This is a genomic window from Ruegeria sp. HKCCD7303 (assembly GCF_013111185.1).
Lineage (GTDB): Bacteria > Pseudomonadota > Alphaproteobacteria > Rhodobacterales > Rhodobacteraceae > Ruegeria.
In genome coordinates, this window is record NZ_WVRE01000001.1 from 57672 (window position 1) to 173014 (window position 115343).

At 55.3% G+C, this 115343-nt stretch carries 100 protein-coding genes and 1 pseudogene (2 of these 101 cut by a window edge); 59 read left to right on the forward strand and 42 right to left on the reverse strand.

Annotated features, from left to right (window positions below; translation table 11 throughout):
- Window positions 1-1362: the 5' portion of a trimethylamine methyltransferase family protein gene (locus tag GS630_RS00260; RefSeq protein ID WP_171620779.1), read on the reverse strand. 159 nt of this gene lie to the left of the window's left edge; only the first 1362 of its 1521 coding nucleotides appear in the window; it begins with the start codon at window positions 1360-1362; the stop codon falls past the left edge of the window.
- Window positions 1363-1454: 92 nt separating this feature from the next.
- Between GS630_RS00260 and GS630_RS00265 the strand changes: the two genes are divergently transcribed.
- The gene (locus GS630_RS00265) at window positions 1455-2363 is read left to right on the forward strand and encodes a LysR substrate-binding domain-containing protein (RefSeq protein ID WP_171176375.1); all 909 of its coding nucleotides are present in this window, start codon (window positions 1455-1457) and stop codon (window positions 2361-2363) included.
- Window positions 2364-2558: 195 nt separating this feature from the next.
- On the opposite strand, the gene GS630_RS00270 is transcribed toward GS630_RS00265, so the two are convergent.
- From GS630_RS00270 to GS630_RS00300, 7 genes are all read right to left on the reverse strand, one after another.
- Entirely contained in the window at window positions 2559-2903 is a 345-nt protein-coding gene (locus GS630_RS00270) for a RidA family protein (protein WP_171176377.1), read from the reverse strand.
- 127 nt (window positions 2904-3030) lie between these two features.
- A complete protein-coding gene (locus tag GS630_RS00275; protein WP_371809901.1) occupies window positions 3031-4062 on the reverse strand; it encodes a D-cysteine desulfhydrase family protein in 1032 nt (343 codons plus the stop codon).
- 16 nt (window positions 4063-4078) lie between these two features.
- Window positions 4079-4807, reverse strand: coding sequence for a hypothetical protein (locus GS630_RS00280; protein ID WP_171176379.1), 729 nt, complete (start codon window positions 4805-4807; stop codon window positions 4079-4081).
- 38 nt (window positions 4808-4845) lie between these two features.
- Window positions 4846-5586, reverse strand: coding sequence for an aspartate/glutamate racemase family protein (locus GS630_RS00285; RefSeq protein ID WP_171176381.1), 741 nt, complete (start codon window positions 5584-5586; stop codon window positions 4846-4848).
- 27 nt (window positions 5587-5613) lie between these two features.
- Entirely contained in the window at window positions 5614-6852 is a 1239-nt protein-coding gene (locus GS630_RS00290; RefSeq protein WP_171620780.1) for an FAD-binding oxidoreductase, read from the reverse strand.
- A gap of 4 nt (window positions 6853-6856) precedes the next feature.
- On the reverse strand, window positions 6857-9070 hold the full coding sequence (locus tag GS630_RS00295) for a TRAP transporter fused permease subunit (RefSeq protein WP_171176386.1): 2214 nt from the start codon (window positions 9068-9070) through the stop codon (window positions 6857-6859).
- An 81-nt stretch (window positions 9071-9151) separates the two neighbouring features.
- Window positions 9152-10159: a TAXI family TRAP transporter solute-binding subunit gene (locus tag GS630_RS00300; RefSeq protein WP_171620781.1), complete on the reverse strand. Its 1008-nt coding sequence runs from the start codon at window positions 10157-10159 to the stop codon at window positions 9152-9154.
- A 128-nt stretch (window positions 10160-10287) separates the two neighbouring features.
- On the opposite strand from GS630_RS00300, the gene GS630_RS00305 reads away from it, so the two are divergent.
- Window positions 10288-11250 carry a LysR family transcriptional regulator gene (locus tag GS630_RS00305; RefSeq protein WP_171176390.1) on the forward strand — a complete coding sequence of 321 codons (963 nt, stop codon included), beginning with the start codon at window positions 10288-10290 and terminating at the stop codon, window positions 11248-11250.
- A 457-nt stretch (window positions 11251-11707) separates the two neighbouring features.
- Here GS630_RS00305 and GS630_RS00310 read toward each other — a convergent pair whose 3' ends face one another.
- From GS630_RS00310 to GS630_RS00325, 4 genes are all read right to left on the reverse strand, one after another.
- Entirely contained in the window at window positions 11708-11983 is a 276-nt protein-coding gene (locus GS630_RS00310) for a hypothetical protein (protein ID WP_171711806.1), read from the reverse strand.
- Between the two features lie 255 nt (window positions 11984-12238).
- Window positions 12239-13657, reverse strand: coding sequence for a tetratricopeptide repeat protein (locus tag GS630_RS00315; RefSeq protein WP_171176394.1), 1419 nt, complete (start codon window positions 13655-13657; stop codon window positions 12239-12241).
- Window positions 13658-13842: 185 nt separating this feature from the next.
- Entirely contained in the window at window positions 13843-15078 is a 1236-nt protein-coding gene (gene acdA, locus GS630_RS00320) for a 3-sulfinopropanoyl-CoA desulfinase (RefSeq protein WP_171176396.1), read from the reverse strand.
- An 89-nt stretch (window positions 15079-15167) separates the two neighbouring features.
- Window positions 15168-16097 carry a LysR family transcriptional regulator gene (locus tag GS630_RS00325; RefSeq protein WP_371809160.1) on the reverse strand — a complete coding sequence of 310 codons (930 nt, stop codon included), beginning with the start codon at window positions 16095-16097 and terminating at the stop codon, window positions 15168-15170.
- Between the two features lie 15 nt (window positions 16098-16112).
- On the opposite strand from GS630_RS00325, the gene GS630_RS00330 reads away from it, so the two are divergent.
- A complete protein-coding gene (locus GS630_RS00330; RefSeq protein ID WP_171176400.1) occupies window positions 16113-16961 on the forward strand; it encodes a fumarylacetoacetate hydrolase family protein in 849 nt (282 codons plus the stop codon).
- Window positions 16962-17499: 538 nt separating this feature from the next.
- Here the strand turns inward: GS630_RS00330 and GS630_RS00335 are convergent.
- The 3 genes from GS630_RS00335 to GS630_RS00345 form a co-directional block, all read right to left on the reverse strand.
- Window positions 17500-18204, reverse strand: coding sequence for an RES family NAD+ phosphorylase (locus tag GS630_RS00335; protein ID WP_216599809.1), 705 nt, complete (start codon window positions 18202-18204; stop codon window positions 17500-17502).
- Window positions 18201-18617, reverse strand: coding sequence for an antitoxin Xre-like helix-turn-helix domain-containing protein (locus GS630_RS00340; protein ID WP_171711807.1), 417 nt, complete (start codon window positions 18615-18617; stop codon window positions 18201-18203). The genes GS630_RS00335 and GS630_RS00340 overlap by 4 nt, the downstream gene beginning before the upstream one ends.
- An 851-nt stretch (window positions 18618-19468) precedes the next feature.
- Window positions 19469-19669, reverse strand: a complete 201-nt coding sequence (locus GS630_RS00345; RefSeq protein ID WP_171620784.1) for a hypothetical protein — start codon at window positions 19667-19669, stop codon at window positions 19469-19471.
- 397 nt (window positions 19670-20066) lie between these two features.
- Between GS630_RS00345 and GS630_RS00350 the strand changes: the two genes are divergently transcribed.
- Genes GS630_RS00350 through GS630_RS00380 form a run of 7 tightly spaced genes read left to right on the forward strand, consistent with a single transcriptional unit; the run spans window position 20067 to window position 27556 of the window.
- Window positions 20067-20897, forward strand: coding sequence for a xanthine dehydrogenase family protein subunit M (locus tag GS630_RS00350; protein WP_171176402.1), 831 nt, complete (start codon window positions 20067-20069; stop codon window positions 20895-20897).
- The gene (locus tag GS630_RS00355; RefSeq protein WP_171176403.1) at window positions 20894-23632 is read left to right on the forward strand and encodes a molybdopterin cofactor-binding domain-containing protein; all 2739 of its coding nucleotides are present in this window, start codon (window positions 20894-20896) and stop codon (window positions 23630-23632) included. The genes GS630_RS00350 and GS630_RS00355 overlap by 4 nt, the downstream gene beginning before the upstream one ends.
- Complete coding sequence (locus GS630_RS00360; protein WP_171176405.1) at window positions 23629-25113, forward strand: 6-hydroxynicotinate reductase; 1485 nt, start codon at window positions 23629-23631, stop codon at window positions 25111-25113. The genes GS630_RS00355 and GS630_RS00360 overlap by 4 nt, the downstream gene beginning before the upstream one ends.
- A complete protein-coding gene (locus GS630_RS00365; protein ID WP_171176407.1) occupies window positions 25110-25973 on the forward strand; it encodes a UPF0280 family protein in 864 nt (287 codons plus the stop codon). The genes GS630_RS00360 and GS630_RS00365 overlap by 4 nt, the downstream gene beginning before the upstream one ends.
- Complete coding sequence (locus GS630_RS00370) at window positions 25960-26541, forward strand: amino acid synthesis family protein (RefSeq protein ID WP_171176409.1); 582 nt, start codon at window positions 25960-25962, stop codon at window positions 26539-26541. The genes GS630_RS00365 and GS630_RS00370 overlap by 14 nt, the downstream gene beginning before the upstream one ends.
- Window positions 26538-27122 carry an amino acid synthesis family protein gene (locus GS630_RS00375; RefSeq protein WP_171176412.1) on the forward strand — a complete coding sequence of 195 codons (585 nt, stop codon included), beginning with the start codon at window positions 26538-26540 and terminating at the stop codon, window positions 27120-27122. Before GS630_RS00370 ends, GS630_RS00375 begins: the two co-directional genes overlap by 4 nt.
- Window positions 27123-27130: 8 nt before the next feature.
- Window positions 27131-27556, forward strand: coding sequence for a MarR family winged helix-turn-helix transcriptional regulator (locus tag GS630_RS00380; RefSeq protein ID WP_171176414.1), 426 nt, complete (start codon window positions 27131-27133; stop codon window positions 27554-27556).
- A 13-nt stretch (window positions 27557-27569) separates the two neighbouring features.
- Here GS630_RS00380 and GS630_RS00385 read toward each other — a convergent pair whose 3' ends face one another.
- Both GS630_RS00385 and GS630_RS00390 read right to left on the reverse strand, forming a co-directional pair.
- The gene (locus GS630_RS00385) at window positions 27570-28736 is read right to left on the reverse strand and encodes an amidohydrolase family protein (RefSeq protein ID WP_171620785.1); all 1167 of its coding nucleotides are present in this window, start codon (window positions 28734-28736) and stop codon (window positions 27570-27572) included.
- A 219-nt stretch (window positions 28737-28955) separates the two neighbouring features.
- Window positions 28956-29723 carry a copper chaperone PCu(A)C gene (locus tag GS630_RS00390; RefSeq protein ID WP_171620786.1) on the reverse strand — a complete coding sequence of 256 codons (768 nt, stop codon included), beginning with the start codon at window positions 29721-29723 and terminating at the stop codon, window positions 28956-28958.
- A gap of 96 nt (window positions 29724-29819) precedes the next feature.
- Here GS630_RS00390 and GS630_RS00395 point away from each other — a divergent pair, with 96 nt between their 5' ends.
- The 6 genes from GS630_RS00395 (at window position 29820) to GS630_RS00420 (ending at window position 35836) form a co-directional block, all read left to right on the forward strand.
- A complete protein-coding gene (locus GS630_RS00395; RefSeq protein WP_171620787.1) occupies window positions 29820-31151 on the forward strand; it encodes a hypothetical protein in 1332 nt (443 codons plus the stop codon).
- An 87-nt stretch (window positions 31152-31238) separates the two neighbouring features.
- On the forward strand, window positions 31239-32531 hold the full coding sequence (locus tag GS630_RS00400; RefSeq protein ID WP_171620788.1) for an ABC transporter substrate-binding protein: 1293 nt from the start codon (window positions 31239-31241) through the stop codon (window positions 32529-32531).
- 30 nt (window positions 32532-32561) lie between these two features.
- Entirely contained in the window at window positions 32562-33488 is a 927-nt protein-coding gene (locus GS630_RS00405) for a branched-chain amino acid ABC transporter permease (RefSeq protein ID WP_171620789.1), read from the forward strand.
- Window positions 33488-34429: a branched-chain amino acid ABC transporter permease gene (locus GS630_RS00410; RefSeq protein WP_171176434.1), complete on the forward strand. Its 942-nt coding sequence runs from the start codon at window positions 33488-33490 to the stop codon at window positions 34427-34429. The genes GS630_RS00405 and GS630_RS00410 overlap by 1 nt, the downstream gene beginning before the upstream one ends.
- Window positions 34417-35148: an ABC transporter ATP-binding protein gene (locus tag GS630_RS00415; protein WP_171620790.1), complete on the forward strand. Its 732-nt coding sequence runs from the start codon at window positions 34417-34419 to the stop codon at window positions 35146-35148. Before GS630_RS00410 ends, GS630_RS00415 begins: the two co-directional genes overlap by 13 nt.
- Complete coding sequence (locus GS630_RS00420) at window positions 35141-35836, forward strand: ABC transporter ATP-binding protein (protein WP_171620791.1); 696 nt, start codon at window positions 35141-35143, stop codon at window positions 35834-35836. Before GS630_RS00415 ends, GS630_RS00420 begins: the two co-directional genes overlap by 8 nt.
- A gap of 54 nt (window positions 35837-35890) precedes the next feature.
- Here the strand turns inward: GS630_RS00420 and GS630_RS00425 are convergent, their stop codons facing one another.
- Complete coding sequence (locus tag GS630_RS00425; protein ID WP_171620792.1) at window positions 35891-37897, reverse strand: CocE/NonD family hydrolase; 2007 nt, start codon at window positions 37895-37897, stop codon at window positions 35891-35893.
- Between the two features lie 165 nt (window positions 37898-38062).
- On the opposite strand from GS630_RS00425, the gene GS630_RS00430 reads away from it, so the two are divergent.
- From GS630_RS00430 to GS630_RS00480, 11 genes are all read left to right on the forward strand, one after another.
- Entirely contained in the window at window positions 38063-38725 is a 663-nt protein-coding gene (locus GS630_RS00430) for a helix-turn-helix domain-containing protein (RefSeq protein ID WP_171176442.1), read from the forward strand.
- Window positions 38722-40761, forward strand: a complete 2040-nt coding sequence (locus GS630_RS00435) for an NADH:flavin oxidoreductase (protein WP_171711808.1) — start codon at window positions 38722-38724, stop codon at window positions 40759-40761. Before GS630_RS00430 ends, GS630_RS00435 begins: the two co-directional genes overlap by 4 nt.
- A gap of 128 nt (window positions 40762-40889) precedes the next feature.
- A complete protein-coding gene (locus GS630_RS00440; RefSeq protein ID WP_170572598.1) occupies window positions 40890-41582 on the forward strand; it encodes an XRE family transcriptional regulator in 693 nt (230 codons plus the stop codon).
- Window positions 41583-41672: 90 nt separating this feature from the next.
- Window positions 41673-43232, forward strand: coding sequence for an ABC transporter substrate-binding protein (locus tag GS630_RS00445; RefSeq protein WP_170707374.1), 1560 nt, complete (start codon window positions 41673-41675; stop codon window positions 43230-43232).
- Between the two features lie 54 nt (window positions 43233-43286).
- Complete coding sequence (locus GS630_RS00450) at window positions 43287-44231, forward strand: ABC transporter permease (protein ID WP_171176448.1); 945 nt, start codon at window positions 43287-43289, stop codon at window positions 44229-44231.
- Window positions 44212-45090, forward strand: a complete 879-nt coding sequence (locus tag GS630_RS00455) for an ABC transporter permease (protein ID WP_348540080.1) — start codon at window positions 44212-44214, stop codon at window positions 45088-45090. The genes GS630_RS00450 and GS630_RS00455 overlap by 20 nt, the downstream gene beginning before the upstream one ends.
- Complete coding sequence (locus GS630_RS00460) at window positions 45090-46076, forward strand: ABC transporter ATP-binding protein (RefSeq protein ID WP_171176452.1); 987 nt, start codon at window positions 45090-45092, stop codon at window positions 46074-46076. Before GS630_RS00455 ends, GS630_RS00460 begins: the two co-directional genes overlap by 1 nt.
- Entirely contained in the window at window positions 46073-47074 is a 1002-nt protein-coding gene (locus GS630_RS00465; RefSeq protein ID WP_171176453.1) for an ABC transporter ATP-binding protein, read from the forward strand. The genes GS630_RS00460 and GS630_RS00465 overlap by 4 nt, the downstream gene beginning before the upstream one ends.
- Window positions 47071-49089: a CocE/NonD family hydrolase gene (locus GS630_RS00470; RefSeq protein ID WP_171620793.1), complete on the forward strand. Its 2019-nt coding sequence runs from the start codon at window positions 47071-47073 to the stop codon at window positions 49087-49089. Before GS630_RS00465 ends, GS630_RS00470 begins: the two co-directional genes overlap by 4 nt.
- Window positions 49090-49158: 69 nt before the next feature.
- Window positions 49159-50013: an alpha/beta fold hydrolase gene (locus tag GS630_RS00475; RefSeq protein ID WP_171620794.1), complete on the forward strand. Its 855-nt coding sequence runs from the start codon at window positions 49159-49161 to the stop codon at window positions 50011-50013.
- Window positions 50014-50029: 16 nt separating this feature from the next.
- Window positions 50030-51499 carry a M81 family metallopeptidase gene (locus GS630_RS00480; RefSeq protein WP_171620795.1) on the forward strand — a complete coding sequence of 490 codons (1470 nt, stop codon included), beginning with the start codon at window positions 50030-50032 and terminating at the stop codon, window positions 51497-51499.
- A 90-nt stretch (window positions 51500-51589) separates the two neighbouring features.
- Here GS630_RS00480 and GS630_RS00485 read toward each other — a convergent pair whose 3' ends face one another.
- A complete protein-coding gene (locus GS630_RS00485; protein ID WP_171176461.1) occupies window positions 51590-53185 on the reverse strand; it encodes a GMC family oxidoreductase in 1596 nt (531 codons plus the stop codon).
- A 109-nt stretch (window positions 53186-53294) separates the two neighbouring features.
- Between GS630_RS00485 and GS630_RS00490 the strand changes: the two genes are divergently transcribed.
- The 4 genes from GS630_RS00490 to GS630_RS00505 all read left to right on the forward strand — a co-directional run bounded on the left by GS630_RS00490 (window position 53295) and on the right by GS630_RS00505 (window position 57414).
- Entirely contained in the window at window positions 53295-54533 is a 1239-nt protein-coding gene (locus GS630_RS00490; protein ID WP_171176463.1) for a TRAP transporter substrate-binding protein, read from the forward strand.
- Between the two features lie 66 nt (window positions 54534-54599).
- Window positions 54600-55265: a TRAP transporter small permease gene (locus tag GS630_RS00495; protein ID WP_171238007.1), complete on the forward strand. Its 666-nt coding sequence runs from the start codon at window positions 54600-54602 to the stop codon at window positions 55263-55265.
- Window positions 55265-56623, forward strand: a complete 1359-nt coding sequence (locus tag GS630_RS00500; RefSeq protein ID WP_171176467.1) for a TRAP transporter large permease — start codon at window positions 55265-55267, stop codon at window positions 56621-56623. The genes GS630_RS00495 and GS630_RS00500 overlap by 1 nt, the downstream gene beginning before the upstream one ends.
- Before the next feature lie 11 nt (window positions 56624-56634).
- A complete protein-coding gene (locus tag GS630_RS00505) occupies window positions 56635-57414 on the forward strand; it encodes an IclR family transcriptional regulator (protein ID WP_171620796.1) in 780 nt (259 codons plus the stop codon).
- On the opposite strand, the gene GS630_RS00510 is transcribed toward GS630_RS00505, so the two are convergent.
- A complete protein-coding gene (locus GS630_RS00510; RefSeq protein ID WP_171176471.1) occupies window positions 57415-57699 on the reverse strand; it encodes a hypothetical protein in 285 nt (94 codons plus the stop codon).
- 96 nt (window positions 57700-57795) lie between these two features.
- Window positions 57796-58995, reverse strand: coding sequence for an ROK family transcriptional regulator (locus tag GS630_RS00515; RefSeq protein ID WP_171177281.1), 1200 nt, complete (start codon window positions 58993-58995; stop codon window positions 57796-57798).
- 231 nt (window positions 58996-59226) lie between these two features.
- Between GS630_RS00515 and GS630_RS00520 the strand changes: the two genes are divergently transcribed.
- The 7 genes from GS630_RS00520 (at window position 59227) to GS630_RS00550 (ending at window position 66435) form a co-directional block, all read left to right on the forward strand.
- Complete coding sequence (locus GS630_RS00520) at window positions 59227-60201, forward strand: sugar ABC transporter substrate-binding protein (RefSeq protein WP_245223183.1); 975 nt, start codon at window positions 59227-59229, stop codon at window positions 60199-60201.
- Between the two features lie 117 nt (window positions 60202-60318).
- On the forward strand, window positions 60319-61389 hold the full coding sequence (locus tag GS630_RS00525) for an ABC transporter permease (protein WP_171620797.1): 1071 nt from the start codon (window positions 60319-60321) through the stop codon (window positions 61387-61389).
- Window positions 61389-62171: an ATP-binding cassette domain-containing protein gene (locus tag GS630_RS00530; protein ID WP_171176477.1), complete on the forward strand. Its 783-nt coding sequence runs from the start codon at window positions 61389-61391 to the stop codon at window positions 62169-62171. Before GS630_RS00525 ends, GS630_RS00530 begins: the two co-directional genes overlap by 1 nt.
- Window positions 62168-62839 (forward strand): uridine kinase, encoded by a 672-nt coding sequence (locus GS630_RS00535; protein ID WP_171236244.1) that lies wholly within the window; start codon window positions 62168-62170, stop codon window positions 62837-62839. The genes GS630_RS00530 and GS630_RS00535 overlap by 4 nt, the downstream gene beginning before the upstream one ends.
- Before the next feature lie 477 nt (window positions 62840-63316).
- Window positions 63317-64333, forward strand: coding sequence for a proline racemase family protein (locus GS630_RS00540; protein ID WP_171620798.1), 1017 nt, complete (start codon window positions 63317-63319; stop codon window positions 64331-64333).
- A 150-nt stretch (window positions 64334-64483) separates the two neighbouring features.
- Window positions 64484-65281, forward strand: coding sequence for a pyrroline-5-carboxylate reductase (locus tag GS630_RS00545; RefSeq protein WP_171620799.1), 798 nt, complete (start codon window positions 64484-64486; stop codon window positions 65279-65281).
- 251 nt (window positions 65282-65532) lie between these two features.
- On the forward strand, window positions 65533-66435 hold the full coding sequence (locus GS630_RS00550) for a LysR family transcriptional regulator (protein WP_171238008.1): 903 nt from the start codon (window positions 65533-65535) through the stop codon (window positions 66433-66435).
- A 373-nt stretch (window positions 66436-66808) separates the two neighbouring features.
- Here the strand turns inward: GS630_RS00550 and GS630_RS00555 are convergent, their stop codons facing one another.
- The 6 genes from GS630_RS00555 to GS630_RS00580 form a co-directional block, all read right to left on the reverse strand.
- Window positions 66809-67642, reverse strand: a complete 834-nt coding sequence (locus GS630_RS00555) for a MaoC family dehydratase N-terminal domain-containing protein (RefSeq protein WP_171620800.1) — start codon at window positions 67640-67642, stop codon at window positions 66809-66811.
- Between the two features lie 166 nt (window positions 67643-67808).
- Window positions 67809-68843, reverse strand: a complete 1035-nt coding sequence (locus GS630_RS00560) for a GlxA family transcriptional regulator (protein ID WP_171176489.1) — start codon at window positions 68841-68843, stop codon at window positions 67809-67811.
- Between the two features lie 18 nt (window positions 68844-68861).
- The gene (locus GS630_RS00565) at window positions 68862-70076 is read right to left on the reverse strand and encodes an NAD(P)/FAD-dependent oxidoreductase (RefSeq protein WP_171620802.1); all 1215 of its coding nucleotides are present in this window, start codon (window positions 70074-70076) and stop codon (window positions 68862-68864) included.
- 24 nt (window positions 70077-70100) lie between these two features.
- The gene (locus GS630_RS00570; protein ID WP_171176493.1) at window positions 70101-71462 is read right to left on the reverse strand and encodes an aminotransferase class III-fold pyridoxal phosphate-dependent enzyme; all 1362 of its coding nucleotides are present in this window, start codon (window positions 71460-71462) and stop codon (window positions 70101-70103) included.
- A 30-nt stretch (window positions 71463-71492) separates the two neighbouring features.
- Complete coding sequence (locus GS630_RS00575) at window positions 71493-72596, reverse strand: mandelate racemase/muconate lactonizing enzyme family protein (protein WP_171620803.1); 1104 nt, start codon at window positions 72594-72596, stop codon at window positions 71493-71495.
- Window positions 72597-72768: 172 nt separating this feature from the next.
- Window positions 72769-75246, reverse strand: coding sequence for an FAD-dependent oxidoreductase (locus GS630_RS00580; RefSeq protein ID WP_171620804.1), 2478 nt, complete (start codon window positions 75244-75246; stop codon window positions 72769-72771).
- 106 nt (window positions 75247-75352) lie between these two features.
- On the opposite strand from GS630_RS00580, the gene GS630_RS00585 reads away from it, so the two are divergent.
- The 4 genes from GS630_RS00585 (at window position 75353) to GS630_RS00600 (ending at window position 79491) form a co-directional block, all read left to right on the forward strand.
- A complete protein-coding gene (locus GS630_RS00585) occupies window positions 75353-76240 on the forward strand; it encodes a MurR/RpiR family transcriptional regulator (protein ID WP_171236318.1) in 888 nt (295 codons plus the stop codon).
- Window positions 76237-77325 (forward strand): SRPBCC family protein, encoded by a 1089-nt coding sequence (locus GS630_RS00590; protein WP_171620805.1) that lies wholly within the window; start codon window positions 76237-76239, stop codon window positions 77323-77325. The genes GS630_RS00585 and GS630_RS00590 overlap by 4 nt, the downstream gene beginning before the upstream one ends.
- A gap of 70 nt (window positions 77326-77395) precedes the next feature.
- A complete protein-coding gene (locus tag GS630_RS00595; RefSeq protein WP_171620902.1) occupies window positions 77396-78850 on the forward strand; it encodes an aldehyde dehydrogenase family protein in 1455 nt (484 codons plus the stop codon).
- 260 nt (window positions 78851-79110) lie between these two features.
- The gene (locus GS630_RS00600) at window positions 79111-79491 is read left to right on the forward strand and encodes a carboxymuconolactone decarboxylase family protein (protein WP_171176503.1); all 381 of its coding nucleotides are present in this window, start codon (window positions 79111-79113) and stop codon (window positions 79489-79491) included.
- 410 nt (window positions 79492-79901) lie between these two features.
- Here the strand turns inward: GS630_RS00600 and GS630_RS00605 are convergent, their stop codons facing one another.
- Entirely contained in the window at window positions 79902-81215 is a 1314-nt protein-coding gene (locus tag GS630_RS00605; protein WP_371809105.1) for an FAD-binding oxidoreductase, read from the reverse strand.
- Between the two features lie 14 nt (window positions 81216-81229).
- On the opposite strand from GS630_RS00605, the gene GS630_RS00610 reads away from it, so the two are divergent.
- Both GS630_RS00610 and GS630_RS00615 read left to right on the forward strand, forming a co-directional pair.
- Complete coding sequence (locus GS630_RS00610) at window positions 81230-81952, forward strand: haloacid dehalogenase type II (protein WP_171711809.1); 723 nt, start codon at window positions 81230-81232, stop codon at window positions 81950-81952.
- A 20-nt stretch (window positions 81953-81972) separates the two neighbouring features.
- Window positions 81973-82095, forward strand: a pseudogene (locus GS630_RS00615) (winged helix-turn-helix transcriptional regulator); the annotation flags it as partial.
- Window positions 82096-82481: 386 nt separating this feature from the next.
- Here GS630_RS00615 and GS630_RS00620 read toward each other — a convergent pair.
- The gene (locus GS630_RS00620) at window positions 82482-83399 is read right to left on the reverse strand and encodes a LysR family transcriptional regulator (RefSeq protein WP_171176507.1); all 918 of its coding nucleotides are present in this window, start codon (window positions 83397-83399) and stop codon (window positions 82482-82484) included.
- Window positions 83400-83547: 148 nt separating this feature from the next.
- Between GS630_RS00620 and GS630_RS00625 the strand changes: the two genes are divergently transcribed.
- Genes GS630_RS00625 through GS630_RS00640 form a run of 4 tightly spaced genes read left to right on the forward strand, consistent with a single transcriptional unit; the run spans window position 83548 to window position 87018 of the window.
- A complete protein-coding gene (locus GS630_RS00625; protein WP_171176509.1) occupies window positions 83548-84564 on the forward strand; it encodes a TRAP transporter substrate-binding protein in 1017 nt (338 codons plus the stop codon).
- Between the two features lie 58 nt (window positions 84565-84622).
- Window positions 84623-85165, forward strand: a complete 543-nt coding sequence (locus GS630_RS00630) for a TRAP transporter small permease (protein WP_171176511.1) — start codon at window positions 84623-84625, stop codon at window positions 85163-85165.
- Window positions 85165-86505, forward strand: coding sequence for a TRAP transporter large permease (locus tag GS630_RS00635; protein WP_171176513.1), 1341 nt, complete (start codon window positions 85165-85167; stop codon window positions 86503-86505). Before GS630_RS00630 ends, GS630_RS00635 begins: the two co-directional genes overlap by 1 nt.
- Before the next feature lie 24 nt (window positions 86506-86529).
- Complete coding sequence (locus tag GS630_RS00640; protein WP_171176515.1) at window positions 86530-87018, forward strand: universal stress protein; 489 nt, start codon at window positions 86530-86532, stop codon at window positions 87016-87018.
- Between the two features lie 464 nt (window positions 87019-87482).
- Here GS630_RS00640 and GS630_RS00645 read toward each other — a convergent pair whose 3' ends face one another.
- The 5 genes from GS630_RS00645 to GS630_RS00665 are packed head-to-tail and all read right to left on the reverse strand — an operon-like array spanning window position 87483 to window position 93424.
- Window positions 87483-88979, reverse strand: coding sequence for a class I adenylate-forming enzyme family protein (locus GS630_RS00645; RefSeq protein WP_171620807.1), 1497 nt, complete (start codon window positions 88977-88979; stop codon window positions 87483-87485).
- A complete protein-coding gene (locus GS630_RS00650) occupies window positions 88976-90397 on the reverse strand; it encodes an aldehyde dehydrogenase family protein (RefSeq protein ID WP_171620808.1) in 1422 nt (473 codons plus the stop codon). The genes GS630_RS00645 and GS630_RS00650 overlap by 4 nt, the downstream gene beginning before the upstream one ends.
- Before the next feature lie 59 nt (window positions 90398-90456).
- The gene (locus GS630_RS00655) at window positions 90457-91416 is read right to left on the reverse strand and encodes a tripartite tricarboxylate transporter substrate binding protein (protein WP_171620809.1); all 960 of its coding nucleotides are present in this window, start codon (window positions 91414-91416) and stop codon (window positions 90457-90459) included.
- A 44-nt stretch (window positions 91417-91460) separates the two neighbouring features.
- On the reverse strand, window positions 91461-91916 hold the full coding sequence (locus GS630_RS00660; RefSeq protein ID WP_171620810.1) for a tripartite tricarboxylate transporter TctB family protein: 456 nt from the start codon (window positions 91914-91916) through the stop codon (window positions 91461-91463).
- Complete coding sequence (locus GS630_RS00665; RefSeq protein WP_171176526.1) at window positions 91913-93424, reverse strand: tripartite tricarboxylate transporter permease; 1512 nt, start codon at window positions 93422-93424, stop codon at window positions 91913-91915. Before GS630_RS00665 ends, GS630_RS00660 begins: the two co-directional genes overlap by 4 nt.
- Before the next feature lie 113 nt (window positions 93425-93537).
- On the opposite strand from GS630_RS00665, the gene GS630_RS00670 reads away from it, so the two are divergent.
- Window positions 93538-94569 carry a LacI family DNA-binding transcriptional regulator gene (locus GS630_RS00670; RefSeq protein WP_171176528.1) on the forward strand — a complete coding sequence of 344 codons (1032 nt, stop codon included), beginning with the start codon at window positions 93538-93540 and terminating at the stop codon, window positions 94567-94569.
- A 350-nt stretch (window positions 94570-94919) separates the two neighbouring features.
- Here GS630_RS00670 and GS630_RS00675 read toward each other — a convergent pair whose 3' ends face one another.
- From GS630_RS00675 to GS630_RS00685, 3 genes are read right to left on the reverse strand one after another with little or no spacing between them, the layout of a single operon-like run.
- Window positions 94920-96248, reverse strand: coding sequence for a HAMP domain-containing sensor histidine kinase (locus GS630_RS00675; protein WP_171176530.1), 1329 nt, complete (start codon window positions 96246-96248; stop codon window positions 94920-94922).
- Window positions 96248-96907: a response regulator transcription factor gene (locus GS630_RS00680; protein ID WP_171176532.1), complete on the reverse strand. Its 660-nt coding sequence runs from the start codon at window positions 96905-96907 to the stop codon at window positions 96248-96250. Before GS630_RS00680 ends, GS630_RS00675 begins: the two co-directional genes overlap by 1 nt.
- Before the next feature lie 37 nt (window positions 96908-96944).
- On the reverse strand, window positions 96945-97496 hold the full coding sequence (locus GS630_RS00685) for a PepSY domain-containing protein (protein WP_171656687.1): 552 nt from the start codon (window positions 97494-97496) through the stop codon (window positions 96945-96947).
- A 192-nt stretch (window positions 97497-97688) separates the two neighbouring features.
- Here GS630_RS00685 and GS630_RS00690 point away from each other — a divergent pair, with 192 nt between their 5' ends.
- On the forward strand, window positions 97689-98762 hold the full coding sequence (locus tag GS630_RS00690) for a hypothetical protein (protein ID WP_171176281.1): 1074 nt from the start codon (window positions 97689-97691) through the stop codon (window positions 98760-98762).
- 222 nt (window positions 98763-98984) lie between these two features.
- On the opposite strand, the gene GS630_RS00695 is transcribed toward GS630_RS00690, so the two are convergent.
- Both GS630_RS00695 and GS630_RS00700 read right to left on the reverse strand, forming a co-directional pair.
- Window positions 98985-99173 carry a hypothetical protein gene (locus GS630_RS00695; RefSeq protein WP_171176537.1) on the reverse strand — a complete coding sequence of 63 codons (189 nt, stop codon included), beginning with the start codon at window positions 99171-99173 and terminating at the stop codon, window positions 98985-98987.
- Window positions 99174-99621: 448 nt separating this feature from the next.
- Window positions 99622-100635, reverse strand: a complete 1014-nt coding sequence (locus GS630_RS00700; RefSeq protein WP_171176539.1) for a LacI family DNA-binding transcriptional regulator — start codon at window positions 100633-100635, stop codon at window positions 99622-99624.
- A 107-nt stretch (window positions 100636-100742) separates the two neighbouring features.
- Here GS630_RS00700 and GS630_RS00705 point away from each other — a divergent pair, with 107 nt between their 5' ends.
- From GS630_RS00705 to GS630_RS00720, 4 genes are all read left to right on the forward strand, one after another.
- A complete protein-coding gene (locus GS630_RS00705) occupies window positions 100743-103064 on the forward strand; it encodes a DUF1989 domain-containing protein (protein ID WP_171711811.1) in 2322 nt (773 codons plus the stop codon).
- Window positions 103065-103099: 35 nt separating this feature from the next.
- Window positions 103100-104068: a glycine betaine ABC transporter substrate-binding protein gene (locus GS630_RS00710; RefSeq protein ID WP_171176544.1), complete on the forward strand. Its 969-nt coding sequence runs from the start codon at window positions 103100-103102 to the stop codon at window positions 104066-104068.
- Between the two features lie 62 nt (window positions 104069-104130).
- Window positions 104131-105180 carry a glycine betaine/L-proline ABC transporter ATP-binding protein gene (locus GS630_RS00715; protein ID WP_171620812.1) on the forward strand — a complete coding sequence of 350 codons (1050 nt, stop codon included), beginning with the start codon at window positions 104131-104133 and terminating at the stop codon, window positions 105178-105180.
- Window positions 105181-105190: 10 nt separating this feature from the next.
- Window positions 105191-106708 carry a proline/glycine betaine ABC transporter permease gene (locus GS630_RS00720; RefSeq protein ID WP_171620813.1) on the forward strand — a complete coding sequence of 506 codons (1518 nt, stop codon included), beginning with the start codon at window positions 105191-105193 and terminating at the stop codon, window positions 106706-106708.
- Window positions 106709-107036: 328 nt separating this feature from the next.
- Here the strand turns inward: GS630_RS00720 and GS630_RS00725 are convergent, their stop codons facing one another.
- Window positions 107037-108179: an aminotransferase gene (locus GS630_RS00725; protein WP_171620814.1), complete on the reverse strand. Its 1143-nt coding sequence runs from the start codon at window positions 108177-108179 to the stop codon at window positions 107037-107039.
- Between the two features lie 649 nt (window positions 108180-108828).
- On the opposite strand from GS630_RS00725, the gene GS630_RS00730 reads away from it, so the two are divergent.
- The 5 genes from GS630_RS00730 to GS630_RS00750 all read left to right on the forward strand — a co-directional run bounded on the left by GS630_RS00730 (window position 108829) and on the right by GS630_RS00750 (window position 113940).
- Window positions 108829-109788: a dihydrodipicolinate synthase family protein gene (locus GS630_RS00730; protein ID WP_171176552.1), complete on the forward strand. Its 960-nt coding sequence runs from the start codon at window positions 108829-108831 to the stop codon at window positions 109786-109788.
- The gene (locus GS630_RS00735) at window positions 109779-110711 is read left to right on the forward strand and encodes a proline racemase family protein (RefSeq protein ID WP_171620815.1); all 933 of its coding nucleotides are present in this window, start codon (window positions 109779-109781) and stop codon (window positions 110709-110711) included. Before GS630_RS00730 ends, GS630_RS00735 begins: the two co-directional genes overlap by 10 nt.
- Before the next feature lie 66 nt (window positions 110712-110777).
- Window positions 110778-112028, forward strand: coding sequence for an FAD-binding oxidoreductase (locus GS630_RS00740; protein ID WP_171620816.1), 1251 nt, complete (start codon window positions 110778-110780; stop codon window positions 112026-112028).
- A gap of 77 nt (window positions 112029-112105) precedes the next feature.
- Complete coding sequence (locus GS630_RS00745; RefSeq protein WP_171176557.1) at window positions 112106-113131, forward strand: proline racemase family protein; 1026 nt, start codon at window positions 112106-112108, stop codon at window positions 113129-113131.
- A gap of 128 nt (window positions 113132-113259) precedes the next feature.
- Window positions 113260-113940: a GntR family transcriptional regulator gene (locus tag GS630_RS00750; protein ID WP_171176559.1), complete on the forward strand. Its 681-nt coding sequence runs from the start codon at window positions 113260-113262 to the stop codon at window positions 113938-113940.
- Window positions 113941-113951: 11 nt separating this feature from the next.
- On the opposite strand, the gene bhcD is transcribed toward GS630_RS00750, so the two are convergent.
- Complete coding sequence (gene bhcD, locus GS630_RS00755) at window positions 113952-114932, reverse strand: iminosuccinate reductase BhcD (RefSeq protein ID WP_216599814.1); 981 nt, start codon at window positions 114930-114932, stop codon at window positions 113952-113954.
- 89 nt (window positions 114933-115021) lie between these two features.
- Window positions 115022-115343: the end of a 3-hydroxy-D-aspartate aldolase BhcC gene (gene bhcC, locus GS630_RS00760; protein WP_171620818.1), read on the reverse strand. The gene runs 842 nt beyond the window's last position; 322 of the gene's 1164 nt are visible here — the last part of the coding sequence; its start codon lies off the right edge, out of view — the gene reads right to left on this strand; the stop codon is at window positions 115022-115024.

A 115343-nucleotide genomic window follows, 5' to 3' on the forward strand; every position in this document is an offset into this window, starting at 1 on the left:
CCAGCTTTCGACATTCTCACTGTCGCTGAGTTTCGGCTCATAAAATGCCGTTTGATAGTTACGCATGGTGTGGGCACAGCCCAGGAAGTGACCTCCGGCTTCAACCTCGTCATAGGCGTCGCGGGCCAAGGCTTCGTCACTGGTGTCCAGACCCTGACCCAGCACCTTCTGGTAAGATCCCAGTCGATCGGCATCCATGATCAACTTTTCAAAGCCGGTGCACAGCCCGCCCTCAAGCCAGCCCGCGGAGTGCAGTACAAAGTTCGCTCCGGCCAGCATTGTGGAATGCATGGAATCTGCGGATTCGTAGGCGGCCTGCGCATCTTCGATCTTCGAGGCGGTCAGTGATCCGCCGCAACGCAGTGGTAGTCCGGCACGGCGCGCCAACTGGCCGATCGCATAGTTGGAAATCACCGGTTCGGGCATGCCAAAGGTCGGTGCACCGGATTTCAGCGACATTGATGAAAGGAAATTTCCTAGTACGAAAGGCGCACCCGGGCGCAGCAATTGCACGTAGGCACAGACCATCATCGCCTCGGCCATGGCCTGGGCCACGGATGCGGCCGTCGAGACCGGCCCCATGGCACCGGACAGGATGAAGGGCACTACAATCAAACCCTGACCGCGGGTCGAATAGACGCGGGCCGACTCTGTTACCACCCGGTCCACCAAGAGCGGTGAGTTCGTGTTCACGTTACCCATTATGACGCAGTTTTCTGCCATCACGTCGGCCCCAAAAACGATCTCGGCCATCTCGACGCTATCCTGTGCGCGGCTCATCTCGGTAATGGCGCCAAGATGCGGCTTGTCGCTGAGGGTCATGTGCGCGAACAGCATATCGAGGTGCCGTTTGCTGACCGGAACGTCACAGGGTTCGCAGGTGACAAAACCGCCATGATGCAGGTTTGGATGCATATAGGTCAGCTTGACCAGCTTTTCGAATGACTCAAGATCGCCATACCGGCGCCCGCCCTCAACGTCGCGTACAAAGGGCGCGCCGTAAATCGGAGCAAAAACCTGGCTCATCCCGCCAATCTGAACGGACCGTTCAGGATTTCGCGCCAGTTGGGTGAATTCGCGTGGAGCCTTGGCACAGAGATTGCGTATCCAATCGGACGGCGCGCGCACGATGTCTTTGTTGACGGTTGCACCTTCGCGCTTCCAAAGTTCCAGCGCCTCTGGGTCGTCGCGAAAGGCGATGCCGACATCTTGCAATATCCAATCCACCTGCTCCTCTAGCCGGGCGATCTGATCCTCGTCCAACACGTCGTAATGAGGCAGTGTTCGGCGAATGAAGGGAGACGGAGCAGCGCCGGTTTGCACGGCGTTTCGTGCCCTTGATGTGCGTGACCTACGAGCCATTGGACCCCTCTTTAAGCAAGTACGTAGAAAATAGCTTTCGAATCCGCCTTTGTGACGCTTGAAATAATATATGATTTGGATAAGTGGAGCTTATGCAAAACCTCTGGTCTCATTTTTCTTCACCGCGTCATCTGGTATATTTCGAAGCGGCGGCCAGAACGGAATCCTTCACGAATGCCGCGCAGGAACTAAATGTTCAGCAACCTGCAGTGAGCATGACAATCAAACAATTGGAGGTGTCATTGGGTGTTGTGCTCTTTGAGCGTAGCCACCGAAAGATCACTCTCACCAATGCTGGAAGCCGTTTGTTTTCAGATGTGACCCGGGCGTTTACCCAATTGGAACAATCCGCAGCATCGATCCGACAATTCGCAAGCAGCGACCATGTCACCCTCAGCGCATCGTCTGCCTTCAACAATTACTGGCTTTTGCCGCGCCTTGGTTCGTTCCAGCAAAATCACCCTGAAATCGACTTGCGTCTGCAATCGAGTGATCGGGAATCCGATCTTAGTGTTGAGACGATTAGTTTGGCCATCCGTCGTGGCAATGGATCTTGGCCGGAATGCGAATGCGCTTTAATTGCCGAAGAAGTGATATACCCGGTCGCCGCGCCCCGCGTGATGGCTGCGGCCGTAAACCTGAAAAACGTACCGGGGTTACTGAGCCAACGTTTGATTCACTTGGAGGAACCGATCCGCGAACGACCATCCTGGCAGCAGTGGTTTCACGAATTTGGTGTTAAGGACATGCCGCCAAGTGGCGGGCTGAGACTGAATGATTACGCTCTTGTGTTGCAGGCCGCCATTGCGGGCGAGGGGTTTGCCTTCGGTCGGCACCACCTTGTCGATCCTTTCGTGAGAAAGGGCTTGTTGGCGGGGCGTCCCGAATGGGCCTGGAAAACTGGAAACGGGTTTTATCTGGTTTGGTCCAAGATCGGGTCGTTGACGCCCAAAGCGGAAACCGTTCGTGACTGGGTGCTGAAAAACCGGCAACCCATCTGACCGGCGGGCATGCCGGAGTTTACGTCAATACATTCATCCTAAAGGTTTGGATTGGAGATCACACTCGGACTGACCCGCGGTTCTTGGATTGGCCAAACTGTGCGGCTGCTTTGACGTTTGTTGGATAGCCAGGGACGTATGCTGCCATGCCGTCAAAACGTATAGCTGATCTCGTCTACACCCCTGGGTTTCGGTTCAGTCGTAGGCTGCGGTCACAATCATTTCCACCTTCAAGACGCTGCGGGCGAGTTTGGACTCTCCGCAGGCGCGGGCAGGAGCGTGACCTTCGGGCACCCAAGCGTCCCAAACAGCATTCATCTCAGCAAAGTCTGCCATGTCGGCCAGCCAAATCTCGCATCTCAAAATACGACTCTTGTCGCTGCCTGCTTTGGTCAACAGGTCTTCAATCTTGGCCAAGATGTCGCGTGTTTGTTCAGCGACAGTAGCTGCGTCCGAGGTTTGCCCGCAAAGATAGGCGACGCCGTTGTGTTTAACGATCCGGCTCATGCGCTGGGCGGTTTCGATCCGAGTAATGGTCATTTCTTATGTCTTTCCAGTTGAGGAAGCTTGAGTTGAGTGCTTGTCGACGCCAAACAGCAGATGGCCGTTGAGGTCAATCGCGTTCAGCAACAATAAATCTGCCGCGCAAGTCGGCAGGCTATTGAGACTAATTTGGTTGGCTTGATTCCATGTTGTCTGCCAGTTCGTTTTGGTATCCGAAGAGCGCAGGTAGCCCCCCTGTATGCAGCAAAACAACCGTTTGCCTGGGCTGAATGTCTCCTTTACTCAGCAGGTGCAATAACCCCGCAAATGTTTTTGCGGAATAAACGGGGTCAAGGAATATTCCTTCGGTGCGCGCCATCTTTTCCAAGGCTGCACGGGTCACTTCGCTTAGTCTGCCGTAGCCAGGGGATAACACCTCGTCCAGAACGGTGACCTTGTCTTGCAAGGGCCCAGCGTCGATTTCCAGCAAATCCGCTAGTTTCTGCAGGACAGTGTTCATTCGGGTTTTTTGCTTGTGTTGATTTCGGCGAACGCAAACCCCAAACACAGAACAGGCATTCTTTTCCAGCGCGAGGCCTGCCAATATACCAGCGTGTGTTGCGCCGCTACCTGAAGGGACGACGACCGCGTCAACATTCGACATCTGCTGGCACAATTCTTGTCCGGCAGCGACGTAGCCCAAGGCACCTAAAGGTGGATGTTGTAAACCCAGATGAATGACATAGGGTTTGCGTCCTTGCACTCTCAGTTCTTCGGCCCGCGCGTGTAACGCAGCGTCGGCACCAACTTCGTTTTCGCCCTCGGGAAAGCTCAAGTGTTCCGCACCTAAAATCTTTGCAAGCAACACATTCCCGGACCTGTAATACTCCTTACCCATATCTGGTACACGCTCTTCCAGCTGCAGCACGGATTGCATGCCCAATTTGGCAGCCGCAGCTGCCGCAGATCGAACAAAGTTAGACTGAACAGCGCCAGTGATCAGAATAGTGTCGGCGCCTTGTCGAACAGCATCGCCAAAGTAGAATTCAAGTTGCCGCGTTTTATTTCCGCCAAATCCAAGACCTGTCAGATCATCACGTTTCAACCATAGGTCTATACCCAGTTCTAAAGACAGCCTGTCCAACCGCTCCAAGGGTGTAGGGCCAGACATGAGTTGGGCTCTAGGGAACCTGTCCAGAATGTTTTTTTGCATCATGGTTTGACCTTCGAAGTTACGCGATCGTCAATGCGCGATGAAAAAGAACACCGCAGGCGATAAAGGAAATCACGCGGATGGCAGTCGTGACCAGTGTCTGCGGTAAGTGGGGGCCTACAGTGCGACCAAGCAGGCTGCCTGTCAGTGTGAGCGCGATAAAACCCCAAAGTTGCGGGCCAAAACTGAGCATCTGAGTCTCTGTCAGGCAGTGTAAAACAAAAGCGATACCGTACGCCACCAGCGCAATGGGTTGCACCAGTTTTGCAACCTCTTTGGCGGAATGGCCTTTCGCAATCAATCCGAAAACCATTAGCGGGCCGGGCGTCGCCGCCCAAACGGTTGCCACCCCTGACAAACCGGAAACGGTTGAAAATCCTGCTGTACCAATTGAGCAACGAACGGGCAGCAAAGTCGTAAGAAGCCCAATCAGCAAAAGGCTGGCCGTCAGAACAAGGACAAACGCTTCGCTTAGCCAGGGGTAGATCGACAGGCCTGACACCACTCCGACGAGGCAACCAATGATTGCCGTGCGAATTGTCTGTTTGTCGCTCTTCAGCACCCGTTGGTCTGTTGCGACCGCTGAAACGACAGTGTTCAAAAGTAGCAGTATCGGAACTGCTGTTGCCGTTCCAAGAAGGATCATCATCGGTGGCCCGGCAATGATGCTAAATCCGATGCCGACACCGACCTGCATCATAGCACCAAGGCCTATGGCGACCATCAAGATAGAATAGTCAACGGACACTGATTTCCCCGTTGTCCCTCATGATACTGCAGGCGCTTTTACGCCCAAGGCATGAGGCCTCCATAAGTTTTGCGCGTGGCAACGGTATGCGCCATCTGTGCCAATGTCGTCAAATCGAAGACTGGAAGACGCAGCTCTTCCTGAAGGAGCGCGGCATATGGCGGCAAATCGGTACATTCCAAAACCAGCGACCGAATATCAGGTGCACGTTGTATGAGCTTTCGCGCAGCTTCCAGAACTTCGGCCTCGATCAGGTCGGTGTCCATGCGTGTCCGCGTGTTCCGTAAGATCACCTCTGCGAATTCATTGGTGTCTTCTAAACCTTGCACTGCAACGGGGATGGTAGCTGCTCCGACACCTTCGAAGTGCTTCGCTGTCAGCGCTGAAGCGTCTGCAGTCAGCACGCCCACTGGAGCACTTGCTCCGGTCATATGAAAGGCCAGAGGCACCTGAATAAGACTGGATGCAAAGACAGGTACAGAAACAGCCGCGGCCAGTTCTTTTTGGAACAACGCCAGAAAACCGCAGCTTCCGGTGATGGCCCGAACACCTTCGGCTTCAAGGCGTTTTGCGCCCTCAATAAATGGAGCCAGCAACTCAGGCGTTGGGTTGTTTAGAAGGGTAGGGACGGTGATCCCGCTTATCATTTCGTAGAGCACCGGAAACGGAAGGCTGGACGGATTCTTGATGTGTCCTGGGGGTTTGGGGAAATAACTTTCAAGGCACAAAACCCCGATCGAAGCCCCGCAAATGTTTTGACCGCCATTGTAGATTGGCATGTGCTCAGGTCCTTTCGAATTGGAGATTTAGAAACGGTCCAGCGAAAATGGGGCCAAATCGATATTTGGGCTGCGATCAGACACAAGGTCTGCCACAAGTTCCCCAGTCTTCGGCGCCATCATCAGGCCGTAGTGAGAGTGTCCAAACGCGGCAAATAAACCGTCTTTGCCCTTCAGCGGCCCAATCGCAGGCAGGCTGTCGGGAAAAGAGGGGCGACGGCCCATCCAAAACTGCGGTTCGCCTGTATTAAGCTCCGGCACCAATGCTTTGGCTTGCTCGGTCAGAATCTTTTCTTTTCGTGGATTGGCTGGAGCATCGACGCTTGCGAACTCGGCTGTACCAGCAACTCTCAATCCACCTTGCATCGAGCTTGCGACGATCTTTGCATCCACGTCCATGACCGAATTGTTCAGCACCGCAGAGGGGTTAGGGAATTCAACATGGTAACCCCGTTCAGCCACAAGTGGTACGGGAAGTCCTAATGGCTTCAGCAGGTCGGCAGACCATACCCCGGCGGCAAGAACGACATGATGTGCATGTATTTTGCCTTGCGAAGTATCAAGCTGCCAATTGCCTCCTTCGGCTTGTGTCAGCTTGGTGACTTCGGTTCGCACGAATTCGGCCCCCTGCGCGCGCGCTTTTTCTGCAAGCACAGTGCCCAAGCGTCCCGGAGAGATCGCGCGCGCCTGGCCTTTGATCACAATTGCGGCCTTGAACGCTTTTGAAAGCGCAGGTTCCAGGCGCTGCAACTCGGCGCTGTCCACACGCTCCAATTCACCGCCTTTTTCTCGGCGGATCCGATAACCAAGCTCGTCCAGGCTGGCCTGATCAGAATTGCGGAAAGCGTGGATGTAATAACTGTCGGCAATTAAATCTTCGTGCCCGGTGCCGTGCAGATGCCGGCGGTACAAATCGATGGATGGACGGCACAAAAGCTCCATCGCATCCGAGACTTCACGAACGGTTTTTTCGCCGGATTTTCCCAGAAAGCGCATCCCCCAAGGGATCATCTTCGGCCAGAATGACGCCCGTACCGACAGCGCACTTTTCGGATCCAACAGCATTTGCGGCAGTTTCTTCCAAATTCCAGGAACTGCCTGAGGAATTATCGACCAAGGTGACACCACGCCTGCATTGCCAAATGATGTTTCCTGGCCTGGCTCACCCCGGTCTACAAGACGGACAGGTATGCCCCGCTCTTGCAACGACAGCGCGCAACAAATGCCGACGATGCCAGCGCCTATGATGGTAACTTGTTGTGTCATCCTGTCAGGCCGGAGAATGGGTGCGATTGCGCGCGATCAATTGGGTGATGATGACTGGCGAGGCCACTGCCAATGCGATCAGGTCCGCTGTCAGGCTTGGCGCGACGAAGATCACCCCCGCGATCGCCATCAAAATACGCGACGCTATGTTCAATGACTTCAGCCAGTAACCGACCACAGCTGCGGACAGGGCGATGACACCGGCGATACAGCTGGCCGCAGTGTATGTGAACTCCCACAGATCAAACCCGGTTGAGGATACAAACAACAGCACCGGAGCGTAGACAAAAGCCATTGGCGCGATCACCTTGCCCAGCCCAAGGGTAAAGGCGGACAAACCGGTTCGGAATGGGTTGGAGTTCGCAATGGCCGCTGCCGCGTAGGCTGAGGTGCAGACCGGAGGTGTGATCTCGGACACAACACCATAGTACAACACGAACAGATGACTTGCGATGGGTGGAACGCCCAACTGCGCCAGTGCTGGCTGTGCTACAGAGACCAGCATGATGTATAGTGCAGTGGTGGGAATGCCTGCACCCATCAGAATGCAGACTACGGCTATGAAAACAAGCGAGATAAACAGCTGAAGGTCTTCCATGGCAAACAACTGGAAGCTGCCGAATGAGATCATGTTGTAAAGATCAGCCGCCAGATTCCCCGCGCCCTGTGTCACCATGAAGCCGATGCGGAAGCCGATGCCGGTGGTGTTGATCACACCGACAACAATGCCAACCGCGGCCGCCGCAGCACCTACGGCCAGTGAGTATTTTACGCCCAGTTCGACCGCTTGCAGCATTTCAGGTACTTCGATGCGTTTCTGGGGGTTCAAAGTTGCGACTGCTGAAAGCCCACATAAGATCAGGGTCATGTTCAGGTCGAATCCGCCGTCCGAGAATTTCCAAAGCACAAAGGCCAAAAAGGCTGCCGCGTAAATCAAGGTTGGAGGTTGCCTGAGCCGCGACATGCCTGCGATGACCGCAAGTGAGATTCCGCAGAAAGCTGACATGAACGGCGTGTAGCCAGTGAACAAAACGACAAGCAGTCCGATCAGAGGTACGATATTGGCCCAACCTTCGGCCCAGACGGCTTTGAGTTGCGGCAGTTGTTCCTTGGCAAGGCCCTGTAGGTTCAGTTTGCGTGCCATCAGATGCACCACGGCAAAGACGCCTACGTAGTGGAGGATGGCCGGGAAGATCGCCGCGATGACGATAGTGGTATAAGGAACTTCAAGAAATTCGGCCATGATGAAGGCGGCGGCCCCCATGATCGGTGGGGTGATTTGTCCACCAGCCGAAGACGCGGCCTCGACACCCCCGGCAAAGTGGCCGGGGTATCCTAGGCGCTTCATGTTGGGAATTGTCAGCGCGCCGGTTGATACGGTGTTGGCCACCGAAGAACCCGAGATCGTGCCGAAGAAGGCCGAGGACACCACCGACACTTTTGCCGGACCGCCTGTGTAGCGGCCCGCCAAAATTGTAGCGTTGTCGATAAACAATTGTCCCAATCCGGTGCGCTGGGCGATGACGCCAAACAGGACAAAATGAAAGACGATGGTTGAAACAACCCACAGAGTGACCCCGTAGATACCCTCTTGCGGGAAGTACATCGACGAAACGAAGGTTTTGAAGTTCACGCCGGGATGTTGCAACAACCCGGGGAAGTACGGCCCCAGCAGGGCGTATGAGATAAAGACACAGATGATCAGCGGAAGCACCCACCCTAACGTGCGGCGGGCTATATCCAGCACCAGCAGGATGATGATGACGCCAAGAAACACATCATATCCGTTGGGATTGCCCATTCGGAAGGTCTGTTCCTCGATTCCCAGAAACGGAATGCCGCGCCAGGCAAGACCAACATACAACGCGGCCGTGATGCCAAGCGCCATGAAAACCAGGTCGTAGAGGGGGATATTCCCAATGCGGAACCGGCTGACCTTAAGGGCATATAGGCTTTTGGCCCCGACAATCGGGATCGTGGCGTAGACAAGAATGAACAGCAGCGCCAAATAGATACCCATATGCCAATGGTCGGCGGGCAGGCCAAATCCGGCAGTAAAAAATTCATAAAACGCAAAGATCAGGGCGACAACGCGCAGTACCTTGCCTGTGGTGGGCGTGACTTGCCGGACGGCAGCACCTTCATCGAACTGTTCTTCGATGGCCGCCAGTTCCTCGGCCGTCAGTTCGTGGTCATCAAGTTTCTGGGTCTCGGACATGATGGCCCCCCGATTTCGCAAATTTCCAGAGTGCGGTGCCCCGCATAAGGGGCACCAGCGACAGGTTTCAATTGGGTTCGTTTACTGAAGCAGACCGGCTTCTTTATAGAATTTCTCGGCACCCGGATGCAGCGGAACACCCAAGGCTTCGACACCGTCCAGCGCCGTGTCAGGCGTGATCTGCTTGCCTTTTGCATGGCCATTGTCCAGCAGTTTGCGGGTGTTGTCGTTCCACAAAGCTTTGGTCAACTGATAAACTAGGTCTTCCGACAACTCAGAGGACACCACAAGCATCGCGCTGACCGCAGGGGTCTTGGTTTCTGCGTCGATTCCTTCATAAACGCCGCCAGGGATGGCGGACGGGATATAGGCTGGGATGATCTCGTTGATCTTCGCCAGATCTTCGTCGCTGAAGGAATGCAGGTTCATGCCTTTGGTCGAAGACAACTGCACCATCGCGGCAACAGGCCAACCTGCAGCGTAGAAATAGGCGTCCAACTGACCATCTGCCAGACGCTCGGCGCTTTGGCTGTTGTTCAGCTCGGCTTCTTCCATGTTGTCGCGGTTGACGCCCCAGGCGTCCAACATCTGCAAAACTGCAACCTGCGTACCAGAACCGGCCTGCGCAATACCAACGCGTTTTCCTTCCAGATCGCTCAGATCGTTGATCGTCTCACCGGCTGGAAGCACCAGATGCAGGTCTTCGGGGAACAGGTTTGCGACGATGCGCAGGTTGGGGTGGGGTTTGCCTTCAAATTTGCCTTCGCCAAGATACATCGAGCGGGTCACGTCGGCTGCGGCAAGACCGGCCTCAAGCTCGCCATTCTGTACGGCAGCATTGTTAAAGACAGACGCAGTTGTCGATTGTGCAATCGCGATGAGTCCTGGTACGCCGCATTGGCCACCCTCTTCGCAAGGACGCGAGCCCGGAGGGGCCGAGATACCGTTCGCAATGGTGCCACCGATGGGGAAATAGGTTCCACCAGCTCCACCGGTGCCGATGCGGAAAAAGGTCGGATCCTGCGCCAGCGCCGGTGCGGCCAGCGCACCAGCCAAAGCCAGACCCGTCAGACATTTCACTAGTTTCATAGTCGTCTCCGTTGTTGGATCGTGGGATTCGGTTTTCCCGAACCTCGATCCTGAAAGCGTAAAGACAAATTTCATTAATACAAATTTGTTATATTTCACAAAACTAAAGTTTAGCTTATATATGAGTTATGAACCTGACACAGCTCACAGTCTTTCGCGAAGTTATGGAAACAGGCTCCATCGCTCAGACGGCCAGAAAGCTGAACCGCACCCAACCAGCGATCAGCTTGGCACTGAAGAACCTGGAAAAAACTCTGGGTTTGACATTGTTTGAGCGTAAAGGGCGGCGGTTGGTGCCGGTCCCCGAAGCGCATTATTTGCTTGCTGAGACGACTGGTATCTTGGACCGTCTAGCTGCGATCTCCAACACAATGGAGGGGCTTATTAAAGGGCATTCAGGCAGCCTGAATATTGCAACCATGCCCGGTCCTTCTGCCTTTTTGTTCCCGCGGTTTATTAGCCAGTCAGTTGGTGAAAACCCTGACATTAAAATCACTTTGTCAACGCGCAGCTCACCGCAAATTATCGAGCTTGCGGGAACACAGAATATCGATTTTGGCTTTGCGGATTTCGAACATTCCAACGGTAAAGGGCCGCAGTATTCCGTCGAATTGATTATGGCGGATTGTTTCTGTGCCATTGACCGAGAAAACCCGCTTGCCGTACGTGATCGCATCTCGGTCTCCGATCTCGACGGGGTTCCAATGGGTGGTCTTCATGAGACGCACCCGTTTCAGCGCAAAATAAGGGCACAGTTCCAAGGGGCCTCTGCTCAGTATAACTCGACGGTGACCTGTCAGTACTTTTTACCCCTGATCCCCTTCGTAAGTTCGGGGCAGTGTTGCACAATCGTGGATCCTCTGACCGTTGCAACCGAACGGGAATTGCAGCTGTCTGGCGGAAAGGTCGTGTTTCTGCCCATCGAAAGCCCACTTAGGTATGAATACGCGATATTAGAGCCAGTACACCGCCCTCCTTCACAGTTGGCCCTGAACATCAAAGCGGGCTGGAAATCTGAAGTCCTTGCGATGCTTGAGGATGTGTCTGCCAATCCCAGCACCAGTATTGTCAGAACAGAGGGGGAGGCATAGTAGTGCCTAACTGCGCGGGGCGGCATACGCTTAGACAACGCTTGGATCATCTCACGTTTAATCATTCGAATACGTAGCTTACCAATAATGAAGGGCCCCTTTTCAAAGGGGTAATTGTTTTCCCTACTCGTATCGTGCACAGCCTTCTTGCTATTTCTTTGGTATACTTTCTTACTACATTTGCCGCGTACGCCCACTCCGGCGATGGGTATGGTGGTGGTTTTGCGGCGCGGGTGGTCTGATTGCTTTTGCCGGGATTGCGTTTCTCACGGGTGTCGCCTGAGGATGAACGACCCCAAACCCCTTGCATCTGTCCCATTGGTGTTGGTGGCCGATCCGGCGTCGGCACATAGTTCCCTGCCGGGTATCGAGGGGTTTTACGTTGGAATAATCCACCCCTTTTCAACGCCACCGCAAGCCCTGCTGATGATTGGCCTGCGTTTGCTTGCTGGCGGGTTCAAACCAGCACATGCGAGATTTCTTCTTGTAAGTTTTTTGTCACCAGCCTAGCTGGCCTCATTTTCGCGATTGGCTTTGCTGAAATCGATTCAATGATGTTTGCAATGGCCTTTTTGGCTTGTTCAACGGCTGCACTTTTTCCCGGAAAACCTACGCTTCTTGCAACCTTAGTGATCGGGCTGGGTGCATTTTTGATCGGTGATGCTTCGGTGCCGGACGATGGCCCATCCCAAGACAGGGTGTTCACGATGTCCGGTTCGATGATCGGTGCCAACTTAGGTTTGCTGTATCTTGTGGGTATTTGCTTTTTGGTCGGGAAGCACTTTACACGGCCGTGGGTTGGAATTTCTTTCCGTGTAATTGCAGCGTGGTTGGGTGCCGTTTCGCTTTTAATGTTGGCTCTCAGTTTTTCAAGTACGAACCTGACCACCCAATAGGTAAGTAAGTTCACTTCACAATGGCGGCACAGCGTCACCGGTCGGGGCGCTTAAAGGCCTTTTCATATGTAAACCGAAAGGGTCTGGCCCGATCACGCAAGGATTAGGGATTGCGCCTTGGCTATCGCCCGATCAGCATTGGAAGTGTCGCCCAACCCTTTGAACGCCCGCGCTACGGCCCGCCAGTTCTGCGCCGAGGTTGGTTTGAGCGCGGTGCGCTCGTTGGCCAAGGCCAGTGCAAGATCAAACCGACGCGCACGTAAGGCGGCCTCCAACAATGTCCAACCGATGATGTCACGCTGAGCAAAGGATCCGCCAAGCCGGTGGGTCAGGTAGCGGACGGGCAAAAGCCGATCCACGCAATCACCATATTTCTCATTCTTGAAATCGCGCATGGCCAGGCAGAAAGGCATACCAATCTCACGGCTCATGGCGACGTTGGCATCAGACGCGTTTTCTAGATATCGCTCATTGGCCGTCAATAGCTTGTCTTGTGCCTCGACCCTGTTATCTGACACAAAGGTCATCATCGCGTGGACATCGTTAAACGCATAAAGCGTGTCCTGCGCGGCGGGCTCCCACTTGTCCGCGAGGTGTTTCCATCGGTCGCCAGACTCTTGGCCAACAAGGTTGATGCGCCACAGCAAGGCTGAAGCGTCCAGTTCCTCATATTTATTGCCGTCCTTCTGGCGCGAGTCCAAATGCGCATCGAAAATTTCGTACACCTTGTCGTATTGCTCGATATCAAGGTGGTAGAGTGCGGTGTGCCACCAAAGGTGATTGGCGAAATTGGACGTGCCCCATTCACCTGCGCGTTCTTGCATGAACCGCACGCCGCCCATCTGGCGGCCACGCATTTCCATAACGTGGGCGACAGCATGCACGGCGTAGGGGTGATCAGGGCGAATGGCCAAAGCCTGACGCGCCAATTGTTCGGCGTGGGAAAAGTCACGGTTCTCTTCGAGGCCAAAAGCATAGAAACCCAGCACGAATTCGTATCCGGGTATACTTTCTTCCCAGAGCGTGGAGGCGCGGGCGACCACGTCGCGCTGCCCAGCGACGTCTCCCAGAAGAACGTCGGTGTAGTGAACCAACTCCATTGCCAAGAGGTCCATGGGGTATTTTACCAGCACGGCCTCCCATTTCTGCACCGCACCGTAGAAGTCACCATTTACCCAGGCTTTGACCGCCTCGTAATGGCCAATCTCGCGATCATTGGCGGATTTGAGGCGCTTGCCCGCCTCGTCCAAAGCCGCGACCATCTCGCTGTAGATGCGAGTTTCCATGGATTGGGTCAGCCAACCGGCCTTAAAAAGCCAACCCATGATAAATTCAGGATGCTCGGCCAGAACCGCGTCGATTTCCGCAATCGCGTCGCCCCGAAAAGACAACGACATCTCAATCGCGCGTTCCAATCCGTCAATGGCCTTGGAGTCTTTATACGAGATTGGCACGCCCCGACAATCGGTGAAAGTTGCCCGTTTGTGTGAGACTTCAGATACGGCCGTCATGCGCACTCCTTCCAACAAAAGCTGAAATTAAGGTGAAGGTATTCCGCTGGAAAGCTAAGCCAATTGCAAGTCTAAGTTGCTCACGCCGTCGGTTGTGCATTCTCCGGGAAACATCACGCCTTCCGCGCCGCTTCAAAGCCAGGGGATGCGCTTTGTCCAATACGTCTTGGTCTCTGATTGTTTCTTCAAGCGTTTTCGTTTTTCGGAAGATATCCACCCCGTGTTTGCGGGGTTTTCATTTTCAAAACCTGTCCAGCCACGAGGTTGCGCAGCATTTGCGCCGTGCCGCCGCCTATTGTGAACATTCGTGCATCACGCATCATGCGCTCGATGGGAGTGTTGCGCGAATACCCGCGTGCGCCGTGTAACTGCAACGCGTCGTTGGTCACTTTCACCGCCATTTCCGAGGCGAAGACCTTGGCTTGCGCCGCCAACATGGGATCAGGAAAACCTAAGTGCTGTCGGTCTGCACTGGCCGCTGCGCGCCAGATCATCATCCGAGCGGCATCAATCTGCATCGACATATCGGCAATAATCCACTGCAGACCCTGGAATTCGGCAATCGGGCGACCGAACTGCTCGCGCGTTTTTACAAACGCCAACGTTGCCTCATACGCTCCGCGTGCGATCCCAAGCGCGACCGCCGCCGCCCCGACGCGTTGCGCATTGTAGGCGTTCATCAATGCGGAAAAGCCATGCTTCAGCCCGTCGGGCGGTGAAATCAACCGGTCCAGGGGCAGGCGCAGATTATCCAGAATGACCTCGGTTTCCGGGATGCCACGAAGGCCCAGCGTCGGCTCACGCGCGCCGATCATCAGCCCGTCTTCGCCCAGATAGCCTATAAAGCCACCGATCCCTTTGAATTCGCCCTCTTCAATAACTCTGGCAAAGATCAAATAGAGCTGCGAGACGCCACCTCCCGTGATCCAGTGTTTCTTTCCCTTCAAAACCCATGCATTGCCTTCGCGCACCGCTGTAGTGGTCATTTCGGTCGCGGCGCTTCCTGCATCAGGCTCTGTGATACAGATTGCCGGTTTGTCACCGGCCAACACATGCGCTGCCGCACTTTTCTTTTGGTCGTGTGATCCGTAGGTGATAATCGCGCCGACGGCTCCCATATTTCCTTCAACAGCGATCCGACCCGATACTCCACATTTTGCAGCCAACTCTTCAACAACAAGTGCGACGTCAAAATAGCTGTGACCAGGACCGCCAAGCGATTTGGGAACGCTCATGCCCATTAGCCCCGATTTGGTCATCGCTTCGACAACGCGGACCGGATACCTCTCGGAACGATCAGTTTCTGCAGCAAGCGGGCCGGAGACGGTTTCGGCGATGTGCCGAGCCTTGTTTTGAATTTCGCGTTGTCTGACGGATAGCTCGAATGACGGGGTTGCTGAATAGTTAGCGTCTTGAAGCATGGTGCGCTCGCCTTGTTGATAAAGTCAGCATAGCATCGCCAAAAAAATTTATGTTAGTTTCAATTTCTTGTTTCTTGCATGAGGTTTCCTCATGAAGACTGCAGCGCCCCTATGAAAGTATCGATTACAAGATCTGCCCGGCCGTCGGAGTTTGTGAAAGCTCCGATCTCTCGGGAAAACGGCGGATCCCCAAAAGGAAGCGTGCGCAGGCGGTTCGAAAATGGCCGACGACCTTTGCAGAGCGGAACAATCGAAACCCCGAGCCCCTCACTGACAAGATTGGAAATTGCATCCAGTGAGTCGATCTCCATCGCACTTTTCACGTCAATGTTCTGAGCACGCAGTTCTTCTTCAATGCTCTGGCCTGCCCAAGTCTTACGGTTGAACCAGATAAACGGTTGCGTGCGCAGCAAGTCCTGCCATTTGTCGCCCTTGGCATGCGCTGGAGCTACAACAACGAAAGGTTCAATCGCGATACTGTGCCAATCCAGACCGGGGATCGGGTTCACAGGTTTGGTGCATATCGCAACGTCTACATGCCCATCCGTGAGCTTCTGGGCCAATGCAGATGAACTTCCGTTTTTTACCTCGACCTGCAAGGCGGGATAGGTCGTCTGCAGCGCCTTCAGGCCAACCGTAAGGAAGCTTGCCAAGGCCGTGGGGACAGCCCCAATCGCCAATCTTGATCTGACGATCTCACCCCGTGCTACACGCGCCGACGCTTCGAAGAGGGTCAGAGTCTGTTGCGCGTGCTCTGCCAGAGCGCGTCCCCGCGCCGTCGGTACAGGGGGTCGCTTGATACGGTCAAACAACTGTACGCCCAACTCATCTTCCATGGCCTTTATCTGAAGGCTTACAGCCGAAGGCGACAGCCCGATGACTTCCCCTGCAGCAGCAAAAGATTTCTGTTCAATGACTGCGAGTAGCGTTTTGAGCTGGTTTATGTTCATAACGATGAAATTGACCACACCATCGCATCGAAATCTAGGCTTAGGGCTATAGCCCAACTGCTCTAGCATAAAATCGGAGATGAAATGAAACTTGTGCGATTTGGTTCACCGGGCCAGGAAAAACCGGGAATTGTAGACGAAGAAGGAAGGATCCGCGACTTGTCGACAGTTGTCGCTGATATCAACAGTGACGTGCTTACCGATTCCGCGCTTGAAGTTCTTCGGTCCGCGGACGTCTCCAGTCTTCCGCTAGCAGAAGAAGGGGCTCGTCTGGGGGCCTGTGTATCCGGTATCGGGAAGTTCTTGTGCATTGGGCTGAACTACAGCGATCATGCCAAGGAAGCGAATATGCCGATCCCTAGTGAGCCGATCCTGTTTATGAAAGCGACCAGTTCCATCGTCGGCGCTTTTGATGATGTCATTATCCCAAAAGGCTCTCAAAAGTCTGACTGGGAAGTTGAACTCGGGGTCGTGATTGGAAAAACTGCTCGTCATGTCTCCGAGGCGGATGCCCTTTCGTACGTCGCGGGATATTGCGTTGTAAATGACCTTTCTGAACGCGAGTTTCAAATCGAGCGGGGCGGTCAGTGGGTTAAAGGAAAATCCTGTGACACATTTGGCCCGATTGGCCCATGGCTGGTGACTCGGGATGAAGTTCCGGATCCGCAGGCACTTGCCATGTGGTTAGAAGTGGACGGCGTTCGATATCAGAATGGTTCGACCTCAACAATGATCTTTGGAGTGGCAGAACTCATCTCCTATTGCAGCCGGTTTATGACTCTGGAGCCTGGCGATATCATTTCCACCGGCACGCCTCCGGGCGTCGGTATGGGGCAAAAGCCTGAACCGGTATTTCTGAGAGAAGGTCAACAAATTCGACTTTCCATCGAAGGCCTCGGCATACAGCAACAAAACACGGTTGCTTATAGCTGAATACACCAATTTGCTGGACCAACAGCGGATTCAAAGCGGGTTCAGCTTTAGGATCTTGGCTGCACGGTGAGGGTTGTTTTACTCGCTGGACGCTGAGATCGCCCACAAAATGGAAAAAGGGACGGCGGGTGAGATACCGACCGACCCTATTTAGTTTCGGAACGTGAATTTAACCAGCCAGGCGAATTCCATCGCCGTTGTCGGGCTTGAAAAACAAGAGCCGGTCTAAATATCGTGGCGAGACACTTGATGGGCGGACAACCAAACAGGAATCAATCATTTTTTTGCTTGTTTAGGTTTGTTACTATTGCTCGATTTTGAACTTCGCGGACAATTGTTAGAGGATTTCCACGCGACGCAAATTCAATCATTTTCGTTGAATAAAGTTTCCATGCAAACTGCCAAAGCTTCCATGGTAGCAACAAAGCGAGGCAGGTTAAGGGGGTCATATTCGAAGGCAAGTCTGAAGTACAACATCAGATGGTGCGCCGGTTTTCATTGATCGACAATTTCGCTAAAAATCATCGTGGTGTTTCATTTATTGTTTTGAAACTGAAGGGATCGGCTCCCCGGCCCATTCGAACGTCCAAGTGTCGCCTTGACGAACATTTTGGACCAAGTGCGGTCGTAGAGCGACAAGGCATTGTCCCCCATCGTGCCGGGTGGAGGGATAGAGTAGTCCGTTTCCGCCCGAACTAAGCACGTCTTGCGCAAGGGTTTGACCGGTCGGGTATGCGACCGCGGTATCTGGACTAAGTGCATCTTGCCCAACCCAGCCATTGAGGTCGTGCAGTCGCGTTGTGAATCCTGCAAGCAGTTCACGGTAGGCAGTGATGTTTTCGTAAATGCCCGTCGCCTCGAGTTCGCGCGTCAGGTGCCAAGCCACTTCGGCCTGTGCTGTTTCAATGGAATTCTCCCCATAGCTTGCGTACCAGGCACCGCGATCAGGTCCGTTAAATCGGTTTCCGGTCGCCTTGGTGTAGCAAAAGGCAGCGTTCACATAGGTCCACCCGTATCCAGCTGCTTCGGTCAGAAGCTCGGCTGGATTAAGGCCGCCGGGCACGGGTAGTGTGATCGTGCGGCGTGCGGAGGTAAAGCCTTCAATCTCTTCCAGGATTGCCAGGTCGTCCTCATCGTCCGCCAAGGGAGCCATCGCGGGCTCGTCAATGTAGGCTGTCGAGATCAGGCGAACTGTCGTTGGATTCGTAAACTCTACCTCTTCGAGATCTGTAGCTCTGATCACACGCCACCCCGGAGCGCATCTATGTGTTGTCGAACCTTCATCATCGCCGGGATACCACCTGCGCACATGATCTGAACTGGACTCTTTCCATTAAACCCAGGACCGGAGTTTGCAGTTTTTGGCCATCCATAGGCCAAAGGACCGTTGAACAGGAGCCGCAGGCCTTTGAAGACGCCGATTAGCAGACTCGCACGTGTGACCTTGTCTTGGTCGAGAACGCCCTTAAAGGTGCCAGACTTCATTCGGCTCCAGGTCGCACTTGGCACATCGAAGAGTGCAGCTGCTTCAGCGTTGGACAAATCCCAAGCGTCGGCTGCGCGAACAACGGCTTTGACGATCGCCGCGATTTTGTCTGCCTCCGCAACAGGTTGCACGATGCCTTGATCGGGCGCGTACTGGATTGGTTCCAACATGAATATACCCCATATGATAGGCAATAAGTAACCATATGATAGAAATTGTCAAGAATTCATTGAGAATACGCTCGTTGGGTATCGGAGAGAATGCCGCCAGCCGGTTGTTGCCGAAAATGACTTCAATTGAAAGATTAGGAATAAATTTCAGTAGTTTACTTCAATGGCGGTCGGCAAAACCTGGCGCAAACTCATGGCGCTCTGCGGCGATGCTTTCGTGAATGAGGTTGAGTCGCCTATGGATGTTCTATCGGAGCGGGTCGCGCAATCGCGTCTGCTGGTCTCCTTGACCGCCAACGGTCGATGTTTTTGTGTAGCGGGAAGCGGACATTCCGTCAAAGTAGCGATCCAGTGCAAAGGAAATGACAGGCCTTTCGAACGCGACCGCGTCCCAGCCTTACTGGATAAGATCGCAAAGTGTGCTCAAAAGGGCCCCAACATTGATGAATACTGGCTCACGACTAATCACCAATCGACACGTCAGAGACTAGATCGAAACTGCGCTCCGAAGGCTTAACCGCTCGGGGAAATGCCAAAACGCACACCTATCGGACCTCGATAAATTCATCCAGTTTTTTTTGCTTAACAGGCTAGTAAGCACATCATGGGTTGGGTCTGATCGGGCAAGGTATGTCCCGTCTTGACGCTATCAGACAGATCGACGTTGTTGCACAATCCTCTTACCTCTGGCGAAAGAAGTACGACGACATAGGTTGTGATCTTTGTATATTGCCGCGCTATTTCGGCGCGCGTCAGGGTTTGGGAAGGCATTCCCATTGCGTCGCCAATGACCATGCCAGCAAGGGCTACACAGGTGCTGTCAAAAGCTATGCATTTGGTGGTCATCGTCGTCAGAACGCCATATGCAGAACGAACAGGTCCGGGTCCAGAATGCTTTCGTGAAATTCCAGGGCAGAGCCATCTGCCGATCGTGTCAATCTGCACAGCCGCAACATCGGTTCACCCAACTCGAGCCCTATTACAATTGCGTCTTCCACGCCAAGCGCCGGTAACACGCGCGCCCATTCGCTGCCGCCTTTGACCCCAGCCATTGATTGCGAAGCGTTTCGGTCAAAGACCCGTTTTCCAGCCCGCTTTCAAGAATCTCGGAGAATCCTGCACGCCAAGGAAGGCGGCTGCGTTCCAGTGAGACGCTTCGGCCAGCGGCGCACCCTTGTCCAGTCTGCCAGATCGGATCCCCTCCTCTAGCGTGAGGGCGACCCGCACCGATTTCGGAGCGCCGATCTGTTCAGCACTTGTTGCGTCATGTTCCCTAGCCAGCTTCGGAATTCTGTCAACACAGACGTGTGCAGTTCGGGGTTCCAGTGAATGCGACACCAACAGACTGCCCGGAACGCATCCCGTTCTTCTTCGTTCCCTGGCCAGTCATGTTGACTTTAGTGGAAACTCCCTCTTATCATTAGTACGCTAACGAAAATGGATTTGTGCATGGCCTACTCACAACCAAGCTTGCTGTCGGATGCGCTGTGTCTTCGTAAGCAGGCTGGGGTTCGTGTAATCGCGGGTGGCACAGATTTTTATCCGGCACTACGACCGGGTGAGCAGACGGAGAATGTGTTAGACATAACCAGAGTCGGTGGCCTGTCTGACATCAAGCAAACGGAAGACGCCACAAGGTTTGGTGCGGCTGCTACTTGGTCGAATGTTGTTAGAGCGGATTTGCCCGCAGCGTTTGACGCCTTGAAACAGGCAGCGCGTGAGGTCGGAAGCCTGCAAATCCAGAACGCGGGCACGATTGCCGGGAACATTTGCAACGCGTCACCGGCGGCAGATGGTGTTCCGCCTCTGCTGGCCTTGAACGCTGAGGTTGAGCTTGCCAGCGCAGCGCGAGGGACACGCATTCTGCCGTTGGGCGAATTTATTACGGGCGTGCGGCAAACGGTGCTTAGAGAAGATGAGCTGGTGACAGCCATCATTGTGCCAAAACAACATGTCCGCATGACATCCGGCTTTGAGAAGCTAGGCAGCCGCCGCTATTTGGTCATCTCGATTGCCATGACGGCGGTTAACATCCTGCTGGATGCACAGGGCAAAATCGCAGATGCCCGCGTCGCCGTAGGGTCCTGTTCCGCTGTGGCGCAGCGGCTGACAGCGCTGGAAGCGCGTTTGATCGGGCAGGATCCCTATAAACTAAGGATTTCGCAGGACGACATCGCGAGTCTGACGCCCATTGATGACGTCCGGGGGGCGGCATCGTACCGGTTCGACGCGGTGCGTCATCAAGTTCAGCGCGCAATTCACAAGGCGGTTACGTCATGAACAAAGCGTTGTCAGATACCCCGGTTCCATTCCAACTGAACGGTCGAGAGGCGGCCCCACTCGTCGCACCTGGCCAACGATTGTCCGAGGTTTTGCGTGAAAGTCTGAGTCAGCGTGATGTCAAGATCGGCTGCGACGCAGGGGATTGCGGGGCGTGTACCGTACTGATCGATGGTGACCCAGTTTGCGCCTGCCTGACCCCGGCGCATCAGGTTGCAGGGCGCAAGGTCGAGACTGTGCAGGGGTTGAACGCCCAAGACCCCGTTGCCACGAGGTTAAAGCAGAGTTTTCTGGATCATGGGGCGGCGCAGTGCGGCATCTGTACGCCGGGTATGATCGTGTCCGCTGTCGCGCTTTTGCGAGATGTGCCTGCGCCCACCGAGACGCAGGTGCAAGACGCTTTGGGTGGCGTGCTGTGTCGCTGCACGGGCTACCGCAAAATCATCGACGCTGTCATGGGCGCGCCTGCCATGGCAACCGAAACAGCAGGCCAGGTGGGTGACGCGATCCAACACTTGGATGGGATCGAAAAGGTCTCAGCTGTCGTGAAATATGGGGACGACGTGGCGCCGGCCGGGTGCCTTGAGGTTATGGTAATCCGCTCGCCCTTTGCGCGGGCAACCTTCGAAATCGGTGATCTTGAGGGGTTTGCGCAGGCGGCTGGGCTGGACGCGGTCCTGACGGTGGCGGATGTTCCGGGCCAGAATTGCTTTGGTGTCATTCCGGGGTTTGAGGATCAGCCCGTTTTCGCCGAGAGAGAAACTCGGTTCCGGGGTGAGGCGGTCGCTGCCCTGGTCGGCGCGCGGGATGCTCTGCGCGCGATTGATCCTGACGTATTGCCGATCGTTTGGACTGAGTTGCCTGCAGCTCAGGACATGGGCGCAGCTCAGAGTGTCTCTGCGGCACAGTTGCATAAGGGGCGGAATAACAACGTGATGTGCACCGGGTTTGTGACCTGCGGCGACCCTGAGGCGGCGCTGGAGCGTGCCCATGTGACTGTGGAAGGCCGATTTCAAAGCGGCTTTGTGGAACATGCCTATATAGAGCCAGAAGCGGGGTTTGCAGAACTCGTAGACGGTCGTCTTGAGGTGCATGCCTGCACGCAGGCCCCGGTGATGGATCTTGACGGGCTTTCGCTTGTTCTGGGGTTGGATCGCGCCAAAATCCGGGTGGTTCCTACTGCTGTTGGCGGCGGATTTGGTGCCAAGTTGGATATGAGCGTTCAGCCTTATCTGGCGCTTGCGGCGATTAAAACAGGCAAGCCGGTACGGCTTTGTTATTCACGCACGGAATCCATGCAAAGCTCGACCAAGCGGCACCCGTGCGACATCACACTCAGGATCGGAGCTGATGAAGATGGCAAGCTGTGCGGCTTTGACTTTCGCGGCAGCTTCGACACTGGTGCTTATGCCAGTTGGGGGCCAACGGTGGCGAACCGGGTTCCGGTCCATGCCTCGGGTCCATATCGCGTTGCGGACTATGTAGCGCAGGCCAAGGGCGTTCACACCAACAACCCGCCATCCGGTGCGTTTCGTGGTTTTGGCGTGCCGCAATCGGCCATCGCGCAAGAAAGTCTTTTTGACGAACTGGCCGAGAAATTGGGAATGGACGCGCTGGAATTCCGCATAGCGAACGCATTGGACAATGATGTGCCGACCGTGTGCGGGCAGGTTTTTGATCAGGGCGTCGGGATCAAGTCTTGTCTTGAGGCGTTGCGGCCTGCCTGGGATTTAGAACGTGCAGAGGCCGAGGGGTTCAACGCCCGCAACGAAAAGCTGAAACGCGGCGTCGGCATCGCAAGTGGCTGGTACGGGTGCGGCAACACATCTTTGCCCAACCCGTCAACCATCAAATGTGGTATTCGCGCAGATGGCTCGGTGGTGCTGCATCAAGGTGCGATGGATATTGGTCAGGGGGCCAACACCGTCATCACGCAGATATTTGCAACCGCGCTTGGGGTCGAAGCAGGTCAGATCACGCGCGTTGGCGTGGATACGGATGTAACACCTGACGCGGGCAAAACCTCGGCCTCGCGCCAGACTTTTGTCTCGGGTAATGCGGCGCGGCTTTCGGGCAAAGCGTTGCGGGCTGCGATCCTGGAGCGTTTGAATGTGGCAGAGGATGCAGTTCTGGGCTTCAGAGACCGAGAAATCCATGCAACCGATGCCGCAGGATCTCATGTTTTGACCCTGTCTGCGCTTGCAGCCGATGAAGACGGTTTTGTTCTGCGTGCGGAAGAAAGCTATGATCCTCCGACAAAACCCCTGGACGACAACGGGCAAGGGCATCCTTACGCCCAATTCGGTTATGCCGCGCATTTGGCCGTGGTCGAGGTAGATACCGCGCTGGGCATTGTCCGACCTGTGAAATTTGTCGCGGCTCATGACGTCGGCCAGGCTATCAATCCGATGCTTGTGGAAGGGCAGATTCACGGTGGGATTGCTCAGGGACTTGGCATGGCGCTGATGGAAGAATACATCCCTGGCCGGACTGAGAACCTGCATGACTATCTGATCCCGACCATTGGGGATATCCCTCCGATTGAAGCGATCATCATCGAAGAGGCTGATGCGCATGGGCCTTTCGGGGCCAAGGGTCTGGGAGAGCACGTCTTGATCCCCACCGCGCCTGCGCTTTTGAACGCGATCAAACACGCAACCGGGGTGCGGTTGTACAAAGGCCCTGCGACCCCCAGCGTCGTTCATGAGGCCCTGAAGAAGAGCGTGATGCAATGACCAATGCTTCGAAGCCCGAAAAGATCCGCTGCGATGCCTGCCCGGTGATGTGTTACATCGCCGACGGCAAGTCCGGCGCTTGTGACCGCTATGCAAACCATGGTGGTGAACTGGTACGGTTGGATCCGCTGACCATCATCCAAAGCGGGCCGGATCTTGTACCGTTTATGGGAGAGGGCGCGTCCGCGGATTGGGATGGTGACATCTTCAAAGGAGAGCGTCAGTTTGTTACTGCCGTTGGCGCAGGAACAACCTATCCCGATTACAAGCCCGCCCCCTTCATCGCCAGTCAGAAGGTTGAAGGTGTCGATATGGTCACGGTCGTGACCGAGGGGATCTTTAGCTATTGCGGTGTGAAGGTAAAAATCGACACCGACCGCCATATTGGCCACGAACGCGATGTTGTGCGCGTGGATGGCGAGCCGATCGGCCATGTAATGACATCGGAATACGGGTCAAAGATGTTGTCTTTGGGTGGTGTCGAGCACCTGACGGGTGGCAGTAAGAAAGAAGGCCGTGTGACTTGTGACGCGCTGCTGCGGCTGTGCAACCGAGAACCAGTGACCATGATAATCGGCGAAGAGGATCACGCGACAGAAGTTGTGGTGCAGGCAGGTCAACCCCCGATCATAAATGGCGTTACCGAAAGCCTAATGCGCGTGGGCTGCGGCTCGGCCACCATTGGCATGTTTCCGAAACAGTGGATCGGCCATGTGGACGACGTTGTGGTGGTGGACGATCACATAACCGGTGTTCTCAGTGAGCACGAAACAGGCAAGCAGCTAGACGTGCCGGCGACGGGGATCAAGATCAAGGGGCGCCGCTCGACGCCGGGGCGGTATTTTCAGGTGGCAGAACCCGGAACAGGGTGGGGCGGCACGGATATTGAAGATCCTCTGGCGATCCTCGGCCCGTTCAATCCCAAAACAGCCTGGGAAGGGTTGCGGTTGTTCATGGTGTCGACCACCGGTGAGCAATTCTCATATTACGAGCTTGATGCTGATCTTGTTCCGCAACAGCGAGAGGTGCCCGCGAAACTTGCGTCCTCGGCGGCGTTGATCGCGGAGAACTGCGAACCATCGGTTTGCTCGGTCCTGTTCATGGGCGGGGCAGGGGGATCGCTGCGGGCGGGTGTCACAGAAAACCCAGTGCGTCTGACCAAATCGGTTAAGGAGGCGCTGACGCATGTGTCCTGCGGTGGGGCGGATGCTTATGTTTGGCCCGGCGGCGGTATCACTGTGATGGTGGACGTTCTGGACATGCCAACCAGTTCTTTTGGCTACGTTCCAACGCCTGCTCTGGTCGCGCCTATCGAGTTCACCCTGCGCGTGAGCGACTATGCCGCGTTGGGCGGGCACGTCGACCATATGCGGCAGGTGAGTGACATAAACTCTGATCAGGCCCGTCATGTGCGGCAAAATCCCAAAGCGGGGAATCCAATGGACCTTGGCAACTACCGCTGGAAGGCAGACGCGGAATGAAACCGCACGCGCGCCTGTTGCCCGATGGCCAGCGCTTGCATTTGCAGCATGGCCCCAGCGATCTGATCGTATGGGCGGATGGCGCGCGGGATCACGCGTATCGGGCCGCAATGCGTCGGTTCGAAACCATTATTGCCGAGGTGGTCGAGGAGCTGCCTGACCTTCGTGCGATGTTGTCACCATTTACCAACCGCCCCATGGGCGCGGTGGCACGCCGAATGCATGATGCGTGTCTGCCTTTGATGAATGTAGGCTATCTAACCCGGATGGCCGCCGTGGCGGGAAGCATAGCAGACGAGGTTCTTGCGGCCATGACCAAAAACGCGGATATCACCCGCGCTTATGTCAATAACGGTGGCGACATTGCCTTACATCTGACGCCGGGGACCTCGTTCAAAACAGCGATCAAGGCCCATGACGGTAGCGATTTGGGCCGGATCGAGGTCACAGGTGCGGATCGAATTGGCGGTATCGCGACGTCGGGCCGCCACGGGCGTAGCCTGTCGTTGGGTATAGCAGACAGCGTGACAGTTCTTGCTAACTCTGCCGCCGAGGCTGATGCCGCAGCAACACTTGTTGCCAATGCAGTGGATGTGCCAGGGCACCCTTCGGTCAGCCGTCGCGCAGCCAGCGGGGTTGACGAGAACAGCGATCTTGGGGGCTTGCCTGTGGTTGTCGGTTGTGGCGCTTTATCGGCCAGCGAGTGCCAGCAAGCATTGGCCTTCGGCGTCCGTCGCGCAACATCGTTAAAGACCCACGGTTGCCTTAGAACTGCGGCACTGTTCCTTCAAGGCCACGCCGTCACGACCGGCGCACATATTTTACCCATTCAACACGAGATCCAAAATGTCCCAACTTAACGTCCGAAAGACCGCCTATTCCGTTGAGGAGATTTTCCACGAAGGTGGCCCTGTCCCTGCAACACCCTTGCGCCGGGCGGCGGCGATCGCGATCATCGAGAACCCGTTTGCAGGGCGGTACGAGCCCGACATTCAGTGGTTCATGGAGGACCTCAAGCCGCTGGGATTGAAAATGGCAAAGCGTCTGGTCGAGATGCTGGGAGGCGCTGACAAAATCGAAGGGTATGGCAAAGGCGCAATGATTGGAGAGGCCGGTGAGTTGGAGCATGGTGCACTGTGGCACGCGCCCGGCGGATACGCGATGCGCGAGCTTCTGGACAACTCGAATGCGATTGTGCCCTCATCCAAAAAGGTCGCCGGTGTGGGTGGGCGGCTGGATGTGCCGATCACCCATATCAATGCTTCATACGTGCGCAGCCATTTTGACAGCATGGAAGTTGGCTTGAATGACGCACCCAAGGCGGGCGAGATGGCCGTTATTCTTGTCATGAGCACTGGGCCCCGCATCCACGACCGGGCTGGTGGCCTGGCTGCAAAAGACATCAAAGGAGAGGATGGGCTGAGATGAATGCCAAGATCCGCAAAATTGCCGTGAACATCGAAGAAACCCATACCGAAATCGGGCGCAAGATCGACCCGGCCACGCGCAAAGCAGTTGCAGTGGCCGTGATCGAGAACCCGTTTGCAGGTGCTTATCAGGAAGACCTGAGTGCGCTGATGGAGATAGGCGCGGAATTGGGTGCGTTGTTGGGTCGCAAATGCGTCGAAGCCCTTGGTATCGCGCCCGAACAAGCTGAAAGCTATGGTAAGTCGGCCATGGTGGGAGAGAATGGCGAGTTGGAACACGCCGCTGCAATTCTGCATCCTAAACTCGGCGCACCACTGCGGAAAGAAGTAGAGAAAGGAGCGGCCTTGGTGCCGTCCTCGAAAAAGATGGGATCTCCGGGTCAGGTGCTGGATGTGCCTCTTGGACACAAGGATGCGGCCTATGTGCGCAGCCATTTCGACGGGATTGAAGTGCGCCTGAATGATGCGCCGCGCGCAAACGAGATTATGGTAGCTGTGGCAGTGACTGACAGCGGGCGGCCGCTACCGCGAGTTGGTGGCTTGACCCATGACGACGCAGAAGGCAAAGACGGGCTTCGTTAGGAGCACTTATGTCAGACAGCGTCGATCCCTACCGTCTAGAAGATCAGGTCGGATATCTTTTGCGGTTGGCCAGCCAACGCCATTCGATCATCTTTCAGAACCGTATCTCCAGAGATTTGACGCCCACTCAGTTTTCCACGCTGATCCGCGTGGCCGAGAAGAAAGAGGTTTCGCAAAATCAGCTGGGCCGACTTGCGGCAATGGATATCGCGACGATCAAAGGGGTGGTCGACCGGCTGAAGGCCAAGGGTCTGTTGCAAGCGACTGCCGATCCCGGAGACAAAAGACGCTCGATCATTTCATTGACCGATGCGGGTGCGCAATTGATAGACCAGCTTTATGCAGATGGGTTAGGGATCTCACAGGAAACTCTGGCGCCGCTCAAGAAATCTGAACAAAAAACGCTTTTGACATTGCTCAGAAAGATCACCTGACCTTCCGTCGTGCTTAGAGGATGCGTTCCGGCAGGCGTTGCGCTGGAGGTGTGTTGCGTGAACGTTCCGAGCGGATCACACCGTCGATGATCGTCATGCCGACACCGGGCAGGTTCCCTTGCGCAACGCTTTCCAGCATGGTTTTCCCCGGTGCGTGCTGGGCCTGGTCCATAAGAACAAAATCGGCGCACAGGCCTTTTTCGATCAGGCCCACATTCAGATCCCGCTGTCGTGCGGTATTGCCGTTGCCAAAGCAAAAGGCGATCTCGGCCGGGACATTTCCAAAGGCTGACAGCATCGCGATCATGCGCAGGATGCCAAGGGGCTGTACACCTGACCCTGCTGGCCCGTCAGTGCCCAGGATCACCTGATCCAGCTTGCCAAGTTCACGCGCTGTGTTCACGGTCAGCACAGCAGCGCGTTCATTACCGTTATGCACGATTTCAAAGGCTTGCTTGGTGCAGGTTTCACACAGGCAGATGATCTGGTCATCTGGCAGCGCCGAGTGACCGCCGTTGATGTGGCCGATCACATCCGTACCCGTTTCGATCACCATATCTGCGTCAATGAGACCAGACCCGGGGATGGACGGCCCCCCGGTATGGATTGTTGACTGAATGCCGTATTTGCGGGCCCATTCGATCATCTGGTTCGCGGTTTTGCCATCTTTGACCGACCCCAGGCCAACTTCGCCCAGGTATTTCACGCCAGCATTCGCCAGCTCTGCAAAATCCTCTTCGACCATACCATGTTCGATCACTGGGGCACCTGCGTGAACCTTGACGCCTGAGGGGCGAAAATTCTCGTACCAACGCTGTGCTGCAATCGACATCGCTTTGAGGCCGATCACATCTTTGGGTCGGCCGGGCATGTGGACCTCCCCGGCCGAGATCATCGTGGTCACGCCTCCATTCAGGGTGGAGTCAATCCAGTGGAGTTGCTGTTGTCGCGGGGTGTAATCGCCGACAACCGGATGCACATGACTGTCGATCAAACCGGGGGCCAGCGTCACTCCATGCGCGTCAACAACAGAGGTCGGGTCGTCTGTATCAAGGTCCTTTTCATAACCCCACGCATCGATCTTGCCGTCGATCGCAATCAAACAATCGCCGTCAAAGATTGGGTCTTCCATCTTGCCGGACAGGATCATACCGATGTTCTTGATGACCAGTTTTTCCATAAGATCCTCCCGATATTCATTAGTATACGAATATAGGATGTAAGCGCGCGTCAAGAAAATTCTGGAACGAGCCTTAAACATCGCAAAGCAATTGGCAGAGCGGTGTATCGAAACTCAGTCATTAGTATACGAATAATAAGCCGACCAGTCTGAAGTGCATCTGAAAAAAACGGAGCGCTGTGTGTCGATCAGGGACAGCCCCTATCTCATACCAAGTTCTTAAAGGCCGAAGCTGTAGGTCAGAGCAACAGGTGCTGCTTCGAAAACATAAGGGCGGTGGTCGTTGGAGTTCAGTGCGACGGTAAGAACATAGTCGCCGGGCGCAAGAGCGCCGATCTCAAAGCGTTCTTCATAAAGGCGGCCCAACTTAAAACCGTTCAGATAGATATGCGCGTGCCCCTGACCATCGACATGTGGTGCGCTATCCTCAATGAGGACAAACTCGAAATTCTCAACACTGATTTCAACGGCGAACCCGTCTGTGCTGACATCTGGATCTTGCGCCAGCTCGATGGTTGGACTGGGTGAAACAGCGATCCCGTTGGACATACTGTGATCCATTCCTCGCGCGCCACCGGTCGCTTCGGGGTGCAAGATGCGGGCGACAACTTCGGTGCCGTCATCAAATTCCAGCGCAAGCGCATGGTACGTACCTTCGGGGAACGCGCCCTCCGGGACTTGCAACATGACATGAGCGCCATCCATTGCCAGTTGCGCCGTATCACTTCCGGGCACTACAAGTGGTCCGTCACGTCCGGGATTCATTATGGATGTTTGGCCTCCGGAAGGCGACGTGACAGTTAGAAGAGTGCGAGGTTCACCATCGTTTTGCAGGTTCAGCGTAACCATGAACATCGATCCCGAGGCTCCCATCGGGATGGCCCGTCCGTCGCTGACCTTCATTGTGGTTTGCGGCGTACCAGTGAACATGTAAACGAGACCCAACGCAGCCGCGATGCCTGCCACGGCGAACCAGCGTTTTCTCATTTAATCTGCCTCCTTGAACGAAGTTGTGTGTATGCTAACAAAATGGCGCCGATTTTGAAGCCCCTTCTCGCCGCGTTTCTCATTGCAGTATCGAGCGTGGAACCGGCTTTTGCCCATGCGGCGGATCAGGGCTTTGTTCTTTTGTTGCCTACTACCGCCTACATTATCGGCGGAACATTGACCGTAGCAATTACGATCCTGCTTCTTGTTTGCCTCAGGCCCGGCCAGCTTGCAACTGTGCTCAGGCCTATTGTTCTGAACCGTGGGCGAGGAGACAGCACATGGCACCATTGGGGTCAGATTGCCGCGTCCCTGTGCCTGGCGGGGTTGATCCTGATTGGCTTGCGAGGGCCGACGGATCCACAAGCGAACCTGATGCCTTTGGTTTTGTGGACAGTATGGTGGATGCTGTTGTTTGTTGTGCAGGCGCTGGTTTTTGATGTCTGGAAATGGGTCAATCCCTGGCCGGGTTTGCATCGCCTTCTGGCCCCGGATCACAAAGCGCTTTTTAGGCTGCCCAAAGAGGTTTCGATCTGGCCGGCGGTTATTCTGATGGCGGCGTTTCAAGGATTTGTTCTGGCCGATGCGGCACCAAATGACCCCGGTCGACTTGCGCGTTTCGCGTTCGGGTATTGGATGTTCACCTTGGCGGGAATGACCCTGTTTGGGCGCAGACCTTGGCTAGAGCAAGTCGAGTGCTTTTCGGTTTTGTTCAACTTGATCGGCACTATGAGGATCGCGCGCGCCGGTGCGTTTGGTCTGCCGGGGTGGCAGGTGTTTCACGGCAGTAGGTTCGATCTGAGCCATGCAGCTTTGGTTCTGGTAACCTTGGCAGCAGGCAGCTTTGACGGCCTGTACGAGACCTTTTGGTGGTTGGCGCAGATTGGGGTCAACCCGTTGGAGTACCCGGGCCGGACGGCATTGATCTGGCCGACAACGGTGGGCCTTTATGGCAGCGTCCTGCTGCTGAGTTGCGTGTTTGGATTTGCCGTGTTTTCAGGAACCGTACTGGTGCGCGAGAAAATACCCTTCAAAAACGCGTTCATTCACTTTTCCATCACTTTGCTGCCGATTGCGATTGGTTATCATTTTGCCCACTACTTCGTGACGTTCCTTGTGCAAATACAGGTTGTGATCGCAACATTGGCGGACCCTTTTGCGCTTGGCTGGAACCTGTTCGGGCTTGGTAGCCGTCGGGTCATGGTTGGGTTTTTGACGGTCCCCGGCACTGTGAAGGCCATTTGGCTCACGCAGGCCGGGGTCGTGGTGATGTCCCATGTGCTGGCGGTCATACTCAGCCACCGGACGGCTGAAACCTTTTGCCACACGCGCCGGGACATACTTGTGTTGCAATTGGGCCTGTCTATCCTGATGATTTGCTATACGATTTTCGGGTTGTGGCTACTAGCAAGTCCACGCGGCGCTTAAAAAAGTAGACAACTCGTTAGCATACATACAAACTGATCACAAAAGAGGCGAAGCACCGCCCTATAAACAACAGAGGAGATGAACGTCATGACAAAGACTTCAAATATCAGTCGCCGCAAGACATTGCTGGGTCTGGGGGCCGGTGCAGGAGCTTTGGCGGCAGGCGGTGTGCTGCCCGGTTCGCTTGGTTTTGCGCAAGCGCAAAGCTCGGCTCCGATCAAGATTGGGTTCCAGAAGCACGCGACCGGCATCGGTGCGGCATATGGACGATGGTATGACGTTGCGACGAACGCCGCTGCTGCGCGCATCAACGAGATGGGTGGTATCAATGGGCGTCCTGTCGAGATCATCACCGAAGACGACGCGACCGACCCCGGTCGCGGTGCCGAAGTGTTAGAAAAATTCGCCAACCAGCACGAAGTTGACGTTGCCTTCGGCACTCTGTTCAGCCACGTCGTGATCGGGTCTGCACCCCGCGCGGGCGAGTTGAAACTGCCCTATTTTGTTGTCTCCGAAGGTCACCACGTGGCCAGCGGCATGCTAAACCGGTATACGCTGCAACCTGGCATTACAGATGTAAAAAGCCAGGTCATCTCGATGGCGCCTTTTGTGGCTGACAATTTGGGTAAGAAGGTCACGATGATTTATCCTGACTTTGCTTTTGGCCACGATCACCGCGACTTTTTCTCGGAAGCGATCGAAGCACAGGGTGGTGAGGTTGTTGCGAAGATTGCGATCCCACCCACCGAGACGACCTTCACGCGTTACTTTCCAAACATCCCTCGCGAGACCGAGGTGATTTATCACGTGATGGTAGGACCGGCCGTGCTGACCTTCGTCAAGGAAATGGGCGAGTTCTTTGGGCCCAGCCGACCCGAGATTTTTGGGTTTATCGACAGTCTTGAAGCGGTTGATATCCAAAGCCCGGGTTTGGAGTTCCTTGAAGGTACATATTTCTGGGAAGGTATGCCTCGTTACAAGCAGGCCAACGAATCCGAGGCGGCCTCGGCTTATCGTGCCGCCGTTGGTGTCAATGACAGTGGGGCAGCAATAGATGACCCTTCTAACGTCGCCACTTACGCCCATATGTTCGGGTGTTGGGAAACGCTGCATGTCATCAAAGCCGGTATGGAAGCGGCGGATTATCAGGGCCCTGCAGATCGCGCCAAACTGATCGAAGCGGTCGAGGCAATGAGCGACATGCCTGAATCCATCGAACACCCGCAGGGCGATAAAGTCTTCAACGGCAAGACACATCAGGCCTTTGGCAAACAGTTTATCTCAAAGGTCGGTGACGGCCGGCTGGATGTGGTGCATACGGCGTCGATCGAGGACGGGTTGTATGAGGATGAGGTGGATTACACCACGCGATCCTTCTGATCCCATCAACAGGCAAAAGCGAGGCAGGGTATGGACTTCGGCCCTCACCTGATGCTCGCCTCCATCGAGGGGGCGGTCATCTCGGCTATTCTTGTGCTGACGGCGATGGGGCTCAGCATCGTGTTTGGCGTCATGCGCGTTGTAAACGTCGCCCATGGCGAATTCTTCATGTTGGGTGCGGTTTTCGCCTGGGCAGTCAGCACGATGATCGGTGGACATGCGGCTTTTGGCTTCGTGGCTGCTTTGCTTATCGTGCCGGTACTGGTCGGATGTATTGCATCGGGGGTGGATCAGTTGATCCTCAAACGGATCGACTATGACGTGGATCGGACCATCGTGGCCACGATCGGCATTTTGTACATCGTGCAACAATCGACGCTGATGCTGTACGGTCCAGAGGCGCGGCCGGTTGAGCCGCCCTTCAATACCCGCCTGGCGCTTCCGTGGTTCGAGTTTGGCGCGGACGGGTTCCAGATGATCTGGCCCTGGGGGCTGAGCGTTACGACATACAAGTTGTTCGTGATATTTGCCGCAATTTCGGTGCTGGGGGTGCTTTGGTTCGTACTGACGCGCACCAAGATCGGATTGATCATGCGCGCAACCCAGCAGGACCGCGAAATGGCGCAGGCCTTTGGAGTGCCTGTCAATCGCGTTTACTCCTGGGTCTTTGGATTGGGAGCAGGGCTTGCCGCGCTGGGCGCGGTGCTGGTCGTTCCAATCCAACAGGCCCACTATTTAATGGGCGGAGATCCGTTGTTGTTGGCGTTTATCGTGGTGATCATCGGCGGTCTTGGCAGTTTGCCCGGCACGGTGATTGCAGCTGTTCTGATCGGAATGAGTGACGGCATCATCTCGGTCTTTTTCTCGCCGACCCTGGCTAAAATCATCGCAACTTTCCTTGTGGCAATGGTGCTTGTATTCAGGCCGCAGGGCCTGATGGGGCGGGTGGCGGCCTGATGGTGGTGTTCAGATCAGCCGCTTTGCATTCTTGCGTTTTGCTTGCGCTTGTGGCGCTTTTCTTCGTGCTTCCCGCCTATCACGTGGGTGCATTCTCGCGGATCATGGTGCTGGCGATTTATGCCATCGGATACAACCTGCTTTTTGGCTATACCGGCCTGCTGAGCCTTGGCCACGCCATGTTTTTTGCCGCCGGAATGTACGGCTTTGGGCTGAGCATGAATTTTGGCGGTTTGACCGTTCTGCCTGCCTTTGCTGTCGGAGTTACCGCCGCAGGGCTGTTGTCCGTCGCTGTTGGCTTTTTGGCGTTGCGCACCATTGGTGTGGCGTTCATGATCGTGACGCTGATGTTTGCTCAAACCTTCTATCTCGTGATCCTTTATTTTGGAGAATATACTCGCGGCGACGAGGGCTTTATCATCCAACAGGCGCAACGCAGCATCGCTGGAATTGACCTGACCACGGAAACGGCGCGCTATTTCACGGCATTTATCCTGTTCGCGATCTGTTTTCTCGCCATGGCGCGTTTGGTGCAAAGCCCTTTTGGCAAGCGCCTCGTCGCCATTCGGGAAAATGAGGAACGAGCCCGGATGCTGGGCTATGACGTGGGGCGGCTGAAGCTTGCCGCGCTGGTTGTATCGGGATTGTTCTCGGGCGTGGCAGGCGCTGCCTATGCGATGCTGTTCGGCTATGTCGGGGCCAGCTTTGCAGCGGTCCATTACTCGATCTTTCCGCTGCTTTGGGTCCTGCTTGGCGGCGCTGGAACTACGGTCGGCCCTCTTATCGGGGTGATCTTCATGTTCTACCTGATCGATGTCTCTAGCAGCTTTACCAATGCCTATATGCTGGTTGCCGGCATTGCTTTGGTTCTTCTTACCCTGTTCGCCCCGCAAGGCATTGCGGGCACATTGCGCAAGAGAGCTGTGTCATGGCTGCCGTAAGTATCCTCGAAACCAAAGGCCTGACAAAGATTTATGGCGGGCTTCAGGCCAACACCGACATAAATTTTTCCCTGCGGCGGAATGCGATAACTGCGTTGATCGGTCCCAACGGGGCTGGCAAATCGACCTTCGTTGGTATGGTCAGCGGGCGCACGAAACCGACCAATGGCAGCGTTTTTTTTGAGGGCCAGGACATCAGCCGTTTGCCTGCACATAAACGTATACAACTGGGCATGGCTTACACGTTTCAGATTACATCGATCTTTCCCGGGCTGACGGTCGAAGACAACGTCGCCCTAGCGGCAGGCCGGAAGCTGGCGCACGACAAGACGGCCCATGCTCAAAAGACCGCCGCCGTTCTGGACAAGATTGGATTGGGGGACCGGGCTGATCAGGTTGCCTCGGATCTCAGCTATGGCCATCAACGGGTGCTGGAAATTGCTATGGGTCTGGCGCAAGACCCAAAGCTGTTCATCCTTGACGAACCGACACAGGGTTTGGCCGAAGGCGAAGTGGATGCATTTGTGACGCTGATGCGGACAATGGCCAAAGAGACAACAATCCTACTGATCGAACACAATATGCGTGTAGTCACCGAGACCGCCGACCATGTAGCTGTGCTGGATCAAGGTCGCCTTTTAGCCTCGGGAACTGTTGACGAAATCCACGCGAATGCGGCGGTGCAAGCCGCATATCTCGGGACAACTGCCAATGCTTGAGGTCACTGATATTCACACCGGCTATGGTCAGGTAAAAGTTCTTTTCGGTGTGTCTTTGTCGGTCAAGGCCGGGGAAATACACTGTCTCATGGGCCGCAACGGGGCCGGGAAAACGACTCTGCTCAAGGCCATTATGGGCCAACTACCCTTGAACCAAGGTGAAGTCACGCTGGATGGGGAACGTCTCAGTGGCTTGCCGGCGCACCTCGTGCCCAAACGCGGCATAGGCTACATCCCGCAGGGTCGGCGGCTTTTCCCTGAGCTGACTGTTTCAGAGAACATCGAAATGGGTCTGATGGCACGCGGCGAAGGCGCGAACACTCGAGACTGGGTTCTGGAACTTTTCCCTCGGCTGAAAGAGCGCCTGGACCAAGTCGCTACCACGCTTTCGGGGGGCGAACAGCAAATGCTGGCAACAGCCCGCGCGCTGTGCCTGCGCCCTAAAGTCCTGCTACTGGATGAACCGACCGAAGGTCTGCAACCTTCGATGATCGAACAGATCCGACAAGTGGTCGTCAAAATGAAGGCGCAAGGCTATGCCATCATTCTGGTAGAGCAGCGGATTGATGCGGTTTTGTCGATAGCAGACCGTATCACGTTCATTGAAAACGGTCAGGATCGCGAAACCGTTGCACCTGCGAATGTCGCTCAGGATGGAACGATCCTCACCAAGTACCTTGGTGTTTGAATGATGGTGACCGCTAGTGCTTGATCCGTGCTTCACGCGGACAAAAGTGTTTGCTCAACTGTCATCGTCTCGTTCTGGAATGCCCCCCTTGGCAGGGTGGCGAATAGTCCAGGTCCGTGCCGCGAATGGAGCGCCATTCCAAGTTGCCGTAAGGTTGGCATGAACAGTAGTAACGCCACGTGATGCGCTTGCAAGAAGGGACACGCGAACATCGGCAGTTCCGTCCGTGCGCTCAAACACCATCCGATGATCGACTTGGGTTCGCTGGTGTTCGTGCGAATCCAGCGACGTTGTGTGGGACATGCGCGTCTCATACCCAAATGTTGTCCCGATGTCTGGATAGAAAACCTGCATCATCGGCTGATGCCATCCAACCTCGTGACTGCCGGCTATTTGTTTATTCCAACGCACCAGATTGTTTGACGTAACAACCTTGTGCGAAGGCTTTTTGGGCAGCGGTTCAGGCGGCGGCAATTGCGCTGACAAGTCCATGGTGGCACCATTAAAAACAGGCAATTTCAGCGCGCCATCTTGTATTACAATATCTTGCGGTGGTGCGTGCAAATGTAAATGCGGCCACATGCCCGAAGACAAGGCAAGCCGCAGACGGTGCCCTTTTCGAACGCGATAAGCTGTCGTGTGCAGGCGCATCGAAAAATCCACCCGGCCCGGTTGATCGGGTTGCGATCGACTGTCCAGGTTTTCATCAAGGGCCAGATTGCGCACGCCATAACTGATCCGTGCCACCTCATCGTTTGCGTTGACGTCGCTTAGCCGGGCTGCGACAACCGCAGGATAGCCCTTTACGTCAGCTGAAAGGGTCAAATCCGCTGCGCCGTACAGCACAAGATCTTCGGACAGCGGGGCTGTTTCAAAAACCAAAGACCGTGCATCGTCGTCGGACTGGTCCAGTGGCAAACCACCTGCGCGTCCGAAATAGCCCGTGTCCCCGGACATCTGCCCAACGTTTCGCGAGTTTGGTAGCACCCAAGGCTCGTGACCTGCAGACGACTCGAGGCTGGTTAAAGAGACTGTCTGAGGGTCAACATGCTCGATCGTCGGGCCGCTTTCGATCCAGTTGCCTTGCCGTTCAACCAGCGTATCGCCCGGCGTATCGAATTCGCGCAGCCAGACTCGCAACCGCGGCCAATCCGGTGTTTTCGGAGTGTCTGGTTTCAGCCAATGATCCCACCAATCCAGTGCCAAACGCTGAAACCCAATCGCCGGTCCCGGTGCGCCGTGATCGGGATAGTGGTGCCCCCAAGGGCCCACCACCCCCCACACCAGGTCAGGGCGCGCATCGACCATTGTCATGACAGAGTTTGAATACCGATCGCTCCAACCCCCTACGGACAGGATCGGTACGGAAAGCGCATCTGTCTCGTGAATTACAGACCCATGTCGCCAGTATGCACCGCGTGCGTCCTCGCGTAGCCAGTTTTCCAAAGGAAAGGAGAGGTTTTCAATGCGCTCTTGCCACAAGGTTTTCCAGCCTGCCCCAACGTTTTGTGTCGGAGGTGAGGCCAGAATGGATGGCAAGGTTGCACCCCATTCGAACGTATCCGTTAAAACGCATCCACCCATATAGTGGATGTCGTCCTCGAACCGGTCATGTGTGGCGCAAACGGCGATTGTCGCCTTCAAAGCGTCTGGCGCATTTGCGCTGGCCTGCAGCGAGGCCGTGCCACCCCACGACGTACCAAACATCCCGACGCGGCCGTTGCACCAGGGCTGCGCGGCCAGCCAATCGATGACCTGTCGCGCGTCATCCAGTTCTTCTGGCGCGTACATATCCGGCATATGTCCTTCGCTGTCGCCAGACCCACGCATGTCCACCCGAATGCATGCATACCCATGGGCTGCAAAAAAAGGGTGGTTCCGTTCATCGCGCGCGCGCACCATGTCTGTCTTGCGATAGGGGATGTATTCTAAGATGGCGGGGACAGGCCTTTGCGTCACAGGGCGCCACAACCGGGCGGCCAGTCGCACTCCATCCGGCATTCTGATCCACAGATGATCTATCTCTGTAATGTCAAAAGGATGTTCGGTTTGGTCCGCCATAGTGATCCGCCACATGCGTTTTGTGTTCGAGCCAGTTCTGCAAATCCCAAGAATATTTGCAATATAGTACATTCATTCATTTGAAAATAGAATTTGACTTTAAAATTCTAGTCTGATTTCAATTTTGGAGAAAATGGATCGCTTGACTTAAATCCGGAGAGCCAAATGCCATCTGACAATGTCGTCGCTTTGCCATCTGCAATTTCTTCGCTGGGCAGTGAGGTTCGACAGTTGCGCAAGGCTCGCCAGCTCACTCTCAAACAGTTGAGCGAAGAGGCGGGTATTTCGCTCAGCCATGTGTCGGCGATTGAACGCGGTGTATCCAAACCTTCGGTTGACGTCCTGCAAGACATTGCGAGCGCCTTAGGCGTCACGCCTGACTGGTTTTTTGCCCGACGCGCCGGTGCTGGACCGATGGAGCAAGCGTTTGTTGTGCGTGCTCAGAACCGCCGTGCCCTTAATACACTTTACGGTCAGGATGCGGCAGAGCTTGGCTATACCGACCAATTGTTGTCCAGCTCGATTGGTGGGCAGTTTTACATGGGTATGGCGGTCTATGCGCCGCATTCAGAACGCCCCGAGGATCCTTTGCAGGAACACGAAGGTGAAGAACACGGGTTGGTTCTTGAGGGCGAGTTGGAAATGCGGATCGGTGATGAATTCATTACTCTGCGCGCCGGGGACAGCTACAGTTTTGACGCACGTATTCCGCACCATGCCCGCAATCGAACAGACCGGGTCTGCCGCCTGATCTGGGCAGTCTCACCAGTGGTCATTCCAAAGGATGTCGCGGTGACCAATGCTGCGGAACAGGAGACGCGGCAATGACCCGCGATGTTCTGTTACAGCCCTACCAATTGAAGCACCTGACCTTGAAAAACAGGATCATGACTACCAGTCATGAGCCAGCATATCCCGAAGATGGAATGCCCAAGGAACGTTACCGCGCCTATCACGAAATGCGTGCGAAAGCGGGTGTTGCCATGACGATGACCGCAGGTTCTGCCACTGTCAGCCGGGACAGCCCGCCAGTCTTCAACAACATCCTTGCCTACAAGGACGAGGTCGTGCGCTGGATGGGTGAACTGACCGACGCCTGCCATGTCCATGGCTGTGCCGTGATGATCCAGCTGACCCATCTGGGGCGGCGCACCGGTTGGAACAAGGGCGATTGGCTGCCGTCTCTGTCGCCGTCGCATTATCGTGAACCTGCGCATCGGGCCTTTCCGAAAAAGATGGAAGACTTCGACATTGAGCGGATTGTGACCGATTATGCCGACGCCGCCGAACGGATGCAGGCTGCTGGGTTGGACGGGATCGAGTTGCAGGCCTACGGGCACCTGCTGGATCAGTTCTGGTCGCCGCTGACCAACACGATGGAGGCGCCGTTTGGGGGCAATCTCGACAATCGATTGCGCTTTGGTTTCATGGTTTTGGATGCAATTCGCGACCGTGTGGGTCCAGAGTTTATCGTAGGGGTGCGCTACACCGCCGACGAGGTCCAAAAGGGCGGCATTACTCAGGAGGAGGGGTTGGAAATCGCGCGCAGGCTGCGCGATAGCGGTCAGGTTGACTTTCTGAACGTTATTCGCGGGCGCATTCATACCGACCCCGCCATGACGGATGTGATCCCCGTGCAGGGCATGAAAAGTGCGCCACATCTGGATTTTGCCGGGCGCGTGCGGGCCGAGATTGGAATGCCAACTTTTCATGCTTCGCGCATCCCAGATGTGGCGACGGCGCGCCATGCCGTGGCCTCGGGCCTATTGGATATGGTCGGGATGACCCGTGCCCACATGGCAGATCCGTTGATTGTGTCCAAGATACAAGCCGGGCAGGAGGATGACATCCGACCTTGCGTAGGGGCGACCTATTGCTTGGATCGCATCTATCAGGCTGGTGAAGCATTATGTATTCACAACCCGGCAACCGGGCGCGAATTGACCATGCCACATATCATACCGGTGGCTGAAACACGTCGTAGCGCGGTCATTGTGGGCGCAGGTCCGGGTGGGCTTGAAGCAGCGCGCGTTGCAGCAGAGCGCGGGCATGAAGTCACCGTTCTAGAGGCCGCACCTGAACCCGGCGGACAGGTGCGCCTGACCGCGCAATCCAAACGCCGGGCCGAAATGATCGGGATCATCGACTGGCGCATGGCCCAATGTGCGGCGCGGGACGTGAAATTTCATTTTAACACCTTCGCCGATGTCGCGGACGTAACCGCGCTGTCGCCGGACATGGTTGTGATCGCAACGGGTGGTTTGCCCGAGACGACGATCCTCGATTCGGGCAATGAACTGGCGATTTCTGCTTGGGACATTCTGTCTGGCGATGTGCAGCCGGGTGAAAACGTGCTGATCTATGATAATGCGGGGGACCATCCTGCGCTGATGGCGGCCGAAGTTATCGCCGCCACCGGCGCGCGTGTCGAAATCATGACACGTGATCGCAGTTTCGCGCCGGAAGTGATGGCGATGAACCTGGTGCCGTATATGCGTGCGCTGCAAAAGACCGGCGCCGTTTTCACGGTGACACGTACACTGAACGCGATCGAGAAATCCGGCAATCAGCTATTGGCCCATGTCGGTACCGATTACTCGGACCTGAGAGAGAAACAGTATTACGATCAGATAGTTGTCAATCAGGGCACCCTACCGCTGGGCGACCTTTACTTTGATCTCAAACCGCTTTCGCGCAATAGGGGTGCCGTAGATCAAGGCGCACTTGTCTCGGGCGCAGGCCAATTGTTTCCACAGTCAAACCCCGAGGCGGAATTTGACCTCTATCGTATCGGAGACGCCGTATCGGCACGCAACATTCACGCTGCAATCTATGACGCGCTGCGGATTGGAATTCGGTGGTGACATGCGTGCAAAACCAAGTTTTGTAGACGAGTTTGAAAAGCAATAGAGGAAAAATTAGCAAAAATTCTTGCGAAAAAGAAAAGTTGTCGTAGCATTCCTGAAGCACCTAGTAACCGAAGGGAGGATTCGTGAGCCAGGGCGCATCAAGAAAATACAGCCGTACTGCGAGCGAAGAGGGCCTGGCGGCCTTTGGGGCCGAGGTACGTCAGCTGCGCAAAGCACGTCAGATGACACTGGCCGAGCTTGCGACCAGCAGCGGTGTTTCGATCAGCCATCTCAGCGCAATCGAGCGCGGAACGGTCAGCGCCTCGCTCAACAAAATCTCGCGAATTGCGGACGCTCTGGGCGTGCCAGAGGAATGGTTTTTCAATCACCGCCCCGGATCCGGCCCGTTAGAGCGCGCCTATGTTGTGCGGCAGTCCAACCGCCGCAATCTGAACCTGCTGTATGATGAGCCCATCGAGCAGTCGGGCTATGCAGATCAGTTGCTGTCCAGCTCTATCGGTGGCGGGTTCTGTCTGGGCGTGTCGGACTATCGCCCCTATTCCGAGCAGGTTGTTGACCAGTACTTCTCGCGCGATGGCGAGATGCACGGGGTCATTCTGGATGGTGAATTGGAATTGGTGATGGAAGATGAAACCGTCACCTTGCGCACGGGTGACAGCTTTAGCTTTCCCGGTGAAATCCTGCACGTCCTGCGCAACGTAACTGACCAACCTGCGCGTATGATCTGGGTGAACTCACCCGTGATCATTCCAAGATTCTCAGCGCTTGGCGCTGACGAGCAACTGCCACAGTCACACAAGAAAAAGAACGGATAACGCCTGCTGGCACCTGAAGTCGCGGGCTCTGCCCGCAAGCAACCACGCCGGACAGATGCCCGGATACGAAGACAAACAGGGAGTAAGCAAATGAGTTCGATTTTCAAAGGGGACGTTTCCCGACGCTCCGTTTTGGCCGGAGCTGGCGCATTGGGCGCAGCCAGCCTTGCCTTTCCGCATATGGCCGTCAGCGCCGATGGGACGGTTCTGACCATCCGGTCTTATAGTGACCTGCAAGTGTTGGACCCCGCATTTTGGCTGGCGCTGCCCGAAGCCGATATCATGCGGTCGATCTATGCCCCACTGGTGTCGAACCAGCAAGGCGACGATTGGAACTGGCGCCCCGTTGCGGTCGAAAGCATCGAACAGCTGGACGACCTGACCATCGCCTTCAAGCTGCGCGACAATATCGGCTTTACGGACGGCTTTGGCCAAATGACGGCTGACGACGTGAAGTTCTCGATCGAGCGGATTGCTGATCCAGCCAATGAAAGTCCATACGCTGGCGACTGGAGCGCGCTGAAAGAGGTTGAGGTCAAGGACAACCTCTCAGGCCTGATCCATCTGAAAAACAAATTCGTTCCGCTTTGGACGACAACCTTGCCAACACCTGCGTCCTGCATCGTGTCGCGCAAGGCTGTCGGGGAAATCGGCGGCAAGATCGGGTCTGAGCCGGTGGCGCAATCCGGCCAGTATATTCTGACCGAATGGGTGCCCAAACAGAAAACCGTTCTGAAACGCAACCCGGACTGGGCGTATGAGCCGGGCGGATACGAGGAAATTCACATCCTGCCGATCGAAGACCCCTCGACCGCCGAGCTGGGTTTCGAAGCTGGTGATCTGGATTACACTTGGACTTCGGTTTCCTCGCTGCCGCGGCTCAAGGAAAACCCACCTGCGGGGTCGGTCGTCGAAGAAAAACCCTCGTTGGCCTATGTCTGGCTGGGCATGAATCAGGACAACGAAGCGTTGAAAGACGTTCGTATCCGCCGGGCTATCCAGCACGCGATTGACCGGCAAACGGTTGTCGATGCGGCCTATTTCGGCGCTGCCGCCGTGGGCAACGGCATTATCGCACCGGGTTTGCCGGGCAGCCGCGACAGTGTCACCTATGACTATGACCCGGACAAGGCGCGCGAGTTGCTGGCCGAGGCAGGCGCCGAGGGCATGACCGTTACCCTGGACATCCTGAACCAGTCGGAACGTCTGACGGCAGCGCAGGTCATTCAGGCCAATCTGGCCGATGTTGGGATCACCTGCGAGATCAAACAGAATGACAGCGGTACGTTCTGGACGCTGGGGTCCAAGGATGGCGATTACTTCATGAACCTGCAGCTGGTGCTCAGCCGGTTCTCGATGAACCCTGACCCAAGCTGGGCGACCGTCTGGTTCACGCCGGAACAAGTCGGCGTCTGGAACTGGGAACGGTTCAACAACGAGGAATACAAAGCGCTGCACGAAGAAGGTCTGGTCGAAAGCGATGCGGCCAAGCGTGATGAGATCTACAAGAAGATGCAGGGTCTCATGGATGAAAGCGGCTGCTACGTCTTCCTGACGCATGAGGTAGTTGGCCTGATCCACAAGGATACGGTCGATCCGGGCCTCAAGCCGAATGGCGAGCCGTTGTTGCCGCTGTTCAAACCCGCCTGATCCACGCAAACGGGCGGCATCCAAATGCCGCCCGTCCGCCAATAGGGGGCACGTATGCTAAGCTATTTTTTCAAACGGCTTGGACTGGCTGCTGCGATTGTCTCGGTCGCCATGTTCCTGCTGTTTTGCATGATCTACCTGATCCCAGGCGATCCGGCCTCGGTAGCACTGGGCCCTCGGGCAACCGAGGAAATGCGCGCCGCCCTGCGCGAAAAGATGGGGCTGAACCAGCCGGTTCTGGTTCAGTTCTGGAATTTCTACATCGGCGCCTGGACCGGTGATCTTGGGGATGAGGTTCTATCAGGCCGCCCCGTCACCACGGTTGTCTTCGAACAACTGCCCTACACTCTGGCCCTGATCGTTGGCGGCATCACGTGGTCGGTGGCGCTTGGTATCCCGCTGGGCTGCTGGGCAGCAGTCAGCCGCGGCAGCTGGGCTGACCGGGTTGTAGGTATCCTCTCTGTGGCGGTAATCGCGGTGCCATCCTTTGTCATTGCGATCTATGCCCTGCTGATCTTTGCTGTTGAATTGCGCTGGCTGCCTGCCATCGGCGCGGGCGAACCCGGCGATCTGGGCGATCAATTGACCCACCTGATCCTGCCTTCGCTGGCGGTTGGTCTGGGCTGGGTTGGCTATATCGCCCGCATGGTCCGCGCCTCGATGCTCGAAGTGCTAGAGGCCAGTCATATCCGTACCGCGCGCGCCTTTGGCCTGCCAGACAGGACGATCACCTTTCGCTATGCCCTGTCGATTGCGATCCTGCCCACGGTCACCTTGCTGGGCGTGGGCATCGGCCAGATGCTGTCCTCGGCCGTCTTTGCCGAGATCGTCTTTGCCCGCCCCGGCGTCGGCAAGCTGGTCTATGACGCCATCCTGACGCGCAACTTCCCCATCGTGACAGGCACTGTGCTGATCACCACCGTCCTTTTCGTTCTGCTCAACCTGTTGGCAGATCTCATTATCGGAGCTTTGGATCCCCGTGTCAGAAGCAGTTTCTAATCCCGCCCCCGGGCGCATGGCCGAACTGTGGCGCCCGATCCGCAAAATCCTGCGAGAACCTTTGGGCGCGCTGGGATTGTTCCTTGTCCTGTTTGTCATCTTCGGCGCCGTTTTCGCCGATCTGTTAACCAGTTGGGACCCGACCAAGATTAATCCGCGGGACCGATTTCAGGGACCAAGCGCAAATCACCTGATGGGTACGGATCAGTTGGGCCGGGACCTGTTTGCACGCGTGCTACACGGCGGACGGATTGCCTTGTTTGTCGCGCTGGTCTCGACGGCGGTTTCGCTGGTGATCGGCATCGTTCTCGGTCTGATCGCAGGTTACGGGCCGCGTTGGCTGGATAACCTGATGATCCTGCTGTTCGACGCAATGAAGAGCTTTCCAACCGTCATGCTGGCCCTTGCGCTGGTGACGCTGATGGGGCCGTCACTGACCGCCGTGATGGTTGTTGTCGTTCTGGTCACCGTGCCTGGATATGCGCGGATCATCCGAACCCAGACCATTGCATTGAAAACCTCGGAATACGTCACGGCAGCGCAAAGTATGGGCGCGTCATCGGCGCGTATCCTGCGGGTACATATTCTGCCCAACGTGATCGGGCCGCTGGTTATCCTCGCGTCGATGGACATTCCGGTCGTCATCGGGATTGAGGCGGGCATGAGCTTTCTGGGCCTTGGTGTTCGCCCGCCAACCCCAAGCTGGGGCTCGATCCTGAATGACGGGTTCACCAATATCCGCGACACCGCCTGGATCGCGATTGCCGGCGGTGTGCCGATCATCATCACAACGCTGGGCTTTACCTTCCTGGGTGAGACGCTGCGGGACGTGTTTGATCCCCGGCTGAAAGGACGCTGATGACCACGCTGCGCATAGACAACCTGAACGTCAGCTTCTCGACCGAAGCCGGGCCGCTGCATGCGTTGAAAAACGTCAGTTTCGATGTACCGGAAAACCGGATTGTCGGCATCGTGGGCGAATCCGGCTGCGGGAAATCCACTTTGATTAACGCAATTCTGGGCCTGCTGGCAGACAATGGTAGCATCGACGGTGGCTCGATCCTGTTCGAAGGGCAGGATGAACTGACAAGCCTGCCCTCGTCGCGGATGCGCGACCTGCGCGGCCCGCGCATAGCCACCGTGTTTCAGGACCCGATGGGCGCGTTGAACCCGGTCATCTCGGTCGGAAAGCAGATGCTGAATATCCAGTATCGCTCGACCTTGTCGAAAGACGAAAAGATGAACCGCGCTGTCGAGATGCTGGAACTGGTCCGCATTCCTGATGCCCGCGCGGCGCTGGCGCGGTATCCGCATCAGTTCTCGGGCGGGATGAAACAGCGGATTGCCATCGCCATGGCGCTGATGATGGAACCCGCCCTTCTAATCGCGGATGAACCCACAACGGCGTTGGATGCGACACTTGAGGTGACCACGATCGAGTTGCTCAAGGATTTGCAGCAGAAAATCGGCTGTTCGGTCATGTTCATTTCGCACCATCTGGGTGTCATCGCCGAACTGTGTGATGACGTTGTGGTCATGTATGCGGGTGAAGTGGTGGAGCGCGGCACCGTCCGCCAGATATTCCAAGACCCTCGCCACCCTTACACAGCGCGATTGCTTGAATGCGACCCGGCGCGGCAAAGCGAACGCACCCGGCATCTGCCGACAATCCCCGGAGAAATCCCTGATCTGCGCGCGCGGCCCGCAGGCTGTATCTTTGCCAATCGGTGCGATCTCGTGAGCGACGCCTGCTCGGCCCCTCCGCCCGACAAAGACATCGGAGACGGTCATGTCGCGCGCTGCATTATTGCAGATTGTCCCGAGGAAACCGGAGTGACTGCATGAGTAGCGATCCCATTCTCAAGGTTGAAGACGTCCAGGTTTCTTTCCCAGTCGGTGGGTTCGGGCGTCGAAACTCGATCCTGGGCGTGGCCGGGGTGAGTTTTGAAGTTAACCGAGGCGAAACCTTTGCACTCGTTGGAGAAAGCGGGTCGGGTAAAACGACCCTCGCGCGGGCTGTGAATGGTCTGCAGGAAATTAGCGCAGGATCCATAACGTTCGAAGATCAACGTATCGACGAGTTAGACCCAAGGGCGATGAAGCCTGTCCGCAAACGCATGTCGATGATGTTTCAAGACCCAGTAGGATCCCTTTCACCTCGTATGACCGTGGGTGATCTGGTGACGGAACCATTCCGCATTCACGGCATCGAAGGGCGTAATCTGCGGGATGAAGCCGAGCGTCTGCTGACGCTGGTCGGTTTGCCCACAAGCTTTGACTCGCGCTTCCCGCATCAGTTGTCAGGAGGGCAGGCTCGGCGGGTTGGAGTGGCACGAGCCATCGCATTGGACCCGGCGTTGATTATCGCAGACGAACCGACTGCGGGACTGGATGTTTCGGTTCAGGGTGAGGTGCTGAACCTGCTGAACGATTTGCGGGAACGTCTTGGGCTGGCAATGGTGATTATCACGCACAATCTGCACGTGGTGCATCATGTGGCGGATCGAACTGCCGTAATGTATCTGGGTCGATTTGTAGAAGCTGGTGAAACCGAAGAGGTATTCAGCGCGCCGCAGCATCCCTATACCGCAGCACTGCTCTCGGCCAACCCCGAGCCTGATCCGGACAAGACCCACGACCGGATCACCTTGCCGGCTGAAGTCCCTTCGCTGTTGGCTCGACCGTCGGGTTGTGAGTTCCACACCCGTTGTCCCTGGGCTCAATCGCAGTGCAGTTTTGATGCTCCTGAAAGACATGTTACGGATGAGCGGGTAATCGCATGCCACTTCCCGCTGGCACCTGGGGCCCGCCCGCCTGAGCAAAAAGAAAGCGTCTTGTCATGAGTAATGTTGAGGTCATCGAAACCGTCTGGATACCAATGCCTGACGGAACGCAGTTGGCAGCAAGACTGTGGTTGCCCGAAGCGGCGAAAACCACTCCGCTGCCCTGCATCCTTGAATACATACCCTACCGTCGTCGAGACCGCACGCGAATGCGCGACGAAAGTATGCACCCGCATTTTGCAGCCGCTGGGTATGCTTCGATTCGGGTGGATATTCGGGGCTATGGGGATAGCGACGGCATTGCTGAAGACGAGTATTCACATCAGGAAACCCAAGACGGACACGACGTCATCCAGTGGATCGCAGATCAGGACTGGTGTGATGGAAATGTGGGAATGTTCGGAAAAAGTTGGGGGGCATATAATGCGTTCCAAGTCGCGGCAACACGACCCCCGGCCTTGAAGGCTATCGCGCCGGTGATGGGAACGGATGATCGATGGCGCGAGGATATCCATTTCTACGGCGGTTGTCTGGCCAACGATAATTTCTGGTGGGGCTCCATCATGCAGCTCTACAATGCGATGCCGCCCGATCCCGAGATCGTAGGTGAAGACCGCTGGATCGACATGTGGCGCGAACGTATGGAGGGGGCCAGTTTCTGGCCTGCCATGTGGCTGGAACACCAAACCCATGATGAGATGTGGCGACGCGGCTCGATTTGCGAAAACTACGCCGACGTCGAGGTTCCGGTTTACTTTTTCGGCGGGTGGATGGACCTTTATCGCGACACCCCGTTCCGTATCGCTCAACATCTCAGCGGTCCTGTGAAAATCCTGATGGGGCCCTGGGCCCACCTGTATCCACATGAAGGGGTGCCGGGCCCCAAGGCCGATTTTGTAGGGGAAGTCCTTAGGTTCTGGGACCATTGGTTAAAGGGTATCGACACCGGATTAATGGATGAACCACTCTTGCGGTTCTTCATGCAGGAAAGCGCGGCACCAAGTGGAACTCATCTGCAACGTGAAGGACGCTGGGTCGAAGAACCAAGCTGGCCCTCGCCAAACGTCAAAGATTATTCGATGTGGTTAAACGACGGTACTCTGGACATTAAGCCGCGTACTGGCTCTACAATGTCCATTTGCTCGCCACAGAACTTTGGGGCCGCTGCAGGCGATATGTGTTCGTTTGCCATACCCGGCGACATGGCTGAAGACTGCCGGATCGATGCGGCAGGGGCACTGCAATTCAAAGGTGATCCTCTGGAAGCAGCGGTTGACGTTCTGGGCCAGCCCTCTGTCGAAATCACAGTTTCTGCGGATCAGGAGCAAGGTTTCGTTGCTGCTTTGTTGGTCGACGAAGCCCCCAACGGTGCGCAAACCCTGATTTCTCGGGGGTTCTGCAATCTGAATCATCGGATTGGTGACACCAACCCGACCGCAATTGTGCCGGGCGAGGACATGACCGTGACCATACCGCTTTACGGCAGCGGTTACCGTGTCATGCCCGGTCATCGCATCGTAGTGCAGATCGCCTCGGCTTATTGGCCCGTGCTTTGGCCCGCACCTGCACCCGTAACGCTGACGATCCGCTCAGGGTCATCGTGTTTGCATCTGCCTGTTCGCACGCAAAAGGGGCAAGCATCGGAACCACGCGCGCTGCCCGAGCCAAGCAAGCCTCAAACGGCGCCCCGAAAAACGAAAGTGCGGTCAGGTTCAATGGAACGCTCTATCCGCACTGATCTGACCAACGGAGAAACCATTCACAGGTTTTTCCTTGATGGTGGCGTTTTCGGGCCAGTGGGCGATTTCCGCCTCGACGATATTGGAACGGTGTTAAGCGACGTTTCAGATCGGCGTTACACAATCCATCCCAGCGATCCACTTTCGGCCACCGCAACGATGGAGCAGACGGCCGGTTTCGACCGCGAAGGCTGGTCGGCCAAGATTTGGACCTATTCGGAACAGACAGCGACACCGACGGAGTTTCATTTAACTTCACGCCTCAAGGCTTGGGCCGGAACCGAACTTGTCTATGAGGAAGAGAATGTGCACGTCATCCCTCGTAACGGGATGTAGCCACTAAAACCCAACCAAGTATCGGGCCAAACAGGCTGCTGTCAGCAGTATAATAACAGGAGACGAAGGATGTCGGTATTCTTGCAGTTTGGACCGCGGGCCGAGACGCATCAACTATCGGTCGGGGGTGTGACCATGCGAGTTGTTACCGAAGGTGAGGGGCCTGCTATCGTATTTGTTCCTGGTGGGGACCAAACTGCTGAAGCCTATTCAGAACAGTTTTCGCGCTTATCCGACAGCTTTCGTTGCATCACCTATGATCCTCGCGGTGCGGGCGAGACCCAATCGCCTCCGCCCCCGTGGACGATGAACGACTATGCTGCCGACTGTGCGGCGGTGATCGATGCGTTTGCGGGTGGTCGCGCAACTGTATGTGGCTTGTCGTTGGGTGGCCTCGTTACACAGCAAACTGCGATCGACTTTCCTGACAAGGTTCAACTTGCCATTCCCATGGGAACTTCCGCCTATATCGATGGGTTCACGCGCGACTGGATGCAAGCCGAGATTGACCTTCGAAAAGATGGCATAACCCTACCCGACTATTTTCTTGCCCCTCACTATGCGGTCTATGCCTTTCCAGCCAAAGCGCTGCACGAACCAGAACTGTGGGAACAGCTCAAGGCATCTTACACCGAACGCTTCCGCGACCGCGATCCGCAAGCCACAATCGATCAATGGGAAGCGTGCCTGCACTTCGATTGCCGCGAAGATCTGAAAACCTGCCCGGTCCCTATACATGTAGTCGCTTTCTCTGAGGATGTTCAGACCGCTCCAGTCATGTGCAAGGTTGTTTCGGACCTGGCGCAGAACGGAACATTCCACGAGATCCCAGGGCTGGGACATGTTTCCATGACACGTCACAAACCTGACGTCGTAGCGAAAAAACTACGCGAGATTTTAAGCGCCGAATTGGTGCAGCAGTAAACGGCTGACCTGTTAGATGAGAATTGCAATTGCAGGATTTCAGCACGAAACCAACACCTTCGTGGAAAGCCCAACGCGACTGAGTGATTTTGAACAGGCAGATAGCTGGCCAGAATTGCTGCGGGGGCGGGACGTTTTGGGCGTGACCGATGGTATGAATCTGCCCATCGCCGGATTCGCAAAGGCGGCGTTGGCGGAAGGCGTGGAATTACTACCCATTCTGTGGTGCGCAGCAGAACCGGGCGGTAAGGTAACAGACCACGCCTTTGACACCATCGCGAGGCTCATAACTGACAACCTTCAGGGAATGATGCCGCTCGACGGTGTTTACCTGGACCTGCATGGCGCCATGGTGACAGAGTCATGGGATGATGGCGAGGGTGAGCTTTTGGCGCGGATCAGACAGATCATTGGGCCGGACCTTCCGGTTGTTGCAAGCCTTGATATGCATGCCAATATCTCGCAACAAATGGTGAATTACTCGGATGCAATGACCATTTTCCGCACCTACCCGCATCTTGATATGGCAGCCACAGGCGCACGGGCGTATCGGATGATACGCGAAGTCCATGCAAATGGCCGACCCGCGAAATCATGGAGACAAGGGGAGTATCTGATCCCGCTGCACAGCCAGTATACAGAAGTGGCGCCAGCCCAAACGCTGTATGGAACTCTGAAGGCGTTCGACGGGCCCGGCACGCGACTGGTTGAACTCGCCATGGGGTTTACCGCAGCGGACACAGCTGATTGTGGTCCATCCGTGCTGGCGTATAGTTCCTCTCAGCCCGACGCCGAGGCAATAGCCGGGCATGTTTTTGCAAAGTTGCAAGCAGCTGAAACACAGTTCGAAACAGCTTTGCTAACCCCAAAGGACGCAGTCGAAACCGCCCAAAAGGCAACTGGCGCTGGGCCTGTTGTGATTGCGGATGTACAGGACAATCCAGGTGCCGGTGCGTCGGCGGACACCACTGGGCTGCTGCGTGAACTTGTTATTCAGAACACCCCACTTTCCATTCTTGGGCTGTTGCATGATCCGCAATTGGCGGCAAAAGCCCATGCCAGGGGTCCAGGTGCAGAATTTGAGGCAGAAATTGGCGGTCGAGGCGCTGGCGAAACGCCATACTTGGCAAATGTGCGTGTGCATCATCTGAGCGCTGGCCAATGTCGTTACACGGGCGAAATGTATGGCGGCGGGATTGCAACGCTGGGTCCTTCGACGGCATTGCAGCTGATTGGAACGCAAATTCATGTCATAGTCACCAGCATTCGAAATCAATGTCTGGATCTGGCGCAAATTCGGCTGTTCAATCTGGAACCGGAACGCGCTCGGATCATTTGCGTCAAAAGCACAACCCACTTCCGAGCCGATTTTGAACCCATCGCGCAAGACGTCCTGTTATGCGCCGCGCCGGGGCAGTTTCCCTGTGAACTCAAACATGTAAACTATACAAAGCTGCGATCAGGGGTTCGAATACTCGGAGGATAATTCAAATCCCCAACCCTGTCTCGCAACTTAGCACAGCACAATTTTCCACACTGTAGCCAGGCCAGACAATGGGTGCTGGCGTATCAGTTATTATGCATCCGCCTTTATCAAATCGCTGGCTTTTTCTCCGATCATTATCGCTGGTGCATTGGTGTTTCCACTGACGATTTCCGGCATGATCGAGCAATCGGCCACCCGCAGGTTTTGTATCCCGTGCACCTTTAGCTTTGCATCAACAACCGATGTCTTGGTGCTGCCCATTGCGCAGGTGCCGGTTGGGTGATAGATTGATGCAGTGTTCGATCTGGCCCAATCCAGCGTGCCTTCATAGTCATCGTGGCTTAACTCTGCCGTTGGCCGAAACTCCTCTGAAATTTTTGACGCCAGAGGGTTCTGTTTAGCGATCCTGCGCGCGATGTTCACACCATCCACAATTGTGCGGCAATCCGTTTCTGTAGACAGGTAGTTTGGAATTATTTTGACATGTTTAGACGGATCCGGGCCGTTAAGGCGCAATTCCCCCCGGCTTTCCGGGCGTAATTGACAGACCGACATTGTAAAGGCGGAAAACGGATGCACGCCCTCGCCGGGGCTGTCGGCGGACCAGGGCTGAACGTGGAATTGAATATCGGGGGTCTCAACATCCGGGCGGGTCTTCATGAATCCGGTTGCAAGGCTGGCGGCCATGGTCATTGGCCCTGCGCGGAACAACGCGTATTTCAGGGCAATGCGCGCCTGATTGATGAGGCTGCGGACTTCGTCATTCAATGTCGGTTCATTGCATTTGAATACCAGCCGTGCCTGCAAGTGATCCTGCAGGCCCTTGCCGACACCCGGCAAGGCGTGCAGCGGTTCAATACCGTTTTCTTTCAGGTGGTCCGGGTCTCCGATCCCTGAAAGCATTAGAATCTGTGGTGAGTTTATCGCGCCGCCTGACAGAATGATTTCGCGACGGACTTTCAGCGTTTGCTCGACCCCAGAGCGATCCCGATATACCAGACCGGTCGCCTTTTTCTTGTCTATGACCACGCGTGACACCAACGCGTTTGTGATGATGTTCAAGTTTTGGCGGCCTTTTATGGGCTTTAGATAGGCCACGGCGGCACTGCATCGGCGGCCGTTGCGCGTAGTCAGCTGAAAATACCCAACACCCTCTTGTTTGGCACCGTTGTAATCGGGGTTAAACGGGTAGCCTGCCGCTTGTGCAGCGGCGACCCACGCGTCGCAGATAGGACGTTGGATACGCATGTTGGACACGGACAAAGGCCCGCCAACACCGTGATATTCGTCTGCGCCCCGCTCTTGATCTTCACAGCGTTTGAACAGAGGCAGGACGTCATCCCAGCCCCATCCTTCATTGCCCATTTGCCGCCAGCGGTCATAGTCTTCCTTTTGACCGCGTACGTATAGCAACCCGTTCAACGAGGATGAGCCGCCCAACACTTTGCCGCGTGGCCAGTCGATCGAGCGCCCGTTCAACCCCGGATCAGGTTCGGTGCGATAACACCAGTCGACCGTGGGGTTATGCATGGTTTTGAAATAGCCAACGGGGATGTGAATCCACGGGTTGCTGTCGCGGCCACCAGCCTCAAGCAATGCAACACTCGTGTTGGGGTCGGCGCTGAGCCGATTGGCAATCACGCAGCCTGCGGAACCGGCCCCGACAATCGCATAATCCACTTCCATTATCGCCTCCTCCCAATGCCGCTGAAAAAAACTCTATGCAAGATAGAGGAATTATACTAGCCTTTTTTGATACAAAACGTCTCAATAATTGCAATCAGGGAGGTAAGCAATGGAGATCGGTAAGAAACTGAGTGGTATTTCGCGGCGGGATTTCTTCCGTGTGGCGGGCCGTTACGGCATGAGCTCGACACTGTTGGCAGCAGGCGGGTTCGGTGGAGCGATGAGTTTGGCGAATCTGGCTCAGGCCGCCGAATCAACCTATGAAAAGCGCTTTTCTAAAGAGCCGAAACACACGCTGAAGTTTGGTGCTTCTGGATTCAACACTCGCAACCTGCTGATCGAACGCGCCGGTGCGATCGAGTTCGCGCGTGATCTTGAGGAACGCACTGACGGAGAGATCCGGATTGAGTTCATCGGCGACAATCAGATCTGCGGACAGCTGAGCTGTGTCGAGAAGACCCAGCAGGGGATCGTCGACATTTACGCGGCCTCGACCCAGAACTCGGCCGGTGGCGCACCTTACCTGAACGTGTTGGATTATGCTTACATGTTCCCGAGCCGCGCGGCGCAGTATCACTTTTTCTACAGCCCCGCGAGCCAGCGCATCCTGCGGGATCCCCTGGAAAAACGGCACGGGTTGAAGTTCCTGTTCACCCATTGCGAACTACGCGGTCTGCAAATGGGTTCGACCTTTGCGGACAAGCCGACCGTGACCAAGCTGGAAGAGCTGTTTGGCACAAAGAACCGCGTGACGGGCACGCAGCTTGGCCGCATCGCCATGCAGCTCTTGAATCTGAATCCGGTGCCGGTGGCATGGGAAGAAACGCTGGACGCTTTGAAAACCGGTCTGATCGACGGCGCCGAAACTTGGGCCTCGGCTGTAGCCTACGCCAATATGGCGCCGGTCGTATCTCAGTCGGTCAACCTGAAGTTCTTCTGCGGAACCGAGCATACATCGATGTCGGCCAAGGTCTTTGACGGTTTGGGCGGCGAGTTGCAGGATGCAGTGATGGAGTCCTCTTACTTCACTCAGGCTTTGATTCAGGGTGCGAACGAGGCCGCGCTGCTGAACACAGTTGGGTTCTCAGAGCCGCAATTGCCCAACACGATCTTTGCTGAGAACGGTGTGCGTCCGGCCTTCCTGCCCGACGATCAGATCAAACTGGCCGAAGAGATGTGTGCCCCCAACTATAACCCTGAACCTTGGGCGCAGTGGCGTGAGCGTCTGAACAAATGGGCCGGTGGCATCGACACCTATCAGGAAATCTACGACATCGCGCGTGAGATTCCAGCAGACATGCTGCCGGAGAATGTCGAGCCACGCCGTTGGTGGATGGGCCAGGCCTGATAAGCTTCTGCGAACCGGCCCATAGCGGGCCGGTTCGATGCAAAACCGACTGGGAGGACGGGGTACATGTCGTTTTGGGCAGAAACAGGCGCGATATTCAGCGCCTTTCTCAGCCAGGATTCCTTCGAGATTCAATCTGCGCTGGAATCGAACGCGACCTGGGTATTGGGCGCGGTCGTCGCGGCCCTAGGCGGGGTCGCGATCATGCTGATTTATCGGGCAGTGCCCTTTGTCGAACGCCATCTGGAGCGGTCGGTGATGGTGTATTCCTATCTCGCTATCGCGCTGATCATCTTCTGGGGTGTTATTGATCGGTTCGTCTTTAACGATCAGGAGCCGTGGTCGACGACCATCCCGCCGCTCTTGTTCATGGTCATGGCGTGGTTTGGCGCGTCCTATAATGTCCGTCTGCGCACTCATCTGAGCTTTAGCGAATTTCGAACCGCTATGCCCCGTGGCGGACAGCTGACCTGTCTGATCCTTGATGCGATTTTGTGGTTTGGCTTTGCGGTAATCGTGATCGTGACCACCACGCGTCTGGTGGCGTTGTCGGCGTCAAATTTCCAGATCGTTCTGGGCACGGACAACATCATGCAGTGGTGGTTCCTTCTGGCTGCGCCGCTGTCTTTCTTTCTGATGGTTGGGCGGGTCTTTCAGAACCTGGCAGATGATCTTCACAATTGGAAAACGGGTGAGCCGCTTATCAAGCAGGCCGTGATTGGGGCAGACTGATGGCTGACGGAACTTTGGTGACATTAATCTCGCTGGGCGTGACCTTTCTGTTCATGCTGGGCGTGCCCGTTTTTCTGGTCATTGGATATTGGGTGATCGGTTGCTCCTTTGTGCTGGGTCTCACCCTGGACAACATGGGTGCCGAGCTTCTCAATGTCTTCAACAAGGGCTTTGCTCTTTTGGCGATGCCCCTGTTCATTCTGACCGGTGACCTCATCAACAAATCCGGCATTGCCCGAAGGCTCAGTGACTTTGCCTACGCCTGTCTGGGCTGGATACGCGGCGGGTTGGCAATGGCTTCGCTTGGGGCATGCGGGTTGTTTGCGGCGATCTCGGGGTCGAACTCGGCGACGACGGCGACAATCGGCTCGATGCTGCATCCAGAGATGGTCAAGGGCGGCTATGATGAACGTTTCAGTGCGGCCACTGCGGCAGCGGGTGGCACGGTGGGGATCATCATTCCCCCATCAATCATCTTCATCGTCTATGGGTTTTTGATGAATCTGCCAATTTCCGAACTTTTTGTGGCAGGGATTCTACCCGGCGCACTGATGGTTATCGGGATGCAATTTGCTTGCTGGATTATCTGCCGCATGAACGGGTGGGGCTACCTGATCCCGTTGCAGCTGAACCGTGTCCTGAAAACGGCGTTTGGCGCTTGGCTTGGTTTCTTCGCCATTGGTTTGGTGCTATGGGGCATTTACACAGGCAAGTTTTCCCCGACCGAGGCCGCAGGTGTAACTGTTGGCTTCTGCGTCATTGCCGGTCTGGTCAGCTATCCGATCAATCGGATCATGGGCGCACGGAATGACATTCCACCAACCGAGAAAAGCTTTGCCGAAATGTTCGTGGTTGAAGGTTTCACAATCCCCGAGATCCCGTCGATCGTGATCCGTTCGGCGCAGATCACCGGCATTCTTGCGCCGCTGATCGCTGTTTCTGTGGTGATGCAACAGATCCTGTCCTTGCTAGGGGCGCAGCAAACCATTGGCGATTTCGTGACTTCAATGGGTGGCTATTATGCGGTTCTGTTCACTTCGATGGTCATCGTCTTCTTTTCGGGCATGGTGCTGGAGAGTTTGCCAGTCACAATCATCCTTGCCCCGATCCTTGCCCCGATTGCAGCTTCGGTTGGAATCGATCCGGTTCATTTTTCGGTGATCTTCCTGGTTGGGGCATCTATCGGGTTCATCACACCACCTTACGGTCTAAATCTCTATGTAGCTTCGGGCGTGACAGGCGTACCCTATTTCCGGTTGTTGCGATACACGGTGCCGTATCTGGTGGCGTTGCTTTCGGTTTGGATTTTGGTGTCGCTTGTGCCCGATCTGGCCTTGATCCTACTTCCAAATAGCTAGACTGTTACGGGATGGCTGAAACGGAAACACAAGAGAAAGAAACTCAGATCCCGACCAACTTGCGCCTTCTTCTCATACTTGAGGAGGTGGCGCGGCGCGGTTTGGCCGTCAAACCATCGGACTTGATCGAAACACTTGGGCTGGCCAAGCCAACCATTCATCGTTTGTTGCAAACAGCAGAAGCCGAAGGTTTCCTGCAACGCGATCTGGACGGTCGCTCTTATGGGCCAGGTCGCCGGTTACGGTTGCTTTCGGTCAATACGATGTCGTCAGAGCATCTGCGAACAGCACGTTTGGCAATCTTGCGCAGTGTCGCGGAAGAAGTGGGCGAGACCTGCAATCTGGCTATCCCGGACCGCGAGGGAATGATATATCTTGACCGGGTCGAAACGAAGTGGCCTTTGCGCATTCAGTTGCCTGTCGGTACGCAAGTACCCTTCCATTGCACCGCAAGCGGCAAGATGTATCTGTCCACACTGCGGCAGAAAACGCTGGATGGGTTTCTTTCAGCAGGAAACTTACGGCCGCAGACCGAACACTCGTTGACGGATCCCAAAGCTTTGCAAGCGGAAATCCGGCGTATATCCGAAAACAATTTTTCCACAGATGACGAGGAGTTCATGGCCGGAATGACAGCTCTTGCTGTGCCGATTCAAGATGGGCAGGGCAGGTTGGCTGGAACGCTTTCGGTTCATGCCCCGACACAACGTCACGATGTCAAAAGCCTGATGTCGTTTCTGGGCACGCTGCAAAAAGGGGCGAAAGAGCTTTCGGCGATGTTAGCGGAATGATCAGTACCTTAGATGACAGTTAGGATGCAAATTTCCTTCCGTGCCGTCTCCGGCATCCTCGATCGTGCCCCCTGTGACATCGTTTTGATAATCTTGTGCCTTTGGTCCGATTTCAAACAACACTGTCGTGTTGCCGAGCGGCGCAAAGGACCAGTTTGCGAGTGCTTTGGGGTTGGTTATGCCTTGCTCGACGATATAGCGCACGATCTCGTCGCGGCTGGTGTCCAGGGCCTTGAATGCGAGCGTGTCTCCCGGCGTACCAGATAAGAACCTGCCGTCGGACACGCGTTAATTGTCGGTAGCAATAAGGAACTCCAAATCGCCTTTGACAGCTTCCGGGTATCTTGAAGGGCCACGAAGCATGATCGCGAGATGAGCTCGCTACATCCTTGAAAGCCCAGCATTGGTGTTCAAAAGAAATTGGCGGAATATCGGGCTGCTTGCCGCGCCAATTCCGCGCGCGTTCTCTCCGACCGCCGCAGCTTCGACGACCGGAGGGATCAACCCCCGTTTATCCTGATTGACCAGATACCGGCGAACCCGGGCGACCAGTTCATCCCGCACTTCGGGTGGGAATGCGCCATCGATGAATATTGCTTCGAAGTCGATGACAGCGCAGATGGACAATGCCGCTTTTGCCAATTCCTGCGCAGTGGTTCCGATCCATGGATCCACATATCGGGAAATGCTGCTCCAATCCTGCGGCTTTCTCCAAAGAACCCCAGGGTCGACACCTGCTTCGATCAGCCTGTCCTCGAGCAGAAACAGTGATGCAGTGTCGATCAGTTGCTGGCTTTCACCCAATGGGCCTGTTGTGCGCATCGCGCCTAAGGCACCTGCATTGCCTTGGTTGCCCTCGAACACCGTGCCGTTCAACGCGACGCCACCGCCGATCATCGAGCCGATGAAGAAATAGAAATAGTCGCGATACTCGGCCCCGCGACCATAGAGATGCTCTGCGTGACACGCGGCAGTAGCGTCGTTAACGACAAAGACCGGAAGATCGCTGAATTTGGCAACTTCGGAAAAGAAATTCACGTTTTTCCACGACCTGAATTTCTTGGCTGCAAGCCCTGACAGGTCATGCCACTTCCAAAGTTCGAACGGAGTACCGATTCCGATACCGCACACTCGGTCCCGAAGAGTCCGAGGTTCGTGTGAGAGGAGCGTCTCCAGCCCAGACTCCAGAAAGCCGAAAATGACCTCTGGTAGCGGATAGTCATACGTGGTGGAGAGTTGGCGGCGCGGCGTGCCCAAAAAGTCGATCAACAGCAGATCGGCACTACGCCGTCCAATCTTCATCCCCACCGACAAGATGCCTTCCGGGTTCAATTCCATGGGGATTGAGGGCTTCCCCACTTTGCCGCGCAACGGGGTTCCACGTTTGAGAATCCCGTCCTTTTCAAGTTTGCGCAAAATTATTGATACAGTTTGCGGAGACAGGCCTGTTAACCGCGCAACGTCCGCGCCAGCGGTGGGCCCATGTCGCTGTAAAACCGTCAAAATCAGACGTTCGTTGTGATCGCGAACCCCGCTTTGACTTACCCCGCCGGTCAGTGATTTAAGAGCCTCTTTCTCCATAAGTTTGAACATAAACGCCTTATTTTCTTATGAAAAGACATCCGCGCAAATTAATAAATAAACTTTATTTATTTATTGACAGAGAGGCCAGAATCACTGTTCTCTGATTGAGACCTTCATTGGAGGATGAGGTCGGGTCTTGCTGGCATGCCGTGCGAGGCAACAACAATTTTCTGGGAGGACAACATGAGAAATCTATTCAAGATTGCCGCATCAGCGACTGCGCTTACGATGGCCGCAGCATCCGCCCAAGCGGCTGGTGAAACCGTTTGCCTGATTACCAAGACGGATACCAATCCATTTTTTGTAAAGATGAAGGAAGGTGCCACAGCCAAAGCCGAAGAGCTTGGCATGACGCTTAAGGCTTTTGCAGGTAAGGTCGACGGCGACCACGAAACTCAGGTTCAGGCGATCGAAACCTGCATTCTTGATGGCGCAAAGGGAATTCTGCTCACGGCGTCTGACACAAGCTCGATTGTACCGGCTGTTCAGCAGGCGCGCGACGCTGGACTTCTGGTGATTGCGCTGGACACACCGCTGAGCCCAATTGACTCGGCGGATGCTACATTTGCCACGGACAACTACAAAGCTGGTTTACTGATCGGACAATGGGCAAAGGCCAAAATGGGTGATGCAGCTGCCGACGCCAAAATTGCGACACTTGATCTGAACGTCAGCCAGCCAACAGTGGATGTTCTTCGCAACCAAGGTTTCCTGGATGGCTTCGGTGTAGACTTGGCCGACCCCAACGTGATCGGTGACGAAACCGATGCGCGCCTGGTTGGCAGCGATGTAACCGACGGCAACGAGGAAGGTGGCCGACGTGCAATGGAAAACCTTCTGGCAAAAGATCCAACAATCAATGTCGTTCACACGATCAATGAACCAGCAGCGGCAGGTGCTTACGAAGCTCTGAAGTCTATCGGACGTGAGAACGACGTGCTGATCGTCTCGGTTGATGGCGGCTGCCCCGGTGTCCAAAACGTAGAGGCAGGTGTCATTGGTGCCACCAGTCAGCAGTACCCGCTGTTAATGGCCTCGCTGGGTGTCGAAGCCATCAAGAAATGGGCGGACGAAGGTGTGAAGCCCGAAAATACGCCCGGGAAAGACTTCTACGATACCGGCGTTGCACTGATTACCGACCAACCAGTTGACGGCGTCGAGTCTATTTCGGTCGCCGAGGGCCTGGATCTCTGCTGGGGCTAAGCAAGCACCAATTGGATGAGGCGCGTCGCAGCGCCTCATCCTTTCTGTTCACCGAAAAACCGAAACTTCCTTTAAACTGATCTCGTGGCTGCGATGCGCGCTAGGGAAGGGGGAGAGATGTCTGAAGCAAACCGAGGCGCCCAGGAGTTTGAGACTGCTGCCAGTCCGAAAGAGACCGTGGCTGAATTTGAGAGCCACCGGCGCGGCATGTTGGGGAAGTTACAGCACCTTCTCCACGTCAACCCATCTTTTGTGCCTTTGATCGTATTGGTCGGAGCAATATTGATCTTTGGCTTGCTATTGGGTTCAAAATTCTTCTCGCCTTTCGCAATGACCCTGATCCTGCAACAGGTTCAGATTGTAGGTATCGTCGCCGCAGCGCAAAGTTTGGTCATTCTGACCGCCGGCATTGACCTAAGCGTCGGGGCGATCATGGTGTTTTCTTCTGTCATTATGGGGCAGTTCACTTTCCGCTACGGTATTCCGGTACCAATTGCCGTCATGTGCGGTCTGGCCGTCGGCACGATGATCGGAGCTTTGAACGGTTGGCTTGTCAGTCGCGTCAAGCTGCCCCCCTTCATTGTCACACTCGGGATGTGGCAGATCGTTCTTGCGACCAACTTTTTGTACTCTGCGAACGAAACCATTCGCAGTCAGGATATCGAAGCCAACGCCCCCTTCCTTCAGTTCTTCGGAACAAAGTTCAGCATTGGCGGGGCGACTTTTACCGTTGGCGTCATATTCATGCTCACGCTTATCTTTGTGCTGGCTTATGCGCTCAAACACACAGCGTGGGGCCGACACGTATATGCCGTAGGGGATGACCCCGAGGCCGCCGAGCTGTCCGGTGTCAACGTCCACAGAACCCTAATGTCCGTCTACATGCTGTCCGGTCTGATCTGCGCTTTTGCGGGCTGGGCTTTGATCGGGCGCATCGGATCGGTCTCACCAACCTCCGGCCAATTGGCCAACATTGAAAGCATCACCGCTGTCGTGATCGGAGGTATTTCTTTGTTCGGCGGCCGTGGCTCCATTCTGGGGTCCCTGTTCGGGGCGCTGATCGTGGGTGTCTTCACCCTCGGGCTGAGGTTGCTTGGCGCAGATGCGCAGTGGACCTTCTTACTTATCGGGCTTCTCATCATCGCAGCAGTCGCAGTCGACCAGTGGATCAGAAAGGTATCGGGCTGATGTCAGACACAACTCCAGTCGTCCAAGGGCGCGGGATCGTGAAGCGCTATGGCCACGTCACCGCCATCGACCATTCCGACTTTGAGCTGCGCCAAGGTGAAATCCTTGCGGTCATCGGAGACAACGGTGCGGGCAAGTCGTCTATCGTCAAGGCGATTTGCGGCGCTACGATCCCGGATGAGGGTGAGATCTTGATCGAAGGGAAGAGAGTCAACTTCACCTCACCGATCGACGCTCGCAACATGGGGATTGAGATCGTCTATCAGCAGCTTGCGATGTCCCCGGCGTTATCCATTGCGGACAACATGTTCATGGGTCGCGAGATCCGCAAACAGGGCTTCATGGGCAAATACCTGCGTCAGCTTGACCGACCTGCAATGGAAAAGTTCGCTCGTGAGAAACTGACCGAGCTTGGGCTGATGACCGTTCAATCCATCAACCAAGCGGTTGAGACGCTTTCGGGTGGACAGCGCCAGGGTGTTGCCGTTGCCCGCGCAGCCGCCTTCGCGACCAAGTTCATTATCATGGACGAACCGACGGCTGCTTTGGGGGTCAAGGAAAGCCGCAAGGTGCTTGAACTTATTCAGGATGTACGCGCGCGTGGCATTCCGATCATCCTAATCAGCCACAACATGCCGCATGTCTTTGAAGTTGCAGATCGCATCCATGTGCACCGACTAGGCAAACGGCTCTGCACGATCGATCCCAAGGACTATACGATGTCCGACGCCGTCGCCTTCATGACCGGCGCCAAAGAGCCCCCGAAAGAGGACGCCGCGTGATCAAGCAGGACGTAGAGCGCGTTTGCGATTTGATTTCCTCCCGGAGGCAGGTTGAGGTCCGGACGATTGTTGCAATTGCCGGCCCTCCTGCGTCCGGTAAATCGACCTTGGCAGAAACCGTTGTAAAATCGCTGAACACTCAGCAAAACTCGGTGGTTCCGTTTGCGACTCTGATCCCGATGGACGGCTACCATTTGGACAACGGTGTACTCGAACCGCGCGGTCTGCTGCCGAGAAAAGGCGCGCCAGAAACCTTCGACGGTATTGGGTTTTGCGATGCAATCAGACGGCTTCAGTCTGCACGGCATGAGCTCTTTTACCCAAAATTCGACCGCCATATGGATATTGCCATCGCAAACGCGATTGCTGTTCACCCCGAAACGCCAGTTGTTGTTGTAGAAGGAAACTACCTTCTGATGGACAGCGACCCGTGGAGGACAGTGGCGGATGCGTATGCTGCAACGGTTTTCATAAGCCCGACTTTGGAAGAACTCGAAAGCAGACTGCAACAGCGATGGATAAAGCATGGATTTGACCCAAAATCCGCGCTTCGACGTGCTAAATCTAACGATCTGCCCAATGCCCAGCTTGTTATTCGCAACAGCAGGAAAGCAGACCTAAACTTGAACCAGAATTATACGGAAACCGGCACACGCTACGCTTTTTGACCCGGTTTTCCAGACACCAAGTTAGTCTGCCGGGTGTTTCGCTGAACGAAGCCTTTTGTTTAAAATGGAACTGGCAACCAGTACTGCGTGACCGCTTCTTTTCTTGAGGAGCCTCTCGACTAACCTTCACCCAGGCACCCTGAGGCGGATACAAGCAGTCTGGTGTTGACGGATTGTTGGGAGAGTGGCGGTTGAATAATCGCCTCGGGGCAAAGCAAGTAATGACATATGGTCGTTCCAGGCCATCGCGCCGTTATCTGAAAGGTCGAGGCGCGGCATTCGGACGCGATCGAGCTTTGAGTTTTTCGGCGACAATAGAGTTCGTTGGATCGGCAACCACCCACGAACTGGTGGGCACAGGCGCATGTGTACTGCTGCGCAATTTTCTGATCTGTGTGGTCCGAAGGGGCGGGGTATTTGTACGGATCCGTTTTCGAGATTCCGGGCGCTCAGGCCGTAGCTTGAAAGGAGGACCCGATGCGTTGGACACGAACATTGCAATTGGTCGACGTGCACTGCGCCGGTGAGATTGGCCGCGTGGTAACAGGAGGCATGCTGGACATCCCCGGCGCGACGATGGCTGACAAGCTTGACCATATCAACAAGGTGGATGACGACTTGCGGCGACTGTTGTGTTCTGAGCCGCGTTCAGGCCCTGCGGGCTCTGTGGTTCTGTTGCTTCCAGCCACTAAACCAGAGGCCGATACAGGCTTTATTGTCTTGCAGCCGGATCAGGCACACGCGATGTCAGGTTCCAATGCAATGTGCGCCGTGACGGCCATTCTGGAAACCGGCATGAAACAGATGGTTGAGCCTGAGACCAAGGTCGTGCTGGATACCGCAGCCGGGTTAGTGCGTGCCATCGCCCGATGCGAGAATGGCAAGGTCATCAACGTGGCGCTGGACATGCCGCCTTCCTTCGTTTTGACCAAAGCTGCTGTCATCGACACACCCGATCGGGGGCAGATCACGTATGATATCTGCTTTGGCGGCGTGTTTTATGCGTTGGTAGATGTGGAACAAATGGGGCTTACCATATCACCTGAGAATGCACGCGCATTAGCCATGAACGGCGTATCTTTGAGGGAACGGATCGCGTCCAGCATCGAGGTGAAACACCCAACGACGCCAGCTCTGGATGGGCTGGCTTATGTCATGTTCCGTGGCGAAGACGATGACGGGGCCATTCGAACCTGCACGACGATGCGTCCCGGGCGTGTGGATCGGTCTCCTTGTGGCACCGGGTCAAATGCAAACATGGCTGCCCGACATGCCGGCGGATTTGTGGAACCGGGCGACAAACTGGTTTCGCGCTCCATAATTGGCGGGGAGTTCACCACGGAATTTATCTCCGATGCAGTCATTGGAAGCTACCCTGCAACGCAAAACCGCGTTTCCGGTCAATGTTGGATTTATGGCCTGAGCCAAATTGGTCTTGATCCTACCGACCCGTTTCAGAATGGGTTCACACTATCGGACACTTGGGGAGGCTAGCTGCCGCCCTTCTTCTGGTGGGTTTGAAGGTGATATCCGGCGAGATTTTGAGAGTTTGTGGCTTGAACAGGTGGCTTGGGGTCAATCTGTTCACATTATTTGAAAGATCCAGCCCCCTCGTGGCGATCTAAAAGAAATAGGGCAACGCATATGCGACTAGGATTTATCGGAACGGGCGTGATCACCGAGGCGGTGGTAAGCGGCCTTTTGGCGACCGACCTGGAGATTGCTGAGGTTCATGTGACCAAACGCAATCGCCGAGCGTCCGCGCGGCTGGCTGCAACTAGCGATCTTGTGCAGATCTGCGATTCCGCGCAATCGGTTGTTGATAATTCGGATCTGGTGTTTTTGGCTGTCCGCCCGCAGGATGCCCAAGCGGTGTTGCGCCCGCTCACGTTTTCCGAGGGTCAGCACGTCTGCAGCCTGATCGCCACGTTGACGCATGATGCTTTGCAAGACTGGATTGGCGCACCTGTACGACTGTTCCGAGCAATCCCATTGCCCGCAGTCGCACAGCACCGCGGAGTGACTGTCCTGTTTCCACATGACCCGATAGGCGAGGCGCTTTTTAACCCCTTGGGAGCTGTGGTCAGTGCCCAGACAGTGGAAGAATTCGATGCCTTTGCCGCCGCAAGTGCGCTGATGGGAACGTACTTTGGTATTTTGGATATCGCTTCGGCCTGGATGCAATCAAACGGAATTAAGCAGGTGGATTCGCAACGCTACCTGAATGGCGTTTTTGCAGCGCTGGCGCAGACCGCGATGAAGGATTGTGAAAAATCCTATGACGCGCAGCGGATCGAGCATTCGACCCCGGCTGGGCTGAACGCACAATTGTTTCAGGTCTTTGTTGAAGCAGGAGGTACAGAGGCCGTAAAGACAGGGCTGGACAGCGTAATGCAGCGTTTATGCAACGCCCGCGAAAGGTCTGAGCGGGGTGAGGAGTGAGGCGCATTCCAGTCGGAACGGTCAGTGTTTTGACGGGTGCCAGCAAGCAAGCCCCGCGCCAAATTCATGCGAAGGACAAGTGAAGCAAACCCGGACAATCTGAAACTTAGGGTTTGTGCATTACAGAGGCTTTATACAGCCTTTCATTGTCTGCCCAACTGAATCCGGTTTCGAACTCGGTTGACCGGATTGATTGCGGGCGCTTGTGTTTTGCATTGCTTTGAAGTGCTCACGGCCATAACTGAATTGATATGGCTAATCGCAGATACAACATCCCTTCTCTAAGCTCGCTGGTTGCCTTTGAGGCGGTGGCGCGACTGCAGGGGTTCGCACGTGCCGCCGAAGAGCTGAACACGTCACAGCCCGCTATCAGTCGCCACATTCGAAACTTGGAGATCCGATATGGTGTTGAGTTCTTTGATCGCGACAAAAACCCGATAGCGCTTACATCCAAAGGCAGTCAGTTTTACGCCGGCGTGGTTCAAGGTTTCGATGCATTGCAAAATGCGGTTCAGGATTTGAAGCAAGTCGATAACAGGGTCACCCTGGTATGTTCTCATTCAGTTTCGCACTTGTTGCTGATGCCGCGATTTGGATACCTTAGGAACGCTTTGGGAAATGAGGCCGAACTGCGTGTCATGACTGCTGAATATAATTTGGTTCAAGCTGCAGTCGATTCGGGCGGTGATATTGTTTTTGAATACTCTGCAACAGCGCCTGACACAGAACATGTTGTGGTATGTGAAGAGAAGGTCAAACCGGTTGGGACGCCCGAAATGGTTAGGCGCGCTGTCAGCGCCCTGTCGGGAGAATGCGAAGCACCGCCGCTACTGAGATTGCAGAAAGAGAACTATGGTTGGTTGGATTGGATTGACTGGTGGGATGCGCACCCCGAGTATGCGGATTGGCCGATCTGTGGAGAATTCGATAGCTATGTCTATCTGTTAGAAGCGGCGGCATCCGGTCAGGGTTTGGGTTTGGGTTGGCTCAGTTTCATTGACCCTTACCTAGCGCGTGGTGATCTGGTTGAGATGCCAGTTGACTGGCATTCAACATCCACCAAGGTATATGCTCGGTTAACGCGATTTGGGCAAAGGAACCCAATGGCGCAAAAGTGTCTTTTGCTTTTGAAGGGATCACAGTTAGCAGATTGAGTAAGCCTAGTTGGTGACTGTGGCGGTACGCCACCATGGGTAAACTTATGTTCGGATCATTGAGGCTCAGAATTCAGACTCGGTCATTCTACAAATCGTTTCGAGCCATCAGGCAATCTTTTGTCGTCAAAGTTGTGTGTTCAAGTCACCTAGCCTGAGCCCCAGAATCTCCTCCAATCCAGTGTTTAGTCCGCTCAACTGAGGGATGGGCAAATAAAGACCAGATGCACCCAGAAAAAGATCACCCAAATGATCAAGGAACAGGAGATTGCACGCCATCTGCGACAGCCAAAGTATAACGGATGCCCGAAGGTGTTCCAGTCTGCAGGCGCTATCGCAGCCCACATTGTTTGTTGGCCAAGTGTCCTGAAACTTAGAAAGTAGCTTTTGCCTGCATGGCTTTGGCCCCGTCGAAGCGTCGAGCCCATAGGTGCATCGTGTTGTCTTCACGCGTTCCTTCGATATGGAACGGAGTCATCCCCGCCAGAGGAGCAGTTCCACGGAATTCAAAGATTCTTGGTGTCGCTCCCATGGTACGTTGCGCAAGATCAACCAGTAGCGTTGCCGTAAGCGGCCCATGAAAGACCAACCCGTCATACCCCTCGACTGAGCGCGCATAGTCTACGTCATAATGGACCCGGTGTCCGTTGAAGGTCAGGGCCGAATAGCGAAAAAGCATAACTTGCGACGGCGATATGATTTCAGAGACTTCGGCATTGATCGGAGCAGGAATAGGCAAGGATTTTTGAGCATTGGGATGCGGGTCTTCCCGATAAACGATGTCGTGTTCTTCAGTTATGGCCAGCGTTCCGTCGTTCAAAAAAAGCTCGTGTAGAACCGTCACAAAACACAGTTGCCCGCTGCGACCGATCTTTTCGGTTATCTTTTTTATCGTAGAGCGTTTCTTAGCCTGGGAGCCCAGTGGGACAGCTGCCTTGAACTTGAACCGTCCGCCAGCCCACATTCGGCGAGGTAGAGCGACCGGAGGCAGAAAACCACCTTTCTTTGGGTGACCATCACGACCCAGTTCGCCCAGCGGTTTTGCTTCGAGAAAGTAAAGCCAATGCCACAAAGGTGGAAGTGCGTCGCCGCATTGCAATGTCGGTTCGCGGCCAATTGTGGCCTGCATAAACCGGGCAGGTTCGGTGCGCAAAGTGTCCGTACGCGTTTCTGAGCGTCCGATCCAAGAGTCGACGTCGTGCGGCATCAATACGGATCCTTCTTCGTTGGTCACGCGAATGCAGGGTGCAACGCCGCGCCATACTGATCGATTGAGGGGGCGGATGACAACGCTTGCCCTCTTTAACGTCCAGCCAACGGATCAGCATATCGGGTTTCGCGTTGGTTTCGCTTCCTTGAGCTGTCATCTCAGGTCAGCTGTACGCCAGTGCTATCGACCGGTCGGCGGTTGGGCGCTCACCAAAGCGCGCTTTGTAGGCTTTTGAGAAATTGACGATACTGGCAAACCCAGTTGCGACGGCAACATCAATGATGGACAAATCCGTTCCATGCAGCAACACGCGCGCACGGTCCAGACGCAGATTGCGATAGTGTCGTGACGGGCTGGTCTTCAAGTGTTTGTTGAACAACCGTTCGATCTGCCGCCTCGAGATTTTTTCTTCTCGAATCAATTCATCAACCGGGATCGGATCCTGAAGTGAGTCTTCCATTTTCTTGAGAATGCTCAGAAAAGCGGGGTTTCGGGATCCAGCCATTTTTGACATTGTCTGGCGTTGCGATCGGTTGCTGTGATTGTCAAAGTTATGGAGGCAATGGTCCGCCACTTTCTGGGCAGTGCCACTGTCGAAGTCCGATTCAATGATGGAAAGCGTCAAGTCCAGGCTGGCAGTGCCCCCGGCGCTTGACGCCAAACTGTCATCAGCCACAACACGCACCAACAAGCAGTCAAGTTTTGGAAACATCTCTTCAAAAACCGGCGCCAGAGACCAGTGGAGCGTCAGTTGCGCTTCGGTTGCCAACCCGGCGCGCGCCAAGGTAAATGCACCGGTTCCGATCGCCGCGACCCGACCGCCAAATCTGGAATGTCTGCGCAACCATTGCAGAGTTTCAGGGAGAGCGTCGAGATAGCCGGAGTACCCCGAGCACACGATCACGTAGTCTGCATGCCGCGTCATAGAAAGGCCGGTCTCTGTCGGGATTTCGATCCCGTTCGAGCACATTACGTTGCTGCCTGTTTCGGTCATGACCGACCAGGTGTATTCTGTTTCACCTGTCACTAAATTGGCCGCCCGCAGAGGTTCGATTGCCGCCGCGAAATCCAACATGTTGGTGCCTGGAAGCAGCAGAAAGTAAAAGTGGCGCTTTTGGGCAATGATTTCTGAATGCCCGACAGCGCTTGGGTTTTCACCCCCCCGGCAACGGGTGATGGGTTTGGACTCAATATACATACGCTGCCTTGCCTTTCCTCAGACCTTTAGAATGGATTTGAGATCAGTACCCCTGTCTGCAACCATCTCGGGATGCGGGGACTTGCCGGATTCGATCAGCCGTTTTGCAACCATGTAGGCGCGCGGGTCGTTCATTGCGTCGGTCGCAATGAGTTTCCCTTCACAATAGTACCATACCGAGTACGACCCATCGTCACCTTCGCGTGAGACGACCTGATCATAGCCGGCATTCAATCCGGCGATTTGAAGCTTGACGTGATACTGATCCGACCAGAACCAGGGCTTCGCCTTATAGGGTTTGGTGGCACCCATGATGTTTTCGGCTACCGTTTCGGCCTGATCAATGGCATTGCCAACGCTCTCCAATCGGATCTGGGCGTTCCCATGGGGAAACGTCGCACAATCCCCCGCAGCCCAGATACAAGGATGCGAGGTGCGGCCCAACGCATCGGTTTTGATGCCGTTTTCGACGGTAACTCCGGCTGTCTCGGCAAGTGCCGTGTTCGGGGTAATGCCAATCCCTAAAACAACAAAATCGGCAGGGACAACGTCCCCGTTGGCGAGTTCGGCACCGTCTGCGCGGCCCTCTCCCGTGACGCGTGCGATCTTGGTACCTTCAAGAATTCGGACGTTGTTGGCATCGTGCAGCTCGCGGAAATACTTGGCGGTTTCCGGTGACGCGACACGCTGCAAAATGCGCGGTGCAGCTTCGATCAGAGTCACATCCAGATCCAGCTTTGCCGCAACGGCAGCGACTTCGAGGCCAATGTAGCCTCCGCCTATGATGGCAACCTTTCGACCTTGCTTGAATTCCGGTGCGATTGCATCGATATCGGCAATCCCTCGGATCGTATAGGTGCCAGTCAGGCTTCCACCTATGCTCTCGGGCAAACGATTGGGGGTTGAGCCTGTCGCGAGGACTAGGTGTTCAAAGGCCAGTGTTTGATCGTCACAGACAAGTGTCTGATCGTCCACAGAAATGTCCGTCACCCGCTGATTCAGGTGCAAGTCAACCTGATGCTCATCAAAGAAACTCTCGGGCCTCAAGAACAAGCGGTCCCGAGGCAGCTTGCCCAACAGATACGCTTTGGATAGGGGCGGGCGCTGATAGGGTGGGTGCGCCTCCTCTCCGATCAGGGCGATTGGCTTGTCATAGCCAAGATTGCGCAGTTTGACTGCGGCGGAGCAACCCGCTTGCCCCGCCCCGACAATGATGACCCCATAGTTGGTCATTTCATTGACCTCGCAAAGTCACGCTCAAACACATTCGCGGTCCGCGATATCGAGGGCTCGATCCAGGATCTCCAGACCCGTCATCAGATCCTCTTCGCTGATGTTCAGCGGTGGGGTCAGGCGGACGACATTGGAATAGAAGGACAGGTACAGCCCTTCGTTCATCGCAAAGCTCATCATATCCGACATTGGCTTGGCATCCGGGCCCTTCGCTGCAAACGGCACCAATGGTTCGCGCGTGTCGCGGTTCTTGACCAGTTCGATGCCGTTGAACATGCCCTTACCGCGAATATCCCCGATGCTGGGGTGCTTTTCTGCCATTTTGGCCAGCTCGGCCCGCATCTTTTCACCCATGAGGGTTGCGTTTTCCAGAGCGCCTTCGTCCTGCATGGCGCGGATTGCAGCGATGCCTGAGGCGCAGGCCAGCGGATGCCCAGCGTAGGTCAGACCTCCTGGCATCGGGTAGTCGCGCAGCCAGTCATGCAGTTTGGTTGAGACCGACATGGTACCAAGTGGTACATAGCCCGAGTTGATGCCCTTGGCGCTGGTGATGATGTCCGGCTGTACACCCCAGTGATCGACGGCGAACCATTTTCCGGTACGACCGAACCCGGCCATGACCTCATCTGCGATCAGCAGGATGCCGTATTTTTCACATGTTTCCTTGATCGATTGCAGATAACCATCCGGGGGAACGATGATGCCGTTGGTGCCCACGATCGGTTCCAGAATGACGGCCGCCACCGTGTTGGGATTTTCGTACATCAGGATCTCTTCCAGATGCGGACCGCCCTGGGCCACCGGGCATTTCGCCGGATCGGTGTGGCCTGTCGGCAGGCGATACACGTAAGGGTCCAGCATCCTCACCACGCCCGGCATATCGGCGCGGGTCAGGTGGTGGCGTGGGTCGCCTGTCAGGGACAGTGTGCCCCCGGTTGCCCCATGATACGAGCGATAGCGCGCGATGATCTTGGTCCGGCCTGTATAGTGCCGCGCCAGACGGATCGCAGTCTCGTTCGCCGCCGAACCTCCGGTAGTGAAAAAGGTCGAGGTAATGTTTTCAGGCGTGATCTCGTTCATGATCGCCGCCATTTCCGAGCGCACATCCGAACCCATCGCCGGGCCGATATAACACAGCTTGTCCGCCTGATCCTTGATCGCCTGTACGATCTTGGGGTGCTGGTGACCCATATTGGCGTTCACCAATTGACTTTGAAAGTCCAGATAGCGTTTGCCGTTGCTGTCCCAGAACCAGCTGCCTTGCGCGCCGGTGATGACACGTGGGCGGCTGCCTTGCTTCGACCAGCTTTGCAGATAGTGATCTGCATGCATGTCCTTGACCCATTCAGGATCATGTGAGGGGAAGGCGTTGCTGAAATCTTCCATAACAGGTCTCTCGGCGGGATGAGGTTTGGATCAATCGATAATGGTGACGGGCTGGCCCAAAGCGTCGGCATCAGGTGTGACGCCCAGACCCGGCCCTTCTGGTGGTGTGATGCGGCCGTTCTCGCGTACAGGGCCATCGGGGGCCAGACGCGGGCCGACATAGTGGCTGAGGTCGCACGTGTTCATGATACCACGCGCAGGTGTGGACGCGGCCAGATGCAGCAACGCGGCGGTGGTGATGTCGCTGCCCCAGGTATCTTCGATACACATCTGGGTGCCCAGCGTCAGGCACAAATCCCGGATTTGCCGCATGGCAGACAGGCCGCTCATCTTGGATAGTTTCAATGCCACGGCCTGCATGCATCCGGCCTGATGCGCGGCGAAGATCGAGGCGATGTCATGCGCGTTCTCGTCAATCTTCATCGGAAGGCCTGTGGTCCGCTGCACGTGGGCGCATTCTTTAAGCGTGGCACAGGGCTGTTCCAGCATGACATCCAGATGGGCCGCAGCACGACCAACCCGGATCGCGGTCAGCGCATCACTGCCGCAGTTCCAATCGCCATAAACCAGCGGGCCCGGACCCACGGTTTCGCGCACCTTGGCCAGTCGCTCGACATCCGTTTGCCAGTCGCCATCAGCGCCCAGCTTGACCTGGAACTGGCGCATCCCTTTGTCATAAGCTTCTTGTGCCATGCGGGCCATCTCGTCCGGGGCCACACATGTGATCGAGTGATAAAGCGGCATGTCCTTGACCTGCCGACCTCCCAGCAGGCGATGCACCGGCAGATCGGCGGCTTGGCCGGTCAGGTCCCACAGCGCCGTATCGAGCGCGGATTTTGCGTAACCATGGCCGTGAAGATACCTGTTGGCCTGCTCCATGACGGTTTCCGGCCCCACCGGGTCCGCACCAATGAGCACCGGAGCCAATTCGGCAATGGCCGGGATCACGCCCTTGGCATAGGCGGGCAGGTAGTGCGGGATCGGACAGACTTCGCCCCAGCCGGACAAGCCCGTATCCGTGTCCAACCGCAAAACCACCGAAATGGTCGTGTCACAGGTTTTCCCATCTGCCATGTAATATGTTTCATGGCTGGTCAGCGGGACTTCCCAGGCAGCAATGCGGGTGATCTTCACGTCAGGTTTCCTTTCATTAACCCGTTGCGCAAATGGCAGGTTTTTCGGTCTTTCTATTGGGGTCGCAGGATGCTTCAGGGCGTTACTACGATGTTGCCAAACGGTCAGTGTCCTGATCTGAGTTGTCGGTATTGGGTGGCGGGCACCTGATCTTATGCCCGCCGGTTTTGTTTTAAGCTGGAACCGCAACGGGTGCGTCGGTGCGAGGCAGCTTGCTCTGTGGGTCGTAGGCAGGCTCGCCCAGTATGCGACCCTTACGGGGTTCACCTGCGACGATCACTTCGATCTCCTGACCCGGCACGTTGGCGTGCGGCTTGACATAGGCAAAGGCCAGAATCTTGCCGACCGTGTGGCCGTAAGCAACAGATGCTGTCGCGCCAACAATCTCGCCGTTTAACTTGATCGCCTCGCCACCATGTCCGTCTTCGATCCCGTCTGGTTCGATTTCCAGATAGGCGCAGACCCAGGGCATTTCGCCTTTCTCGGTCTGCTCGGCGCTTACGCGTGTGGCTTCGACACCCAGATACTCCTTGTCCAGCTTGAAGAAGCGACCCACATTGGCCTCGGGCAGCGTGACTTCGTTGGTCAACTCGCCCGCACCAGGGAAGGCTTTTTCCATCCGCATCGCGTTCATGGCGAAAGAACCGTAATTGACGATGCCATGCGGCTCGCCTGCGGCCCACAGGGCCGTGTAGACATCCACGCAGGCCTCATCCGGCATGTGGAATTCCCAACCCAGCTCACCGGCATAGGACATGCGGAACGCCCATACCTTGTGACCGGCTACAGTGATTTCCTGTGCCGACAACCAGCGGAAACCGGCATTGGACAGGTCCGCATCGGTGCACTGTGCCAGAACCTCGCGCGATTTCGGACCGTTCAGCGACAGGGCCGACCAGCCAGCGGACAGTGGCGTGATGGTCACATTCTCATCGGCACGGTTGTGGTTCAGGTGGTCCAGCAGGCGCTGCTCGAAGAAGGCCGCGCAGACCAGATAGAAGCGGTCATCCGCCATCCGCACCAGAGTGGTTTCCAACTCAATCCGGCCCCGGCGGTTTAGCATATGGGTCAGCGTGATCGAGCCGGTCTTCTGCGGCATCTTGTTGGCGGTCAGACGGTCCAACAACGCATAGGCGTCCGGTCCCGAAACCTCGACCTTGGTGAAAGCGGTCACATCCATGATGCCGACGTTTTCGCGGACGGCTTTGACCTCGGCACCGACCACATCATGCACCACGTTGCGGCGGAAGCTGTAGTGATCGTGCTGCTCGACACCTTCGGTTGCAAACCAACGGGGACGTTCGAAACCATAGACTTCTTCGTAGACCGCGCCTTTGTCCTTGAGGATTTCATACAGCGGCGACGGCTTGATCGGGCGGCCTTCCAGACGGTTGAAGTGCGGGAAGGGGATCTCATGGCGCAATTTGTAATCTTCGTGCGCTTTGATGACCTGCCAGTCTTTCTTTGCATAGGCGCCAAAGCGGCGCGGGTCGTAGTCACGCATCGAGATGTCAGCGGCCCCATGAACCATCCACTTGGCCAGTTCACGGGTCAGGCCAGGGCCCCAACCGATACCGATCTGTGTACCACAGCAGCACCAGTAATTCTTGACGCCCGGAGCGGGGCCAACCATCGGGTTGCCATCCGGCGGATGGCTGATCGCGCCATGCACTTCGCGGGTGATGCCGAGTTCAGCAAAGATCGGCATCCGTTCCAGCGAGTTTTCCAGCCAGGGCATCACGCGGTCATAATCGGCCTCGAACAGCCAGTTCTCGTATTCCCATGGGCATTCGTCATGCCAGACCGAGTTCGAGTTTTCTTTTTCGTAAATCCCGATCAGGCCCTTTTTCTGCTCCATCCGGATGTAGCCTGAGACCTGTTTGTCGTCGCGGATCACCGGCAGTTCGGTGTCCAGATCCTGAAACTCAGGTACGTTCTCGGTTACGAAATAGTGGTGCGTCATCGAGGTCATCGGCAGTTGCAGGCCCGACCATTCGCCCATCTGACGGGCGTAAGTGCCGCCAGCATTGACCACATGCTCGCAGATAATCGTGCCCTTCTCGGTCTCGACCACCCAATCACCTGCATCGTTTTGGGTGATGTTGGTGGCGCGGCAGTGACGGAAGATTTTCACGCCTTTCTGACGGGCACCTGTGGCCATGGCCATGGTCACGTTCGACGGGTCAACGTGGCCGTCATCCGGAGTGTAAAGCGCGCCCAGAACGCCTTCTAGGTTATAGAACGGGTGCTTCGCGGCAATAAAGTCCGGGCCCACCAGTTCAATGTTGAAGCCGAGCGAACGACCCACCGACAGGGTGTGGCGCAGCCAATCCATTTCGTCTTCGGTGTAGGCTAGACGGAAGGAACCGCAGCCGTGCCACGTTACGGCTTGCCCCGTCTCTTCCTCGAGCGTCTTTGAATACAGGCCGATGTTATAGTCGACCATGCGGCCTAAACCATAAGAACTGGTGGAATGGGTGATTTGACCTGCGGCGTGCCAAGTCGACCCGCTTGTCAGTTCAGCTTTTTCCAGCAGGACGGTCTCAGCCCCCCAGCCTTCATGACCTAGGTGGTACGCTAGGCCGCATCCCATAACGCCGCCACCAACAATGACGACCTTGGCGCGTTCGGGCAGTTCTTTTGTGGACATCGCAAGAATTCCTGTTCGAGAGTCGCAGATTTCTATGGACTTCCTATTGCCACATATGTACCAGTGTCAATGTCTAACGGCACAAATGTACATACCGAGACTTGCAATGAATGGTACAGATGTTTCAACCGGGGTTCTGGGACGCCTGTCAGAGGAATTGACACTTTTGACACCCGAAGCTCAGAAAGCCGCGCGATATGTTTTGGAAAACCCACGGGAAGTTGGTGTTTCCACCGTGCGTGAGATAGCCGAGGCTGCCAGAGTAAAACCAAACACGGTTGTGCGAATGGCCAGGCAAATCGGTTTTGAAGGATATGGAGACTTTCGCGAGCCATTTCGTGATGAGATTCGTCGAAGTGACGTTTCTTTCCCGGACCGGGCGCGTTGGCTGCAGGGAATCAGGCGCACTGGTGACCTTGGAGAGCTCTATGCCGACCTGTTGGATTCCGCCATTCGGAACATAGAAGAAACCTTTGCAGAAATTGATGCCGAACAGCTCCAATCCGCAGCAGAAGTTATTTGGTCGGCACGTTCCGTCTATACCCTCGGCGTTGGAATAAACAACTCGAGTGCGTCAAACTTCACATATCTGGCCCGCACGGGGATGACAGACTTTCATGCGATCCCCCGGCCTGGATCAACGGCTATTGATGACCTGGCTTGGGCAGATGAGAAGGATGTGCTGATTGCCATCACGTGTCATCCCTATCGTACTGAAGTCGTCGAGGCAGTGGACATCGCGCGAAAGCAAGGTGTCACTGTCATTGGAATATCAGACTCGCCCGCCAGCCCGATAATTTTGTCGGCACAGCATAGTTTCATTGTCTCGGTAGACACCCCTCAATTCTATCCTTCTTCCCTGTCTATCATTGCACTTTTAGAAACACTGCTCAGCTTTGTTGTTGCTGTGTCGAGTGATGAAATCGTCGAGCGGGTCGAAGAGTTTCACATACGCCGTCATCAGCTTGGCCTTTACCAGGAGGAACACACATGAACGCCCCGCTGACCCATTCGCTGGACGCCAGATTCTACACCGCCCCGGAAGTCTTTGAAAATGAGATGAATGGTCTTCTGATGCGGACCTGGCAATTTGCGGGTCACGCCAACGACATCCCCAATGTCGGCGATTATTTCGCGTTTGAGATTGCCGGTCAGAACCTGTTTGCTATCCGTGGGCGCGACAACGTCATTCGTACATTCTATAATGTCTGCCAGCACCGGGCTCATGAAATGGTTACCGGCACCGGCAATACCCGCGTAGTGGTGTGCCCCTACCACCAGTGGTCTTATGAATTGACCGGCGGATTGCGCGCAGGCCCTAACGTAAAGAACGTTCCCGGCTTTCAGCGCGAAAAAATCTGCCTGACCGAGGTTCGCACCGAAGATTTTTTGGGCTTCCTCTTCGTCAACCTCGACAAAGATGCCGCGCCAATGGACGAATGGTATCCGGGCGTGCGGGAAGAGATTGCGGAATACGTGCCTGGTATAAACGAACTGGCACCGCTGGAATGGGTCGAGATTCCGGAAAACTGCAACTGGAAAGTTTCGATCGAAAACTACTCCGAATGCTACCACTGCCCCTCTAACCACCCCACTTTTGCAGAAGGCGTTGTAAAGCCTGAAACTTACGACATTCAACCCGACGTGGGCGGCGGTTACGTGTTGCGTCACACCACTGAATGTCAGGCGTTGGAAAAGATGACCTATCCGATCGACATGTCAGTTCCGCATGCAGGCGACTATCAGTCGTGGTTCCTGTGGCCGATGTTCTCGTTCCAGTGCTATCCGGGTAACGTGCTGAACACCTATCACTGGCGTGCCAATACTGTGGACACCTGCACCGTATGGCGCGGCTGGTACACCGAAGGCGGTCATGAAAGCGATGTTATCCGGGGGCTCGCGGTACAAGACCGCCAAACAACGGTCGAAGAAGACATCCGCCTTGTCGAATCCGTTCACCGCGGGTTGAAATCCAAAGGGTACGTTCCCGGCCCGCTGGTTCTGGACCCCGCCTGCGGCGTCATGAGTGAACATTCCATCGCCAAGCTTCAGCAATGGATGCGTGAGGCGGTGGAATAAAGCCCAGCACAGTTAAACAACTTATTTGTCGGAGGGTGTTTTGCCCTCCGAAGCTTTGGAGATGCGCGAAATGCACGACGTGAAGCCCTATTGGCTGAATTACGTGGACGGCACCTGGATCGATGGTGGTGCAGGTCGGATCGATGTTTTCAACCCAGGAACAGGCGAAAAACTAACCGAACAGGCGCTGGCCGATGCCGGGGATGTGGATCGCGCTGTAATGGCGGCCCGCCGCGTGCATCTTTCAGGTGCGCTCAGCGATCTGCGCCCCGTGGAACGTGGCCGCATGGTACAGGCTATGGGCCGGTACCTGCTGGACAACATTGACGAGGTTGCTCGGGTTCTGACCCTTGAACAGGGCAAGCCGCTCTGGGAAGCACGCGTTGAGATTGAAGGTGCGGCACGGTATTTCGAATATTATGGAAATCAGGCTGAAACGGTCGAGGGGCGGTCCATCCCGCTTGGCGCCAGCTACTTCGATTTCACCACGTATGAGCCATTTGGGGTATCCGCTCAAATCATTCCATGGAACTACCCGGTTGAAATGACCGCGCGTTCCCTTTCGGCCGCGCTGGCGACTGGCAACACCGTAGTGATCAAGACGCCTGAATTGACACCTTTGACCAATGCCTGGTTCGCCCACGCGGCCGAAGCTGTTGGCTTGCCTAAAGGCGCCGTAAACATCCTGTGCGGTTTGGGTTACGAGGCTGGTGCGGCGCTGTCGGCGCATCCGCATGTCAATCAAATCGTCTTCACAGGCTCTGTACCGACTGGTATCGCAATCGCCAGCGCAGCCGCGCGCAATGTGGTTCCCTGTGTATTGGAGCTTGGCGGAAAATCCGCAGCCATCGTGCATGATGACGCTGATCTGGACGCCTTTGAAAGCGATGTGCGCTGGGGGATCTACTTCAACGCGGGTCAGGTGTGTTCAGCCATGAGCCGCGTGATCGTACACGAAAGTCGCCATGACGAGCTGGTCGAACGCATTTCGAATGTCGCACGCAACCTTTCCGTCGGTCCGGGTATCGAACGTGGTGAATTTGGCCCGAATATGGGTCCGATGGTCAGCGAGGCACAGCGTGATCGTGCGGCTGGTATGGTGTCTGATGCGATCGCGGCGGGGGCCACGGTAGCCACCGGCGGTCGTAAAATGAATATCCCCGGCGCATTTCTGGAACCAACCCTTCTGACCAACGTCACACCTGAGATGAACATCGCGAATGAAGAAGCTTTTGCACCGGTCCTTTCGGTTCTGAAATTCCGTAGTGATGCCCAGGCTATCGAGATTTCAAACGGAACACCCTATGGGCTGGTCGGCGGTGTTTTCACACGCGATATCGACCGGGCAACGCAGGCCGCACGGCAGATCCGTGCTGGTCAGGTCTTTGTCAACGAATGGTATGCAGGCGGCGTGGAAACGCCATTCGGCGGCTACGGAAAATCCGGGTACGGGCGCGAAAAAGGACGTGAAGCGCTTTGGAATTATGTCCAGACCAAAAACGTGGCCATCCGGTTGCGGAGTTGATCAGCGGAAAAAACCATCGACGATGAGGAGCAAACCAAGTGCCGATTAAGCCATGCGTGACCGAACTCACAAAAAAGTCGGGTTCTGTCGTGGCTTCACAAAGGACATAACTAATACCACCAAGCGGCTGGTCGGCGCATTTGTTACCTGAACTTTCCGATTTGCGAAGATAACAATGTCTCAACGACGCTGTCGGAATAACAAAACTCAATCGGGTCGGTCAAACTGGAGGACCGCCCTTTTCATCAAAGGAGAATAACATGGACGACAACCTATTCGAACACGGCTTGAAACAGCGCAAATCGACGCTGGGCGCCGAGTATGTCGAAAAGAACCTGGCAGCCGCCGACGACTTTACTCGCCCGTTTCAGGAGGCCATGACCGCTTGGTGCTGGGGCTTTGGCTGGGGTGACGACACAATCGATCACAAGACACGTTCAATGCTGAACCTCACTATGATTGGCGCTCTGGGCAAGATGCATGAATGGGAAATTCACTGCAATGGCGCTTTGAACAACGGCGTAACCAAAGAAGAAATCCGCTCGATCATTCACGTAATCGGCATATATTGCGGCGTTCCGCAATCGTTGGAATGTTTTCGGGTTGCACGTAAAGTGCTGGAAGAACGCGGTATGCTATAATCCGCGCAATTGGGCGAAATCAGCAGGAATCCTTGGAACATAGGTTCAACGGTTTGCGGATATAAATCGTTGCGCAAATTGTTGAAACGACGCGAGCACTTGCTTGAATTGATGCTAGCGGATCATATTAGTCCGTTCAATTCCGGCCAGAGCGGATGCCGCGGAATCAGAAGGCTTGAAACCCAAGATCGGCCTAATCTGGCGTTTGATGAACCGGTGGCTTTGTAAAACGACAACTTGAGGTATTTCCACCCTGTCGACTTGGCTGGTGCCAGGCAACCAACGCTTTTCAGCATCAGCAACAATTCCGCATCGCAACCAAGCGGCCGAGGATTCTCTCGGCCAACTTGATTTATGAGTGCGGCTCACGATTCAACACGAGGGTTTTGTTTGCAGCTTATTTTCGACCTCTACACGCTTGAGGCCTCGGCCTCTGAACCGAGTTTGCCAGGTCGAACCACTTTACCTGGGTTCATTATGTTATTGGGGTCCATCGCCTCTTTAAGTGTCGACATGAGCGCACGCTTAACAGGGTCCCCATAAGCTTCGTTGAGTTGAATTTTGTCCTGCCCCAACCCGTATTCTGCGCTAAATGAGCCATCCATTTTTGCGACAAGGTCATAAATCCGAGGAGATATCTCAGTCTGGAGCATTTCAAGAAATGCTGCATTGTCTGCACCTTCTGGCGCCAAGAGATTAAAGTGTATGTTTCCGTCTCCAACATGTCCGTAGATGGAGAGACGAGCACCTTGCCCATACTGGTTTACCAATGCTGACCCAAGTTCAATGAAGCGCCCGACATGCGAGACTCTTACAGACACATCGTGTTTGACAGAGCTACCATTGAGCACCTCGCCCTCAGGTATATGTTTTCTGAGATTCCAAAAATCTTTGCGCTGCTGTTCGCTGGACGCAATTGCCCCGTCAAGGATCAAACCTTGTTCCATCCCTGCTTCGAAAAACGCTTCCATTGCGGGATCAAGGGACAAAATAGTTGAGGATGTCGCAGCTTCGATCAGTACATAGTGCTCCGCTGGCTCCTCTGTCGGACGCCGTAGTTCCGGCACTTTGTTCAGCAGAAGTTGCAGAGACGAGTTCGATATGTACTCGAAGGACGTGACGGCCTCACCTGTGGCACTTTGGGCCATCGCCAGCAAGGGCATCAGATCCCCGATGTCGCGTACAGCCAAAAATGCGGTCGCTTGTGACAAGGGTGCACGAAGCAAACGCAGGGATGCCGCGGTGATTATTCCCAGTGAACCCTCAGCCCCAATCAACATGTGATGTAGCGCGTACCCACGATTGTCTTTGCGTAGTGGCGACAGGTTGTTCAGGATCTCACCATTAGGAAGAACGGCTTCCAACCCGAGGACCAGATCTCTTGTAATACCATAGCGTACAGCTGAAACACCGCCAGCGTTCGTCGAGATATTTCCACCGATTTGGCAGGACTCTTGCGATCCGAGTGAAAGCGGAAAGAATGAGTTTTCAGAGGCCGCCGCCGATTGTATTTCCGAAAGCAGACATCCTGCTTCGACTGTCATCGAGAGGTTATTGGCATCAACCTCGCGAATTGCGTTCATCCTTTGCATACTGATGATCAACTGATCGCCTTGTGCACTAGGCGTCGCGCCTCCGCAGTAGCTTGTGTTGCCCCCTAACCGAGAGCGAAGTAGACCTTTGGTTGACCGGCTTCGCGCGACTCTGGATGCAGTATCGGATATGGAAGGATAAACCGATGAAACTTAGCGATTACAAAGCCCTGACATTCGATGTGTATGGAACGCTTCTCGATTGGGAAGGCGGCATGATCGACGGTTTGAAAACACTTACTGATCGTGTGAGCCGTAACCTGACGCGCGACGAAATCCTTGAGGCTCATGCATTCTACGAGAGCACTTCGCAGCGCTATTCACCCGCGAAGAAGTATCACGAATTGCTGCCAACCGTTTATCGCCGTTTGGCCGAGGAGTGGGGCGTTGAGGTAACTTGGGAGCAGTGCGTTGCGTATGGCGAACATGCGCGTCACTGGAAAGCGTTTGACGACACTGTCGAAGCGCTGCAATATCTCAAAAAGCACTACAAACTGGTTGTTCTGACCAACACGGACAATACGACCTTTGCCGCAGCAAACACCCGCCTTGGCGTGCATTTTGACGGTGTTTATACAGCAGAGGATGTAGGGAGCTACAAACCTTTTGATCGGAACTTTGACTACATGATCGAAATGCTGGCTCGTCAGGGCATTCAAAAGCATGAAATTCTGCATACCGCAGAAAGCATGTTCCATGATCACGCCCCCGCAAACAAATTTGGGTTGGCGAATTGCTGGATCTATCGTCGGCATGACAAGAAAGGCTTTGGCGCAACCATGCACCCCGGTGAAATGCCAAAGTACGACTTCCAGTTCAACAGCATGATCGACATGGCCAAGGCCCATCAAGCAGAATTGGCTGAGTAGAACGCTCAGGAGACGACATCATGAGAGGCAATGCAAAGCTTGACCGGATCGATATAAACATTCTGTCTACGCTGCAGGAGCAAGGCAATATAACCAACGTTGTCCTCGCCGATGCAGTTGGCCTGTCACCCAGCCCATGCCTTCCCCTGCAAACTCTTTGAAGTTTAGCTCGTCATTGTTTTTTCTCGGCAAAAATAGTGGCCCAACTCTAGGAAGCAAAGACAGTCAGGCGACATTGAGGCCCGCGTTGCGGCGTGATCCGTGCTTTTGAAAAATGTGCACTGAACCGCGTGATTTCTTCCAGCTTTCTGTGGCCATCTTCTCGAAATCCGACGGAAAGCATCTCGCTCTCTGGCAGAGCAGTTCAGCGGTATTATCTTAACGATACGCAAAGGCTTACGTTGCCCGGTCTCACACAGAACAGAATACGACTGCCTGCTTCACAAAGCGAGAAGCGCATCAAGGGATCGCTACGCTTCGATATTCCAGAGCTGAAAACAAACCTGAGTGCGTCGACAAAACACTTCTGTCAGCCGTGAGACGAACGCAGAACATCCAAAAACAAGTTCAAACGACGACCTTTTGATGCGCTCTTCCGTACAATCGCAGCCATGGTCGAAGAAAACTCGGCTTCAGGGCAATTGATCTGTTTGAGGTGCCCCTCTTTAACCAATGTGCGGGCTTTATGCGTCGGAACGAATCCCAAGTAGCGGCCGGATAGAATCAAAAGCATCAAAGACTCTTCGTTTTGTACAAATGCGGATTTCCTGAGCATCAACTTTTGGTGAACAGCCATGTTGGGTGAGTTGAAGCTAAGTCCGACATAATTGTACCGCCGAAGTTTACTTAGAGGGACGTCGTCAGACGCAGACTGAAACAAATCGTGGTCCCGACCGCAGAACAACCGCATTCTTTCGACATAAAGTTCTGAGTAAGACAGCATCGGTGACTGTCGGTGCAAGGGTACGATACCGAGGTTGAAGCGCCCATTAATCACGCCTTCTTCGATAATGTTCGGCGGTTCCATGGATATGTCCAGTGTCACGCCGGGCGCTTTGTCGATGAATCGTTTGATCGCTTCATCGAGGTTGGATTCCTCATTTGAAGTGGAATGATCAAATAGTGCTATCCTTAATTTACCGGTCAATTCCGACCGAACATCTCCTAATCCGTTCTGAAATTTGTCTATGGCCAAGAACAACTCGTTCGACGCTTCAAGCACATGTTTGCCGTCCGATGTCAGAGAAAAGCCTGCCGCGCCGCGGTGGCAAAGTTTTGTGCCCAGCCGCGTTTCAAGATCGGCAATATGCTTGCTGATTGTTGATCGGCTGATGTTGAGTTCAAATTCTGCGGCTGTAAAGCCACCACACGAAACGACCGTACGGAATACCTGAAGGAGCCTTATATCGACGTCAGAGATGTTGGTGATTGCTTTTTTCTGTGGCATTTTTTACGTGTATTTTTCTGCACCTTTACTTCGACTACTTTATATTAATTGCACAACCCAAACAACCTAGTGTTCGTGCGAAGTGGGTCTGGTGGGCAATTGTTCATGTCGGAACACTTTCCAAAACCAACGAACAGGAGGAGGTTTTATGACTCTGCTCAAAAGTATCAAAACATTTGCGGCGGCTGCGTCGCTCGGCGCATTGGCATTGGCCGCACCGGCAAGCGCCAAGAACTTTAAGATTGCTGTCGGTGACAGCGGCGGTTCCAGCCAGGAAGCAACAGGCCTTGCATTCAAGGAGAAACTTGAAGAACTGTCAGGCGGCAAGCACACCGCGACACTGTTCCTGAATGGTCAGCTCGGCTCAGAGCAGGACACCGTCAACGAAGCAGCAATCGGCACGTTGGACATGTCGCTGCTGGCGATCAACAACGTCACTCCGTTCTCGCCGACGGTTGGCGTATTCACGCTGCCTTACGTGATTCTCAGCCTGGAAGACGCGGAAACGCTGACCCAAGGTCCGATTGGCCAGGAACTGACCGAGAACACCATCAACGACGCTGGCGTTCGCATCATCGCATGGACCTACACAGGCTTCCGCGTTCTGACGAACTCGAAGAAACCTGTGAAGTCGGTTGCTGACCTTGAAGGTCTGGTCATCCGCGTTCCCAAGAACGAGATCATGATCGACACCTACAAGGCGTGGGGCATCAGCCCGACTCCGATGGCATGGTCGGAAACCTTCGCAGGTCTGCAGACCAAAGTTGTTGACGGTCAGGACAACCCCTACACCACCATCAACGCGATGAAGTTCTACGAAGTTCAGGACTATGTAACTGAAATCCGTTACATCTTCTCGATCGAGCCGCTGATCGTGTCCGAGCAGGTCTTCCAAGGTCTGTCCGCCGAAGATCAAGAGATTGTTCTGGAAGCAGGCAAAGCCGCGACTCAGGCTTCCGCACAGTTCCTGCGCGACAAGGAAGCTGAAATCAAAGAGCTGCTGGTCGAAAAAGGCATGGAAATCCACGTCCCTGAAAACGACGAGGCCGAGTTCATCGAGCTGGCAACCACAGCTGTTTGGCCGAAGTTCTATGAAAGCATCGGCGGCGTTGAAAAGCTGAACGCCGTTCTGGCTGCAATCGGTCGCGACCCGGTTTCCGAATAAATAAAACAAAAACAAGAGAGCGCCCGAGTGGCGCTCTCTCACTTCTAGGGAGGGGCATATGAAAACCTTTTTAGGGATACTCAACAACATAGAAAGCTACCTTTGCCGCTTTCTGCTTGCGACGTTTGTCTGCTTGTTGTTCCTACAGGTTGTCGTCCGAACAGTGTTCAATTTCTCGTTTTCCTGGGTGGAAGAACTGTCTATCTACATGTTCGTCTGGTTCGTGTTTTTCGGTGCGAGCTATGCGGCCAAGATGGGCGCCCACAACCGGGTGACGTTTCAGTTCAAATTCCTGCCGGACCGTGCGATCAAATATATCGAAGCGTTCGCCGATCTGTTCTGGATCTGCTTCAACCTGTATTTCGTCTATCTGGCGCTGGACTTCATCTTCAACCGGATGAACAAGTTTCAGTCGTCACAGACGCTAGGGTTTCACCTTAGTTGGGTTTACATCGTTCTGCCCATCGCGTTTGCCCTGATGACCGTTCGCATCATTCAGGTGAACTACAAAAAAATCATTCTCGGCGAAGATCTAAAAGATCCGGACAAGGTTGATCTGGACGAGGTCCGCGCTGAGCTCGGTGAAGAAGGGGGCAAGTAATGGGCACCGAAATCATCTATATCCTGTTCGGCGGGTTTCTTCTGCTGCTGTTCATCGGCGCGCCGATTACAGTTGCGTTGGGCGTTTCTACGCTGGTTACCTTCCTTGTACTGGATGAAAACCCAATCAAGTTCGTGCAGATTGCCTTTACTTCGGTGGGCTCATTTCCGCTGATGGCGCTACCCGCGTTCATTCTGGCTGGTGCATTGATGGAGGCGTCGGGCCTGTCCCGCAGGCTGATCAACGTAGCCGAAAGTTTTGCTGGCCCGTTCACTGGTGGCATGTCTGCCGCAGCGGTCTTTGCCTGTCTGTTCTTCGGTGCAATCTCGGGCTCAGGTCCTGCGACAACAGCGGCGGTGGGCATGCTGATGATCCCTGCGATGATCCAGCGTAACTACAGCCGAGACTATGCGTCGGCTATCACGGCCTCATCCGGTGGTTTGGGCATCGTGATCCCGCCATCGATTCCGCTGATCATCTTCGGCATCGCGGCCCTCGGCATGCCGCCCCCACCCGAGGCGGTGGCTGAACATGGCACTTTCCAAACCGTGTCGATCCCGAAACTGTTTATCGCGGGCTTTCTCCCGGCTTTCCTGATTGCCGGTAGCCTACTGATCATGAACTATATTTTGGCCCGAAAGCACGGCTACAAAGGTACCACGGAAGGTTGGTCTGCCCGCCATATCTGGTGCGAATTGTATCGGGGTTTCTGGGCGCTTATGGCTCCGCTGGTCATTCTGGGCGGCATCTATTCGGGTTTCTTCACTCCGACTGAAGCTGCGATCGTAGCCATCTTCTATACGCTGATCGTGGGTGCGTTCATTTATCGTGAACTGACCTGGGAAAAGCTTTTCACCTCGCTGGAGACGACAACCTGGCTGACCGGCCGCGTGCTGCTGATCATGTTCACGGCGACGGTGTTTGGCCGCTTGCTGGTTGAAAATCAGATCCCTGCCATCATTGCAGACGGGATGCTGTCGATCACCGACAACATCTACATCATCTGGACGTTGGTGATCCTGTTTCTGCTGTTCGTCGGCATGTTCATGGAGACATTGGCAACCATTCTGATCCTGGTTCCGGTGATGCTACCAGTGGCCTACAGTATGGGGATCGATCCGATTCACTTTGGTGTAGTCATGGTCTGTACGCTGGGCATCGGTTTCCAGACGCCGCCTTTGGGTGAGAACCTGTTTATCGCGTCAGGTATTTCCAATATCTCGATCGAACGCATTTCAGTGGCGGCTCTACCGTTTGCCTTCATCAACACTGTGGCGATCTTCATCATCGCGTTTGTGCCTGAAATAGCGTTGTGGCTCCCAAGGTTCTTTGGGTACTGATCCGCGAAACGGAGGAAGAAGACAATGTTACCCAAAATACAGAACATTCTGGTTGCGACGGACCTTTCGGAAAACGCAGACAACGCGCTTCGGCACGCATTGAGCATTGCAATAGCACATGGGGCCAAAGCCCATGTGCTGCATGTTACCGAACCGTTGTCGCAGGATGCCATCGTCACCATGAGGATGTTCATCCAGGACGATAAGTCCCGCAAGCAGGCCATCAAGGACCGGCATGCAGCGGTTAAATCGCTGCTCACGGACAATCAGCATGATTTCCTGAAGTCTCTGACCCCTGAAGATCAAGAGAACTACTCTGCCGTGACTTCAGTGGAATTGATCGATGGGCATCCTGCGGAATCGATTCTGAAACGCGCCAGAGACCTGAATTGCGACTTGGTCGTGATGGGGTCGCACGAGCATGGCACGTCACATACATTCCTAGGCACTGTTGTGAAAAGGGTGTTGCGCAGATCCACTATTCCAGTCCTTGTGGTGCCGAGCCAACTATAGGGTGTTCTCCCCCGGTGGCACTTCGTTGAACGGGTCGTCCGTATGGTCTTACGTTAGGCCATTTCAGGATGATTCGAGACGAGGTGCCACACTTTTTCAATGCTTCACAATGCGAGAAGTTTGGGGAAGTCCGGTGATCCGTGAGGAACCGGTAGAAACACATTGAAGCAATGCTTCAGGGGCGGAGCGTGACGGCAGAGACTGACCGTGACAAGGCGGTCAGCCCCAATATTATCACTTACTACTTAAGTCCGTGTGACATCACTGCTGTTTGACTCGACCCTTAGACATGTACGGTGTTTTGATAGGTGTCTGATGTGACGAATGGATCTTGTGCTTTCGGCGTCAGGTTTCTCAATTTTGTCGTGCCGCGCAAGCTAGGCTTGCTTTGCTGTGGCGTTCCTTAAAAAAACGGCTGTTGGGCATTCAATCGAACTGAAGGCAAGGGCAGTCACATCCCAAAGTCATGCCTCCTCGTCAACGATTTCGAGGATTCGGTTTCTCTGGATTTTCCCAGATGGCCCCTTTGGAAGGTCAGACAAGATGTGAACTGCGTCGGGTGACTTGAATCGGCCCAATCGGACTTCGCATAGTTGTAACAAACCCAGCGGTGTTAGCTGAGAACCTTCGCGAATTTTCACGGCTGCCTCGACAGTTTCCCCGTAGCTGTCACAGGGTCGGGCAAACGCTGCGGCCTCGACGACATCGGGATGAGAATAGAGCGCTTCGTCTATCTCACGCGGCGCAATATTTTCACCACCTTTGATGATCAGTTCTTTCAGTCGACCAGTGACAAAAACATATCCGTCGTCATCCATCCGTGCGAGATCACCTGTTCTTAACCATCCGTCAGAACTGAACGTGCCTGCGGTTGCGTCGCAGTCGTTGAGGTATTCCAGCATCACATTTGGCCCGCGAATGACCAGTTCGCCCTCTATCCCACGCGGAACGGGCTGCATGTTCGCATCAAAAATGGCGGCCTCGTTTCCATAGGGGATACCTGGTGAACCAATCTTACGCACACCGGGTGGCAAGGGGTTGGACAAAATTTGAGCAGCGGTTTCAGTCAATCCCATCGTTTCCACAATCGCGATTTCGAAACGGTCTTCAAAGGCCCGCTGTACATCTGGTGCCAAAGCCGAAGATGCGGAACGACCAAAACGCACGCGCTGACGAGTGCACGCATCCGGCTTAGTGTCTGAGTGCAACAAGTGAGAAATGATGGTAGGTACAACTGAAAACCAGGTCGCTTGAGACTTGCTCAGACTGTCCCAGAACCGACTGGCCGAAAACCGTTCGGACATGGCCAACGAACCACCTGAAACAAGCGTTCCCATGACGGTCACACAGAGCCCGTTGATATGGTAGATCGGCAATACGCAAAATCCGCGATCGACCTCGGACAACTCATGAGCGACCGCCGTCGTCCAGCCGCCTGCCAGTAGGCTGGAATGTGTGTGAACTACACCTTTGGGGCGCCCGGTGGTTCCTGACGTGTACATTAACAGCGCATGGCTGTCGGGCGAAACGCTGTGAAGCTCGACTTTGGGATCGGCGGCATCTGTAACCTGCAACCGGGTAATTCTGTTGGGATCGGCTGTTCGTTCGAACAATTCCGTTTGGCTGGAGTGCACAAAGCCATAGCGTGAGCCACTGTGCTCCAGTGCATAAGCGATGGCGCTGTCACCGGCGACAAGGTTAATCATCGTTGCGCGGAATCCTCCGTAGAGAACACCGAACAAGACCTCAAGCGCTTCGCGGCAATTGGGATAGAGGATCGCAATGCTCTCGCCTTTTGCCACACCCATTCCCGTTAGCATGACAGCAATACGTTGGGCCGTTTCGCGCAGTTCACTCCAGCTAAGATCAGGTGCCCCGTCCGGGAAAACAAAACCAGTTCCCCCCTGGCTTGCTCTTAGGTCCAACCAATCACGGACGGTTCCCTTGGGTGGTTCCATCATTGGCCGACCTCCGACCAGTAGTCGCTGAAAATTTCCTCTAGTCCGGGCTCAAGCGGGGGTGTTTCTCGTACGATCTTAGTGGTCTGGACGAAATGTCTCCAGTGCAGGTTGGTGTCGATGGCATTGCCGCCCCAGCTGCCGCAACCCATTGAGAGTGAAAACGGCAAGCCATTTGAAAAACTGCCTCCAGTTGCGAAGGTATGCGCCTGATTCACAATGACCCGACAGGTGGGCAAGTCACGTCCCAATCCAACGGCGCGTATGTCGTGCTTGGTGTGAATGCCGACGGAATGCCCGGCCCCCTGATGTTCTAGAATACGTGTGGCAATAACCTTGGCCTCTTCAAAATCAGCCGCGCGGTACAGCGCCAAAACTCGGCTGAGTTTTTCGCCGGACAATGGATGATCGGGTCCTATGCCATCGGTTTCTACAGCCAAAAACTTGGTCCCTTCGGGCACTTTTCCTGCCATTCCCAAAGCTTCGAGCATTTTATCCGCATCTTGCGCTATGGCTGAACGGTTGAGATGACCATCGGGCCAAAGCCGGGCGATGATGCCACTTGCTTCGGAATGAGGCACTAAGGCACCGCCTTCAGCGGCCATTGCGGCCACGAACGCGTCATAGATCGCATCCACCACGACCAGAGCATTTTCAGATGAGCAGGACGTCGCGTTGTCGAAACATTTCGAGGCCGTGATCTTGGCTGCAGCTGCTTGCAAGTCTGCACTTTCATCCACAATCACAGTCACATTGCCAGCACCAACTGCGACAGCTGGCGTGCCACAGGACTGCGCGCGATGAACGTTGTTTTGACTACCGGTGCATATCACCCGATCAACAGATTCCATCAGTCGCTGGGTTTTGGCCTTTGAACCCGGAGCAGGAATCATTTGAACCAAGTTACGATCCAAGCCCAGCTTGTCGAATTCAGCGTGGATGTAACCAATCAGCATCTCGCAAGACGCCACGCCTTTAGGCGATGGCGCCACCACGATGGAGTTGCCGCCTTTAAGTGCGTTTATGATGTTGTTGGCGGGCGTCGCAGCAGGGTTGGTCGACGGCACGACTGCGCCTATTACGCCGATGGGACGAGCGATTTCGGTCATACCGGTCGCCGGATCGTCATTGATGACACCGTAGGTTTTCACCTTGGCTATATCTCGTAGCAGGCCCAATGTCTTGCGGTGGTTTTTTGTGATCTTGTCGGGCACATTGCCCAGACCGGTTGTTTCCACCGCGATCTCAGCAAGCGCCCGATTGCGGGTAGGTTCCATAATTGCCCAACCAGCCGCCAACGCTGCTTTGTCATAAAGAGCCTGACAGCCTTTTTTTTCGTAAACTGCCTGAGCCGTTCGTGCGCGCGTCACGATACGATCCACTTCAGCGATTTCTGGGTAAATCCCGTCCCGAGCGTTCATCTTGGTCCTCAATTGTTTATTCGGGGCGGACCGGTTCCGCCCCGCAAATGTTGTTCAGATCACAGACCAGCCAGCAATTCGTTCAGAGTTTGCTGGCGTTGCGCCCACATCTCTTTCACTTCATCGCGCGTCATGATGTGCATCGGTGATCCACCGGCTTTCATCTTTTTGGTCACACGGTCGTTGGCGAACATTTCTGGGACCGTTGCTGCAAGTTTGTCGATGACGTCTTGCGGTGTCCCCTTGGGCACCATCACACCCCGGAAGTTGACCGATGAATTGTCGACGTCCAGCCCTTGCTCCATCATTGTCGGAATGTCCGGCAGGAATGAACTGCGTTCAAGATCAGCGACACCAAGGATTTTGACGTTGCCCGCCTCTTGTGCCCTGAACGCATCCGACAGGTTGTTGATGCCTCCCATGACTTCACCTGCAATCACTGCTTTCATGGCTGCGGCCCCGCCGCCTTTGGTTGGGATGTAGGCCATCTTGGTTCCCGCAGCCTTATCAATCTGCAAGGCTGCGATGTGGTGGCCCACGAAAAGGCCTGCACCGGAAACAGTCAACTTGCCAGGGTTTTCCTTGGCATAGGCGACGACATCTTCCATCGAATTGAATTGACTGTCTGCCCCAACCACAAACACTGCCGGGTCGGCACCCCAGTTTGCGATGGGTTCGAAGCTGTCGGTTGAGTACTCAACACCGCCCTTGATCGACTGTGCGATAAAATGTGGTACGTTATAGGCCGCCAACGTATAGCCATCAGCCTCAGCTTGCGTCGCAAACCAGTTCCAGCCCACGCGTCCACCTGCGCCGGGCTTGTTGATGATGGCGATGGGCATCCCCAACGCGTCCTCGTTTCCGGACGTCATTGTGACAATCCGCGCCTGAAAATCTGTAGCGCCACCTGCGCCATAGCTAACCATCATCATGATCGGTCGCTCGGGGAATTCCTCGGCCACCACCGGGCCCGTCAGGCTCATAAGAGCCAAGGCTATCCCTGCAATCATTCGTTTCATTTGCATTTCCTCCTTGTTTTAGTCCACCCGCATCTCTCGTGCGGTCAGAACAGAATTTCCCTTGGTGTGTAGACGTTCAGAAGCATGGCAAAGAGGCCGTACATCACGGTCACAAAGATCGCTGTGATGACGCCGCGTTTGACCCAGGTTTTGGCTTCGGAATGTGAGGCTGGATCGTAGATCGACAGTAGAGCAAAAAACGTGATTGCGGTCGCTGTGTAAAAGCCCAATGACTTGGCCGCCCAAAAGACGTAGATCAGCGTCACGATCAGCCCCGGCATCATGTTAATAAACATCGTCCGTGTCATGCCGTTTCCGACCTTGGACAGTCCCATGACTGCCTTACCAAAAGTCCAGCCAGCCAGAACCACAAAGACCGATGCGATAAGACGTGGAAACAAGAACGCTTCGGCGGGTTGCTGTGTATAGCTGACCCAGGTCACCCAAAGACCTACTGCAAAGACCACACCAGACCCAATTATATGCTGCGAACGGTTCATGCCTGCGCCTCCTCTTTGGTGGTGTAGCGACGATGGAGCAGTTCCATCCAAACCGAGTAAGCTACTGAAGCCAGCACCACCGCGATCAGCAGCAGGTTCAATCCACCGGTCAGGAAATACGAAGCTTTGCCCACCGTCGCGTCGGCGATCATCCCGCCTTGAATGAAGTTGGCCTCGGCGATGGGTCCCAGGATCAGACCCAGAACAAGAGGAGCGGCAGAAAAGCCAAAACGTTCCAAGAAAAACATGCTAATGCCAAGACAGGCCATGACATAGACATCACCCATTGAGCCCTGAACCGAATAGGCGCCGAAGACCGATAGCGCCAGAACGATGGCCGCCATGACCGATTGCGGTACCTGCGCGACACGTGCGGCCAGACCGGCAACATAGAGACCAAAAATGCACATTAGGACTTGTCCGATCAGCATCGAGTTGATGAAAGTCCACGCTACGTCCGGGTGATTGTCGAACAGGTCCGAGCCTGGAAAAATCCCGTGGATCAGCAACCCACCCAGCAAAACCGCAGCGGTTGGACTGCCCGGGATCGACAAGGTCAGCAGCGGCACCAGAGACGGGCCGACCATCGCGTTATTGGCGGATTCCGCAGCGATCACACCCTCGGAATGCCCTGTGCCAAACTTGTCTTTTTCAGCTGAAAACTTCTTTGTTTGATCATAGGCGACCAACCCAGCGATTTGTCCGCCAACACCGGGTATCAGGCCGATGATCGAACCGGTCAATGTGCCGATGCCAAGTGCACGGGTTCGGCTGGTCAGTTCTCGAATCGCGGCCAGGATCGAATGGCGCTGAACCTCGATGACTTCGGCACCCTTGTTGTGGCGACCCTTCGCAAACATCGTCAATACCTGAGGGATCGCAAACAGGCCAATCAGCGCGGCAATGATATTGATGCCTCCGCCCAAAGCGGGGTGAAAGATAAAGCGCTGTGCTCCCATGATGTCGTCAAATCCAATGGTAGCCAGCCACAACCCGATACAGCCTGACAGCAAACCTTTGACCACCGAGGGGGAATCCAACGTCCCGATCACTGTCACACCCAAAATGGCCAGCCAGAACAGGTGCGAGGGGCCGAAGGCCAAGGCCCATTTTGCTAGAACCGGGGTCAAGAAGATCAACAGCAGAACACCAAAGACGCCGCCCACGGCCGAGGCGAGGAATGACAGCTGCAATGCCCGTGCTCCCTGACCTTGCTTGGCCATGGTGTGCCCGTCCAAAGTTGTCGCAATATTGGCTGGTGCACCAGGGATCTTGAGCAAAATTGCACTGACCGCACCACCTGCTACAGTTGAGGTGTAGGCAGCACCCAGGAGGATCAACCCCTGCGCCGCTTCAAGTTGGAAGGTGAACGGAATCAGCAATGCGACCGCCATTGTGGGTGACAAGCCGGGCGTCGCGCCCAGGATCAGCCCTCCGATCGTGCCGCCCAAAAGCAGCAAAAACGACAGCGGCGTGAACACTTCTCCGAAATAATATATGAACTCCATTCAGGGCCTCCCAACCCGTTGGGCCAAACTTTACCTTTTGTTGACAAATCAGGTTAGGCGATGAAAATAGTATTGCAAATGTTTTCATAAATTCGACCAATCGGAAGAAGATAATGGATAATTATCAAAAGGGTAAGGTGGATATAGTGGCGGTTGCAAAGGCTGCAAAAGTGTCACCGTCCACGGTGTCACGCACCTTCAATCACCCGAATTTGGTCAGTCCCGCGACTCGGAAAAAGATCAACCGAGCAGTGCAGAAGCTGGGGTATATTCGAAACCGGGCGGCGCAGACGATGCATGGCAAACGATCCGGTACAATCGGTCTTGTTGTCCCGACGATTAACCACGCCATTTTTGCCGAAGTCATTCAGGCCTTTTCGGAGACCATCGATAGAGCCGGGTTCAGCTTGCTATTGGCGTCCCATAGTTATGACCTCGATCGTGAATACGCGATGGTCCGCAAGTTTTTAGAGCATCGCGTGGACGGAGTAGCGCTGGTAGGATTGGAGCATTCCGACGCTACGACCCGGCTGATCGAGCAGCAGAAAACACCAGCGCTAGCCATATGGAACTACTCGGAGGACTGTCCGCTGCCCTGTGTTGGGGCTGACAATCGATTGGCAGGGCACCTTGCAGCCGAGCACCTATTGGCCTTGGGCCACCGTCACATTGGGTTGATCTTTCCGAAAACCACAGGCAACGATCGGGCTCAAAATCGGCTTTCTGCCGTCCGCGAAGCGCTTAACGAAAAAGGTATTTCCGTTCCCAGCGAACATGAGTCTGAAGCTCCCTACAGTGTTTCTCAGGCTAAGCAGGCCGCCATGTCTCTTTTAACTGAACATGCTCGCCCGACGGCGCTGCTTTGCGGAAATGACGTTATTGCGCAGGGTGGATTGTTTGCAGCCCAAAGTCTTGGCTTGAAGGTTCCCGACGACCTATCCATCATCGGCATAGGAGACTTCAAAGGATCTGCGGATGTTGAACCTGGGCTCACCACCATTCGCATCCCAGCAGAAACCATTGGAAAACTCGCTGGTGAGAGGTTTACCGATTACATTACCTCAGATGATCCTGAGCCTTTTAGAATCTGCTGCGAATTAGAGCGCATCGTCAGAGGAACAACGGGTCCGGTTGCGGTCTTTTAGTCAACGCAAATACGTCATTTTCCTTGCGGAATAATCAGGGGTCGGACGTTATCCGAAACGCATGGGTCAATCGCTTTGGTGTGAAAATTGACTGGATTCCAAACGATTTGAGGGTTCGTTTGATATTATTGAACGAAGTCGTGTTGTGTATTCGGCAATGGTTGGTTTCCGGTAGGTTCTGGTTGTAAAACCAATATTTCCAACTCCCAGAGTGTCATCTGATAATGCGTGTTCTGCTCTCCTTCGTGGCAGAGCCATTAGCAAAACCAGTTTCCAACACTCACAAACCCGGCGCATGCCGCGGAGAATGGTGAATGTTCAGTACTCCCATGGCCTGGGCATACGGCATTTCAAGCGCGGATCAGAACTCTGCAGGACAAACCACCAAGGCTTTCAGAAGCCCCCAATTCCAGATGTCCATCATAAGCGTTCAGCAAATCGACGGAAATCGCCAGGCCCAAACCGGTTCCGCCCACAGAAGTATCCAGCCGGCTACCGGAGCGAATGGCCTCTGGTCGGGCGTCTTCTGGAATTCCGGGTCCATCGTCCTCGACGCGAATTTCGATGCCATTTTCGGTCCGCTGTGCAGAGATTTGAAAGGTTGTGCGACACCACTTGAGGGCATTGTCGAGAAGATTTCCGATCACTTCTTCAATGTCCTGGGGATCCATTCGTACACGAAGTCCAGCCTCGCACTCCGAAATGAGCGTTTTTCCCTCCCGCTCTGCCATGGATGAAAACAACCTGCACAAGCGTTCGACCGAGTTTGAAAGATCTGTTCGGGAATGCGTCAACTCTCCGGTATTTGCTGCGCGCATGCGTGCAAGCGACCGGCTAAGCTGAGCGTCAATTCTGCTGAGTGCCTCTTCTGCGGGTTCGGTTTGTGCACCGCTTTGAGATAAGTCCGTCAGCTCGTTGCGCAGAATGGCCGTGGGTGTCTTGAGCGCATGCGCAAGATCCGCCGCCTGCCGTCGGGAACTGGAGACAATCTCTCGGTTTCTGTGCAGCAATTGATTCAGGTCTTCTACCAGCGGCGAAACCTCTTCCGGATAATCTTCGGGGGTCAGGTCGTCGCCCTCGTCCCAGCGATGGGCCACATCCGCGCGCAGCTTTCTGAGGGGGCCGACGATGGCCGACATCAGCAAAAGGGAACTGGCCACTCCGATCAAGCCGACCAACCCAAAAACCGGAAGCAAGTTGCTTTGCGCATCTTTGCGTTCATTGATGAGTACCTGCCTGCTTTCGGCGACGGTTACGCCCCATTCTGTTCCGTCTTCGAATGTGATCTTCTGATAGACGCTGCGAACGCCCTCATTGTCCGGGCCCGTGGTATTCCAAACTGTTGCCTCGTCGCTGGTCTGTGAAGGCTCTGCAATCGTTTCGTCGAAAAGCGAGGCTGAGGTGAAAGCGGCTCCGTCGCCGTCTGTCACTTGCCAATATCTGCCAGAATACGGGGTGCTATAAGCCGGGTCGAATATCAATTCGCGCAAAGATTCGGGGTCATCCGTAGTGGCGCTGAGACCAACGACAAGCTGGGTATGCCGGTCTCGCAACGCACCGTCAAACTGATCCAGAACGCGCGTGTTGATGTATGAGAAAACAACCAGGGTACCAACACCCACGGACAACGCGCCGGATGCAAGGCCACCTAGCAACGCACGTTGACGAAGCGATAGCATCAGGCCGTATCAATCATGTAGCCACGCCCTCGGACAGTTGTGATCAGATCTGGCCTCAGTTTCTTGCGTAGGCGGGTGACGAACACTGCGATTGTGTTGGAATCCCTGTCCCCGTCATATTCGTAGATGTGTTCGGACAATTCGGTGCGCGACACCATACGACCGATGTTATGCGCCAGATAGGTCAGAACCGCGATTTCCTGCGCGGTCAAATCGACAGGTATGCCCCCGATACTGACCCTGCCGTTCCGCGTATCCAGAGACACATCGCCCATTTCGATCACCGGGTTCAACTGGCCACTTTGCCGCCGCAGGATTGCTCGAACCCGTGCGGCCAATTCCGGCATGTGAAAGGGCTTGGTCATGTAATCATCCGCGCCTGCGTCCAAGCCGTCGACGCGTTCGCTCCAGCCATCTCGGGCAGTCAGGATCAATACAGGAGTCGTAACGCCTGCGCTGCGCCATTCGCGGAGTACCGAGATACCGTCACGCTCTGGCAGGCCAATATCCAGTATGATCATGTCGTAGGGTTCAGTCGCTCCCAGATGCAGGGCGTCGGAGCCATTATGGGCTACATCCACAACGTGGCTTTCCGCCACTAATAGCTTTTTGATTTGCTCGCAAAGCTGAGGTTCATCTTCAGCAAGAAGGATTCGCATAACCAGAGACTACAGCCAATCTGATATCGAAATCACACTATTTTCTGCCGCCGCCATTGCCGCCACCGTTGCCGCCGCCATTGCCGCCACCGTTGCCGCCGCCATTGCCGCCACCGTTGCCGCCGCCACCGTTGCCGCCGCCATTGCCGCCGCCACCGTTGCCGCCGCCATTGCCGCCACCGTTACCACGGTTTTCGCTGTTTCCACGGGTGGTCGAAGCGCTCTGGCTGCTTTTTGTTCTGGTCGAACTGGAGCGCGCGGCCTCGGAGATCTGTTGGCCAACACTCGAGCGGTTCGAGACCACCGTGCCGGTCCTGGCATTAACGATTACACTTACGATCTTTCCGCCCGGTTTCTTCACCAGAATGCGGTAGTATATGTCGCCTGATTTGAACGCTCGCGCGTCAACTGGCGTTCCGCCGAATGCACTTTCCACACCCTTGATGACACGCTTCAGTCGGATCGCGTTTCCTGACAACGTCGCCTTGCGCAACTCGGTCTGTTTGAGTTCGCGTGCGTCAGCCGCCGCTTTCCCGGCGGATAAAGCGGTTAGTAACGCCGCTACCAACATTATAGCTCTGGTCTGCATCGGACTCTCAAACAGTTTCGAACCAGATTACATGGGTGGACGTGAACCGATGATGAACAAGCAGTTAGCCCTGCGTTCAAGTGCATTCAAGTCAAATGGCAAGAACGATCAGTGATTCGATTGCGGTTCGAGCTAATAGAATGCGGCGGCCAGCCTTGGTAAGCTGTTCGCACATGACTTGAGGAGATTGTCATGAAAACCACCAGTCGCGGATTGCTTAAGGCTTCCACAGTTGCGATTGCCCTATTGGGCTCCACGGCCGTTGTTGCCACAGTTGCAGCTCCTGATTTTGCCTATGCCAAGGAAGGCAAAGGAAATGGCGGTGGTAACGGTGGCGGAAAAGGCAACGGGAATGGTGGTGGCAACGGCGGCGGCAATGGTAACGGCGCGAAAGGAGATAGCGGTGATCGCAGCGCGGCCGGAAACAGCAGCCGTGGGAACAAAGCCGATTCAAACCGTGGCAGCACCAGAGCCGGGAAATCTGGTAGTGGCAAATCAAAATCGCAATCTGCCCACTCCGGACAAAATAAGGGTGGCGGGTTTTCCCTGAAGGGCCTGTTCACTGGAAAAGGGACCAAACGCAAATCGGCGTCTTCGCCAAAACGTGTAACAACAAGCGGCACGCACAACACCAAGACGGCTCATCGGTCCACGAGTGTGGAAGAGTCCATACGCCCGGTCACCCGCCCCAAACGTTACCATGTCGAAGAAGAGCTTGAAGCTCATCCCTCTGAGCTGGGTGCACTGAATGCGGCCCATGCAAGCCCGACTGCGCTGGAAAATGCCGCTCCGAATTCCCGAGTCGGCAGAATTGCCGCCTATCGGGACACTGTACTTGCCGGAGAGGCCTTGCGTGAGGATTTGGCCGAACAACTGGAGGAACTTGAAGATTTGGATCCGCCAGAGCGAACGTTGTCGGAAATCGAGAATGATTTGGAGGCCGCTTTGGGTGAAGTTCAGGACAATCGCGATAGGGTTCAAGAGCTTGAGCAGGCGTTGGAAGATGCCGGTGGCATGGACCCAGACATAGAAGCAGACCTGGAAGAGGCGCAAGCGGACCTGGATACCTCAGTTGATGCGGCTAAAGATCTGAATGACGAAAAACAGGCTGCTATCGACTACAACGAGGCCGTCGAAGACCTGGGAGAACTGGCGGAGCGTGTTGAAGAGCAAGATTTGGCTGAGCGAGAAGCGCTTGAAGCTGCAGCCAACAAGCCTGTCACTGACGAGGTCGAAGAAAAAGTAAAATCGCTTCTGGGACTTTAATATTAGGCTTCACGCGCTATCGATCACTCGCGGACGTATTGAAGCTGGGCCAGCCGTATCACCGACGTGAACGCGGCTGGCCCAAATTAAATTGATCTGCCGTTTCGATCATTGCGGCTTTCAAAAAATAATCCCGCCCCAAAATGGGGCGGGATTTCGATTACAATTCTGATCTTTAGGACGAATATCGAGAATTGTTCGGGGGCGCCAGCTGACTTGCCTTCAGACGGCGCTATGAGCCTCGGATAGCCGCTTGTTTTTTATGATTTCTGTTAGTGCATTTTCAATAGGAGGGAAGCGACCATTGCTCGGTTTCATCTTGGTTTGCAGACGTTCTTCAGCGTATTTGCCAGAAGTCTGCATCGCAGCTGTTGCGCCACAGTCTTCAGTCATAAAGGCAGGCTTATTCATGCTGTTCCCCTTATTTCAACCAAACGAAACACACTTCGTTCGATCCAACATGGTCACTATGCCTAATCTTGGTTGAACACACTGAGAATACATTGTTCATGTTCGGTTAACGTTGTTCGCGAAACAAGAACTATCAAACGTTGAGCCGTGCACGCTGATACCCTCAACGCACTCACAGAGCGTTTGTGCTGTATTGACCCTGCGTGAAAACTGGCGCTGAAATGCGCCGCGGCTAGAGAAGAAGTGACTTCTCTATAAACCGTAACCCCTGGTTCTCAGACCGTCTCCACACCGGGTTGAGCTATCCAAACAACTGCGTCGCAAGGTGCTGCCTTTAGACTATCGGCGCGCAGGCGTTTAATTCGCGAATTGAACAGAACTTGAACAAAAAGACGCCGCTTTTAGGGCTGCTAGATCTGACCGAATGGCACAGTGGCATTGAAGCTAGTCAGAGCAGGGACCGGGTGGAGTTCCTGACGATGAGGCGGGCATGCAGTTTTTCGGAATGAGGCGCTTGTTGCGTTGTGATCCATTGCGCCAATCCATCTGCAGCACGTTCACCCATCTGGGACACGGGCAGGTGCACGCTGGTCAAAGGTGGTACCGTGACAGCCGAGGTTGGTAGGTCGTCGATGCCAATCATCGAAACCTGCTCTGGAACTGAAATCTTGCTGGCTTGCAGGCCGAGCAATACCCCTAATGCCACAACATCGGAAAGGCATAAGATGGCGTCCGGCAGACGAGGTAAGCTGCAAATGTGATCGGCAACGTTCGCCCCGCCCTGATGGCTGATCTGAGTTTCAAACGTTGTTAGCTTGCCGTCAAACACATAGGTCTTAAGGCCATCAAGGCGCGCTCTTGTTCGGTCGTTGTCGCGAACTGGCCCGTGAACTACAGCGATGTCTTTGTGCCCAAGTTCGGCCAGGTGATGCAATGCAAGTTGCGCTGCGGCCGCGTTGTCGTATCCGATCGTTGGCAGGGCGTTATCTGACTCATAGAAAGACGTGATGATGGTCGGAATCATAGTACGCTCGAGCAAGTCGTGCATAGCTGCGCAATGCGTAGCTCCGGTGACAATTAAGCCTTCCGCTCCGATATCGATCAGACTTTTTGCTTTCTCTGCCTCGGTGTCGGGATTCGAATCTGTTGTTGCCACGACCAACGATAATTGGTGCTCCGACAGTTTTCGTTCAAGCGCCGCAAGAAACCGGGCAAAGATCGCATTGTCCAACGTGGGGATCAGAGCGCCGACAAATCGGGTTCGGCCGGAATTGATTGCTCGGGCCGCGGCGCTGGGAACGAATTTCAGCGTGGCAATGGCAGCCTGAACTTTCTCTAATGTGTCCTTTTTAACCAAGCCTGGTTCATTCAAGACGCGAGACACAGTGGCAACAGACACGCCCGCAGCCTTTGCCACATCTCTGAGGTTTGCGCGTTTCTTAGGCTCCGAGGCTTTTTGCATTTCTGTTTTTTCGGTCCATTTTTCAGGTTCCTTAAGAAAGAGTTGACATATGTAACTAGTTTCATCAACCTCTGTAACTAGTTACATTTCGGGACTCCTTCGGCGAAATGCAGGGATCAACTGTATTACATACGTTCAACAACGCAGGGCTCGACGGCCCGGGTCGCCTGTTTCCGGGTTTTCCAAAAGCCTCTGGTGCTTGCACATATACACTTGCCCCGCGCGAGGCTGTCCGCCTGATTGTGAAGCCAGGAGATTTGCTTTCGATAGAAGGGCTTGGGCCGTCACAGCCTTTGGACGTGGTGGCCCTCGCTGATGATGGGCAACCGATGTTGGCGGCGCTAAACCTGACAGAGAACGGGGCGGTCAACTGGGGTGCATTTGACAGCGCTCAACTTGCAGGCTGGATCGCTGCTCGAGGCGGAGACGAGCGGGTTCCTTGTTGCCGGTTGGACAAGACGTCGGATTGCCTGATTCTACGAGCGGATCACGCGATTACGCTTTGGGTGATTCACGTCTCCGACATCGACGAACTGATCCAGGGCAGGGCGACCGGAAGCATTACGGTTCTACATAAAGTTGCGAAAGTCCAAACGCCGCAGTTGCCGCCTTTGTTGGGGGACACACGGGATGAATTCACTGTGCCGAGCGGCAGCGCGATTGCTTATGAGCTTCAGGCCGGGGAGTTTGTTCAGATCATTGATGTCGAAGGTCAGCAATGCTCTGATTTTATGGCGCTGCGAGCTGATGGGTTGGAATGTGGACACGAGTGGATGATCGACTCGACCGCGACCCGATCGATGGTGCGGCGGTCTTATCCGGGGCCGGGATTGCTGGACAAGTTTTTTGACCGTGAAATGCGTCCGTTGCTTAATGTGCTTCAAGACACGTGTGGGCGGCACGATACCTTCGGGTTGGCTTGCACCGCACGCGGCTATGAAGAGCGAGGCTTCCCCGGCCATCTCAATTGCTCGGACAACATGACAAATGCGCTGGCGCCATATGGGGTGGCGCGACGGGCGGCTTGGCCTGCGATCAATTTCTTTTGGAACACGTGGATTGATCCGGTCACACATCACATTCTGACCGAAGAATCTTACTCGCGCTCAGGTGACTATGTTGCATTGCGGGCGCTTGAGGACTTGGTCTGTGTTTCGACGGCCTGCCCTGATGATATCGATCCGATCAATGGCTGGAACCCAACGGACGTGCACGTGCGTATATACCGCCCTGAAACACCGATCCGCCGAGCGGTTGCTTATCGCGAAAAGGAAGACGCCCCCATGTCGATCAGTCAGGAATCCGCCTTTCACGAGCGGCTATCCCCGCTGACACAGCATTTCGCCCCGGCGCGTGATCTGTGGGCACCCGTCAGTTACCCCGCTTATGGCAGCTTGGGTGAATATTGGGCCTGTCGTGAGGCCGTGACTGTGCAGGACATGAGCGGTCTGCGCAAATTCGACATTGTCGGCCCAGATGCCGAGGCTTTGATGCAATTGGCCACGACACGCAACGTGGCGAAACTGCCGGTCTGGCGCGGCTCTTACACGCTGATGTGTGACGAGAGCGGTTCGGTCATCGACGATGGCACCTTGTTCCGCCTCGCGCCTGAAATTTTCCGCTGGTGCTGTGGATCGGAGGAAAGCGGGCGCGCTTTGCAGGAACTGGCAGATTCACGCGGATTGCAAGTACGGGTTCATGCGCTGCGTGGTGCGATGCCGAACCTCGCCATTCAAGGCCCGAAATCCCGCGACCTGCTGCGCAAGATCGCCTTCACACAGCCGCATGTGCCAAGTCTGGATCATCTGAAATGGTTTGGTGTCACCATTGCGCGTCTGAATGACCGTGAGGGCGCGCCTTTCATGCTGTCGCGATCAGGTTATACCGGCGAATTGGGGTACGAGATTTTTTGTACCAAATCCGATGCGGTCGCGATTTGGGATGCGGTGATGGCCGCCGGCGAAGAATTCGGGATCACCCCGATGGGTTCTGCGGCGTTGGATATCATTCGGATCGAGGCGGGGCTGGCTGCTGCCAACGCAGAATTTGCACCGGGTGTAGATGCGTTCGAGGCAGGCTTGGGCTTTGCCGTCGATCTGACCAAAACCGAATTCACCGGCAAGGCCGCACTGGAACGCAATGCCCGCGAACCACGCCGAGTGCTCAAGGGGCTGTTGATCGGCTGTGATGATGTGCCCGCCCACGGTGCACCCATCTATGCGGGCGAGCGACAAGTGGGCGTGGTCACCTCAGCGACACGTTCGCCGATGTTGGAACACGCGATCGCGATGGCACGGCTTTCCGTTGAACACGCGGACAACGGCACTCAATTGGATGTTGGCCAGCTTGACGGGCGGATGAAACGACTGCGCGCCACTGTCTCGGACACACCTTTCTTAGACCCGCAACGAAAGCGGGCGCGCGCCTGACGGTGTAAGTAACTCACAGCAAAGGGAGAATAGACATGAAGAAACTGACATTTACCGCAACCTTGGCGCTGGCGCTGGGTGCAACAACTGCGATGGCGCAGGAAAAGGTCATGGTGGGTGAGCCCAGTTGGCCTGGCGCCAAAATCATGAGCCGGGTGATCGGGCAGGTGATCGAAACTCGTCTGGGAGGAGAGGCTGGCTATGCCCCCGGTGCCAACGCGGTGATCTTTGCGGCCATGGATGGCGGACGTGGCGATATCGACGTTCACCCGGATGTCTGGCTGCCGAACCAATCCTCATTCACGGACGAATACGTGGATCAAAAGGGCACTGTCGCACTGTCTTCGGGCAGCTATGAGGGTCGTGCCGGGATTTGCGTGCCGAATTACATGGTTGAGGATCACAACATCCGCTCAATCTACGATTTGGCCACACCCGCAGCGCAAGAACTGTTCGACTCGGATGGCGACGGTTTGGGCGAGGTTTGGGTTGGTGCTTCGGGATGGGCCTCGACCAACACCTTTAAAGTGCGGGTTCGGGATTACGGGATTGAGACTTTCCTAACGCCGACCACCGAAGACGAAACTGTGTTCTATTCGCGACTGAAGGATCAGATTGACCAGAAGAAAGGTGCAGCCTTTTATTGTTATGCGCCGCACTACGTCCATGCGCTCTACGATGTGACCATCTTGGAAGAGCCAGAACATGACGCGGCCACCTATAAAATGGTGCAGCCCGATCAAGATGCCGACTGGTATAACAAATCCCATGTCAGCACGGGCGAGCCGGTCAAAACCGTGACCGTGGCGCATTCAAAATCACTGGAAGAGCGCAACCCAGCAGCGGCATCTTTCCTTGCCAATATCGACATGGATGCAGGGCAACTGAGCGCTCTGACCTATGAGGTCGTGGTCAAGGGTCGCGACACAGATGAGGTCGTGGCAGAATGGATCGCGGCAAACGGCGATACTGTCGACAGCTGGTTGGGACTGGCCACCAACTGAAGCCTGTGCGCCCCTGTTTTGCAGGGGCGCCATTCAACACAATCTACAGCGGTGAGGCCAATATGACAGCGCAAATCGCAATCGACGCAAAGGGCGTGTGGAAAGTGTTCGGCGCGCGCTCGCAGGAAGCTTTGAACGCCATTCACAGCGAGGGGCTGAGCAAGGCCGAGGTGCTGGAGCGCTTCAACTGTGTTGTTGGCGTGGCTGATGCCAGTTTCGAGATCGAACGGGGTGAGCTGTTCTGTGTCATGGGCCTGTCGGGTTCGGGCAAATCGACCCTTGTGCGTCACGTGAACCGTCTGCTGGAACCCACCGACGGCCATATCTATCTGGATGGCGAAGACGTGATGGGCTTGAATGACGAGGGCCTGCGCGATCTGCGCAACCGGCGCGTCGCGATGGTGTTTCAGAACTTTGGCCTAATGCCTCACCGCACTGTCCGCGACAATGTGGCGATGCCGCTGGAAATCCGGGGCACCGGCAAGGCCCGTCGCTGGGAAGAGGCGGACCGGGTGCTCGAACTGGTCGAGTTGAACGGCTGGGAAGATAAATACGCGCACGAGCTTTCGGGCGGGATGCAGCAACGCGTGGGTCTGGCCCGCGCCATCGCTGCAGACCCGGAAATCCTGTTGATGGACGAACCGTTTTCGGCCCTTGACCCGCTGATCCGAAAGCAGTTGCAGGATCAGTTCATGGAGCTCAGCCATAAGCTCAACAAGACCACGATGTTCATCACTCATGACCTTGACGAAGCGATCCGCATCGGACACCGCATCGCGATTATGAAGGACGGGCGCATCGTTCAGATCGGCACGCCAGAAGAGATTATCTTAAACCCAGCTGACGACTATGTAGCGGACTTTGTGGCGGGGATTTCCAAGCTCAACATGATCTTCGCCCATGCGGTGATGAAACCTGTGGACGAGTTCGAGGCGCATCACGGCGAAATTCCCAGCGACGCCAAAGAAGCGCATCCAGACATGGACCTTTCCGATCTGATGAACCTATGTGTCGACGGCCACGGCGTTGTGGCCGTAACGCAGGATGGCAAGACCGTGGGCGTAATCAACCGTGCGGGTCTGATCCGCGCGATTCAGGACAGTCAGGCATAAGGGGACCGATATGAAACATGTTGATGTGCAACAGATCCAACCGGAAACCGCCGACCGTCTGAACGCTCTGATCGGCGATTTTGTAGGGCAGGGGCAGTCCTATTACCAAAAGACATTTGCCTATATGATGCAGGCCCCCGGTTATCGTTTCACGCTGAACAAAGCGGCAGCGATTCTGGGTCCTATCTGGTTCGGGGCACGCGGCCTTTGGTCGTGGTTTCTGGGGTTCTTGGTGCTGGAAACGCTGGCATTTATCCAGATCGGGCTTGGACTTTTTGGCGATCTCGGACGGGACTTCCGCGAGCGCGCGCAACAGATCGAGCAGACGCTGGAACTGCGCCGCCAGCAGATTGCTGCGGCAGAACAATCCGGCTCGGCCTCGCTGGACTCCCTGAAACGGGCATCGGAATCTCTTGAAGGGGCTCTTGCGAATGCGCAGGAGGCGGCGCGCACGGCGAATTCGACCGGTATAACTTACTTGATTATCGGGATCGTCCTTCTGTTGGCCGTCAAGTTCCTTGCCGCGTCGTTAGCCAACTGGACATTGGAGGGGCAATTTGCACGATGGCGTTCTGATCCCAGCGTGGCGCATGGTTGGTCTGGTACACGTTTGATTGTTGCCACGGCACTGACCGCTGTGGTTGTGATTTTGTCTATGATCAAATTTGCCCAGCCGGACGCGTTGGCTGTGCTCAAGACCTTCCCGACCAATCGCGACTGGCGTTTGAACGTGGGCGACGGGGTGCAGGCGGTGTTCGAATGGACCAAAACCGCCGGGCGCGGCTTTTTCGATGGACTGACCTATGGGATGCGCACCCTGCTGGATTGGATCGAGGTTGTACTGGTTGATACCCCCTGGCCGGTGGTCGCGCTGGTGATCATCATGCTGGCGTACCTGTCAGCCGGTCCCCGGGTCGCCATCTTTACCGGTGCCGCGCTTGCCTATCTGGGTCTGTTGGATTTTTGGGAAAAAGCGATGACCACGATTGCCCTGCTGGGCGCGGCGGCGCTGATCTCGATTACCCTGGGAATTCCATTGGGCATTTATTGCGCTCGTCGCCCACGTGCCTTTGCCATCGTTCGCCCCATTCTGGATTTCATGCAGTCGATGCCATCCTTCGTTTACTTGATCCCAGTTGTGGCCTTCATCGGATCGGGCAAGCCCGCGGGCGTTGTTGCAACTATGATCTTCGGTAGCCCACCGGTTATTCGCTTTACAGTGCTGGGTCTTCAGCAGGTCCCAGAAACTGTTCGAGAAGCAGCGCTGGCGTTTGGCGCAACGCCTCGCTACCTGCTTTGGCGTGTGGATTTGCCGCTGGCCCACAAAACGATCATGGCTGGTGTTAACCAAACCATTCTGATGTCACTTGCCATGGTTGTGGTTGCTTCCCTGATCGGGGCAAAGGGCTTGGGCGAAGACGTATTGGAGGCCTTGCAATACGCGGCGGCGGGACAGGGTATTCTTGCTGGCCTTGCAATCTTGTTCTGTGCGCTGATCTTGGATCGCATTGTTGCGGGTAAACGGTAACGCTGAGCTTGAGGGCGGGCTTTGTGCAACCGGGCCGATGGGCGTTGTTGCTTAGGCATTCGGCTCGTTACAACCCGAGTAACGTGTCTAGGCGATCGAAACAGTTACATCGCCTGGACACCAGCAGAAATGCGAAATGGGCCGAAAATGATCGGCTCGGCGATGCAACAACGGCTAATGAGCGAGTTGCACTAAGACCGCGTTGCCGCCAGCTTTTCTCAATCGCTCTGGGGAATTCCGTCGGCAAAAGCGCCAGGAAGTCCGAAAGCTGAATGCGTCGGGGCGTACTATCCAGGGGTCGCCGAACAGCCAGCCATGCCAAGCGCCGTCAGTGCCCTGCATCTTTCGCCGTGCTGTGGCGCGCCAAAAAGCCTGAGAATTTTTCCAACCCAGCTTTGAGATCTTCTGTCGGATTGGAATAACCAAGCCGCAGCCAGCCCTCCATATCCATCGCGCTGCCAGGTGTCAGCATCACGCCTTCTTCTTCTAAAAGCGTAACACACAAGTCGCGTGAAGACATCGGCAGGTCGTACTTGAGTAGCGCGGTGGTACCTGATTTTGGCGGTACCCAACTCAGCAATGGTTCGTTTGAGATCCAATTTTCTACGATACGCAGGTTCTCACGGGTGATCCGTCGGGCACGGGCCAGAATCTTGTCACGGTTCTCAAGCGCCATGGCCGCGAGCAATTCGTCAACCTTCCCAACCGAGATAGTGTTGTAGTCGCGATGGATCATCACGTCATGCAGCATCACTTTCGGTCCCGCGATCCAACCGACCCGCAACCCTGCCAACGAATACGCCTTGGACACACCCGCCGTGCTGATCCCTTTTTCATAAAGATCGGCTATGGCGGCCGTAAATCCATCACCCGTCTGATCGGTGCCGCGATACACCTCGTCACATAAGAGCCACGCATCGACGCTGCGCGCTATTTCGACAATCTGTTCCAGCATGGTGCGGTCTATCAAAGCGCCGGTCGGGTTGTTCGGATTATTGATTGCAATCAACCGCGTGTCATGTCGAACCATAGCGCGGAGCTTGTCGAGATCGGGCAGAAACGCGTTTTCCGGTGTCAGGTGCAAGAGTTCGATATCAGCGCCGATGCTTTCGGGGATCGAGTAATGTTGCTGATAGGTTGGGATCACCGAAATCACATGATCGCCGCGCGAAACCAATGTTTGATGTACCAGTGAATTGGCCCCGATTGTTCCATGGGTCGTCAGGATATTGTCGCGGGTCTGATTTTCATACAGACTGCAGATAGCGTCACGCAAACGATGAGATCCTTCGATTGCGCCATATGTCATCTTTAGGGCCGACAGATCATTCAGAATATGATTATGCTGGCCAGCCATCTCAAACAGCTCACCCAGTGTGATGGACTCCACACAGGTTTCTGCCAGGTTGAGATCGCACTTGGTTTCGAACTCATTCATCCACATCTCAACGCCGAAAGGCCTGATTTCCATCGGTCTCTCCTTCAATGTCAATTCATCCGAAGCCGCGTTTTTGGATGGCGCGCTCCACAAAAGGTATCTTTGGGACCAATCCGACAAAGCCGAAAGAACACAGGCTTTTGCCAGGTGGATTGTCTTAGGTACCGGTTTGCGGTGTTGTCTCATTATTTGCCTGATGCTGTCCATGTCGCGTTACGGAGTTCACCGACAAAAAAAGCCTGTTGCCGATGGGCGGCATTTTTTCCAGTCCGTCGGAACTGACTATTCGGGTGCACGGGGCGCTGGTTGCAGAACTTAATGGACAGCCATGGGCTTAATTACAATGACTGCTCCAAGCCTGTTCACGAAACGCAACGTGCTTACCTGTGCTGAATTCCAGGATGTGGCTTCCTTCGGTCAAACAGAACTGGATTTTGGATACAAAATCCGATACGGCATCACTGTCAGATGATTCAGGAGGACTGCGTTTGAAACCCTGCGGCTATAGTGACCCAAGACTTGTGCCACAAATTCCGAGCCTTCGGACATGTTCGAAAGGGGTCGCATTTTACATTTCGCTTGAGCCAATGAAACCTACGGGAAATGTCTCAGCCACCTGTAAACACCAAGCATACACGCGCAAAGCGCTCACACCCCTACAACCTTGAGGAACGTTATCTTCATGTCTCAAAACATCTTCACTGGTACCATGCCCGCCCTAATGACCCCGTGCAAAACGGATCGAACGCCGGATTTCGATAGCCTCGTTAAAAAGGGTAAGGAAATGATTGCGGCAGGCATGTCTGCCGTGGTGTATTGCGGCTCAATGGGTGACTGGCCCTTGCTGTCTGATGCTGAACGGATGGAAGGCGTGGAACGTTTGGTCGATGCCGGTCTGCCGGTGGTTGTCGGCACAGGCGCGATCAACTCGAAATCCGCCGTGGCACTGGCAGCGCACGCGCAAAAGGTGGGCGCGGCGGGGCTTATGGTTATCCCCCGCGTACTGTCACGTGGGTCCTCTGTCGCGGCACAGCGCAATCATTTCAAGGCCATACTGTCCGCAGCACCCGACGTTCCGGCCATCATTTACAACAGCCCGGTCTATGGATTTGCCACAAGGGCCGATCTGTTCTTTGCCCTGCGGGCCGAACATCCTAACCTAGTAGGGTTCAAGGAATTCGGTGGCAAGGATGACCTGCGCTATGCGGCAGAGCATATCACCTCGCAAGACGATCAGGTTACGCTGATGGTGGGTGTAGACACCGAAGTCTATCATGGCTTTGTAAATTGCGGGGCCACCGGCTCGATCACCGGGATTGGAACGGCGCTGCCGAAAGAGGCGCTGCTATTGGCCGCCTTGTGCCAGAAAGCAGCGGCCGGTCATGCCGACGCCCGTCAGCGTGCGCGCGAGTTGGAAGAAGCCTTTGGTGTGTTGGCCAGCTTTGACGAGGGCACTGATCTGGTGCTGTATTACAAGCATCTGCTGGTTCTGAACGGGGAAGAGGAATACCGCCTGCATTTTGTTGAAACCGATGAATTGTCGGATGCGCAGCGCAATTATTGCGAACAGCAATACAACCTTTTCCGCACCTGGTTTGCCGACTGGTCAAGCCAGGGTGGGGTGATTGCTGAATGCATGTGATCGACAGCCATACCGGTGGGATGCCCACACGGGTGATTTTGGATGGTGGCCCTGATCTGGGATCGGGGCCGCTGGCCGAGCGTGCCCGTCTGTTGGCCACCGAGCATGAGGCGTTCTATAAATCGGTTCTGCTGGAGCCACGTGGACAACCCGGAATGGTGGGCGCGCTTCTGGTGCCCCCCGAAGACCCGAACTGTGAAACCGGTGTGATCTATTTCGATGCCGACGCGGTTTTAGGCATGTGCGGACATGGCACCATCGGGCTGGGGGTGACGCTGGCGCATCTGGGTCGGATTGCGCCGGGCAAGCACAGGATCGAAACTCCGGCGGGTCTGATCTCGGTCGAACTGCTGGACGCCAATTCTGTACGCGTCACCAATATTGAAAGCCGCCGAGTTCGGGCGTCGGTTTCGATTGAAGTTGAAGGCCACGGGCAGGTGACGGGTGATCTGGCTTATGGCGGAAACTGGTTCTTTATTGTCGACCCCAGCCCGATTGCGGTTGAGACCGGCAACATCCGCGCCCTGACGGATCTGACCATTGCCATCCGCGAAGCCTGTATCGCGCAGGGTGTGACCGGCGAGAACGGAGAAGACGTGGATCACGTGATCTTGCAGGGCAAATCCCCATCGCAAGGTATTCACAGCCGCAACTTTGTGCTTTGCCCGGACGATGAATACGACCGGTCCCCATGCGGCACGGGCAGTTCGGCGCGTCTGGCCTGTTTGGCTGCCGATGGGGTGCTGGCTCCGGGGGAGGAGATCATACAGGAAAGTGTGATCGGCAGCCCCTACCGGCTGAGCTATCAACCCGGTCCTAACGGTGGAGTCATCCCAACCCTGACGGGGCAGGCCCATGTCATGGCTGAGGGTAAATTGATCTTCGCGCAGAACGATCCGTTCTGCGCTGGGATCTACCTGTGACATAAAAACCGGGGACCGGTGTAATTCGGCACCCGGACATGAAGCAAGATTTGAGAACATCTGGCCATGCAGCAAGACACAAAAGCGGATATTGTTGTAATCGGCGCGGGTATCGTCGGAATCAGCGCTGCGCTGGAGCTGCAAAAGCGCGGCAAGCAGGTTCTGGTGCTGGACCGCGAAGGTATCGGGGCAGGGGCGTCGAAAGGCAATGCCGGGGCGTTTGCCTTTACAGATATCGTGCCGCTTGCCACGCCCGGGATCATGCGCAAAGCGCCGAAATGGCTGCTCGATCCTTTGGGTCCGCTGTCGGTGCCGCCCGCTTATGCATTGAATATCGCACCCTGGATGCTGAGGTTCTGGCGAGCCAGTTGTCGGGATCACTACGCCGCGTCGCTGTCGGCTCAAGCTACGCTGATGGACTATTGCCGGGCGGCGCTGGAGCGTCAGATCAAAGACGTGGATGGCGAGGTGCTAATGCAGCGCGATGGTCAGTTGCAGCTGTTCGAAGGCGAAGCCGAGTTCCGTGCCAGCTTGCCCACTTGGGACTTGCGCCGGGACCATGGCATTCCCTTTGATCTGTTGGACAGTCCGGATGCAATTGCCGAGATTCAGCCCGGTCTTGATCATCGGTTTACCCATGCAGGTTTTACGCCCACCTGGATGAATACGGTCGATCCGGCCCTTTGGACCAGCCATCTGGCGGCGAAGTTCACCGCGAGAGGAGGTCGTGTTGAGATTGCAGGTGTCACTTCTCTGACGCCAACCGAAGCGGGGGTTCGCCTGACAACTGCCAGCGGTGAAGTTTCAGCCAATCAGGTGATCGTGGCGGCAGGGGCGTGGTCACATCAATTGGCCAAGACGCTAGGGGATCACATTCCTCTTGAGACAGAGCGCGGGTATAATACCACCCTGCCCAAAGGAGCCTTTGACCTGCGTACGCATCTAACGTTTGGCGGGCACGGATTTGTTGTGACACGGATAAACGACGGTGTGCGTGTCGGCGGTGCGGTCGAACTCGGAGGGTTGAAACTCGCCCCGAATTACAAACGCGCCGACACGTTGCTGGCCAAAGCCGGACGGTTCCTGCCCAAGCTCAACTTGGAAGGGGGCAAGCAATGGATGGGTTTTCGTCCGTCTCTGCCTGACAGCCTGCCGGTTATCGACCGCGCGGCGCGGGCACCGCAGGTCCTTTATGCTTTCGGCCATGGCCATCTGGGGCTTACTCAATCCGCAGGCACGGCTGAGCTGATTGTAGATCTGGCCATTGATGGGAAACCGTCGCTTGATGTGACGCCTTATGCATCCACACGGTTTTGACCCGGAAGATGGGCGATTGCCGTCAATTCGAATTCGAGGCGCCGAACGCCTGTCGCATACCATGACTGAGGAACCAAATGCGTAGCAGCAAAACGATACATGTGATCTCGGCTCATGCTGAAGGCGAAGTGGGGGATGTGATTGTTGGGGGCGTCAGCCCGCCACCCGGCGACACGGTTTGGGCGCAACGCAGTTTCATTGCGCAGGACCAAACCCTGCGCAACTTTGTGCTGAACGAACCGCGGGGTGGTGTGTTCCGCCATGTCAATCTGCTGGTGCCCCCGAAACACCCCGAAGCTGATGCTGCGTGGATCATCATGGAACCCGAAGACACGCCACCCATGTCCGGATCGAACTCGATCTGCGTTTCGACTGTGTTGCTGGATGGCGGGATCATTCCGATGCAGGAACCCGAAACGCACATGGTGCTTGAGGCCCCGGGTGGATTGGTCCGGGTGCGGGCGGAATGCAGCAACGGCAAGGCGCAGCGCATTTTCGTGCAGAACCTGCCCAGTTTCGCCGACAAACTGTCGGTCCCGCTTGAGGTGCCGGGGATGGGCACGATCATCGTGGATACAGCCTATGGCGGCGACAGTTTCGCAGTTGTCGACGCAAAGGCGCTGGGATTTGAAATCGCTGAGCACGAAGCCCGCGATATCGCCCGGTTGGGCGTAAAGATCACCAATGCCGCAAATGAACAGCTTGGGTTTTCGCATCCCGAGAACCCGGATTGGGACCATATCTCGTTCTGCGCCTTTTGCGGCCCGCTCAGTGAAATCGAAACGGGCCTCTCCGGAAAGTCTGCGGTGGCGATCCAGCCGGGTAAGGTTGACCGCTCGCCCACGGGAACAGCGGTGTCGGCACGGATGGCGCTGATGGCGGCGAAAGGGCTGATGAAGCCTGGTCAGAGTTTCGAAGCGGTCTCGATCATCGGGTCGCGCTTCACCGGGCGGATCGTCGGCACGGCGCAGGTTGGGGATCGCGCGGCGATCATACCAGAGATCAGCGGGCGCGGTTGGATCACTGGTATTCATCAGCACATGCTTGATCCCGACGACCCGTGGCCAGGCGGGTATCGTTTGTCGGATACCTGGGGTGTTTGAATGCGCAATCTCCGATCCCGTATCCGTTCACGCGGATTCGTCCCGCCGATGCCAGTTCTTTGGTTCGGCTTGGAGAGGCTGCAAAAAATGGGTACCCCTATCTGAAATACTGCAGGGCAAAATCTGAAATGGCAGGTAAACGCGCAATCACCAAGCAGAGCTTACCGGAGGTTATTGCAAATGACCTGCGTGAACGCATCCTGAGCGGTGATCTCTCCGAGGGTGAAACGATCCGGCAAGAAGCTCTGGCCGAAGAATATGATGTTTCACGGATGCCGATCCGTGAAGCGCTTAAACGTCTGAATGCCGAAGGTCTGGTGCAATGGGCCAACAACCGAGGCGGTTCAGTCACCAAGCATTCCCTCAGTGAAATAGGCGAGATTTTCGATTTGCGCATCCTGATCGAAGTGGATCTGTTTCGCCGTGCCATTCCGAATATGACATCCGCTGATTTCGCGCGGTGCGATGAGATTTTGACCCAGATGGAAGCGTCTTATGACGAAAACGACGTGGGTAAGTGGGGCATTTTGAATTACAAATACCATTCGGCGCTTTACGCCGCCTCGCAACGTAAACTGACCAATGAATTGTTGGACCGCATCAATCTTCAATCTGACCGTTATGTTCGTATGCATCTGAGTGTGATGAAACAGCGTGAACCGGCAAAGAAGGACCACCGCGACCTGCTGCAGTTGGCGCAAGAAGGCAAAACTGATGAAGCCTGCGATGTTTTGGTCCGCCACATACGGCGAACCAAAGAACAACTTTTGGACATGATCGCCTCGAAACGCGCGGCTGAAGAGGCGTAATCGGGCCTATTTCAAAGTACCACGCGTGTTACGTTTCCTGTCTCTTCCGCCATCCGAGCTGCGACATTGGCGACGGCGAGGTCTTGTAGTCCGACGCCAGTGCCATCGAAAAGGGTGACTTCGTTTTCGGAAGTTCTTCCGGGATGATCATTGTTGATGACCGCACCTATTGAGGTGATCCGGTCTTCGGCAAGAGTGCCGTCCTTAATAGCGTGCTGGGCCTCGCCGATGGTGATGGACTGTGCGACCTCGTCGGTGAAGACTGTGGCGGCTGCGACCAGCGCGGCGTCGACCTCTTGTTTGCCTTTGGTGTCGGTGCCCATGCAGGCTAGGTGGGTGCCGGGTTTGATCCAGTCTTTCATCAGCAGTGGCTCGAAGGCCGAGGTGATGGTGATGATGACATCCGCCTGTGCACCCAGGTCCTCTGGGCTGACGGCCTCGAACTCCAGACCCAGCTCGGTTGCGACCGCGCCCAGGCGGGGCAGCATCTCGGGGTGTGGGTTCCAGGCGACGACTTTTTCAAAGTCGCGCTGCTCGGCGGCGGCGCGCAGCTGGAAGGTCGACTGGTGGCCTGCGCCGACCATGCCCAGCACCTTGGCATCCTTGCGCGCCAGATGGGCAATCGACACGGCCGAGGATGCAGCGGTGCGCACGGCGGTCAGGTAATTGCCGCCGACCAGTGCCAAGAGCCGCCCGGTATCGGGGTCGAACAGGAAGACGGTGGACTGGTGATTGGTCAAGCCCTTGTCCATGTTGCCGGGCCAGTAGCCGCCGGATTTGACACCCAGCACTTGACCGGCTCGGTCAAAGCCGGATTTGAAGCCATAAAGCGCATCAGCATATCCGATTGCCTCACGAATGACGGGGAAGTTATAGGCGTCGCCACGCGCCATGGCGGCAAAGACGTCCTGAACCGCGTCGAAGGCCTCGCGGCGTCCGACCAGTTGCTGGCAGAGGTCTTCTCCAACGATCAGCAGGGGTTTGTCTGTCATATCTTTCATGACCTTTTCCTTGAGCTTTGGGGTGCAGGTCCGGGCGGCAGGGGAAGGGATAACTGCCGCCCGGGACGCATGTGCGGCGGCTAGTAAGCCTTGCCGCGCGCGGAGACCGGCCAAAGCGCTTCAACTTTGCCGTTCCGAACACCCACATACCAATCATGCACATTGGCGGTCGGGTCACAGTGACCGGGCACCAGATGAAGCTTGTCATTGACCTTGAGAACACCGTCGGGGTCGGCGACCACGCCGTGCTCGTCCGAGCATTTGACATATTCCACATCCGTGCGCCCGAAGATCACCGGCAGGCCGCTGTCCACGGATTGGGCCTTGAGACCGGCATCCACGATGGCCTTGTCGGCCTTGGCATGGCTCATGACGCTGGTGAGTATGAAGAAGGCGTTCTCC

Bases quoted from the DNA above. Each gene is read 5' to 3' on its own strand.
- GS630_RS00265 (WP_171176375.1), top strand. From the start codon at position 1,455: ATGCAAAACCTCTGGTCTCATTTTTCTTCACCGCGTCATCTGGTATAT.
- GS630_RS00270 (WP_171176377.1), bottom strand. From the start codon at position 2,903: ATGACCATTACTCGGATCGAAACCGCCCAGCGCATGAGCCGGATCGTT.
- GS630_RS00275 (WP_371809901.1), bottom strand. From the start codon at position 4,062: ATGATGCAAAAAAACATTCTGGACAGGTTCCCTAGAGCCCAACTCATG.
- GS630_RS00285 (WP_171176381.1), bottom strand. From the start codon at position 5,586: ATGCCAATCTACAATGGCGGTCAAAACATTTGCGGGGCTTCGATCGGG.
- GS630_RS00290 (WP_171620780.1), bottom strand. From the start codon at position 6,852: ATGACACAACAAGTTACCATCATAGGCGCTGGCATCGTCGGCATTTGT.
- GS630_RS00295 (WP_171176386.1), bottom strand. From the start codon at position 9,070: ATGTCCGAGACCCAGAAACTTGATGACCACGAACTGACGGCCGAGGAA.
- GS630_RS00300 (WP_171620781.1), bottom strand. From the start codon at position 10,159: ATGAAACTAGTGAAATGTCTGACGGGTCTGGCTTTGGCTGGTGCGCTG.
- GS630_RS00305 (WP_171176390.1), top strand. From the start codon at position 10,288: ATGAACCTGACACAGCTCACAGTCTTTCGCGAAGTTATGGAAACAGGC.
- GS630_RS00315 (WP_171176394.1), bottom strand. From the start codon at position 13,657: ATGACGGCCGTATCTGAAGTCTCACACAAACGGGCAACTTTCACCGAT.
- acdA (WP_171176396.1), bottom strand. From the start codon at position 15,078: ATGCTTCAAGACGCTAACTATTCAGCAACCCCGTCATTCGAGCTATCC.
- GS630_RS00325 (WP_371809160.1), bottom strand. From the start codon at position 16,097: ATGCTAGAGCAGTTGGGCTATAGCCCTAAGCCTAGATTTCGATGCGAT.
- GS630_RS00330 (WP_171176400.1), top strand. From the start codon at position 16,113: ATGAAACTTGTGCGATTTGGTTCACCGGGCCAGGAAAAACCGGGAATT.
- GS630_RS00340 (WP_171711807.1), bottom strand. From the start codon at position 18,617: ATGTTGGAACCAATCCAGTACGCGCCCGATCAAGGCATCGTGCAACCT.
- GS630_RS00345 (WP_171620784.1), bottom strand. From the start codon at position 19,669: ATGGCTGGGGTCAAAGGCGGCAGCGAATGGGCGCGCGTGTTACCGGCG.
- GS630_RS00350 (WP_171176402.1), top strand. From the start codon at position 20,067: ATGGCCTACTCACAACCAAGCTTGCTGTCGGATGCGCTGTGTCTTCGT.
- GS630_RS00355 (WP_171176403.1), top strand. From the start codon at position 20,894: ATGAACAAAGCGTTGTCAGATACCCCGGTTCCATTCCAACTGAACGGT.
- GS630_RS00360 (WP_171176405.1), top strand. From the start codon at position 23,629: ATGACCAATGCTTCGAAGCCCGAAAAGATCCGCTGCGATGCCTGCCCG.
- GS630_RS00365 (WP_171176407.1), top strand. From the start codon at position 25,110: ATGAAACCGCACGCGCGCCTGTTGCCCGATGGCCAGCGCTTGCATTTG.
- GS630_RS00370 (WP_171176409.1), top strand. From the start codon at position 25,960: ATGTCCCAACTTAACGTCCGAAAGACCGCCTATTCCGTTGAGGAGATT.
- GS630_RS00375 (WP_171176412.1), top strand. From the start codon at position 26,538: ATGAATGCCAAGATCCGCAAAATTGCCGTGAACATCGAAGAAACCCAT.
- GS630_RS00380 (WP_171176414.1), top strand. From the start codon at position 27,131: ATGTCAGACAGCGTCGATCCCTACCGTCTAGAAGATCAGGTCGGATAT.
- GS630_RS00385 (WP_171620785.1), bottom strand. From the start codon at position 28,736: ATGGAAAAACTGGTCATCAAGAACATCGGTATGATCCTGTCCGGCAAG.
- GS630_RS00390 (WP_171620786.1), bottom strand. From the start codon at position 29,723: ATGAGAAAACGCTGGTTCGCCGTGGCAGGCATCGCGGCTGCGTTGGGT.
- GS630_RS00400 (WP_171620788.1), top strand. From the start codon at position 31,239: ATGACAAAGACTTCAAATATCAGTCGCCGCAAGACATTGCTGGGTCTG.
- GS630_RS00405 (WP_171620789.1), top strand. From the start codon at position 32,562: ATGGACTTCGGCCCTCACCTGATGCTCGCCTCCATCGAGGGGGCGGTC.
- GS630_RS00410 (WP_171176434.1), top strand. From the start codon at position 33,488: ATGGTGGTGTTCAGATCAGCCGCTTTGCATTCTTGCGTTTTGCTTGCG.
- GS630_RS00415 (WP_171620790.1), top strand. From the start codon at position 34,417: ATGGCTGCCGTAAGTATCCTCGAAACCAAAGGCCTGACAAAGATTTAT.
- GS630_RS00420 (WP_171620791.1), top strand. From the start codon at position 35,141: ATGCTTGAGGTCACTGATATTCACACCGGCTATGGTCAGGTAAAAGTT.
- GS630_RS00425 (WP_171620792.1), bottom strand. From the start codon at position 37,897: ATGGCGGACCAAACCGAACATCCTTTTGACATTACAGAGATAGATCAT.
- GS630_RS00430 (WP_171176442.1), top strand. From the start codon at position 38,063: ATGCCATCTGACAATGTCGTCGCTTTGCCATCTGCAATTTCTTCGCTG.
- GS630_RS00435 (WP_171711808.1), top strand. From the start codon at position 38,722: ATGACCCGCGATGTTCTGTTACAGCCCTACCAATTGAAGCACCTGACC.
- GS630_RS00445 (WP_170707374.1), top strand. From the start codon at position 41,673: ATGAGTTCGATTTTCAAAGGGGACGTTTCCCGACGCTCCGTTTTGGCC.
- GS630_RS00450 (WP_171176448.1), top strand. From the start codon at position 43,287: ATGCTAAGCTATTTTTTCAAACGGCTTGGACTGGCTGCTGCGATTGTC.
- GS630_RS00460 (WP_171176452.1), top strand. From the start codon at position 45,090: ATGACCACGCTGCGCATAGACAACCTGAACGTCAGCTTCTCGACCGAA.
- GS630_RS00465 (WP_171176453.1), top strand. From the start codon at position 46,073: ATGAGTAGCGATCCCATTCTCAAGGTTGAAGACGTCCAGGTTTCTTTC.
- GS630_RS00470 (WP_171620793.1), top strand. From the start codon at position 47,071: ATGAGTAATGTTGAGGTCATCGAAACCGTCTGGATACCAATGCCTGAC.
- GS630_RS00475 (WP_171620794.1), top strand. From the start codon at position 49,159: ATGTCGGTATTCTTGCAGTTTGGACCGCGGGCCGAGACGCATCAACTA.
- GS630_RS00480 (WP_171620795.1), top strand. From the start codon at position 50,030: ATGAGAATTGCAATTGCAGGATTTCAGCACGAAACCAACACCTTCGTG.
- GS630_RS00485 (WP_171176461.1), bottom strand. From the start codon at position 53,185: ATGGAAGTGGATTATGCGATTGTCGGGGCCGGTTCCGCAGGCTGCGTG.
- GS630_RS00490 (WP_171176463.1), top strand. From the start codon at position 53,295: ATGGAGATCGGTAAGAAACTGAGTGGTATTTCGCGGCGGGATTTCTTC.
- GS630_RS00495 (WP_171238007.1), top strand. From the start codon at position 54,600: ATGTCGTTTTGGGCAGAAACAGGCGCGATATTCAGCGCCTTTCTCAGC.
- GS630_RS00500 (WP_171176467.1), top strand. From the start codon at position 55,265: ATGGCTGACGGAACTTTGGTGACATTAATCTCGCTGGGCGTGACCTTT.
- GS630_RS00505 (WP_171620796.1), top strand. From the start codon at position 56,635: ATGGCTGAAACGGAAACACAAGAGAAAGAAACTCAGATCCCGACCAAC.
- GS630_RS00515 (WP_171177281.1), bottom strand. From the start codon at position 58,995: ATGGAGAAAGAGGCTCTTAAATCACTGACCGGCGGGGTAAGTCAAAGC.
- GS630_RS00520 (WP_245223183.1), top strand. From the start codon at position 59,227: ATGGCCGCAGCATCCGCCCAAGCGGCTGGTGAAACCGTTTGCCTGATT.
- GS630_RS00525 (WP_171620797.1), top strand. From the start codon at position 60,319: ATGTCTGAAGCAAACCGAGGCGCCCAGGAGTTTGAGACTGCTGCCAGT.
- GS630_RS00530 (WP_171176477.1), top strand. From the start codon at position 61,389: ATGTCAGACACAACTCCAGTCGTCCAAGGGCGCGGGATCGTGAAGCGC.
- GS630_RS00540 (WP_171620798.1), top strand. From the start codon at position 63,317: ATGCGTTGGACACGAACATTGCAATTGGTCGACGTGCACTGCGCCGGT.
- GS630_RS00545 (WP_171620799.1), top strand. From the start codon at position 64,484: ATGCGACTAGGATTTATCGGAACGGGCGTGATCACCGAGGCGGTGGTA.
- GS630_RS00550 (WP_171238008.1), top strand. From the start codon at position 65,533: ATGGCTAATCGCAGATACAACATCCCTTCTCTAAGCTCGCTGGTTGCC.
- GS630_RS00555 (WP_171620800.1), bottom strand. From the start codon at position 67,642: ATGCCGCACGACGTCGACTCTTGGATCGGACGCTCAGAAACGCGTACG.
- GS630_RS00560 (WP_171176489.1), bottom strand. From the start codon at position 68,843: ATGTATATTGAGTCCAAACCCATCACCCGTTGCCGGGGGGGTGAAAAC.
- GS630_RS00565 (WP_171620802.1), bottom strand. From the start codon at position 70,076: ATGACCAACTATGGGGTCATCATTGTCGGGGCGGGGCAAGCGGGTTGC.
- GS630_RS00570 (WP_171176493.1), bottom strand. From the start codon at position 71,462: ATGGAAGATTTCAGCAACGCCTTCCCCTCACATGATCCTGAATGGGTC.
- GS630_RS00580 (WP_171620804.1), bottom strand. From the start codon at position 75,246: ATGTCCACAAAAGAACTGCCCGAACGCGCCAAGGTCGTCATTGTTGGT.
- GS630_RS00585 (WP_171236318.1), top strand. From the start codon at position 75,353: ATGAATGGTACAGATGTTTCAACCGGGGTTCTGGGACGCCTGTCAGAG.
- GS630_RS00590 (WP_171620805.1), top strand. From the start codon at position 76,237: ATGAACGCCCCGCTGACCCATTCGCTGGACGCCAGATTCTACACCGCC.
- GS630_RS00595 (WP_171620902.1), top strand. From the start codon at position 77,396: ATGCACGACGTGAAGCCCTATTGGCTGAATTACGTGGACGGCACCTGG.
- GS630_RS00600 (WP_171176503.1), top strand. From the start codon at position 79,111: ATGGACGACAACCTATTCGAACACGGCTTGAAACAGCGCAAATCGACG.
- GS630_RS00610 (WP_171711809.1), top strand. From the start codon at position 81,230: ATGAAACTTAGCGATTACAAAGCCCTGACATTCGATGTGTATGGAACG.
- GS630_RS00620 (WP_171176507.1), bottom strand. From the start codon at position 83,399: ATGCCACAGAAAAAAGCAATCACCAACATCTCTGACGTCGATATAAGG.
- GS630_RS00625 (WP_171176509.1), top strand. From the start codon at position 83,548: ATGACTCTGCTCAAAAGTATCAAAACATTTGCGGCGGCTGCGTCGCTC.
- GS630_RS00630 (WP_171176511.1), top strand. From the start codon at position 84,623: ATGAAAACCTTTTTAGGGATACTCAACAACATAGAAAGCTACCTTTGC.
- GS630_RS00635 (WP_171176513.1), top strand. From the start codon at position 85,165: ATGGGCACCGAAATCATCTATATCCTGTTCGGCGGGTTTCTTCTGCTG.
- GS630_RS00640 (WP_171176515.1), top strand. From the start codon at position 86,530: ATGTTACCCAAAATACAGAACATTCTGGTTGCGACGGACCTTTCGGAA.
- GS630_RS00645 (WP_171620807.1), bottom strand. From the start codon at position 88,979: ATGATGGAACCACCCAAGGGAACCGTCCGTGATTGGTTGGACCTAAGA.
- GS630_RS00650 (WP_171620808.1), bottom strand. From the start codon at position 90,397: ATGAACGCTCGGGACGGGATTTACCCAGAAATCGCTGAAGTGGATCGT.
- GS630_RS00655 (WP_171620809.1), bottom strand. From the start codon at position 91,416: ATGAAACGAATGATTGCAGGGATAGCCTTGGCTCTTATGAGCCTGACG.
- GS630_RS00660 (WP_171620810.1), bottom strand. From the start codon at position 91,916: ATGAACCGTTCGCAGCATATAATTGGGTCTGGTGTGGTCTTTGCAGTA.
- GS630_RS00665 (WP_171176526.1), bottom strand. From the start codon at position 93,424: ATGGAGTTCATATATTATTTCGGAGAAGTGTTCACGCCGCTGTCGTTT.
- GS630_RS00670 (WP_171176528.1), top strand. From the start codon at position 93,538: ATGGATAATTATCAAAAGGGTAAGGTGGATATAGTGGCGGTTGCAAAG.
- GS630_RS00675 (WP_171176530.1), bottom strand. From the start codon at position 96,248: ATGCTATCGCTTCGTCAACGTGCGTTGCTAGGTGGCCTTGCATCCGGC.
- GS630_RS00680 (WP_171176532.1), bottom strand. From the start codon at position 96,907: ATGCGAATCCTTCTTGCTGAAGATGAACCTCAGCTTTGCGAGCAAATC.
- GS630_RS00685 (WP_171656687.1), bottom strand. From the start codon at position 97,496: ATGCAGACCAGAGCTATAATGTTGGTAGCGGCGTTACTAACCGCTTTA.
- GS630_RS00690 (WP_171176281.1), top strand. From the start codon at position 97,689: ATGAAAACCACCAGTCGCGGATTGCTTAAGGCTTCCACAGTTGCGATT.
- GS630_RS00695 (WP_171176537.1), bottom strand. From the start codon at position 99,173: ATGAATAAGCCTGCCTTTATGACTGAAGACTGTGGCGCAACAGCTGCG.
- GS630_RS00700 (WP_171176539.1), bottom strand. From the start codon at position 100,635: ATGCAAAAAGCCTCGGAGCCTAAGAAACGCGCAAACCTCAGAGATGTG.
- GS630_RS00705 (WP_171711811.1), top strand. From the start codon at position 100,743: ATGCAGGGATCAACTGTATTACATACGTTCAACAACGCAGGGCTCGAC.
- GS630_RS00710 (WP_171176544.1), top strand. From the start codon at position 103,100: ATGAAGAAACTGACATTTACCGCAACCTTGGCGCTGGCGCTGGGTGCA.
- GS630_RS00715 (WP_171620812.1), top strand. From the start codon at position 104,131: ATGACAGCGCAAATCGCAATCGACGCAAAGGGCGTGTGGAAAGTGTTC.
- GS630_RS00720 (WP_171620813.1), top strand. From the start codon at position 105,191: ATGAAACATGTTGATGTGCAACAGATCCAACCGGAAACCGCCGACCGT.
- GS630_RS00725 (WP_171620814.1), bottom strand. From the start codon at position 108,179: ATGGAAATCAGGCCTTTCGGCGTTGAGATGTGGATGAATGAGTTCGAA.
- GS630_RS00730 (WP_171176552.1), top strand. From the start codon at position 108,829: ATGTCTCAAAACATCTTCACTGGTACCATGCCCGCCCTAATGACCCCG.
- GS630_RS00735 (WP_171620815.1), top strand. From the start codon at position 109,779: ATGCATGTGATCGACAGCCATACCGGTGGGATGCCCACACGGGTGATT.
- GS630_RS00740 (WP_171620816.1), top strand. From the start codon at position 110,778: ATGCAGCAAGACACAAAAGCGGATATTGTTGTAATCGGCGCGGGTATC.
- GS630_RS00745 (WP_171176557.1), top strand. From the start codon at position 112,106: ATGCGTAGCAGCAAAACGATACATGTGATCTCGGCTCATGCTGAAGGC.
- GS630_RS00750 (WP_171176559.1), top strand. From the start codon at position 113,260: ATGGCAGGTAAACGCGCAATCACCAAGCAGAGCTTACCGGAGGTTATT.
- bhcD (WP_216599814.1), bottom strand. From the start codon at position 114,932: ATGACAGACAAACCCCTGCTGATCGTTGGAGAAGACCTCTGCCAGCAA.